This is a genomic window from Stenotrophomonas sp. Steno-Z10-HUANG (assembly GCF_056393075.1).
In genome coordinates this window covers 1-115343 of sequence record NZ_JBWJPA010000005.1, presented here as the reverse complement: position 1 = coordinate 115343, position 115343 = coordinate 1, and the positions used below count along the sequence as shown (strand labels likewise).

The 115343-nt window shown below is 69.8% G+C and carries 98 protein-coding genes and 5 tRNA genes; 62 read left to right on the top strand and 41 right to left on the bottom strand.

The window, feature by feature from the left end; translation table 11 throughout:
- Positions 1-340: 340 nt before the first annotated feature.
- From AC06E6_RS08830 to AC06E6_RS08810, 5 genes are all read right to left on the bottom strand, one after another.
- Positions 341-1027, bottom strand: coding sequence for a Dph6-related ATP pyrophosphatase (locus AC06E6_RS08830; protein ID WP_478061007.1), 687 nt, complete (start codon positions 1025-1027; stop codon positions 341-343).
- Entirely contained in the window at positions 1028-1366 is a 339-nt protein-coding gene (locus AC06E6_RS08825) for a hypothetical protein (protein WP_104938067.1), read from the bottom strand.
- Positions 1367-1435: 69 nt separating this feature from the next.
- Positions 1436-2380, bottom strand: a complete 945-nt coding sequence (locus AC06E6_RS08820; protein WP_293760798.1) for a DegV family protein — start codon at positions 2378-2380, stop codon at positions 1436-1438.
- A 100-nt stretch (positions 2381-2480) separates the two neighbouring features.
- Complete coding sequence (locus tag AC06E6_RS08815; protein WP_478061004.1) at positions 2481-3746, bottom strand: amidohydrolase family protein; 1266 nt, start codon at positions 3744-3746, stop codon at positions 2481-2483.
- On the bottom strand, positions 3743-5152 hold the full coding sequence (locus AC06E6_RS08810; RefSeq protein ID WP_104938070.1) for an amidohydrolase: 1410 nt from the start codon (positions 5150-5152) through the stop codon (positions 3743-3745). The genes AC06E6_RS08815 and AC06E6_RS08810 overlap by 4 nt, the downstream gene beginning before the upstream one ends.
- Positions 5153-5351: 199 nt before the next feature.
- Between AC06E6_RS08810 and AC06E6_RS08805 the strand changes: the two genes are divergently transcribed.
- Positions 5352-5891 (top strand): DUF924 family protein, encoded by a 540-nt coding sequence (locus AC06E6_RS08805; protein WP_056931999.1) that lies wholly within the window; start codon positions 5352-5354, stop codon positions 5889-5891.
- 198 nt (positions 5892-6089) lie between these two features.
- Here AC06E6_RS08805 and grxD read toward each other — a convergent pair whose 3' ends face one another.
- Positions 6090-7016, bottom strand: a complete 927-nt coding sequence (gene grxD / locus AC06E6_RS08800; protein ID WP_104938071.1) for a Grx4 family monothiol glutaredoxin — start codon at positions 7014-7016, stop codon at positions 6090-6092.
- 46 nt (positions 7017-7062) lie between these two features.
- Here grxD and AC06E6_RS08795 point away from each other — a divergent pair, with 46 nt between their 5' ends.
- Both AC06E6_RS08795 and AC06E6_RS08790 read left to right on the top strand, forming a co-directional pair.
- A complete protein-coding gene (locus AC06E6_RS08795; RefSeq protein ID WP_240213432.1) occupies positions 7063-7854 on the top strand; it encodes a polysaccharide deacetylase family protein in 792 nt (263 codons plus the stop codon).
- A gap of 40 nt (positions 7855-7894) precedes the next feature.
- On the top strand, positions 7895-9154 hold the full coding sequence (locus tag AC06E6_RS08790; RefSeq protein ID WP_478061003.1) for a DEAD/DEAH box helicase: 1260 nt from the start codon (positions 7895-7897) through the stop codon (positions 9152-9154).
- A 40-nt stretch (positions 9155-9194) separates the two neighbouring features.
- Here AC06E6_RS08790 and AC06E6_RS08785 read toward each other — a convergent pair whose 3' ends face one another.
- The 4 genes from AC06E6_RS08785 to AC06E6_RS08770 form a co-directional block, all read right to left on the bottom strand.
- Entirely contained in the window at positions 9195-9524 is a 330-nt protein-coding gene (locus AC06E6_RS08785; RefSeq protein ID WP_104938074.1) for a DUF6172 family protein, read from the bottom strand.
- Between the two features lie 77 nt (positions 9525-9601).
- Complete coding sequence (locus AC06E6_RS08780) at positions 9602-10273, bottom strand: class I SAM-dependent methyltransferase (protein ID WP_161613237.1); 672 nt, start codon at positions 10271-10273, stop codon at positions 9602-9604.
- 23 nt (positions 10274-10296) lie between these two features.
- Positions 10297-10947, bottom strand: coding sequence for an SGNH/GDSL hydrolase family protein (locus AC06E6_RS08775; protein ID WP_478061002.1), 651 nt, complete (start codon positions 10945-10947; stop codon positions 10297-10299).
- 9 nt (positions 10948-10956) lie between these two features.
- Complete coding sequence (locus AC06E6_RS08770; RefSeq protein WP_161613239.1) at positions 10957-12228, bottom strand: pyridoxal phosphate-dependent aminotransferase; 1272 nt, start codon at positions 12226-12228, stop codon at positions 10957-10959.
- A 129-nt stretch (positions 12229-12357) separates the two neighbouring features.
- Here AC06E6_RS08770 and rsgA point away from each other — a divergent pair, with 129 nt between their 5' ends.
- The 5 genes from rsgA to alr all read left to right on the top strand — a co-directional run bounded on the left by rsgA (position 12358) and on the right by alr (position 20744).
- Complete coding sequence (gene rsgA / locus AC06E6_RS08765; RefSeq protein ID WP_478061000.1) at positions 12358-13455, top strand: ribosome small subunit-dependent GTPase A; 1098 nt, start codon at positions 12358-12360, stop codon at positions 13453-13455.
- 243 nt (positions 13456-13698) lie between these two features.
- Positions 13699-14952: a flavohemoglobin expression-modulating QEGLA motif protein gene (locus tag AC06E6_RS08760; protein ID WP_104938077.1), complete on the top strand. Its 1254-nt coding sequence runs from the start codon at positions 13699-13701 to the stop codon at positions 14950-14952.
- 454 nt (positions 14953-15406) lie between these two features.
- Complete coding sequence (locus AC06E6_RS08755; RefSeq protein WP_478060998.1) at positions 15407-16519, top strand: serine hydrolase domain-containing protein; 1113 nt, start codon at positions 15407-15409, stop codon at positions 16517-16519.
- 66 nt (positions 16520-16585) lie between these two features.
- Entirely contained in the window at positions 16586-19456 is a 2871-nt protein-coding gene (locus AC06E6_RS08750) for a TonB-dependent receptor domain-containing protein (protein ID WP_478060997.1), read from the top strand.
- Between the two features lie 46 nt (positions 19457-19502).
- On the top strand, positions 19503-20744 hold the full coding sequence (alr, locus tag AC06E6_RS08745; RefSeq protein ID WP_478060995.1) for an alanine racemase: 1242 nt from the start codon (positions 19503-19505) through the stop codon (positions 20742-20744).
- A 9-nt stretch (positions 20745-20753) separates the two neighbouring features.
- Here alr and AC06E6_RS08740 read toward each other — a convergent pair whose 3' ends face one another.
- The 3 genes from AC06E6_RS08740 to AC06E6_RS08730 are packed head-to-tail and all read right to left on the bottom strand — an operon-like array spanning position 20754 to position 24743.
- The gene (locus AC06E6_RS08740; protein WP_161613244.1) at positions 20754-21659 is read right to left on the bottom strand and encodes a LysR family transcriptional regulator; all 906 of its coding nucleotides are present in this window, start codon (positions 21657-21659) and stop codon (positions 20754-20756) included.
- Between the two features lie 56 nt (positions 21660-21715).
- Positions 21716-22954 (bottom strand): FAD-dependent oxidoreductase, encoded by a 1239-nt coding sequence (locus AC06E6_RS08735; RefSeq protein ID WP_427852668.1) that lies wholly within the window; start codon positions 22952-22954, stop codon positions 21716-21718.
- Positions 22941-24743, bottom strand: coding sequence for a gamma-glutamyltransferase family protein (locus AC06E6_RS08730; RefSeq protein WP_478060993.1), 1803 nt, complete (start codon positions 24741-24743; stop codon positions 22941-22943). The genes AC06E6_RS08735 and AC06E6_RS08730 overlap by 14 nt, the downstream gene beginning before the upstream one ends.
- Before the next feature lie 275 nt (positions 24744-25018).
- Between AC06E6_RS08730 and ggt the strand changes: the two genes are divergently transcribed.
- Positions 25019-26755: a gamma-glutamyltransferase gene (gene ggt, locus AC06E6_RS08725; protein ID WP_478060991.1), complete on the top strand. Its 1737-nt coding sequence runs from the start codon at positions 25019-25021 to the stop codon at positions 26753-26755.
- A 160-nt stretch (positions 26756-26915) separates the two neighbouring features.
- On the opposite strand, the gene gltS is transcribed toward ggt, so the two are convergent.
- The 6 genes from gltS to AC06E6_RS08695 all read right to left on the bottom strand — a co-directional run bounded on the left by gltS (position 26916) and on the right by AC06E6_RS08695 (position 34036).
- Entirely contained in the window at positions 26916-28127 is a 1212-nt protein-coding gene (gene gltS, locus AC06E6_RS08720; RefSeq protein ID WP_104938084.1) for a sodium/glutamate symporter, read from the bottom strand.
- Positions 28128-28581: 454 nt separating this feature from the next.
- Positions 28582-28977, bottom strand: a complete 396-nt coding sequence (locus AC06E6_RS08715) for a RidA family protein (RefSeq protein ID WP_478060989.1) — start codon at positions 28975-28977, stop codon at positions 28582-28584.
- Positions 28978-29119: 142 nt separating this feature from the next.
- On the bottom strand, positions 29120-30541 hold the full coding sequence (locus tag AC06E6_RS08710) for an N-acyl-D-amino-acid deacylase family protein (RefSeq protein WP_478060987.1): 1422 nt from the start codon (positions 30539-30541) through the stop codon (positions 29120-29122).
- 3 nt (positions 30542-30544) lie between these two features.
- On the bottom strand, positions 30545-31408 hold the full coding sequence (locus AC06E6_RS08705) for a MurR/RpiR family transcriptional regulator (RefSeq protein ID WP_104938087.1): 864 nt from the start codon (positions 31406-31408) through the stop codon (positions 30545-30547).
- 15 nt (positions 31409-31423) lie between these two features.
- Positions 31424-32779: a GntT/GntP/DsdX family permease gene (locus AC06E6_RS08700; RefSeq protein ID WP_104938088.1), complete on the bottom strand. Its 1356-nt coding sequence runs from the start codon at positions 32777-32779 to the stop codon at positions 31424-31426.
- Between the two features lie 21 nt (positions 32780-32800).
- Entirely contained in the window at positions 32801-34036 is a 1236-nt protein-coding gene (locus AC06E6_RS08695; protein WP_478060985.1) for an amino acid deaminase, read from the bottom strand.
- Between the two features lie 241 nt (positions 34037-34277).
- Here AC06E6_RS08695 and AC06E6_RS08690 point away from each other — a divergent pair, with 241 nt between their 5' ends.
- Complete coding sequence (locus AC06E6_RS08690; RefSeq protein WP_104938090.1) at positions 34278-36569, top strand: NADP-dependent malic enzyme; 2292 nt, start codon at positions 34278-34280, stop codon at positions 36567-36569.
- A gap of 95 nt (positions 36570-36664) precedes the next feature.
- Here AC06E6_RS08690 and AC06E6_RS08685 read toward each other — a convergent pair whose 3' ends face one another.
- Positions 36665-37384, bottom strand: coding sequence for an autoinducer binding domain-containing protein (locus tag AC06E6_RS08685; RefSeq protein WP_478060983.1), 720 nt, complete (start codon positions 37382-37384; stop codon positions 36665-36667).
- 145 nt (positions 37385-37529) lie between these two features.
- Between AC06E6_RS08685 and AC06E6_RS08680 the strand changes: the two genes are divergently transcribed.
- The 6 genes from AC06E6_RS08680 (at position 37530) to AC06E6_RS08655 (ending at position 41949) form a co-directional block, all read left to right on the top strand.
- On the top strand, positions 37530-37901 hold the full coding sequence (locus AC06E6_RS08680) for a DUF4902 domain-containing protein (protein WP_240213419.1): 372 nt from the start codon (positions 37530-37532) through the stop codon (positions 37899-37901).
- A 151-nt stretch (positions 37902-38052) separates the two neighbouring features.
- A complete protein-coding gene (locus AC06E6_RS08675; protein ID WP_240213418.1) occupies positions 38053-38694 on the top strand; it encodes an acyl-homoserine-lactone synthase in 642 nt (213 codons plus the stop codon).
- Positions 38695-38850: 156 nt separating this feature from the next.
- Entirely contained in the window at positions 38851-38985 is a 135-nt protein-coding gene (locus AC06E6_RS08670) for a hypothetical protein (RefSeq protein WP_272953907.1), read from the top strand.
- Positions 38986-39303: 318 nt separating this feature from the next.
- Entirely contained in the window at positions 39304-39501 is a 198-nt protein-coding gene (locus tag AC06E6_RS08665) for a zinc-finger domain-containing protein (RefSeq protein WP_054663138.1), read from the top strand.
- 8 nt (positions 39502-39509) lie between these two features.
- Positions 39510-40622: a glycosyltransferase gene (locus AC06E6_RS08660; RefSeq protein ID WP_240213417.1), complete on the top strand. Its 1113-nt coding sequence runs from the start codon at positions 39510-39512 to the stop codon at positions 40620-40622.
- A complete protein-coding gene (locus AC06E6_RS08655; protein ID WP_240213416.1) occupies positions 40603-41949 on the top strand; it encodes an O-antigen ligase family protein in 1347 nt (448 codons plus the stop codon). The genes AC06E6_RS08660 and AC06E6_RS08655 overlap by 20 nt, the downstream gene beginning before the upstream one ends.
- Here the strand turns inward: AC06E6_RS08655 and AC06E6_RS08650 are convergent.
- Positions 41934-42860 (bottom strand): LpxL/LpxP family Kdo(2)-lipid IV(A) lauroyl/palmitoleoyl acyltransferase, encoded by a 927-nt coding sequence (locus AC06E6_RS08650; RefSeq protein ID WP_240213415.1) that lies wholly within the window; start codon positions 42858-42860, stop codon positions 41934-41936. The genes AC06E6_RS08655 and AC06E6_RS08650 overlap by 16 nt on opposite strands.
- Positions 42861-42981: 121 nt before the next feature.
- Between AC06E6_RS08650 and waaA the strand changes: the two genes are divergently transcribed.
- Positions 42982-44277 (top strand): lipid IV(A) 3-deoxy-D-manno-octulosonic acid transferase, encoded by a 1296-nt coding sequence (gene waaA, locus AC06E6_RS08645; protein ID WP_161613258.1) that lies wholly within the window; start codon positions 42982-42984, stop codon positions 44275-44277.
- Between the two features lie 108 nt (positions 44278-44385).
- Here the strand turns inward: waaA and AC06E6_RS08640 are convergent, their stop codons facing one another.
- From AC06E6_RS08640 to AC06E6_RS08630, 3 genes are all read right to left on the bottom strand, one after another.
- Complete coding sequence (locus AC06E6_RS08640) at positions 44386-45744, bottom strand: TolC family outer membrane protein (RefSeq protein WP_161613259.1); 1359 nt, start codon at positions 45742-45744, stop codon at positions 44386-44388.
- 24 nt (positions 45745-45768) lie between these two features.
- Positions 45769-46416, bottom strand: a complete 648-nt coding sequence (locus AC06E6_RS08635) for a protein-L-isoaspartate O-methyltransferase family protein (RefSeq protein ID WP_161613260.1) — start codon at positions 46414-46416, stop codon at positions 45769-45771.
- A 130-nt stretch (positions 46417-46546) separates the two neighbouring features.
- On the bottom strand, positions 46547-47212 hold the full coding sequence (locus AC06E6_RS08630) for a TetR/AcrR family transcriptional regulator (RefSeq protein WP_104938099.1): 666 nt from the start codon (positions 47210-47212) through the stop codon (positions 46547-46549).
- Positions 47213-47326: 114 nt separating this feature from the next.
- On the opposite strand from AC06E6_RS08630, the gene AC06E6_RS08625 reads away from it, so the two are divergent.
- The 4 genes from AC06E6_RS08625 to pip all read left to right on the top strand — a co-directional run bounded on the left by AC06E6_RS08625 (position 47327) and on the right by pip (position 55722).
- On the top strand, positions 47327-48448 hold the full coding sequence (locus AC06E6_RS08625) for an efflux RND transporter periplasmic adaptor subunit (RefSeq protein WP_240213414.1): 1122 nt from the start codon (positions 47327-47329) through the stop codon (positions 48446-48448).
- 3 nt (positions 48449-48451) lie between these two features.
- Positions 48452-51613, top strand: a complete 3162-nt coding sequence (locus AC06E6_RS08620) for an efflux RND transporter permease subunit (RefSeq protein WP_104938100.1) — start codon at positions 48452-48454, stop codon at positions 51611-51613.
- A 115-nt stretch (positions 51614-51728) separates the two neighbouring features.
- A complete protein-coding gene (locus tag AC06E6_RS08615; protein WP_240213413.1) occupies positions 51729-54701 on the top strand; it encodes a diguanylate cyclase in 2973 nt (990 codons plus the stop codon).
- Positions 54702-54780: 79 nt separating this feature from the next.
- A complete protein-coding gene (gene pip / locus AC06E6_RS08610; protein WP_161613262.1) occupies positions 54781-55722 on the top strand; it encodes a prolyl aminopeptidase in 942 nt (313 codons plus the stop codon).
- A gap of 41 nt (positions 55723-55763) precedes the next feature.
- Here pip and AC06E6_RS08605 read toward each other — a convergent pair whose 3' ends face one another.
- The 4 genes from AC06E6_RS08605 to AC06E6_RS08590 are packed head-to-tail and all read right to left on the bottom strand — an operon-like array spanning position 55764 to position 58631.
- Positions 55764-56579 carry an N-formylglutamate amidohydrolase gene (locus AC06E6_RS08605; RefSeq protein ID WP_240213412.1) on the bottom strand — a complete coding sequence of 272 codons (816 nt, stop codon included), beginning with the start codon at positions 56577-56579 and terminating at the stop codon, positions 55764-55766.
- Positions 56576-57124 (bottom strand): NUDIX hydrolase, encoded by a 549-nt coding sequence (locus tag AC06E6_RS08600; RefSeq protein WP_161613264.1) that lies wholly within the window; start codon positions 57122-57124, stop codon positions 56576-56578. Before AC06E6_RS08600 ends, AC06E6_RS08605 begins: the two co-directional genes overlap by 4 nt.
- Complete coding sequence (locus tag AC06E6_RS08595) at positions 57121-58068, bottom strand: 5'-3' exonuclease (RefSeq protein ID WP_478061108.1); 948 nt, start codon at positions 58066-58068, stop codon at positions 57121-57123. The genes AC06E6_RS08600 and AC06E6_RS08595 overlap by 4 nt, the downstream gene beginning before the upstream one ends.
- A complete protein-coding gene (locus tag AC06E6_RS08590; RefSeq protein ID WP_240213410.1) occupies positions 58056-58631 on the bottom strand; it encodes a nitroreductase family protein in 576 nt (191 codons plus the stop codon). The genes AC06E6_RS08595 and AC06E6_RS08590 overlap by 13 nt, the downstream gene beginning before the upstream one ends.
- A gap of 310 nt (positions 58632-58941) precedes the next feature.
- Between AC06E6_RS08590 and AC06E6_RS08585 the strand changes: the two genes are divergently transcribed.
- From AC06E6_RS08585 to AC06E6_RS08575, 3 genes are read left to right on the top strand one after another with little or no spacing between them, the layout of a single operon-like run.
- Positions 58942-61248 carry a DUF1631 domain-containing protein gene (locus AC06E6_RS08585; protein ID WP_161613266.1) on the top strand — a complete coding sequence of 769 codons (2307 nt, stop codon included), beginning with the start codon at positions 58942-58944 and terminating at the stop codon, positions 61246-61248.
- Between the two features lie 57 nt (positions 61249-61305).
- On the top strand, positions 61306-62409 hold the full coding sequence (locus AC06E6_RS08580; RefSeq protein ID WP_478060976.1) for an NAD(P) transhydrogenase subunit alpha: 1104 nt from the start codon (positions 61306-61308) through the stop codon (positions 62407-62409).
- Positions 62410-62413: 4 nt separating this feature from the next.
- Entirely contained in the window at positions 62414-62752 is a 339-nt protein-coding gene (locus AC06E6_RS08575) for a PH domain-containing protein (RefSeq protein ID WP_240213408.1), read from the top strand.
- Positions 62753-62920: 168 nt separating this feature from the next.
- Here AC06E6_RS08575 and AC06E6_RS08570 read toward each other — a convergent pair whose 3' ends face one another.
- From AC06E6_RS08570 to AC06E6_RS08560, 3 genes are read right to left on the bottom strand one after another with little or no spacing between them, the layout of a single operon-like run.
- Entirely contained in the window at positions 62921-63346 is a 426-nt protein-coding gene (locus AC06E6_RS08570; RefSeq protein WP_478060975.1) for a DUF3106 domain-containing protein, read from the bottom strand.
- On the bottom strand, positions 63346-63711 hold the full coding sequence (locus tag AC06E6_RS08565) for a hypothetical protein (RefSeq protein WP_275692616.1): 366 nt from the start codon (positions 63709-63711) through the stop codon (positions 63346-63348). The genes AC06E6_RS08570 and AC06E6_RS08565 overlap by 1 nt, the downstream gene beginning before the upstream one ends.
- Before the next feature lie 5 nt (positions 63712-63716).
- The gene (locus AC06E6_RS08560; protein WP_161613270.1) at positions 63717-64259 is read right to left on the bottom strand and encodes an RNA polymerase sigma factor; all 543 of its coding nucleotides are present in this window, start codon (positions 64257-64259) and stop codon (positions 63717-63719) included.
- A gap of 132 nt (positions 64260-64391) precedes the next feature.
- On the opposite strand from AC06E6_RS08560, the gene AC06E6_RS08555 reads away from it, so the two are divergent.
- From AC06E6_RS08555 to AC06E6_RS08545, 3 genes are read left to right on the top strand one after another with little or no spacing between them, the layout of a single operon-like run.
- On the top strand, positions 64392-64694 hold the full coding sequence (locus AC06E6_RS08555) for an NAD(P) transhydrogenase subunit alpha part 2 (protein ID WP_240213405.1): 303 nt from the start codon (positions 64392-64394) through the stop codon (positions 64692-64694).
- Positions 64691-65188 (top strand): hypothetical protein, encoded by a 498-nt coding sequence (locus tag AC06E6_RS08550; RefSeq protein WP_240213404.1) that lies wholly within the window; start codon positions 64691-64693, stop codon positions 65186-65188. Before AC06E6_RS08555 ends, AC06E6_RS08550 begins: the two co-directional genes overlap by 4 nt.
- Positions 65185-66624, top strand: a complete 1440-nt coding sequence (locus tag AC06E6_RS08545) for an NAD(P)(+) transhydrogenase (Re/Si-specific) subunit beta (protein WP_240213403.1) — start codon at positions 65185-65187, stop codon at positions 66622-66624. Before AC06E6_RS08550 ends, AC06E6_RS08545 begins: the two co-directional genes overlap by 4 nt.
- Positions 66625-66830: 206 nt before the next feature.
- On the opposite strand, the gene AC06E6_RS08540 is transcribed toward AC06E6_RS08545, so the two are convergent.
- Positions 66831-67253, bottom strand: a complete 423-nt coding sequence (locus AC06E6_RS08540) for a hypothetical protein (protein WP_478060973.1) — start codon at positions 67251-67253, stop codon at positions 66831-66833.
- Positions 67254-67360: 107 nt separating this feature from the next.
- Between AC06E6_RS08540 and sufT the strand changes: the two genes are divergently transcribed.
- Entirely contained in the window at positions 67361-67912 is a 552-nt protein-coding gene (gene sufT / locus AC06E6_RS08535; protein ID WP_161613274.1) for a putative Fe-S cluster assembly protein SufT, read from the top strand.
- Between the two features lie 66 nt (positions 67913-67978).
- Positions 67979-69076, top strand: coding sequence for a branched-chain amino acid aminotransferase (locus AC06E6_RS08530; RefSeq protein WP_240213401.1), 1098 nt, complete (start codon positions 67979-67981; stop codon positions 69074-69076).
- 209 nt (positions 69077-69285) lie between these two features.
- On the opposite strand, the gene ybaK is transcribed toward AC06E6_RS08530, so the two are convergent.
- From ybaK to wrbA, 4 genes are all read right to left on the bottom strand, one after another.
- Positions 69286-69762: a Cys-tRNA(Pro) deacylase gene (ybaK, locus tag AC06E6_RS08525; protein WP_240213400.1), complete on the bottom strand. Its 477-nt coding sequence runs from the start codon at positions 69760-69762 to the stop codon at positions 69286-69288.
- Complete coding sequence (locus AC06E6_RS08520; protein WP_104940122.1) at positions 69763-70248, bottom strand: asparaginase domain-containing protein; 486 nt, start codon at positions 70246-70248, stop codon at positions 69763-69765.
- A 110-nt stretch (positions 70249-70358) separates the two neighbouring features.
- Positions 70359-70703, bottom strand: a complete 345-nt coding sequence (locus tag AC06E6_RS08515) for a DUF2069 domain-containing protein (RefSeq protein ID WP_240213399.1) — start codon at positions 70701-70703, stop codon at positions 70359-70361.
- Positions 70700-71293 carry an NAD(P)H:quinone oxidoreductase gene (wrbA, locus tag AC06E6_RS08510; protein ID WP_104940123.1) on the bottom strand — a complete coding sequence of 198 codons (594 nt, stop codon included), beginning with the start codon at positions 71291-71293 and terminating at the stop codon, positions 70700-70702. The genes AC06E6_RS08515 and wrbA overlap by 4 nt, the downstream gene beginning before the upstream one ends.
- A gap of 77 nt (positions 71294-71370) precedes the next feature.
- On the opposite strand from wrbA, the gene AC06E6_RS08505 reads away from it, so the two are divergent.
- Together AC06E6_RS08505 and AC06E6_RS08500 are read left to right on the top strand one after the other, a co-directional pair.
- On the top strand, positions 71371-72645 hold the full coding sequence (locus AC06E6_RS08505) for a YihY family inner membrane protein (RefSeq protein ID WP_161613278.1): 1275 nt from the start codon (positions 71371-71373) through the stop codon (positions 72643-72645).
- On the top strand, positions 72642-73232 hold the full coding sequence (locus tag AC06E6_RS08500) for a TlpA family protein disulfide reductase (RefSeq protein ID WP_478060969.1): 591 nt from the start codon (positions 72642-72644) through the stop codon (positions 73230-73232). Before AC06E6_RS08505 ends, AC06E6_RS08500 begins: the two co-directional genes overlap by 4 nt.
- A 241-nt stretch (positions 73233-73473) precedes the next feature.
- Here AC06E6_RS08500 and ppk2 read toward each other — a convergent pair whose 3' ends face one another.
- A complete protein-coding gene (gene ppk2 / locus AC06E6_RS08495) occupies positions 73474-74253 on the bottom strand; it encodes a polyphosphate kinase 2 (protein WP_104938115.1) in 780 nt (259 codons plus the stop codon).
- Positions 74254-74465: 212 nt separating this feature from the next.
- Between ppk2 and AC06E6_RS08490 the strand changes: the two genes are divergently transcribed.
- Genes AC06E6_RS08490 through AC06E6_RS08480 form a run of 3 tightly spaced genes read left to right on the top strand, consistent with a single transcriptional unit; the run spans position 74466 to position 77221 of the window.
- On the top strand, positions 74466-75605 hold the full coding sequence (locus tag AC06E6_RS08490; RefSeq protein WP_240213398.1) for an SPFH domain-containing protein: 1140 nt from the start codon (positions 74466-74468) through the stop codon (positions 75603-75605).
- A 21-nt stretch (positions 75606-75626) separates the two neighbouring features.
- The gene (locus tag AC06E6_RS08485; protein ID WP_240213397.1) at positions 75627-76976 is read left to right on the top strand and encodes a TFIIB-type zinc ribbon-containing protein; all 1350 of its coding nucleotides are present in this window, start codon (positions 75627-75629) and stop codon (positions 76974-76976) included.
- Positions 76973-77221, top strand: a complete 249-nt coding sequence (locus tag AC06E6_RS08480; RefSeq protein ID WP_240213396.1) for a hypothetical protein — start codon at positions 76973-76975, stop codon at positions 77219-77221. Before AC06E6_RS08485 ends, AC06E6_RS08480 begins: the two co-directional genes overlap by 4 nt.
- 120 nt (positions 77222-77341) lie before the next feature.
- Here AC06E6_RS08480 and AC06E6_RS08475 read toward each other — a convergent pair whose 3' ends face one another.
- The 3 genes from AC06E6_RS08475 to hemA form a co-directional block, all read right to left on the bottom strand.
- Positions 77342-79045, bottom strand: a complete 1704-nt coding sequence (locus AC06E6_RS08475; protein WP_240213395.1) for an O-linked N-acetylglucosamine transferase, SPINDLY family protein — start codon at positions 79043-79045, stop codon at positions 77342-77344.
- 92 nt (positions 79046-79137) lie between these two features.
- Positions 79138-80223, bottom strand: coding sequence for a peptide chain release factor 1 (gene prfA, locus AC06E6_RS08470; protein ID WP_104938120.1), 1086 nt, complete (start codon positions 80221-80223; stop codon positions 79138-79140).
- Complete coding sequence (gene hemA / locus AC06E6_RS08465) at positions 80201-81484, bottom strand: glutamyl-tRNA reductase (protein WP_104938121.1); 1284 nt, start codon at positions 81482-81484, stop codon at positions 80201-80203. Before hemA ends, prfA begins: the two co-directional genes overlap by 23 nt.
- Positions 81485-81552: 68 nt before the next feature.
- Between hemA and AC06E6_RS08460 the strand changes: the two genes are divergently transcribed.
- From AC06E6_RS08460 to ychF, 8 genes are all read left to right on the top strand, one after another.
- Positions 81553-83238, top strand: coding sequence for a tetratricopeptide repeat protein (locus AC06E6_RS08460; RefSeq protein WP_240213394.1), 1686 nt, complete (start codon positions 81553-81555; stop codon positions 83236-83238).
- Entirely contained in the window at positions 83235-83885 is a 651-nt protein-coding gene (gene lolB / locus AC06E6_RS08455; protein WP_240213393.1) for a lipoprotein insertase outer membrane protein LolB, read from the top strand. Before AC06E6_RS08460 ends, lolB begins: the two co-directional genes overlap by 4 nt.
- Positions 83882-84763, top strand: coding sequence for a 4-(cytidine 5'-diphospho)-2-C-methyl-D-erythritol kinase (ispE, locus tag AC06E6_RS08450; protein WP_240213392.1), 882 nt, complete (start codon positions 83882-83884; stop codon positions 84761-84763). Before lolB ends, ispE begins: the two co-directional genes overlap by 4 nt.
- Before the next feature lie 3 nt (positions 84764-84766).
- Positions 84767-84843: transfer RNA gene (locus tag AC06E6_RS08445), tRNA-Gln, on the top strand.
- Between the two features lie 133 nt (positions 84844-84976).
- Entirely contained in the window at positions 84977-85936 is a 960-nt protein-coding gene (locus AC06E6_RS08440; RefSeq protein ID WP_056931954.1) for a ribose-phosphate diphosphokinase, read from the top strand.
- A 107-nt stretch (positions 85937-86043) separates the two neighbouring features.
- Positions 86044-86646 carry a 50S ribosomal protein L25/general stress protein Ctc gene (locus AC06E6_RS08435; RefSeq protein WP_104938125.1) on the top strand — a complete coding sequence of 201 codons (603 nt, stop codon included), beginning with the start codon at positions 86044-86046 and terminating at the stop codon, positions 86644-86646.
- A gap of 51 nt (positions 86647-86697) precedes the next feature.
- The gene (gene pth / locus AC06E6_RS08430; protein WP_104938126.1) at positions 86698-87279 is read left to right on the top strand and encodes an aminoacyl-tRNA hydrolase; all 582 of its coding nucleotides are present in this window, start codon (positions 86698-86700) and stop codon (positions 87277-87279) included.
- A gap of 76 nt (positions 87280-87355) precedes the next feature.
- The gene (gene ychF / locus AC06E6_RS08425) at positions 87356-88447 is read left to right on the top strand and encodes a redox-regulated ATPase YchF (protein ID WP_104938127.1); all 1092 of its coding nucleotides are present in this window, start codon (positions 87356-87358) and stop codon (positions 88445-88447) included.
- 297 nt (positions 88448-88744) lie between these two features.
- Here the strand turns inward: ychF and AC06E6_RS08420 are convergent, their stop codons facing one another.
- A complete protein-coding gene (locus tag AC06E6_RS08420; protein ID WP_478060962.1) occupies positions 88745-91540 on the bottom strand; it encodes a TonB-dependent receptor in 2796 nt (931 codons plus the stop codon).
- Between the two features lie 236 nt (positions 91541-91776).
- Between AC06E6_RS08420 and AC06E6_RS08415 the strand changes: the two genes are divergently transcribed.
- The 20 genes from AC06E6_RS08415 to AC06E6_RS08320 all read left to right on the top strand — a co-directional run.
- A complete protein-coding gene (locus tag AC06E6_RS08415) occupies positions 91777-92742 on the top strand; it encodes a cyanophycinase (protein WP_237723396.1) in 966 nt (321 codons plus the stop codon).
- Between the two features lie 155 nt (positions 92743-92897).
- Positions 92898-93917: an isoaspartyl peptidase/L-asparaginase family protein gene (locus tag AC06E6_RS08410; protein WP_240213390.1), complete on the top strand. Its 1020-nt coding sequence runs from the start codon at positions 92898-92900 to the stop codon at positions 93915-93917.
- Positions 93918-94054: 137 nt separating this feature from the next.
- A tRNA-Tyr gene (locus tag AC06E6_RS08405) sits at positions 94055-94140 on the top strand.
- Positions 94141-94167: 27 nt separating this feature from the next.
- Positions 94168-94241 (top strand) — tRNA-Gly (locus AC06E6_RS08400).
- Between the two features lie 37 nt (positions 94242-94278).
- A tRNA-Thr gene (locus AC06E6_RS08395) sits at positions 94279-94354 on the top strand.
- A gap of 47 nt (positions 94355-94401) precedes the next feature.
- Positions 94402-95592 (top strand): elongation factor Tu, encoded by a 1191-nt coding sequence (tuf, locus tag AC06E6_RS08390; RefSeq protein ID WP_056931948.1) that lies wholly within the window; start codon positions 94402-94404, stop codon positions 95590-95592.
- Positions 95593-95699: 107 nt separating this feature from the next.
- Positions 95700-95775, top strand: a tRNA-Trp gene (locus tag AC06E6_RS08385).
- 47 nt (positions 95776-95822) lie between these two features.
- On the top strand, positions 95823-96230 hold the full coding sequence (secE, locus tag AC06E6_RS08380) for a preprotein translocase subunit SecE (protein WP_104938130.1): 408 nt from the start codon (positions 95823-95825) through the stop codon (positions 96228-96230).
- 10 nt (positions 96231-96240) lie between these two features.
- Positions 96241-96801: a transcription termination/antitermination protein NusG gene (gene nusG, locus AC06E6_RS08375; RefSeq protein ID WP_056931950.1), complete on the top strand. Its 561-nt coding sequence runs from the start codon at positions 96241-96243 to the stop codon at positions 96799-96801.
- Between the two features lie 202 nt (positions 96802-97003).
- The gene (gene rplK, locus AC06E6_RS08370; protein WP_054663281.1) at positions 97004-97432 is read left to right on the top strand and encodes a 50S ribosomal protein L11; all 429 of its coding nucleotides are present in this window, start codon (positions 97004-97006) and stop codon (positions 97430-97432) included.
- 4 nt (positions 97433-97436) lie between these two features.
- A complete protein-coding gene (gene rplA / locus AC06E6_RS08365; RefSeq protein ID WP_054663283.1) occupies positions 97437-98135 on the top strand; it encodes a 50S ribosomal protein L1 in 699 nt (232 codons plus the stop codon).
- Between the two features lie 383 nt (positions 98136-98518).
- Positions 98519-99052, top strand: a complete 534-nt coding sequence (gene rplJ / locus AC06E6_RS08360; RefSeq protein ID WP_240211780.1) for a 50S ribosomal protein L10 — start codon at positions 98519-98521, stop codon at positions 99050-99052.
- 63 nt (positions 99053-99115) lie between these two features.
- Entirely contained in the window at positions 99116-99484 is a 369-nt protein-coding gene (gene rplL, locus AC06E6_RS08355; protein WP_054663288.1) for a 50S ribosomal protein L7/L12, read from the top strand.
- 308 nt (positions 99485-99792) lie between these two features.
- Positions 99793-103986, top strand: coding sequence for a DNA-directed RNA polymerase subunit beta (gene rpoB / locus AC06E6_RS08350; protein WP_240211779.1), 4194 nt, complete (start codon positions 99793-99795; stop codon positions 103984-103986).
- Positions 103987-104076: 90 nt separating this feature from the next.
- Positions 104077-108303 carry a DNA-directed RNA polymerase subunit beta' gene (gene rpoC / locus AC06E6_RS08345; RefSeq protein ID WP_161613295.1) on the top strand — a complete coding sequence of 1409 codons (4227 nt, stop codon included), beginning with the start codon at positions 104077-104079 and terminating at the stop codon, positions 108301-108303.
- A 250-nt stretch (positions 108304-108553) separates the two neighbouring features.
- Positions 108554-108928, top strand: a complete 375-nt coding sequence (rpsL, locus tag AC06E6_RS08340) for a 30S ribosomal protein S12 (RefSeq protein ID WP_004145320.1) — start codon at positions 108554-108556, stop codon at positions 108926-108928.
- Positions 108929-108940: 12 nt separating this feature from the next.
- Positions 108941-109408 carry a 30S ribosomal protein S7 gene (gene rpsG / locus AC06E6_RS08335; protein WP_104938134.1) on the top strand — a complete coding sequence of 156 codons (468 nt, stop codon included), beginning with the start codon at positions 108941-108943 and terminating at the stop codon, positions 109406-109408.
- A 139-nt stretch (positions 109409-109547) separates the two neighbouring features.
- Positions 109548-111677 carry an elongation factor G gene (gene fusA, locus AC06E6_RS08330; protein WP_161613296.1) on the top strand — a complete coding sequence of 710 codons (2130 nt, stop codon included), beginning with the start codon at positions 109548-109550 and terminating at the stop codon, positions 111675-111677.
- Between the two features lie 54 nt (positions 111678-111731).
- Positions 111732-112922, top strand: a complete 1191-nt coding sequence (gene tuf / locus AC06E6_RS08325) for an elongation factor Tu (protein WP_056931948.1) — start codon at positions 111732-111734, stop codon at positions 112920-112922.
- Between the two features lie 408 nt (positions 112923-113330).
- Positions 113331-115343 (top strand): M14 family metallopeptidase (locus AC06E6_RS08320; protein ID WP_478060957.1); only part of this gene is annotated, 2013 nt, incomplete at its 3' end.

The window sequence follows — 115343 nt, the reverse complement described above, 5'->3', positions numbered from 1 at the left end:
CGCATGGGATGGCCGCCAGCGCGACCCAGCGGCCACGTATTCCTGCGCGGTGCCTGCGGACGACGTAGCCGCAGCGGCCGGGCCTGCGGGAGCGGTTGGCCGGTGATGCGCGACCGTTGCGCCGCCCGTGCCCTGTGGGCGCGTGCGTGGGCCCCGGGTACCGGCGCGGCCGGTTCGTCCGGCAGCGCTGCCAGCTGCGGGGCGAGGACCGCGCGCCTGTGCGTCCGCCGCCGGCCGCTCCGTGCGTGTCTGCGCCGACGTTCCCGTCGGCCTGGCGGGATGCGGCCGGGTCAGCCGCCGCGGAAGTGCCGCGGCGCCGCGGTGGCCATGATGGCCGCGATCACGGTGCTGTCTCGTCCACCGCGAAGTCGGTGTAGGCGTAGCGCGCATCGCGCAGCACGGTATCGCCCTGCCGCAACCGCAGCGGCGCGGCGAACATCGGGCCGGCGCTGACGCAGGTGTGGAACTCGCCGTTCTCGCCACAGGCATCGATGGCGGCCGGCAGCGCGTCGAGCAGGGCGTGGTCGAAGTCACGGCCGGCGAAGGCGGCGTCCAGTACCCGGGTATCCACGCAGCACAACTGCGCGCGCAGGCCGCCGTCGATCATCTGCCGCGCCAGGGTGGCGGTATCGTGCCCGAACAGCGGGAACAGGCAGTCCCAGTCCAGCGCGGCGTACTGTTGCTGGCGCCAGTGGCGGACGTCCTCCAGCAGCAGGTCGCCGAAGGCCAGGGTACGCAGTGCCGGCCAGCGCAGGCGGGCGGCTTCAAGCGCCTGGCCCATGCGCTGCAGGTAGCCGGCATTGTCACAGTCCTGCGCGATCCAGGCGCGCAGCAGCGGCAGGCCGGCGGCGTGCGCCTGCTGCCGCAGCACTTCCTCGCGTATGCCCTGCATCGACGCGCGCTCGTAGCCCTCGGTGAGGGTGCTCAGCAGGGCGACGACTTCGATGTCCGGGCGCTGGCGCAGGGCGTGCAGCGCCCAGGCGGCATCCTTGCCGCCGCTCCAGGAAAGCAGGACCGGGGTGGCCACTCAGCGTACGTCGCGCAGTTCCCAGTGGCTGCCAGCCAGCCAGCGCAGGCGCTGCTTGAGCACGTCGCCGGGAATGCGGGTGATGGCGACCAGGTCGATGCGCAGGTCCGATTGCCTGCCGCTGACCGTCGCCTCGGGATCGGTCACGCCCCAGCTCGGGTCGACGTCGTCGGGATCCTCCTGGGTGGCGCGCCAGCGCTCGAACAGCGCCGGCGTGCGCAGGGCATCCTGCAACTGCTCGGCGAACGTGTCGGCACCGTTGGCGGTGAACGACAGGCGCGGGTCGCTGCCGCGCGCGGCGGCGGGATCGGGCAACGAAATCGAATAGTGCACGGGCATGCGGAGTCTCCTTGGGTGGGGGCCAGTGTGGCGCAACGGGCGTGGTGCCGGCGTACACGCCGGCGCCGATCAGCTCTCGAACGCGTGCGGCTGGTCGGCAAAGCCAACCGTCACCGCGCCCTTGCCGACGTTGACCATGCCGGTCAGGCTCATCACCGTTTCGAGCAGGGTCACGCCGTGCGCCAGGCAGGTTTCGCGCAGGGTGGCATAGCCGGGCAGGGCGCGCAGTTCGTCGAGCGGGCCGCCGTAGCTCACGCACACCACCGGGGTCAGCAGGCCCGCGGCCACGCGCTGGCCGACGAAGCCGAACAGCCGCTGCACCGCGTTGTCGAAGCCCTTGATCTTGGCCACCGGCGCGGTCTCGCCGCGGTAGCCGTGCAGCACCGGCTTGATGTCCAGCGCGCTGCCCAGCGCGGCGGTGAGCAGGCCGACGCTGCGGTCGCCCTTGTGGCGGGCGCGGGCGCGCATGTAGTACAGGTCGCGGGTGACCATGTAGCCGTGCACGTTGCCGGCCAGTTCTTCCAGCCGCTCGCGCATCTGCGCCACGCCGGCGCCGGCATCGCGCAGCCGTACCGCCTCCACCGCGGTCACCGCCTGGGCGGCGAACAGGTTCTGGGTGTCGAGCACGCGCAGGGCGAACGGCGAGTTGTGCCCGGCGGCCTGGCGGATCGGCCGGTACTCGTTGAGGATGGCGAAACTGGCCTGCAGCGCGTTGTCGTGGATCGGGCTGCGGGTCTTGGTGATGGTCAGGCAGAACACGTGGTCGTAGTCGATCACCAGGTGCTGCAGGAACAGGTCGCGGATCTGGTTGACGCTGAACGGGATGGTCTCGGCCTCGGCGCCGCGTTCGGCGACGTGGGTATCGAGGAAGTTGAGGGTGGCGTCTTCCTCGCGGTGGTCGGCCAGCACCGCCTCGCCGATGCGCACGGTGATCGGCAGCAGGACCAGCTTGTGTTCGCGGATGAAGTCGGCCGGCAGGTCGCAGGCCGAATCCACGACGATTCCGATGCGCATGCTCGAGTCCCCCCGGGGCGTTGTGTGGCTGCGGTCACACTAACCCAAAACCGGCGCCGCGGCAGGTGCCACCCTGCCAGCGGCGCCGGATGCAGGGACCTCAGCGGCGGTAGGCCGGCGGGGTGGTGCTGCCGCGCAGGTAGCGGTCGCGCAGTTCGGTCTGGCGCGAGCGCATCGGCACCGCGCGCCCACCCAGCCACATGCGCTCTGCATAGTGGCCCACGTCCAGCGGGTCGCCTTCCCACAGCACCAGGTCGGCCTGCTGGCCCACCGCGATGCTGCCGATGCGGTCGGCCACCCCGAACGCCTGCGCCGGGACCCGGGTCAGCCCGGCCAGCGCCGCCTCCCAGGGCAGGCCGTGGGCCACCGCGTTGCCGGCCAGCTGGCGGATCTTGCGCGCGTTGTGCGAGGCGTCGCCGTCCTGGCTGAAGGCCACCGGCACGCCGGCCGCGTGCAGCCGCGCGGCGTTCTCCAGGGTGGCGCCGATCTGGTCGAAGCTGGCCGGCAGGTTGGCCAGCGCGTCGACAAACACCGGCACCCCGGCCGCGGCCAGCTGCGGCGCCAGCCGCCAGGCCTCGGCGCCGCCGGCGATGGCCACGCGCACCTGCTCGCGCCCGGCCCAGCGCAGCAGCTGGCGGATGTCCGCGGCGCGGTCCACGCGCACCACGATGCGCCCGTTGCCGCCGAGATAGCGCGCCAGCACCGCGCGCCCGGCGGGGGTCAGCAGCGCATGCGGCGAATCGGCGGCGACGCGGCCGCGCGCTTCGGCCACCATCTGGTCGAGCAGCATCCACTGCGCGGCACGCGAGCTGCCGGACAGTTCCGCGCCGGCCGCGCCCAGGCGCACGAACAGCATGCGCGGGCCGATGGGGTCGGCGCTGCCGTCCAGCCGCATCACCCCGCCCTGGCCGGCGATGAAGCCGCCGCCGCTGTTGGCGCCCAGCGCGGTGAAGCCGATGCCTTCCACCCGCGCCACCGGCACCAGCACCGAGTCCGGGTTGTAGGCCAGGGTGACGTCGAACTCGGGGCGCTGCGGCTGGTCCTCCAGCTTGACCGCGCTGTCCACGGTCGCGGCCTCGCCGGAGATCTCCTCCACGCCGATGTCGGTGATGCCGCCGAACAGCGCCGGGGTCAGCGGGCGGCCGCCGGCATCGACCACCTCCACCCCGGCCGGCGCGGCCAGCCCCGGGCCGATGGCACGGATCACCCCGCCCTGCACCAGCACGTCGCTGGCATTGAGCGTGCCGCGCGCGGTGGCGGTGTGCACGGTGGCATTGCGGACCAGCACGTCCTGGGCGCAGGCGATGCCCGGCACGGCCGCGGCCAACAGCGCCAGGCGGCGCAGGAACACGAGGGGCGCGCTCATGGCTGCACCTCCTGGCCGAGCATGAAATCACTCAGCGGCTGCTGCGCGCGGTTGCCGCGGTCGTAGGCCTGGAAGCCGTCGACATAGACCTTTTCGGCCAGCGCGTAGGAACTGAAGGGGTTGCCGTTCCAGACCACCACGTCGGCCATCTTGCCCGGCTCCAGGGTGCCGGTGCGCTGTTCGATGCCGAGTGCGCGTGCGGCGTTGGCGGTGAGCCAGCGGATGGCGTGTTCCGGCGCGATCTCGCCCATGCCGGCGCGGCGTGCGCTGGCGATGACCTTGGCCGCTTCCTGGTTCAGGCGCTGGATCCCCTCCGGCGAATCCGAGTGCACGATGGCGCAGCTGTTGGCCGGGCGGTCGACCAGCGCGATGTTCTCCTGGATGCCGTCGAAGGCTTCCATCTTGAAACCCCACCAGTCGGCCCACAGCGCGCCGCACACGCCTTCGGCGGCGAGCCGGTCGGCGAGCTTGTAGGCTTCCACGCCGTGGTGGAACGCGGCCACCTTGAAGCCGAATTCCCTGGCCAGGTCGAGCATGGTCGCCATTTCATCGGCGCGGTAGCAGTGGATGTGCACGCGGATGTCGCCCTGGATGGCGCCGGCCAGGGTGTCCAGCTTGAGGTCGCGCTTGCCGCCGCTGTCGCCGGCACTGTCGCCGTTGTCGTCGCGGCCGAAGCGGCGCTTGCGCTTGACCGGCGCGGCGGTGTTCTTGGCGATGTACTCGCTGGCGTCGATGAAGGCGGCGCGGTAGCCGGCGACGTTGCCCATGCGCGTGGCCGGCGCGGTGCCCTTGCCGCCATACACGCGCTTGGGGTTCTCGCCACAGGCCATCTTCAGGCCCCACGGCGCGTCGGGGAACTTCATCGCCTGGTAGGTGGTGGCCGGCAGGTTCTTCAACGTCACCCCGCGGCCGCCGACCAGGTTGGCCGAGCCGGGCAGTACCTGCATCGCGGTCACGCCGCCGGCCAGCGCTGCGGCGAAGCCCGGGTCCTGCGGCCACACCGAATGTTCGGCCCAGACGTTGGCGGTCACCGGCGCGGTCATCTCGTTGCCGTCGCCATGCGCCTGCACGCCGGGGCTGGGATACACGCCCAGGTGCGAATGCACGTCGATGATGCCCGGCGTGACCCACTTGCCGCGGCCGTCCACGCGCACCGCGTCGGCCGGTGCCTGCAGCGCGTTGCCGACCGCGACCACGCGGCCATCGGCCAGCAGCACGTCGGCGTCGTCCAGGCGCCGCCCGGTGCCGTCGAGCACGGTGGCGTGGCTGATCAGTACCGGCGCGGCGGGCAGTGGCCGATAGGTGCTGGGGTAGGGGTCCTGCACGAAGCGCGAGGTGGCGTCGGCAGGCGCGGGTTGCGCGCAGGCCAGCGCCAGGCCGAGCCCGGCCAGCAGTCGGTGTCGCATGGGTTCTCCATAGGCGGCGTGGAAGGTGCCCGCACGCTAGCCGTGGCCCCGGGATTTGCCAAGTGCATGGACTGGCGGGGTTGCAGGCGCGATCCGGCGCGCGGCCGTGGTGGTATCCAGAGCGGTGCCGGCCGCTTAAGCTGCACCGTCGCGGGCCAGCGTCGCCCCGCGGGCGGCCGAACGATCAGGGACTGGAGTGATGGAAGCAGTACAGACAGTGGTGGATTTCTGGCGTTCGGCGGGGCCGCGGCGGTGGTTCGCGCGCGACGACGCCTTCGACGAGGAGTTCCGCCGGCGCTTCCTGGACCTGCATTACCTGGCCGCGCGCCGCGGCTGCGAGGAGTGGCTGCACAGCGCCGACGGCGCGCTGGCGCTGCAGATCCTGCTCGACCAGTTCCCGCGCAACTGTTTCCGCGGCACTGCCCATTCCTTCGCCACCGATGGACTGGCGCGGCACTACGCCATGCGCACCATCGAGGAAGGACTGGACCGCGAACTGACGCCGCAGCTGCGCGCCTTCATCTATCTGCCGTTCGAACACTCGGAAGACCCGCAGGACCAGGAGCGCTCGGTGGCGATGTTCGAGGTGCTCGGCGACCTGGAGTACCTGCGCTTCGCCGAGCTGCACCGCGACATCATCCGCCGCTTCGGCCGGTTCCCGCACCGCAATGCGGTACTGGGCCGGATTCCGACGCCGGAGGAACTGCACTTCCTGGCCGAGGGCGGTTTCGCCGGCTGACGGCGGCGCGGCGGGTGCTGTCGTCGCGGGCGCCCTTCCAGTCGCGAACGCGGCGTTGCCGCGAATGCTCCCTGCGCATGGCCCCTCGCGACTGACCCCGCTCCCGCAGGCGTTGCCACCGGCTCGGTTGCGGCCACCGGAAACGCAGACACCGGCTTGCGCCGGTGTCTGCCTGCCTGCATGGTCGCTTCCGCGCGGTCAGTAGCGCGGCACGCTGTTGTCCACGTCCTGCGCCCAGGCGTCGATGCCGCCGGTGACGTTGTAGACGCGGGTGAAGCCCAGCGCGCGGAACTGCTCGGCCGCCTGCGCGCTGCGTCCGCCGCGGTGGCACAGGAACGCCAGCGCGGTGTCCTTGGGCAGCGCCTCCAGGCGGGCACGGTTGTCGCCGTCGAAGGTCTCGAACGGGGCGTTGATGGCGGCGATGGCGCGCTCGTCGGCCGGGCGCACGTCCACCAGGGTCAGGCTGCCGGCGCGCAGCTGGTCGTCGGCGCTGCGCACGTCCAGTTCCTGCACCGGCCTGGGCGCGTTGGGGTTGTCGATGGCCAGGCCTTGGCCGCGGATGTCGTCCACCCAGTCGATGGTGATGCCGTTGGCGCGGCGCGCGCTGGCCGCGTCGAACTGCACGCGCAGGCCGTTGGATTCGGCGGCGATGGCGTTGGCGTCGAGCGGGGCCAGTTGGAAATTCGGCTGGAAGCGCGCGTCGATGCTCAGCTGCAGCGCGGCGCCCGGGGCGTCGGCCAGCGCGCCCTTGAGCATTTCCACCGCGGCCGGGGTGATGGTGATCGACGGCGGGGTGCGGTCCGGCGGCGCCACCCCGAGCAGGGCGCTGAGTTCGCCGCTGTTGGCCATCTGCAGCATGATGTCGCTGCCGCCGACCAGTTCGCCGTCCACGTACAGCTGCGGGATGGTCGGCCAGTCGCCGTAGGCCTTGATGCCCTCGCGGATCTCCGCGTCGGCCAGCACGTTGACGTGGGCGAAATCGACACCCAGGTCCTGCAGCACGCCGACGGCCTTGGCCGAGAAGCCGCACTGCGGCATGGCCGGCTGGCCCTTCATGAACAGGACGACGCGGTTGGCGCCGAGGAGGGATTCGATGCGTTCGCGCAGGGCGGGATCCAGGGACATCGTGAACTCGTGAAGTTGGTCTGTGACAAGGGCGATTCTACGCCGCATGGCATCATGGGACATGACCGCCACGGGAACCCTGCATCGCACGCCCAGCCATCCCTGGCGCTGGGCCGGCTGGCTGCTGCTGTCGCAGGCGCTGGTGGCGCTGGCCTGGGCCGCGCTGGGCTGGACCACCGGCCTGCCGCTGCTGCTGGCCAGCCACGCGCTGTTCGTGGTGCCGGTGTTCCTGCCCAACAGCCGCTTCTACGCGCCGGTGCTGTCGCGGCTGCCCGGCCCGGCGGTGTGGTTGACCATCGACGACGGTCCGTCCGACGACACCCTGGCGATCCTCGATCTGCTCGACCGCTACGACGCCCGCGCCACCTTTTTCATGGTCGGCGAGCGCGCGGCGGCACGCCCGGAACTGGTGCGCGAGGTGCTGCGCCGCGGCCACGGGCTGGGCAACCACAGCCATTCGCATCCGCAGGCCTGGTTCTGGCGCCTGGGGCCGCGGCGCATGGCCAGCGAGATCGGGCATTGCCAGCAGGTGTTGACGGCGATCGCCGGGACGCCGCCGCGCTGGTACCGCTCGGTGGTGGGCATGACCAACCCGTTCGTCGCCGCGGCGCTGCGCCGGCACGGGCTGGCGCGGGTGGGCTGGAGCGCGCGCGGCTTCGACGGCGTCCACTGCCAGCCGCAGACGGTGGTGGCGCGCATCGTCCGCGACCTGGCGCCGGGCGCGATCGTGCTGCTGCACGAAGGTGCCGCGCATGGCCACAATGCCGCCATCGTCGAATCGGTGCTGCAGCAGCTGCAGATGCGCGGGTTGCCCGCGCGGTTGCCGGAAACCCCGTAGACTCGCCGCCCGCCCTGCCGGCGGCGCCTGGACCCCCCGCATGCCCTTTTCCCGACTCGGCCTGTCTCCCTACGTGTTGCCCGCACTGGCGCGCGCGCTGAAGCAGGCGGGCTACGCCGCGCCAACGCCGATCCAGCAGCAGGCGCTGCCGGTGCTGCTGAAGGGGCAGGACGTGCTGGCGCTGGCCCCGACCGGCTCGGGCAAGACCGCCGCTTATGTGCTGCCGGCCCTGCAACGGTTGTTCCTGGCACCGCCGCGCAGGCCGCGGGTGCTGCGGCAACTGGTGCTGGTGCCCACGCGCGAACTGGCGCTGCAGGTGGCCGACGTGTTCGCGACGCTGGGCCGCGAACTGCCGCGGCAGCCGCGGGTGGTGTGCGCGGTGGGCGGGGTGTCGATCAACCCGCAGATGATGGCGCTGCGCGGGGGCGCCGACGTGGTGGTGGCCACCCCCGGGCGCCTGCTCGATCTGCTGGCGCACAACGCGCTGTCGCTGCGCCAGGTGCAGCTGCTGGTGCTGGACGAGGCCGACCGGCTGCTGGAACTGGGCTTCGGCGACGAGCTGCGCCGGATCCTTGCCGAACTGCCCGTGCAGCGGCAGACGGCGTTGTTCTCGGCCACCTTCGCCGAGCCGATCGCGGCACTGGCGGCCGCCGGCCTGCGTGCGCCCGCGCGCCTGCAGGTCGATGCGCAGGCCCCCGCGCGGATCGAGCAGCGCGCGTTGCGGGTCGATGGCGCGCGCCGCGTCGAGTTGCTGCTGGCGCTGCTGGCCGATCCGCGCTGGCGGCAGGTGCTGGTGTTCGTCGCCAGCATCCGCGAGGGCGACCGTCTGGCCGGCGCGCTGCGCGGGCACGGCATCGCCGCGCAGGCACTGCATGGCGACCTGTCGCAGGGCCGCCGGGTGCGCACCCTGCAGGCGTTCAAGGAGGGGCAGCTGCAGGTGCTGGTGGCGACCGACGTGGCCGCGCGCGGCATCGACATCGCCGGCCTGCCGGTGGTGGTGAATTACGCATTGCCGCGCTCGCCGGCCGATTACCTGCACCGCATCGGCCGCACCGGCCGTGCCGGCGCCACCGGGCTGGCGGTGAGCCTGGTCGAGGCTGCGGCGCTGGCGCACTGGCGGGTGATCTGCCGGCGCCATGGCCTGCGCCTGGAGCCGGAAGTGGTGCCGGGTTTCGAGCCGGCCGAGGCGGCGCCGGCCGCCGTGCCGGCCGGCGATGGCAATGGCGGCATCAAGGGCCGCCGGCCCAGCCGGAAGGACCGGCTGCGCGCCGCGGTGGCTGCGGACAAGACCGCCGGCTGAACTGCGCGGGGCCGGGCGGGGCCCGGCAGCGCAGGCGCGGTCAATCCTCGAAGTCGCTTTCCGGCGGCAGGTCCGCGGCGGCCGCCGGGCGCGGCGTGCGCTTGCCGGGCTTGCGCAGCACTTCCACGTAGAACTGGCGGTTGCCGGCGGCCACCAGCGCGTCCACCGCACGGATCAGCTCGGGAAACGGCACCGGCTGCGCGCTGGCCTCATCGACGCCGGCCTTGCTGTCGAAATCCCAGAAATCGGCGCCGGCCGGCAGCGGCTTGCCGCGCTCGCGCCTGACGTACTTGCGGATGTCGTGCTTGCTGGCTTCCAGCAGGCGCTCGGGATGCTTGCCTTCGATATCGAGGCGGTAGGTTCTTCTCACGGGACTCTCGTCAGGGTGCCGGCCCGGGACGGGCGGGGCAATGCCACGATTATCCGCGCAAACGGTGCCGCCGTGGTTCAGGCGCGGCGCGCGACCAGCAGCCAGTTGTTGAAGGGCGTGTTGCCGTACAGCGGCGACAGGCTGACCTGCAGGCCGGCCTGCTCGAGCAGCGCGCGCAGGCTGGCGGCGTCGGGGTAGTGGCGCGGGCGGAACTGCATCCAGCCGATCCAGTTGGCGGCGCGGTCGCCGATGCGCGAGATGCGGCCGCGGCGGCTGTCGTCGGCCAGGGCCATGCGCAGGACCAGCCGGCCATCGCCATCGAGCATCGCCGCGGCGCGCCGCAGCAGCGCCGATTGCGCCTCGGCCGGCAGGTACTGGAGGACATCGAGGATGGCCACGCTGCCGCGGTGCTCGGGCAGGGTGGTGGCCAGGTCCATCACCTCGAAACCGCTGGCAGCCAGGCCGGCACGGCGGGCGACGGCATCGGCGCGGCGGATCTTGGCGGCATCGTTGTCCACCCCGCGGTAGCGCTGCGGCTGGCCGTCGTGGCGCAGCGCATGCGCCAGCAGGCCCAGCCCGCAGCCCATGTCCAGCAGCGGCGCGTGGCTGCCGCGCAGCGCCTCCAGCACGCCGGGGTAGAGCGGATCGCTGCGCAGCTTGGACAGCACGTAGCAGTAGTCCCAGCGGTTGCCCAGCGGGTGGCGCGGGGCGAACGCGCGGGCGATGGCCCGGGCATCCTGGGCGGCCATGGCCGCGGTCCCGGACGGCCTGCTCACGCGGCGGTCGTGCCGGTCAGCAGGTCGGCCGCCACCGGCAGCGCCTGTTCCACCCACAGCCGGTACATCGCCGCCGAAGGGTGCAGGCCGTCGTCGACCAGCATCGCCGCCTCGGCACCCTGCACGCGGCTGGCCGGGGTGATGTCGACGAACGCCACGCCGTAATCGCCGCAGCAGGCGCGCGCGGCGGCGTTGAAGTCGTCGATCTCGCAGGCGATGACGGCGGCGTCGCGGCCATGCGCGGCCGCATACGGGGTCACCCCCCAATCGGGAATGGACAGCACCAGAACCCGCCGCGGGTCTTCGGCGGCAAGCGCCACCGCGCGTTGCAGCAGTTGCTCGAACTGCTGGCGGTATTCGGCGAGCGGGCGACCGCGGTACTGGTTGTTGACCCCGATCAGCAGGCTCGCCAGCGCGTACGGGCCACGTGGCGCGGCCGCGTCGATGGCGGCGGCCAGTTCGTCGGTGGTCCAGCCGGTGGTGGCGATGACCTCCGGGTCGGCCAGTGCCAGGCCACGCGCGCGCAGCGCCGCGGCCAGCTGGAACGGCCAGGTGCCCGCGGCGGGCACGCCTTCGCCGATGGTGTAGGAATCGCCCAGCGCCAGGTAGCGCGCGCTGCTGGCCGTGGCCGGTCCGCTGTTGCCCATCGCCGCGCCTCAGGCCACCGCGCTGCGGGTCTTCAGCGGCACCACCTTGGTGATCCGCTCGGCACGGCGCGCCAGCACCCGGTCGATGCGGCCGAATACCTCGCGCATGGTCGCGGCCTCGGGCAGCAGGGTCACCCGGAAGTGGTGGCGGTAGGGCACGTTGAAGCTGGAGCCGGGCACCACCAGCACGCCCTCGTCGTTCATCAGCTCCAGCGCGAATTCGTGGTCGTCGAACCCCTGCGCGGCGGGGCCGACCACCGCCGGGAACGCGTACAGCGCGCCGGCCGGCGCCACCAGCTGCAGGTGCTCGCTGGCGGCGCAGGCCTCGATCACCGCGCGCCGGGTTTCGTACAGGCGGCCGCCGGGCGCGCACAGCGCGGAGATGGTGTCCGGGCCGTTGACCGCCGCCTCGATGGCGTACTGGCCCGGCACGTTGGCGCACAACCGCAGCGCGCTGAGCAGGTCCAGCGCGGCACGGAACTCGCCCAGCCGCGCGGCGTCGCCGGACAGCAGCATCCAGCCCACGCGCCAGCCGCAGGCGCGGTGCACCTTGCTCAGGCCGCTGAAGGTCAGGCACGGGTGGTCCCCGGCCAGCGGCGCGACCGGCTGGAACTGCGCGCCGTCGTAGAGGATCTGGTCGTAGATCTCGTCCACCAGCAGCAGCAGGTTGTGCCTGCGGGCCACGGCGACGATCTTTTCCAGCAGCTCGCGCGGGTAGCTGGCGCCGCTGGGGTTGTTGGGGTTGATCAGCACGATGGCGCGGGTCCGCGAGGACACCAGCGTCTCGATCTCCACCGGGTCGGGCTGGAAGCCGTTCTCCGGCCGGCAGCGGTAATACACCGGGCGGCCGTCGTTGAGGATGGTGGCCGCCGACCACAGCGGGTAATCGGGCGAGGGCACCAGTACTTCGTCGCCGGGGTTGAGCAGCGCGCGCAGCGACAGGTCGATCAGTTCGGATACGCCATTGCCGAGGAACACGCGGTCGGCGTGGGCATCGGGCGCGCCGCGCCGCGCATAGGCCGCGGCGATGGCCTCGCGCGCCACCGGCAGGCCCTGCTGGTGGGTGTAGGGGTCGGTGCGGCCCATGTCGTCGGCGATGGCGTGCTGCAGGTGCTCGGGCGCGCGGAAGCCGAAGTTGCCCGGGTTACCGATGTTGAGCTTGATCAACCTGCGGCCCTGGGCCTCCAGCTCGCGGGCTCGCCGGGCCAGTTCGCCACGGATCTCGTAGCGCACTTCGGACAGGCGTTCGCGGGTGGGCAGCGGCTTGGCAGGGCTTGACATGCGTGGGGCCATCATGGGCGGGAAACCGCATGGTAGCGGAATTGCTGCGATGCGGGGCGATGGTTCCGGGCGGAACGGAAATCGGTCCCGGCAGGCGGCCGCGAACGCCGCGCCGCTTAGAATTGGCCGATGACCGACACCATCGATTTCAGCGCGCTGCGCGCCATCGGCTGGCCCTGGCCGGGCCCACCCGAAGCCCCGGCCTGGCAGGCCGCCTTCGCCGCACATCCGCGGGCGCGGCCGGCGCGGGTGATCGAGCAGCACCGTTCCGGTTACGTGGTGGCCGACGCGCCCGACGCCGCGCTCAAGGCCGAGTCGCTGCCGGAGTGGCAGCGCCCGCGCTTCCCCAGCCACGAGCGCGCGGCGGTCGGCGACTGGGTGTTGCTGGAGGACGCGCGCATCGTCGCGCTGCTGCCGCGGCGCACCTCGATCAAGCGCGGCGCGGCCGGCGAGCACTACCACCAGCAGGTGATCGCCGCCAACATCGATACGGTGTTCATCGTCTGCGGGCTGGACGCGGACTTCAATCCGCGCCGGATCGAGCGCTACCTGATGCTGGCCGGCAGTGGTGGCGCGGCGCCGGTGGTGGTGCTGACCAAGGCCGACCAGACCGAGTACGGCGCCGACGCGCTGGCGGTGCTGGAGGACCTGGCCGCGCAGCAGATCCCGCTGCTGGCGATCAACGGCAAAGACCCGGCCAGCGTCGCCGCGCTGGCGCCGTGGCTGGGGCCGGGCCGCACCGTGGTGCTGGTCGGCTCCTCCGGCGCCGGCAAGTCCACGCTCACCAACACCCTGCTGGGTGAGGACCGGATGAAGACCGGCGCGGTGCGCGACAGCGATTCGCGCGGCCGCCACACCACCACCTACCGCGCGCTGCTGCCGCTGCCCGGCGGCGCCTGCCTGATCGATACCCCGGGCATGCGCGAACTCAAACCCACCGGCGAGGAAACCCTGGCCGAAGGCGGCTTCGCCGACATCGAGGCGCTGACCACGCAGTGCCGCTTCCGCGACTGTTCGCACCAGCACGAGCCCGGCTGCGCGGTGCGCGCGGCGATCGAACGCGGGCAGATCGACGAAAGCCGCCTGCTCAACTACCTCAAGCTGCGCGAGGAAGTGGCCGCGGCCGCGGCCAAGCTGGCGCAGCGCCAGGCCGAGCAGGCCACCGAACGCAGGAGCAGCGGCCGCGGCGCGCAGTGGCGGCCGGCGGGGAAACCGAAGCGGCGCTGAGGCGACGGCGGCCGCGGGCAGCGGGGTATTGCTGGAAAGCCGTCCGCGGTGCCATGCACCATCATCGCTTCGCGCCGAGCCGGCCGGCATGGCCGGGGAGCAGGCGCCCCGGCGCGGGTGACGGCCACCGGCCCGGGTGCCACGCGGCCGGCGTCGTCCGCTGCCGGTACCGGGCCGGCGGTGCGGCGCCTGTTGCCACTTCCCACCGAGTACCCGGTGCGGGCGGATTGCTATGGTGTACGCATGAGCCTGTCCCGCGCCCCTTCCGATCCGGCCATCGCCCACCATGCCGCGCTCGACGCGCGGCTGGTCGCGGCGGTACGTGGCATCCGGTTGCTGACCCTGGCCAGCTGGCCGGCATCGACGCGGGCGCCGTTCCTGGACAGCGTGGCCCGCGGCGCGCCACAGCTGCCGCAGGTGGTCTACCCGCGGCACGATTTCAGCGCGGCGCGGCGCGAACTGGCGGCGATCGCCACCGCCGCCGACCCGGCGCATCCGCTGGGCCGCTACCTGCGCGATTCGGTCGCCAGCTGGGACCTGGCCGCGCGCCTGCTGGAAGCGCTGGGCACGCCCGAGGTGGATGCGCTGTCGGCGCAGCTGTTCGGTACCCCGGAACAGCCGATGCCCGGCCACGGGCCGACCGTGCGCGAGGCGGCGCGGCACTTCATCCAGATCGCCAACGAGCTGGACCACGAACTGCTGGCGCCCGAGGAGCAGGTGCCGGTGTCGGCCACCGCGCTGCAGCTGCAGTTGCAGAACGACCTGGACGGCTTCTTCGAGTCGCGCGTGATCAACGTGGTGCTGGACCCGGACCTGATCGCCAAGGCCGCGGCCGGCGCCACCCAGATCCGGCTGCGCAGCGGTGCCTGCTTCAGCGTGTATGATCGCGCGCAGCTGTTCCACCACGAGGCGTTGGTGCATTCGCTGACCGCGCTCAACGGGCGCCGGCAGGCGCTGCTGCCGAGCCTGGCGCTGGCGTCGCCGCGGGTCACCGCCACCCAGGAGGGGCTGGCGACGTTCGCCGAGCAGATCACCGGCAGCATCGACATCCAGCGGCTCAAGCGCATCAGCCTGCGCATCGAGGCGGTCGCGATGGCGCGCGACGGTGCCGATTTCATCGAGGTGTTCCGTTATTTCCGTGATGCCGGGCAGGCCGCGGAGGAAAGCTTCGCCTCGGCCCAGCGGGTGTTCCGCGGGGTGCCGGTGAGCGGCGGCGGCGCCTTCACCAAGGACACCGTGTACCTGCGCGGGCTGGTGTCGGTGCATACCTTCTTCCGGCAGATGCTGCGCGACGAGAAGCTGCGTTACTGCCACTGGCTGTTCGCCGGCAAGATGACGCTGGGCGACGCGCAGGCGCTGGCGCCGTTGTTCGAGAGCGGCGTGCTGGCGCCGCCGCGCTGGCTGCCGCCGTGGCTGCAGCGCGCCAACCGGCTGGCCGGCACGCTCGCGTTCTCGCTGTTCGCCAACCGCATCCGCATGGACCGCATCGGCGAATAACGCGCTCAAATATTGGTTGCCACTGCAACGGCCTCGCCCTCGCATTGATTGCGTGAACCACAGCCACAGGCTATGGGGCGGGGTGGCGTACGCGCATGCCGCGCTGCTGGCCGGCGCCGTCGTGCGGGTAGCGCTGGCCATCGCCAAGTCGCGGATTCAGCGGGTGTTTTTGCCGGCACCGGGGCGCTCGCGGGCGGCCACGGCACCGGCCCGTGGCGTTGCCTGCGGGTATGGGCGCAGGCGGTCCGCGGGGGATGTGTCCGGCGTTGACGCTGCGGGTTGCCACGCGCCAAGGTGAAGACGCGACGGGCGGTACGGCGGGGAGGCCGCACCGGGGGAACCGGCGCAGACGCAGGGAGGCGGAAGGCAGGCATGCCGGGGTTCCGGTCCGCCGGCCCGCGGGCCCGCCATCGGTGGCATCCCATCATTCCTGCCTTCTTCGTCCGGGGGACGCATGCGCAACCGTTTTTGCCCGCGGTGGATTCCTGTGGTGTGGCATGTGGCGCTGTTGCTGGCATGCCTGGCGCTGCCATTGCTGGCAAGCGCGGCCGATGCCGCCAGCCGCCAGGCCGCGATCGACCAGCTGATGCAGCCGTATGACGGCGACGTTCCCGGCGCCTCGCTGCTGGTGCTCAAGGACGGCAAGGCGCTGGTCCGGCGCGGCTACGGGCGTGCCGACCTGGAGCGCGGCATCGCCGCCGGCACCGACACCAATTACCGGCTGGCCTCGGTGAGCAAGCAGTTCACCGCCGCGGCCATCCTGCTGCTGGCGCAGGACGGCACGCTGTCCATCGACGACCCGGTCAAGCGCTGGCTGCCTTCGCTGCCGGCCGTGGCCAACGCCATCAGCCTGCGCCAGCTGCTCGCGCATACTTCCGGCGTACTCGATTACGAGGACCTGATGGGGGCCTCCTGGCAGGGGCAGATCCGCGATGCCGGCGTGCTGGCGCTGCTGGAACGCGAGAACCGGCTGTACTTCCCGCCGGGCACCGCCTACCGCTACAGCAACAGCGGCTATGCGCTGCTGGCGCTGGTGGTCGAGCGCGCCTCGGGGATGGACTTCCCCACGTTCCTGCACGCCCGCATCTTCGCCCCGCTGGGCATGCGCGACAGCCTGGCCTACGTCGCCGGTGGCCGCGACGTGCCGCATCGCGCCTGGGGCTACAGCCAGGCCGCGCAGGGCTGGGAACGCACCGACCAGAACAGCTACAGCGCCGTGCTCGGCGATGGCGGCATCTATTCGAGCATCGACGACCTGGCGCGCTGGGACGCGGCCTGGTACGACGGCCGCCTGTTCGATGACGCCACCCGCGCGCTGGCGCTCGGCCGCCAGGTGCAGGTGGATACCACCCCGGAAGCGACCTGGTACGGCTTCGGCTGGCGTATCGCCGAGGGCCGGCAATGGCACAACGGCGAGAGCATCGGCTTCCGCAACACCCTGGTGCGCTGGCCGCAGCAGCACCTGACGGTGGTGCTGCTGAGCAACCGCAACGACCCGACGCCGTATGCGACCGCGCAGGCGATCGGCGCACTGTTCCTCGACGAGATTCCACCAGCGCGGCCCTGACCGCGCTGCCCGCTCCGCCGCCGTACCTGCTGGGTTGTCCGTCCCCGTCGTTCCCCTGGAGAGATCATGCGTAGCCAGCCAGACCCTCGATTGAAACTCCTGTGCAGTGCGCTGCTGGCGGCCATGGCCGTGCCGGCCATGGCGCAGGAGCCCGCCCCGGCCGCCACCACCCTGGACAAGGTCAACGTCACCGGCTCGCGCATCAAGCGCGTGGACGTGGAAGCCGCGCTGCCGGTCACCATCGTGCAGAAGGCCGAGATCGAGGCGCAGGGCATCACCTCGGCCGAGCAGCTGTTGTCCTTCCTCAACATCGCCGGCAACGGTGCCGACGGCATGGTCTCGGCGTCGGTGGACATGGACCTGGGCGAGCTGCGCGGCACCGCCGGCGTGTCCGGTGCCAACCTGCGCGGGCAGGGCAGCGACGCCACGCTGGTGCTGCTCAATGGGCGCCGCGTCGCCACCCATGGCCTGCGCGGGCAGGCGGTGGACCTGAACTCGATCCCGTTCGCGGCGATCGACCGGGTGGAAGTGCTGCGCGACGGCGCCTCGGCCATGTACGGCACCGACGCCATCGGCGGCGTGATCAACTTCATCACCCGCACCGACTACCAGGGCATCGCCGTCAACGCCGGCTTCGACGTGACCCAGCACGGCGGCGGCGACATCTACAACTATAGCCTGCTGGGCGGCACCGGCGACCTGGACAGCGACCGCTGGAACGTGTGGGGCACGATCAACTGGCGGCGCAGCGAGTTCCTGCGCAGCCACCAGCGCGATTTCGCCAACAGCTTCCAGCCCGACCGCGGGGTGTCGCCGGACACGCGCGGCACCCCGTTCGCCACCGTGACCAACGCCAGCGGCGGCATCATCAACGGCTCGCTCATCGACCCCGATGGCGGCAGCAGGCAGAACTACGTCAACATCCTCAACCTGCCCGGCGGCGCCGGCTGCGAGAACGGCGGCCCGGCGATGGGGCCCTACGACTACCGGCTGTGGGACAGCGGCAGCTCCAAGTACGCCTGCGCCTGGGACTATCCGGCCGCGCAGGCGCTGCAGCAGCCGCAGGACAGCCTGCAGTTCCTCGGCCGGGCCACCCTCCGCATCGGCGACAACCACCGTTTCTACGCCGAGGCGATGGGCTCGCGGGTGAAGTCCGAGCGCGAGTACGAGCCGCTGCAGCTGACCTCCAGCGCATCGCTCAACTCGGTGATGGGCCCCGGCACCTGGTATCCGCTCAACCCCAACACCAAGGACACCTACGACAAGGTGTACAACGCGCTGGCCGCGTACTTCGGCACCGCCAACCTCACCTACGGCAACCCCATTCCCTACCGCTGGCGCTGCATGGCCTGCGGGCCGCGCCAGATCGAGACCACCACCAAGTCCTACCGCCTGCTGGCCGGCCTGGAAGGCAGCCTCGGCAGCTGGGACTACGACATCGGCCTGTCGCGCGCCTCGAACAAAGCCGAATCGGTCCTGCGCGGCGGCTACTACTTCTCCAGCGGCCTGCGCGCCGCGCTCGGCAGCGGCCTGCTCAACCCGTTCCTGATGCCGGGGCAGCAGCAGAGCGAGGCGGCCATGGCCGCGCTGCAGAGCGCCTCGGCCAGTGGCGTGCACCTGTACGGCGGCGAGTCCACCGTCACCACGGCCGACGCCAGCTTCAGCGGCGGGCTTGGCTTCAGCCTGTGGGGCAGCGAGGCGCAGCTGGCCACCGGCGTCGAGGCGCGGCGCGAGGAGTTCGAGTTCGGCGGCGTGCAGGTGCTCGACGGCGTGCCGTTGAACTACACCACCATCTACCAGGCGCCGTTCGACGAGACCAGCGACCTGCCCAAGGTGCGTCGCGACGTCAACGCGGTGTACGCCGAGATGTACCTGCCGATCATCGACAGCCTCGACGTGACCGTGGCGGTGCGCCACGACCGCTACGACACCTTCGGCGGCACCACCAACCCGAAGTACTCGTTCAAGTGGCAGCCGATCGATTCGCTGGCGTTCCGCGGCGCCTACAGCACCGGCTTCAAGGTGCCCGAGTTCACCAAGCTGTTCGCCGGCGTCAACCGCCTGGATTATTTCGGCCGCGACCTGGTCGACCCGGCCAGCTGCCCCAGCGGCTCGGTCAACTCGTCGATACCGGGCTGCGACCTGATCCAGCCGGTGATCATCACCGGCGGCAAGACCGACCTGCAGCCGGAGGAGTCCTCGCAGCGGAGCGTCGGCTTCGTGTTCTCGCCGACCGACAACTTCAACCTGAGCCTGGACTGGTGGGAGATCGAACGCACCAACACCATCCGCGTGCCCAACCTGGCGACGCTGACCGCCAACTACGCGCTGTTCGCCGAGAACTGGATCCGCGACAGCAGCGGCAAGGTCACCGCGATCGACCAGCGCTACATCAACTCCGGCGGCACCCTGACCCGCGGCGTGGAGCTGGATGCCAACCTCAGCGGCGAGCTGGCCGGCGGGCGCTGGCACGTCAACCTCAACGGCAGCTACATCGACGCCTTCAAGGAGAAGTCGCTGGCCAACGAGCCGTATGGCGACAACAAGGTGGGCGAGTACGTGCGCTTCTACAACCTGCCGCTCAAGTGGAAGCACACGCTGGGCGTCGGCTGGGCCCGCGGCGACTGGGCGCACCTGCTCACCCAGGTCTACCGCTCCGGCTACAAGGACGAGGAACCGGTCAGCGTCGAGGGTGGCTTCTACACCCCGGCCAACTGGAACCCGGACGTCGATGACTACATCACCTACAACTACAGCCTGACCTGGACCGGGATGGAGAACACGCGGCTGACCCTGGCGGTGCGCAACCTGCTCGACACCGATCCGCCGTTCACCGCGCACCAGGTCGATTTCGCCTCCGGCGCGGCCTGGGAGCCGCGCGTGGCCGATCCGCGCGGGCGTTCGTTCAACCTGCAGGTCGAGTACCGCTTCGACTGATCCTGCCAACCACGCCGCCGGGCCACCGGCGGCATCGGGACTCACCATGACCGATACGGACATCGCCTGCAGCGGCCGCCGCGGCTTCATCGCCGCGGCCCTGGGCACGGCACTGGCCGCGGCGCTCGATGCGCGCGCCGCGCCGCTGCTGGGCGTGCCGGGCACGGCGCGCCTGGCCGCGGCCAACGCCTGGCTGGAGATCGACCTGGACGTGTTCGATGCCAACCTGCAGCGCGTGCGCGCACTGGCCGGCGATGCGCAGCTGTGCGCGGTGCTCAAGGCCGATGCGTACGGCACCGGCATCGACCTGGTGATGCCGCGCATCATCGCCGCGGGCGTGCCCTGCATCGGCATCGCCAGCACCGAGGAGGCACGCATGGCGCGCGCCTGCGGCTACAAAGGCCGCGTGCTTCGCGTGCGCGCGGCGACGCCGGATGAGATCGAGGCGGCGCTGCCGTACCGGGTCGAGGAACTGGCGGGCAATCTCGCGGTGGCGCAGGCGATGGCGGCGCTGGCCGTGCGTCGGCGCCGGCCGCTGCCGGTGCACCTGGCCCTGAACTCGGCCGGCATGAGCCGCAACGGGCTGGAACTGGCCACGGCGCAGGGCCGGAGCGACGCGCTGGCGCTGGTCGGCAGCAACGGCCTGCGCGTGGTCGGCCTGATGACCCACTTCCCGGGCGAAGACCCGGACGACGTGCTGGCGGGCGTGCGTGCCTTCCAGCAGCAGGCCGACTGGCTGTTCGCCAACACCGCGCTGCGGCGCGGCGACGTGCAGCTGCATGCGGCCAATTCGTTCGCGCTGCAGCATGTGCCCGAATCGCGGCTGGACATGGTGCGCCCGGGCGGTGCGCTGTACGGATACGGCGGCACGCCGAAGCCGCCGTTCGCGCACGTGGCCGCGTTCAAGACCCGGGTCGCGTCGGTGCAGGCGTTTCCCGCCGGCGACACGGTGAGCTACGACCGCACCTTCACCCTGCAACGCGATTCGCTGCTGGCCAACCTGCCGGTCGGCTATTCCGACGGCTACCGCCGCGCCTATTCCAACAAGGGCAGCGTGCTGGTCCGTGGCCGCCGCGCACCGGTGCTCGGCAGGGTCACCATGAACACCACCATGGTGGACGTGACCGACATCCCCGGGGTGCAGGCCGGCGACGAGGTGGTGCTGTTCGGGCGCCAGGGCGGGGAGCAGATCACCCAGGCCGAAATCGAGGCCTGGACCGGGGTCATCCTGGCCGACCAGTACAGCGTCTGGGGCGCGTTGAACCCGAAGTTCCCGCGCGCCCGCTAGGGGGCGCGGCTACGCTGCGGGCGGCACGCCGCGGGTTTCCGCCAGGCTGCGCTGGAAATGCCGCACGAACTCGGTGGCGGCCTTGGACGGTGGCCGGTCTTCCAGGTACACGCACTCGACGCGGAAGCCGATTGCCGGCTCCAGCGGCCGCGCCAGCAGATTGCCGCCGGCATTGGCGCAGGCGGTGAATTCGTCCAGCACGCTCATGCCGGCGCCGCAGCGGGTCAGCGCGGCGGCCAGTGAATAGGTCTGGTTGGACACGACCTCGCGCATGCTCACGCCCTGGCGCTTGAGCTCGTTGGTGAACAGGTCGCCGATCGGGCCGCTGCTGGCCAGGCCGACCATGTCGCGGTCCTGCAGCCAGCGCAGCGGGATCGCCGCCGGCGGGTCGGGCCACTGCGCGGCGTCGAACAGCAGCATCAGCTGCCCGTGCCCCAGCACGCGGCGCTGCATGCGCGGGTGCTGCGGCGGGTTGTAGGCGATGGCGATGTCGCATTCGCGCTCGTACAGCGCCTGGAACAGGTCGCCGTGGTGCAGGGTCTGCACGTCGAACGTGACTTCCGGGTGCTGGCGCCGGTAGTGGGTGATCGCCGCCGGCACCACGTGCTGGCCGAGCGAGGGCACCACCGCCAGGCGGATATGCCCGCCGCCGATGTCGCGGATGTGGCTGACCGCCTTCTGCAGCGACAGCAGGCGGTCGTAGATGTCCTTGACCTCGACGAACAGCGCGTGCGCCTCGTCGGTGGCAACCAGCCGGCCGCGCACCAGCTTGAACAGCTCGAAACCCAGCTGGTACTGGGTGTGGTGCAGGACCTTGCTGACCGACGGCTGGGAAACGTGCAGCGACCGGGCCGCGGCACTGATCGAGCCGGTGGTGTAGACCGCGTGGAAGACTTCAATCTGGCGCAGACGCATGGCCCGATCCTAGTCGATGCGGAGGTTGCCGGCGACCGCGCGCGGCGCCGCCGCCGTCATGCCTGCGTCGCCAGGGCCACGGCGCGTTCGCCGCTGCCCATCGCCAGGGTCCAGCCAAGCATGCCGTGGCCGAGGTTGCACACCAGCCCGTCGCCGATGGCGCGGATCTCCGGCGAGGACCACGGGGTGACCGGGCGCAGGCCGGCCCAGCGGCTGTCGATGTTGTCGTAGTCCACCGCCTCGGGCATCGAGGCGCGCGCCATCGCCACCAGCTGCGCCATGCGCGCCGGGTCGGGGCGTGGGTCCCAGTGGTTGAGGTCGGCCAGCCCGGCCACGCGCATGCGCCCGCCCAGGCGGCAGAACACCAGCTTGCGCGAGGTGTCGGTGATGCTTGCGGTGGGGGCGCGCGGGCCGCACGGCGCGGTGAACGAATAGCCCTTGATCGCCATCAGCGGCACGCGCACGCCCAGCGGCCGCAGCAGCGCCGCGCCATCAATGCCGTTGCACACCACCAGCCGCCGCGCCTGCAGCGCCGCCCCGGCATGCGGCTGCAGGCACCAGCCGTCACCCTGCCGCACCACCCGGCGGATATCGATGCCGAAGCGCGCCTGCAGGCCGTACTGCTGTTGCAGCACCTGCAGCAGGCCGACCCCGAAGCGGAACGGATCGCCGGCTTCCTCCTGCGGTGAATGCACCGCGCCGGCCAGGCCCGGCATCGCCGCCAGCGCCGGTTCGGCGGCAATGGCCTGGCGCGCGTCGAGCAGCTGTTGCGCGACCCCGAACGGCTGCTTGAGCGCGATCATCGGCGCCGCGCCCTGCAGCGCCGCGGCGTCGTGGTAGACGTGCAGCTTGCCGGAGACGGCGTGGTCGAAGGCGATCGGGTGGCGCTGCAGCAGCGCATGCAGCGCGGCGCGCGACTCCAGCGCCAGCTCCAGCGTCGCCAGGGTGTTGGCGCGCAGCCGCGCGCTGCCGGCCTGGCGCAGGAAGCCCAGGCCCCAGCGCCAGAAATCGGGGTCGGCCGACCAGCGCGTGCGGAACGGGCCGTTGCGCCCCAGCAGCATGGCCGGCAGCTGGCGCCAGGTGGACGGGCCGGCCATGGCGTCGGTGTAGGCGTAGCTCAGCTGCGCGCCGTTGGCGAACGAGGTGCCCTGCACCGGGCCGTCGGCGCGGTCCAGCAGCAGCACCGACAGGCCGCGGCGCGCGGCGGCGTAGGCGGTGGCGAGGCCGACGACGCCGGCGCCGAGGACGACGAGATCGGCGCGTGCGGGTTCGCCGCGGAGTTCAACGGGATGCATCGGGGGTCCGGTGGGCAGGAAAGGCGGCGGTGCCGTCGCGGCGTGGGTCGGCGGCCCATTGCCAACGCCCGTCGCGCAGGAACACGCCATGCAGGCCGGAATCCTCGCCGGCACCGCTGCGGATGTCCACGCCGTGCTCGCGCAGCGCGCTACGCAGCGGCGCCGGGAAGCGGCCGGCCTCGCCATCGAAACGTCCGCCGCGCGCGACCAGGTTGGGCAGTGCCACGGCCTGGTCCAGCGGCAGGCGCCAGTAGAGCAGCCCGACCAGGGTCTTGCCGATGTAGGCGGGAATGGCCGGGCCACCGGGCGAGCCGAGCGCGCCGGCCAGGCGGCCGTCGCCGTCGAGCATCAGCAGCGGTGCCATCGACGAGCGCGGGCGCTTGCCGGCGGCGATGGCATTGGCCATGCCGGGGCGTCCGTCGACGCGGTCCCAGGCGAAATCGGTGAGCTGGTTGTTGAGGAAGAAGCCGCCGACCATGCGCCCGGAGCCGAAGAACGATTCCACGGTGGTGGTCACCGAGACCGCGTTGCCGTCGTGATCCACGACAACGAAATGGCTGGTGCCGCCGGGCTCGTCGGTGGCGTCCCCGGCCATCGCCGGCGCGCCGGCCGGCACCCCCGGCCGCGGTGGCCGCGGCGCGGCCCGGGGGCCGATCAGGGCGCGGCGTGCGTCCACGTAGCCGGCCGCCAGCAGGCCGTCGACCGGCACGTCGACGAAGCGCGGATCGCCGACGTAATGGTCGCGGTCGGCGTACATCAGCCGGCTGGCCTCGGCGAACAGCAGCCACGCCTGCGGGTCGCCGGCATCGCGGCGGTCGATATCGGTGCCGTCCAGCAGCGCCATCAACTGCAGCAGGCCGACGCCACTGGCCGGCGGCGGCAGCGAGCACAGCCGGTAGCCACGCAGCGGCCGGCACAGCGCGGCCACTTTCTCGGCGCGGTAGCCGGCCAGGTCATCCAGGGTCATGGCCCCCGGACGCGGCGCGTCGGCCGTGCGGGCGACGATCGCCCGCGCCAGCGCGCCGTGGTAGAACGCCTGCGCGCCGCCCGCGGCCAGCGTGCGCAGCGTCGCCGCGTAGGCGGGGTTGCGCAGGGTGTCGCCGGCGCGCAGGCGTCCGCCGTGGCCGTCGTCGAACAGCCGCCGCACGTCCTCCGCCGCCGCCTGCGGGAAGCGGCCGTCGATGTGCCGTTGCAGGCGCGCGGTGATGGTGAAGCCCTGCTCGGCGGTGGCGATGGTGTCGTCGAACAGGCGCGCCCAGGGCAGCCGGCCGTGTTCGCGCAGCGCCAGCGCGAACGTGGCCAGCGTGCCGGGCACGCCGGTGGCGCGGCCGGAGAGCATGGCGTCGCTGCGCGCCAGCGGTTGCCCGTCGGCGTCGTCGAACCAGCCGGCACCGGCCGCGGCCGGCGCCTGTTCGCGACCGATGTAGCCGCTGACCTCGCCGCTGCCGGCGTCATAGGCCAGCAGCACCGTGCCGCCGCCGATGCCCGAACTCTGCGGTTCCACCAGTCCCAGCATCAGCTGCACGGCCAGGGCGGCGTCCATCGCGCTGCCGCCGCGTTCGAGCACCGCGGCGCCGGCCCGCGCGGCCAGCGGGTGCGCGGCCACGACGATGGCGGGCGAGGGCGGTGCGGCAGGGGAAGGGGTTGCCGGCGCGCGTGGGTCCGGCGCGGTGCCGCACCCGACCACCGCCAGGCACAGCAGCAGGAGCGCGCCGAGGCGACGCCGGCGCGGTGCGACGGCGGACGCACCGGCCATGGGGGAGGGCGTGTGGCGGGCGGGCGTCTGCATGGCCGGCAGATTACCGTCGGGCCCGGCGCGGCGGGGATCACAATCGCGGTGCAGGCGTTAACCGGCAGCTATGGCATGCCGCGGCCGGCGATCAGCCACGCGGTGGTTGCCGCGGGCTTCCATGCGCGTGGGCTATACCGTCGGCCATCAAAGGTGGGCGACAGCCGCGCCGCTGCCGGCCATGCTCCGGAATGGGCCAGTGCGACCGCCGCCATCGGCACTGCCGCGGGCGGACGGCCGGCAATGCGCCCGCGAACCGCAAACCGGAGATTGGCATGACCCTGCGACCCCGCGTATCCCTCCCTGGCCGTTGCCTGGCGCTGCTGCTGGGCGCGCTGCTGGCGCTGGCGCCGCCGGCCGGCGCGCGCGAACTGCTCAACTACCAGGCGATCCAGAAGCCCGAACACGGCGACCGCGGCATGGTGGTCAGCCAGAACCAGCGCGCCAGCGACATCGGCGCACAGGTGCTGCGCGACGGCGGCAACGCGGTGGACGCGGCGGTGGCCACCGCATTCGCGCTGGCGGTGCTGTTGCCGCGTGCCGGCAACATCGGCGGCGACGGCTACATGTTGCTGCACCTGGCCGGCGAGAACCGCAGCGTCGCCATCGATTACCGCTCGATGGCCCCGGCGGCAGCGACGCTGGAGCGCTTCATCGGCGCCGACGGCGGGATCGAGGGCGAAACCGCCGGCTGGAAGGCGGCCGGGGTGCCGGGCACCGTGGCCGGGCTGGCGCTGGCGCATCGCCGGCATGGGCGCCTGCCGTGGGCGCGGCTGCTGCAGCCGGCGATCGAGCTGGCCGACAACGGCGTGGTGCTCAGCCGCGACGAAGCGTTCGCGCTGGATTGGGGACGCGAGCGGCTGGCGCGCAGTCCCGCCGGCGCCGGCGTGTTCCTGCACCCCGACGGCAGCGCGCTGCGCGCCGGCGAGCGCCTGCGCCAGGCCGACCTGGCGTGGTCGCTGCGACTGATCGCGCGCGACGGCGAGGACGCGTTCTACCGCGGGCCGATCGCGCAGCGGCTGGTGGCGGCTATGCAGCGCCATGGCGGGCTGATCGCGGCGGATGACCTGGCCCGCTACCGCGCGCTCGAACGCACGCCGCTGCGCACCACTTACCGCGGCCTCGAGGTCGTCAGCATGCCGCCTTCCAGCGGCGGCGGTGCCAGCGTGCTGGAGATGCTCAATCTGCTCGAACACGAGGACCTGGCCGCGCACGGCGCCGGCTCGGCCGCGGCGCTGCATGCCATGGCCGAGGCGATCAAGCTGGCCTGGGCCGACCGCGCGCGCCATGCCGGCGACCCGGCGTTCGTCAACGCGCCGGTAGCCGGGCTGGTGTCCAAGGCCTATGCCGACGTGCGCTGGCGGCAGTTCTCGCCGGACCGCGTGCTTGATGCCACCGCGCTGGCGGCGGGTGATCCGCTGCCCCATGAAAGCCCGCAGACCACGCATTTCTCGGTGGTCGACGCCGACGGCAACGCGGTCAGCAACACCTTCACCCTGGGCTCGGACTTCGGCGCCGGGGTGATGGCCGAAGGCACCGGCTTCCTGCTCGGCAACCTGATCGGCAACTTCTCGCTGCGCGCGCAGCTGGCCGCGCGCAAGGAGCCGGGGCGTGCGGTCGCCAACGCGCTGCAGCCCGGGCGCCGCCCGGTCTCGAGCATGTCGCCGACCCTGGTGCTGCGCGACGGCAAGGCGTGGCTGGTCACCGGCAGCCCGGGCGGCAACACCATCCCCGGCACGGTGATGCAGACGATCGTGGACGTGGTCGATTTCGGCATGAACATCGCCGAGGCCGCCCACCGCCCGCGCATCCACCAGGACATGGGCAGCGGCATGCTGCAGATCGAACCGGGTTTCAGTCCCGATACGCTGCGCCTGCTGCGCGGGCTGGGCCACCGCATCGAAAGCGACGAGACCATCGGCAGCACGCAGACCCTGCTGGTCGACGAGGACAGCGGCGTGCAGGGTGCCGCCGACCCGCGCCGGCCCGGCGCTGGTGCGGCGGCGCAATGACCGGCACCCGGTAGGTGCGGGGCTTGCCCCGCACGAGGCGCGCCAATGCCCATGCGGGTGTTCATGCGGGTGTGCATGCGGGGCAAGCCCCGCATCTACGGCATCCCCGGCCCTGACGGCGCGGGACGGGGGCGCGGAACGCCGGGAACTCGGCGCCGGGCTAGTGCGGCCAGAAGTTGAGGAAGCCGGTGATGATCAGTGCGTTGACGAAGTCGATGAAGAACGCGCCCACCAGCGGCGCCACCAGGAACGCGCGCGGCGCCACCCCGTAGCGCTGCACCAGGCGGCGCATCACCGCCATGGCGTTGGCGGTGGTGCCGAGCATGAAGCCGATGAAGCCGCCGCCCATCACCGCCGCGTCGTAGTCGCGGCCCATCACGTAGAAGATCGGAATCGCGAACAGCGCCACCAGCGCCACCTGGATGGCCAGGTTGACCACCAGCGGCAGGCCCATGCCGGCCAGTTCCCACAGCTTCAGGTCCATCAGCGCCACCGCCAGGAACAGCGCCAGGCAGATGTTGCCGATCAGGTCGGTGGTCGGCACCGACAGCCGGATCAGCCCGGTGTAGTCGTCGATGTTGCGGATCACCGCGCCCACCAGCATCGCGCCGATGTAGGACGGCAGGGTCAGGCCCAGGCCGGCGAAGCCCTGGCTGACCCACGCCCCCAGCCACATCGCCATCAGCAGCACCACGATGCTCTTGAGCGCGTCGAACTCGCGCGCCGATTCGTTGGGGAAATGCACGTGCACGCTTTCATCGTCCACGGCGCCGCCATCGGCCCTGGCGCCGTTGCCGGCCGGGCCGCTGATGCCGAACCGGCGCATCAGCACGGTGATGGTCGGCCCACCGATCACGCCACCGCAGATGATGCCGGCCATCGCCGCGGTGATGGCCAGGGTCTCGGCGCCCTGCAGCCCGGCTTCCTCGAACAGCGGCGCGAACGCCATGCCGGTGGCCGGGCCGCCGGTGAGCGTGGCCGAGCCGGCGAGCACGCCGAACATCGGGTGCAGGTCGAACATCCAGGCCACGCCGATGCCGACCAGGTTCTGCAGTACCGCGAACAGGCTGGCCAGCACCAGGAAGATCATCACCTGGCGCCCGCTGACCCGCAGCAGGCGCAGGCTGGCGTTGATGCCCAGGGTGGTGAAGAACGCCACCATCAGCGGCACCTTCAGGCTGGTGTCCAGTTCGAACAGGGTGGTGTCACGCGCATGCGCGGCCCACACCAGCAACGCCACCAGCAGGCCGCCGACGACCGGTTCGGGCAGGTTGTAGCGGCGCAGCACTGGGATCGCGCGGCACAGCGCGTAGCCGGCGAACAGGGTCAGGCCGCCGAAGGCGATCGTCTGTACGGCATCAAGTTGGATCATCGAATCAGTACCTCGTGCCCTGCCAGTGCAGGGAGCTGGGGCGGTGTCCGGCGCAGGGCCGGCGCCGCCGTGGAAGGACTGCCGCGTGGGGGCGGGCTCCGTGGCACGGGGGAGGGGACGGAGCCACGGGCAGTCCGGCGGGGCCGGCCCGTGCGCATGACGGATGGCAGACGGTTCGATGCCCGGAGGCGGCTTTTCCGCCAGTCGCGGCGGATGGGAAGGGCTGCGGCCGGCAGGGACGCAAGCAGGCAGGCATGGGGATCTCCATGACGAGCGGGCCGGTCTGCTGCGCCGCAGCACGAAACGTGGCGCGGGGCGGCTGCCTGCACAATAGCCGCGGAGCCGCTCCCGGCGCCAGTCGCAAACGCGCGCGGCGGCATAGCCGCGCGTTATGCGCGGCTGCCGCGGTGGCGATGGCCCGGCGCTGCCGCGGCCGCGCCGGGCGGGCCCGGGCTCAGCGCGGCGGGCGCTTCCAGGCGATGCAGTCCACTTCCACCTTGCAGTCCACGACCATGCGGTTCTCCACGCAGGCCCGCGCCGGCGGGTGCTCGCCGAAGTAGTGCTTGAACACGCTGTTGAAGGCGTAGAAATCGCGGGCGTCGTCCAGCCAGACGCCACAGCGCACCACGTGCTCCGGCCCGTAACCGGCCTCGGCCAGGATCGCCATCACGTTGCCGATGGCCACATGCGCCTGCTCGGTCACGGTGCCGCCGACCAGTTCGCCATCGCGCATCGGGACCTGGCCGGACACGTACAGCCAGCCGTCGGCCTCGACCGCGCGCGAAAACGGCATGTGCTGCCGGCCCTGGCCGATGCCGCCTTCGGCGCCGTAACGCTTGATGTCGCTCATGGGATTCCTTTGTGTTGAAGGGAAATGTTGTCCCCGTCCCGCCCTGGGAGACGGTGCCACGCAGGCGCGGCGGCGGGTTCCGGCGCAGCCCGGTGCAGCCCGGCGCCGTCACCCCGACCCCGCTCCCATCGGGGGAAGGGCCTCAATTCGGCGCGATGAACTGGCCCGGACGCGCGATTACTTCGTTGCCGTCATAAGCGAGCTTGCCGTTGACCCATACCGCGTCGATACCTTCGGCCGCGCGCACCGGATCGTGGAAGCTGGCGGTGTCGCGCACGCGCGCCGGGTCGAACAGCACCAGGTCGGCGCAGCCGCCGGCGTGGATGCGGCCACGCGCGCCCAGCGCGAAGCGCGCGGCGGGCAGGCCGGTCATCTTGTGCACGGCGGTATGCAGCGGGAACAGCGCCTGGTCGCGCGCGTAGTGGCCGAGCACGCGCGGAAAGGTGCCCCACAGGCGCGGATGCGGGCGTGGATCGCGCGGCAGGCCGTCCGAGCCGATCATGGTCAGCGGATGCGCCAGGATGCGGCGCACATCTGCCTCGTCCATGCAGTGGTAGACCGCGCCGGCCGGTTGCAGGCGCACCGCGGCCTCGGCCAGCGTCACCCCCCAGTCGGCGGCGATGGCGGCCAGCAGGCGCCCGCCCTGCGCCGGTTCCGGCGCGGACCAGGTGATCAGGATGTCGTAGGCGTCGGTGACCTGTTTCAGGTCGAGGGTGGATGCGCTGGCGGCGTACGGGTAGCAGTCGCAGGCCACGTCCTGGTCGGCGGACGCGGCGTCCAGGCGGTGCAGTACTTCGCGGCTGCGGCCCCAGTTGTCCACGCCGGCGCATTTCAGGTGCGACACGCGCACCGCCGCCCGTGGCGCACGCGCCGCATCGAACGCCTCGTCGAGCGCGCCGAGGATGCCGCCGAACTCGTCGCGCAGGTGGGTGGCGTACACCCCGCCGGACGGCAGTTCGCGCGCCAGTTCGGTCACCTCGCTGGACGGCGCGTGGAACGCCGAGCCATATGCCAGCCCGCTGCTCAGGCCCAGCGCGCCCTGCGCCAGGCTGGCGCGCAGCTGCGCGCGCATCGCCGCGATCTCCACGGCGGTGGCGGCGCGGTCCAGCCGCTCCATGTGGTTCTGGCGCAACGCGGTATGGCCGACCAGCGCGGCCACGTTCACCGCCGGGCACGCCGCTTCCACCGCCTGGCGGTAGCTGGCGAAATCGGCGAAGCGGAAATCGGCGGCCTCGCCGAGCAGGTTCATCGGGTCCGGCACCTCGCCGCGGATGCGCACCGGGCTGGCGCTGATGCCGCAGTTGCCGACCACCACCGTGGTCACGCCCTGCGACAGCTTGCTGGCCATGCCCGGGTTGCGCAGCACTTCCAGGTCGTCGTGGGTGTGCACGTCGATGAAGCCCGGCGCCAGCGCGCGGCCGCCGGCGTCGATCACCTGGCGGGCACCGCCGTCCACGGTGCCGACCGCGACGATGTGGCCATCGCGTACCGCGACGTCGGCATGGCCGCCGGGGCAGTCGCTGCCATCAAGCACCAGCGCGTTGCGGATCAGTACGTCGTGCATCGATCAGTCGCCCAGTGGCAGGCGCGAGTCGCCGCCCCGGTAGCGGTCCAGCGCCAGCTTGATGCGGCGAAGGTGCTCGTGGTTCTCGCTGGCGCCGTTGAGCGCGGTGGTGGTGGCGAGCACGTCGATGGCCAGCATCATCGCGTAGCGCGAAGCGGAGGGTTTGAACACGAAATCGGTTTCCTCGATGCTGATCGGCAGCAGCCAGTCGCTGCGTTCCGCCAACGCAGTGCCGGCGCGGGTAATGGCGCCGACCCGCGCGCCGTAGGTGCGGGCGATCTCCACCGCCGAGATCACTTCCGGGGTGATGCCGCTGACCGACAACGCCAGCACCAGGTCCTGCGGGCCGAGGATGGCGGCGGTCATCTTCATCACCACCGCGTCGCTGCAGGCGGTGATCGGCAGGCCGAAGCGCATCAGCCGGTTCTGCAGTTCCTGGGAGAACACGGTGGAACAGCCGCCGATGCCGAACACGTGGATGCGCCGTGCCTGGCAGATGGCATCGGCCAGTTGCTGCACCACCTCTTCCTGCAGGTTGGCCAGGTTGTGGCGCAGGCTGGCCTGGATGTCGTCGCAGATCTGCGCGAACAGCGCCGATACCGGCGGCGCGTTCTGCTGTTCGAGGAAGCGCTTGCCGACCGCGCTGGCCGACGCCAGCCGCGCGCGCAGCTCGCGCACGTGTTCGCAGCCCAGGGTCTTGGCGAAGCGCGAGATCGCCGCGGCGCTGACCTCGGCGCGTTCGGCCAGCTCGGTCACGCCGTACTGGGCGGCGGCATCGACGTCGGCGAGGATGGTGTTGGCGATGCGGACCTCGACCGGGCTGAATTCGTGCAGCCGTTGGCGCAGTTCGTAGACGATGTCGAACATGGTGGGTTCTTCGGTTCAGAGCACGGCGGCAAGGGCCGCCACCAGCGCCAGCGCGGTGACGGAGATGAGGGTTTCCAGCACGGTCCAGGTCTTGAAGGTCTGGGCCACGGACATGTTGAAGTATTCCTTGACCAGCCAGAAGCCGCCGTCGTTGACGTGCGACAGCACCACCGAGCCGGCGCCGGTGGCCAGCACCAGCAGTTCCGGGTGCGGGTAGCCCAGCGCGGCGGCGATCGGGGCGACGATGCCCGAGGCGGTGGTCATCGCCACCGTCGCCGAACCGGTGGCGATGCGCATCAGCGCGGCCATGGTCCAGCCCATCAGCAGCGGCGACAGCTGGAACTGGCGCGACAGGTCGATGATCTGGCTGGCCACGCCGGTATGCACCAGGATGCCGTTGAGGCCGCCGCCGGCGCCGACCAGCAGGGTGATGGCGGCAGTCGGCGCCAGGCACTCCTGCGAGAACCTGAGGATCTGCTCGCGGTTGAAGCCGCGCATCCGTCCCAGGGTGACGAAGCTCAGCAGCGTGGCCAGCAGCAGCGCCACCACCGAGTGGCCGATGAAGCGCAGGCCGTGGTTGAGCGCCGAGCCCGGCGTGGCGATCTGGTCGGCCCAGCCGCCCAGCAGCATCAGCACCACCGGCAGCAGCACGGTGGCGAGGGTGATGCCGAAGCCGGGCAGCTGGTCGTCGGGAATGCGGCCGTGGCCCTCGTCCAGCAGCGCGGCCTCCATCGGGTTGTGCGCCGGCAGCGCCACCCGCGGCGCCACCACCCTGGCGAACACCGGCCCGGCCAGCGCCGCGGTCGGCAGCCCGACCAGCAGCGCATAGAACACGGTGCGGCCCACGTCCGCGCCATAGGCGTGCACGGCCAGCATCGCTGCCGGATGCGGCGGCACCAGCCCATGCACCACCGACAGCCCGGCCACCATCGGCAGGCCGACCAGCAGCAGCGGCACGCCAGTGCGGCGGGCCACGTTGAGCGCGATCGGGATCAGCAGCACGAAGCCGACCTCGAAGAAGATCGGCAGGCCGATGCAGAAGGCGATCAGCATCATCGCCCAGTGCACGTTGCCGGGCCCGAAGCGCGCGATCAGCGTGCGCGCGATGCGCTCGGCGCCGCCGGATTCGGCCATCATCTTGCCGAGCATGGTGCCCAGCGCCACGATCAGCGCGATGTGGCCCAGGGTCTTGCCAACGCCCTGTTCGTAGGCGGGCAGGATTTCCGGCGCCGGCATGCCGGCCAGCAGTGCCAGCCCGATCGAGACCAGGGTGACGCTGATGAAGGGATTGAGCCGGTAACGGGCGATCAGCACGATCAGCGCGACGATCGCCAGCACGGCGTAGATCAGCAGCAGGTGTCCATGGCTCATGCGTGTCGGTCCGGCGCCGGCTCAGAACTGCGTGGTGACGGCATCGACCACCACGTGGTCGTCGTCGACCACCAACAGGTGGCGCCACTTGTCGAAGGTCAGGCAGGGGTGGGAGATGTCGAAGCACAGCATGTCGCCCACGCGCAGGTCGTCGTCGGGCCGTACCTGCAGGAACGCGTGCTGGTCCATCATCGCCGTCACCTGCCAGTGCGCGGCCGCGTCGCCGGGCATGGCATCGCCGGGCCGGTAATGCAGCGCCGGCACCGGGAAGCCTGCATCGAACGCGGCATCGCGCTTGCCCAGCCCGACGATGGCCTTGTCCGGCTCCGGCCGCGACTGCACGTAGGCCCACAGCCGCAGCGCCGGGCGCAGGCTCGTGCCCATCCGTCGCGCGACCGGGTTGCTGGCCTGGATGCGGGCGGCGGCCTGGCGGTAGGCGCCGACGTCATGGGTGAGGTAACAGCCCGGGCGCAGCACGATCTCGGCCGCGGCGTCGGCGGACAGCGTTGCGAACTCCTCGGCGACCACGTCGAACCACGCCGAACCGGCGCCGGTCAGCAGCGCCGGCACGCGGCCGAAGGCACGGCCGTCGCGCAGGCGCTGGAAGGTCTCCACGCTGCGGCGCAGGACCGCGCGCACGCCGGCCTCGTCGCCGGCCACGCCTTCGTAGACCTCCACGCCGGCCAGCCGCAGCGCCCGCGGCCAGCGTGCGACGGCCGCGGCCACCGCCTGCGCCTGCACCTCGTCGCGCACACCGGTGCGGCCGCCGGCAATGCCGATTTCCAGCAGCACGTCCAGGCGCAGCCCGCGGGCGTCGAACCAGCGCCCCAATGCGTCGGCGTTGGCGGCCGAATCGACCAGGCAGAACACCTCGGTGTCGCCGGTTTCCAGCAGGCCGGCGATGAGCGCCATGTTGGCCGGGCCGACCAGCTGGTTGGCGATCAGGATGCGGCGTGCGCCGGCGTGCCAGGCCTCGCGTGCCTGCGGTGCGGTGGCCACGGTGATGCCCCAGGCGCCGGCGTCGAGCTGCAGCCGGAACAGTTCCGGGCTCATCGTGGTCTTGCCGTGCGGCGCCAGCTGCACGCCGTAGGCGGCAACGAAGCGACGCATCCATTCCAGGTTGTGCCGCAGCGCCGAACGCAGCAGGACCGCGGCGGGCAGGCTCACCTGCTCGTGCAGGATGGACCACCCCTGTTGCCCGGCCGTGGTGGCCGGCAGCATGCCTCCGTTGCCACCCAGGCCCTTGCCCCGGAGCATGGCCGGCATGTCCTGAAATTGTTTTTTATCCATTCCGGATCACTTTGATGATGTCCCCATGTTCCCCGCTGGAGAGCGTTCTATGTAGCAGATAACCGGCGCAATGAAAAATATTTTCGTGAAATGTTGCGAAGCAGCATCCCAAATCGGGCGCCGGGTCCTGAATGCAGTCCCCGATGAAACGGTTCATGTCGTCGCCGAGTCGCTAGAATCGGGCATTCAGCCACAGCAAGTCCCGTCGATGTCCAAAGAAGATTTCAAGCAGGCCGCCCTCGACTACCACCGCATGTCGCCGCCGGGGAAGATCCGGGTCGCCGCCACCAAGCCGATGCTCACCCAGCGCGACCTGTCGCTGGCGTACTCGCCGGGCGTGGCCTATGCCTGCGAAGCGATCGTCGCCGACCCGGCCGCCGCCAGCGAGCTGACCGCGCGCGGCAACCTGGTCGCGGTGATCTCCAACGGCACCGCCGTGCTGGGCCTCGGCAACATCGGCCCGCTGGCCGGCAAGCCGGTGATGGAAGGCAAGGGCGTGCTGTTCCAGAAGTTCGCCGGCATCGACGTGTTCGACATCGAGGTCGACGAGAACGACCCGGACAAGCTGGTCGACATCATCGCCTCGCTGGAACCGACCTTCGGTGGCATCAACCTGGAGGACATCAAGGCGCCGGAGTGCTTCGTGGTCGAGCGCAAGCTGCGCGAGCGCATGAACATCCCGGTGTTCCATGACGACCAGCACGGCACCGCGATCATCGTCGGCGCGGCCATCCTCAACGCGCTGGACATCACCGGCAAGAAGATCGGCGAGGTCAAGGTCGCCACCACCGGCATGGGCGCGGCCGGCATTTCCTGCGTGAACATGCTGGTGGAGCTGGGCGTCAAGCCGGAAAACGTGCTGGCCTTCGACCGCGACGGCGTGATCTACGCCGGGCGCGAAGGGCTGGACCCGGAGAAGGCGCGCTATGCGCGCGACACCGACAAGCGCACCCTGGCCGAGATCGTCGAGGGCGCGGACATCTTCTTGGGCCTGTCGGCCCCGGGCATCCTCACCGCCGAGATGGTCAAGACCATGGCGCCGGACCCGGTGATCTTCGCGCTGGCCAACCCGACCCCGGAGATCATGCCGGAGGTGGCGCGTGCGGCGCGCCCGGACGCCATCATCGGCACCGGCCGTTCGGACTACCCGAACCAGGTCAACAACGCGCTGTGCTTCCCGTACCTGTTCCGCGGCGCGCTCGACGTCGGCGCCACCGGTATCAACGAGGAAATGAAGGTCGCCTGCGTGCGTGCCATCGCCGCGCTGGCGCGCAAGGAGGCGTCCGACCTCGGCGCAGCCTACGGCGGCGACACCCCCAGCTTCGGCCGCGACTACCTGATCCCGCGCCCGTTCGACCGCCGCCTGCTGGTGGAACTGTCCTCGGCGGTGGCGCAGGCGGCGATGGATTCGGGCGTGGCCACGCGGCCGATCGCCGACATGGCCGCCTACCGGCAGAAGCTGGCGCAGTTCGTCTATCGCACCAGCCTGTTCATGAAGCCGGTCTACGACCAGGCGCGCGCCGACAAGCAGCGCGTGGTCTATGCCGAGGGCGAGGAGGAAGTGGTGCTGCGCGCGGTGCAGAACGTGATCGACGAGGGCGTGGCCTTCCCGATCCTGATCGGCCGCCCGGACGTGATCGAATCGCGCATCGAGCGGCTGGGCCTGCGCATGAAGCCGGGCGTGGATTTCGAGATCACCAACATCAACGATGATCCGCGCTTCAACGAGTACTGGCAGTACTACCACGGCCTCACCGGCCGCCGCGGCGTCACCGTGGCCGCGGCCAAGAACCTGCTGCGCTCGCGCCCGACCCTGATCGCCGCGGTGATGGTGGCGCGCGGCGAGGCCGACGCCATGCTCAGCGGCGTGGTCGGCCGCTTCCACAAGAAGCTCGGCTACGTGCGCAGCGTGATCCCGCTGGAGCCGCGGGTCAGTTCGACCTCGGCGATGACCGGGGTGATCAACTCGCAGGGCGTGTTCTTCTTCGTCGATACCCACGTGCAGGAAGACCCCAGCGTGGAGCAGATCGTCGAATCCACGCTGCAGGCGGCCTACCGCATGAAGCTGTTCGGCATCGAGCCGAAGGTGGCGCTGCTGTCGCACTCCAACTTCGGCAGCCATGATTCCAAGGACGCGCTGAAGATGCGCCAGGTGCGCGAGCAGCTGCTCAAGCGCAACCCGCGGTTGAACGTGGACGGCGAGATGCAGGGCGACACCGCGTGGGACGAGGCGCTGCGCGAGAAGCTGCTGCCCAACAGCACGCTCAAGGGCCGCGCCAACCTGTTCGTGTTGCCCAACCTGGAGGCGGCCAACATCGCCTACAACCTGGTGCGGGTGTTCACCGACGGCGTGGCGATCGGCCCGATCCTGATGGGCATCTCCAAGCCGGTCCACATCCTCACCAGCAGCGCCAGTTCGCGCCGCGTGCTGAACATGACCGCCATCGCCGCGGTCGATGCGCAGATCCGCAAGCAGATGGAAGCCGAACGCGGCACCTGAGCGGCGTCGCCCCGGTATCCACGACAAGGCCGGCGCATGCCGGCCTTGTCGCATCCGTGGCACCGGGTGCGGCTGCCGGCAGCGCCGGCGCCGGGTCAGGCGATGATGCCCAGTACCACCGCGCGTACCGCCGCGGCGGTGCGGTTGCCGACGTCGAGCTTGGTCATGGCGTTGTTGAGATGGAAGTTGACCGTGCGCTCGGTGATGTTGAAGCGGGCGGCGATCTGGCGGTTGGTGTGGCCCTCGGCGACCCAGCGCAGGATCTCGATCTCGCGCTCGCTCATCGCCTCGCGCGAGGTCGCGCGCCAGCGCGCCAGCATTTCCCGCGCCAGGCCGTGGTGGGCCACCTGGCCCAGCCACAGCAGCTGCGGCCACCGCGCCTGCAGTTCCTGCGCATCCAGGCCATCGCCGCCGCGGGTCACGGTCAACATGCCGCGCACGCTGTTGGCGGCCAGGGCCGGCAGCGACACCCCGCAGGTGATGTCGTGCAGGCGTGCGTCCTCCCAGAAGCCGGCGGCCGGATCGAACGGATCCTCGCCATTGGCCCAGGCGAACGGATCCAGCGAGGTGGCGCCCCGGCGGACCGTGGGGTCGACCGACAGGTAGTCGTTGTCCTGGTAGCGCTTCTGCCAGGCTTCCGGGTAATCGTTGAGCATCACGATTTCCGGCTGCGCCAGCGGTAGTGGCGCGCGCATCCCATAGGCACAGTGCTCGAAGCCCAGCGCGCGCACCATTCCGGCGATGGTGCCGAACAGGTCGTCCTGCCCCCCGGGTGCCAGCAGCGCATTGAGTTGGTCTTCCCGCCACGCCTCCATTTCCGCCCTCGATGAAATCGTGATCCCGGCCGGTGGCCACTGTCAGCACTGACAGTTTCCCGTGCCCGCGACCTGCCTCTAGATTGGCGGATCCCACTGCCCGGCGCGGCGTACCGCCGCCTGCACTGCCATAGGCCGCATCATAGTGACGGACGACGACGGTTACATCCGCCTATCGCGGCGGGCCCTGGGCCAGATCCGGCTCGTTCACCTGGTATCGGGGCTGGACCCGGAAGCGGACAGTACCGGCGCGGGCGCGGTCCATACCGACATCAGCGGCTACACCGAATGGGCCACCACCTCGGTGCCGGCCGTCTCGATCGGCTGGGACTGGCACATCGACACACTGGCCCGGCCGCTGTCCGCCGCCTGCCGGGACGCGCCGCGCAGCAACGTGATGCTGGTCGATGAGCAGGGGCGGGACATCGGCGCGCAGCATACCGCGCGCTGCCTGAAGCAACTGGTCGATGCGCTGGAATGGAAGCCGGTGGTGCTCGACGCCATCGGATTCCGCTGACGCACCGCGCGGCAGACGCTCCCGATGCGCTGTATCGCACGCCCGCGCGGCCGCGCCTGGCCCCCTTGGCGACCTGTCAATCCTGACAGTTATCACGCCATTGCTGCATTGCAAGACTCGTCCCCGTCCTTCAGCAACCGGGGTGCGGGTCATGGAATTCATCCTCGCCAGCGCGGGCGATCTGCCGCCACTGCTCACGCAGGCACTGGGCCGCTACCGCCACCGGGTCTTCGTTGAAACCCTGGGCTGGCAGCTGGATACGCCGCCGGGTATCGAGCGCGACCGCTTCGACCGGCCCGAGACCGTGCACGTGATCGTCCGCGACGACCAGCTCGACATCGTCGGTTACGCGCGCCTGCTGCCGACCACCGGTCCGTATCTGCTGGGGGAGATGTTCCCGCAGCTGATGAACGGCCAGCCGCCGCCCTGCTCGGACGACGTGTGGGAGCTGTCGCGCTTCGCGGTGATGGACCTGCGTGGCGCGCGTACCGGCGTCTGCCCCCAGCGCCCGTCGGCATTGGCGGTGGACATCCTGCAGCTGGCGGCCGACTACGTGGAACGCCGCGGCGGCAAGCGGCTGATCACCGTTTCGCCGCTGGCGATGGAGCGGTTGCTGCGGCGGACCGGCTTTCATGTCCACCGTGCCGCGCCGCCGCAGATGATCGAAGGCCACCCGACCTTCGCCTGCTGGATCGAACTGGCGGGGCGGCCGCCGTGGACGCCGGGGGAACGCGCCGGACCTGTCAATTCTGACAGTTACGGGAAACGGACATCTCGGGTGAAATCCACGTGAGGCCGGAGTGCCTTCGGGAGCCGTGACAATGGGCGCGTCCTCCCGGCCGGCGTGGAACGCCATGCGGAGGGAACAGGGAGGTTGCAGGCGGGCGCGGCCCCGCTTCGTGCGCGTCCGGCGCGCCCCTCCGCGTTCTTTCATATCGGGAGAAGGGGCATGTTCAAGAAGATTCCGGAGCACGATGCCAGGCGCGGCGTCTCCGATTCGTTGCGGATGCAGTTCCTGGCCGGTCTGTTCGTCGGTGCCGTCGTCGGCATCGGTGTCGGGGGATTGCTCGGCATCCTGGCCTGAACCGGGCGTCCGTCGACGGCACCAGGCGGACCACACCCGCACCGCGGTCAGGGTCCACTCCCGGGCGGTGGCCAATGCCGCGGCACGCGGCCGGGGCCCGTGCGCCGCGGCGCGGCGACAGCGCGGTGAGAGCGACGGTGCGGGCCACGGCGACTCCCCGCCGTCGCGACGGCTGCCGGATCACCCCGGACGGGCGCGCGGGGCCGGCAGTCGAAAACAGTGGCGCCGGGCAGGGCACCTGGTCATGTCCGGCGAGGTCCATGCCTTGCCTGCGCTGCTAGAATTGGCCGGTCCCGGTTTTCCTGTGTGAATGACGCCATGAGCCATACCGCCGCCGCGCCCGCCAACGCCGAGAAGCGCTACAACGTGCACCGTGCCGACCTGCCGTTGAGCTGCCCGACGCCGGAAATGGCGCTGTGGAACTCGCATCCGCGGGTTTACCTGCCGATCGAGAACGAGCCCAACGGCGAAGCCGCCTGCCCGTACTGCGGCGCGGTATTCGTGCTGGTCGACTGAACGCCCGCATGCGCCGCCTGACCGTGGTGCAGCTGCTGCCGGCGCTGCACTCCGGCGGCGTCGAGCGCTCGACCCTAGAGGTCGCCCAGGCGCTGGTGGCGGCAGGGCACCGCGCCATCGTGGTCTCGGCCGGTGGCCGCCTGGTGCCGCCGCTGCTGGACAGCGGCGCCGAACACCTGGCGCTGGACATCGGCCGCAAGTCGTTGCTGACCCTGCGCCACGTGGTGGCGCTGCGGCGGCTGTTCGCCGAAACCGGTGCCGATATCGTGCACGCGCGCTCGCGTCTGCCGGCATGGCTGGGCTGGCATGCGCTGCGCGGTCTGCCGCGGGAACGGCGCCCGCACTGGGTCACGACCATGCACGGGCTCAACTCGCCGGGCCGCTACAGCGCCATCATGGCCACTGGCGAGCGAGTGATCTGCGTGTCCAACACCGTGGGCGACTACCTGCTGGCGCATTACCCGGCGACCGACCCGCAGCGCCTGCGGGTGATCCCGCGCGGCGTGGACCCGGCGCAGTTCCCGCAGGTGGCGGCGTCCGACCGGCGCCCGCGGCAGGCGGTGGATGCGCTGTACCCGTCGCTGGCCGGTGACGGGCCGCTGTTGCTGTTGCCGGGCCGTGGCACCCGCCTCAAGGGGCATGCGCACGCACTGCACCTGCTGGCCGCACTGCGGCGGCAGGGGCTGGCGGCACGGTTGTGGATGCCCGGCGCGCGCGAGCCGGGGCGCGAGGCGTACGTGCGCGAACTCGAGCAGCAGGCCGCGGCGCTGGGCATCGCCGACGCGGTCGCCATCACCGAGCCGACCCCCCGGATCGCGCAGGCCTATGCGGCCAGCGACCTGGTGTTGCAGCTGTCGGACAAGCCCGAGGCATTCGGCCGCACCGTGCTCGAAGCGCTGGCGGTGGGCCGCCCGGTGCTGGGCTGGGACCACGGCGGGGTCGGCGAACTGCTCGCCGAACTACAGCCCAGCGGGGCGGTGCCGCCGGGTGACGCCACGGCACTGGCGGCGCGCGCGCTGGAGCTGCTGCGGCATCCGCCGTCGCTGCCGCGGCGCCTCCCCTACACCCTGCGGGCCATGCAGCGCGCGACGCTGGACGTCTATGGCGAACTCATCGGCTGAATCCTCCGTGCCGTCCGCGACGTTGCCGATGCGGTGGGCCCCGGCCTGGGTGATCGCCTGCGTTGCGGCGTGGCCGGCGCCGGGCATCGCCGAAGCGCTGCTGTCGCTGGGCGCGCTGGTCACCGTGGGAACCCTGCTGTGGCGTCGCTTCACCGGTGACGGCCGCACCCTGCTCAGCGTTCCGGCCTGGGCGCTGACATGCACGCTGTTCCTGGCCTACTGGCTGCCGCAGCTGGTCTCGGCGGTGGATGCCGACGATCCCGGCCGTGCCTGGGGCCGGGTGGCGGCCGGGCTGCGGTACCTGCCTTTCATGTGGCTGGTGGCCATCGCCGTGGCGACCGACGCCCGGCGCCGGGTCACGTTCACCGGATTGGGCGTGGTCGTCGCGCTATGGGTGGGCGATGCGCTGGTGCAGGCGCTGGTCGGCAGCAGTCCGCTGTTCTGGTCGATGGACCAGGTGAAATGGCTGGCCAGCGGGCATGGCCTGTGCAGCGCGGCGGAAGCGGCGCAGGCGGACCGGCTCAGCGGCGTGTTCGGGCCGTGCAACCTCAAGTTCGGGCAGGTGCTCGCCAGCCTGACGCCGTTCGCGCTGTTCGCCGCGGCCGCGCGCTGGGGGCGCTGGGGCTGGCTGCTGGTGGCGGTGCCGACCGGGGTGGTGATCGTGCTCGCCGGTTCGCGCGCGTCCTGGATCACCTATGCGCTGGTGCTGCTGTTCTCCGGCTGGCGGCTGCTGGGCAGGAAGGGCATGGCCCTGGTGCTGCTGTCCGGGGTGCTTGGCGCGGCACTGCTGGCGGGGCTGTCCACCCAGGTGCGCGAGCGCGTGGCCCGCACCACCCTGGCCTTGACCGGCGATGCCGCCGGAATGGATGCGGCGTTGTCCGGGCGCGGCCAGATCTGGTCCGCGGCGCTGTGCATGGTGCGCGCCCATCCGCTCAACGGGGTGGGCGCGCGCGAGTTCCGCAACGCGTTCCCGCAGTGCGATCCGGCGCACGGGCAATACGCTGCCTGGGGGGCGGGCCCGGCGCTGCATGCGCACCAGCTGGTGCTCGAGATACTGGCCGAAACCGGCGTGCTGGGCCTGTTGCTGTGGCTGGCCGGTGCGGCAATGGCGTGGCGCGCGTGGCGCTACGCCGGCGAGGAGGCGCGGGCCCGTGCGCGTCCGGCGACGCTGGCGCTGGCGGTGACCGTGTTCCCGTTCAACACCCACCTGGCGTTCTACTCGGCGTTCTGGGGGGGCGCGACCCTGCTGCTGGCCGCGTTGTTCGTAGGCGCGCTGCTCGCGTACCCGCCGCCGGCGGCCGTAGGCGGCGATCAGTCGCGCTGGTAGAAGCGGCTGCGTCCTTCCGGCTGGCGCTTGAAGCGGCGGTGGATCCACAGGTACTGGGCCGGCGCTTCGCGCACCATCTGCTCGATGGCGGCGTTGACGCGCGCCGTGTCGGCGACCGCGTCGCCGGTCGGGAAGTCCGCCAGCGGCGGCGCGATCTTCAGCACGTAGTGCCCGCCTTCGCGGCGGTGGAAGAAGGGCACCACGGCACAGCCGGTCATGCGCGCGAACTGGTGGGTCGCGGTGATGGTGGAGGCCGGCACCCCGAAGAACGGCACGAACACCGACTCCTTGCCGCGCATGTCCTGGTCGGGCGCGTACCACAGCAGGCCGCCTTTCTTGAGGTGGCGCACGGTGGCACGGATGTCCTCGTTGGCGAACATCGCGCTGGCGTAGCGAAGGCGCCCATGCTTGACCGCCCATTCCATCACCGGGTCGCGGTAGCGCCGGTACATGCCGGCCAGCGGCACGTGGTCGCACAGCAGGCGCCCGCACATTTCCAGGGTCATGAAATGCCCCGACACCAGCAACACACCGCGGCCCTGCGCCCGCAGCGCCTGCAGGTGCTCCAGGCCCTCGATCCGCACCCGCGGGCGGATCGCGTCGATGCTGCCCCACCAGGCGCGGGCGAATTCGAAGATGCCCACGCCCAGCGCGTCGAAGCTGTCGCGCAGCAGTTGCCGGCGCCAGGCGTCGTCCTGCTCGGGAAAGCACAACCGGATGTTCACTTCGGCGGCATGCCGGCGGGTACCGGCCAGGTGCAGCGCCAGCCAGCCGATGCCGCGGCCGATCGCCCGCTGCAGCAGCCAGGGCAGGCGTGCGCCCAGCATGGCCAGCGCCAGCCAGGCGAACGTCGGCCAATGGCGCGGCTGCCACAGTGACGGGCGGGTGGCGGAGGTGGGGGTGTCGGACATGGGGGGATTCTAATGAGGAACCCGTGGATGGGAACCCGGAACCGGTGAAAGCAACAGCGGCGCAGGCTGGTTTCCACGCGTTTCCATCCACTAATTCCCCGCTCCTAGGTATCCTCGCCGCATGCGCAAGGATCCCGTCGAACTGTTGCTGCGGGGCCTGTACTCGGCCTTGCTGTACCTGCTGCTGCCCATCACCGTCTACCACCTGGTATGGCGTGGCTTCCGCGTGCGCGAGTACTTCAAGCGCTGGGACGAACGCTATGCGTCGTATCCGCAGAGCGGCCGCCGGCCCTGTGTCTGGCTGCACGCGGTCTCGGTGGGCGAGGTCAACGCCGCCGCGCCGGTGGTGGACGCGCTGCGCCGGCAGCGCCCGGACATCCGCTGGGTCATCACCACCATCACCCCGACCGGCTCGCAGCGGGTACGCGCGTTGTGGGGCGACGCGGTGGACCACGTCTACCTGCCCTATGACGTGCCCGGCAGCGCCGGCCGGTTCCTCGATCATTTCCGCCCGAGCCTGGCGCTGATCCTGGAAACCGAGCTGTGGCCGAACCTGCTGTTCGGCTGCCGCGATCGCCGGATCCCGGTCTACATCCTCAACGCGCGGCTGTCGGCACGCTCGTTGAAGGGCTACCGGCTGCTGCGGCCGCTGGTCGGGCGCGCGCTGCGCACGGTGACCTGCGTGGCCGCGCAGTCGCGCGAGGACGCGCGCCGTTTCGTCGTGCTCGGTGCCCGCCAGGAGCAGGTCTGCGCGCTGGGCAACCTGAAGTTCGACATCCATCCGCCGGATCCGGCGCCGCTGCTGGCCGCGTTCCACGCGCATGTGCCGGCAGGACGCGTGACCTGGATCGCCGCCAGTACCCACGAGGGCGAGGAGCAGCCGGTCATGGACCTGCACGCGCGGGTGCTGGAGCGCTATCCCGATGCGCTGCTGTTGTGGGCGCCACGGCATCCGGAGCGGTTCGCCAGGGTCGAGGCGTTGGCGCGCGGCCAGGGCTGGCGCGTGGCCACGCGCAGCGTCGAGCAGTGGCCCGCGGCCGATACCCAGGTGTTCGTGCTCAACACGCTGGGCGAACTGATGCCGTTCTTCGCCTGCGCGCAGGTGGCTTTCGTCGGGGGCAGCCTGCAGGCGATCGGCGGGCACAATCTGCTGGAGCCGGCGGCGATGGGCACGGCGGTGATCACCGGCCCGCACCTGCACAACTTCGCGGAGATCTCGCGGCGCATGAGCGAAGCCGGGGCGCTGAGCATCCGCGACGATGCCGCCCAGCTCGGCGACGAACTGCTGCGCCTGCTGGGCGACGCGGCGGCGCGCCAGCAGATGGTGCAGGCCGGCGCGGCGCTGGTGGCCAATGGCCGCGGCGCGCTGGAGCGGACCCTGGAACTGATCGGGCCGCGGCTGCCGGCACCGGAGTAGGGCGCCGGCAGAACCCCGGGCACCGCTACGGGCGGTGGCCCCTGCAGGAACGCGAAAGGCGGGCCGGAGCCCGCCTTTCGCGCATCCATGCCAGTGCAGCGGCGGGGCTTACTGCATGCTGCCCGGCGCCAGCTGCGCCTCGGCATCCTGGGTCAGCAGGCGGTTGATGTCCTGCACCTCGGCCACGTCCAGCGCGCCGATGGCCTGGCTGAGCTGCAGCCGGCTGAGCAGGAAGGTGTAGCGGGCCTGCGCATAGTCCAGCTTGGCCTGGAACAGGGTGCGCTGGTTCTGCACCACGTCCAGCACGGTGCGGGTACCGACTTCCAGCCCCACCTGCGAGGCGTCGTACGCGCTCTGCGCCGACACCACGGCCAGGCGCCGTGCCTCGACCTCGCTGATGCCGGCCACCACGGCCTGGTAGGCATTGCGGGTGTTGCGGTCCAGCGCGCGCTTCTGCTGCTCGTAGCCATCCTGGGCGATGTCGCGCTGGGCCAGGGCCTGGCGCACGTAGGACTGGGTGGCGCCACCGGAGAAGATCGGCACGTTCAGGGTCAGGCCGATCGAGTTGGTGGTCGCGTCCGGGCCGAACGAGGAACCGCCGACGCTGTCGCCCCAACTGGCGCTCTTGCCCCAGGTGCCGCCCAGCGACAGGGTCGGGTAGTGCCCGCCGCGGGCGGCCGAGACGCTGGCCACGGCGGCGTTGACCTTCAGCTCCTGCGCCTTCAGCGCCGGGTTCTGCGCGATCGCATCGGCCACCAGCTTGTCGACGTCGCCACGGTTGGCCGGCAGCGCCGGGCGGAAGTCCTCCGGCAGGCTGCGCAGGCCCTGCACCGGCTGCCCGGTCAGTTCGCTCAGCGCCTGGTAGGCATCGGCCAGGGTGTTGCGGGCGAGAATGGTATTGGCGCGCGCCTGGTCGTACTGGGCGCGCGCTTCGTGCACGTCGGTGATCGGGGCCAGGCCGACTTCCAGGCGCTTGTCGGCATAGTCGAACTGCTTCTTGGCGGCCGCCTCGTTGGTCTGCGCGGCGCTGAGCGATTCGATCGCCACCAGCACGTTGAAGTAGGTGGTGGCGGTGCGCACGATCAGGTCGTCGTTCGCCGATTCCAGGTCGAAGTCGGCGGCCTTGCTGATTTCGCGCTGCGCGCGCAGGTTGGCGAACTGGGTCCAGTTGAACAGGGTCTGCTCACCGCTGATGCCGTACTTGCGCGAGGTGGCGGTGGTCGAGCCGCTGACCCCGTCCAGCGAGGTGCGGGTGCGGTTCAGCGATGCCGAGCCGCCCAGCGAGGGCAGCAGGGCCGCGCGGGCCTGCACCTGGCCTTCCTTGGTGTACAGCCGGCTGGACTCTGCGGAGGCCAGCTGCGGATCGCCGTTGCGGGCCATTTCGTAGACCTGCAGCAGGTCGGCGGCGTTGGCCGCCAGCGGCGAGAGGGCGACAGCCAGCGCAAGGGCGAGGGATCGGCGGATCATTGCGGCTTCCTTGGATGTAGCGGATCAGAGTTGGAACTGCGGGGCCGGGGCGGCGCCCTGCAGATAATCGATGTCGGTTTCGAACAGGGACTGCACGCTGCCGTCGGCCTTCACCAGCACCGCTTCCATCACCGGCGAGCGGCCCTGGATCACGAACAGGCGGCCGCCGGGGCGCAGCCACTTGAGGATGTGCGCCGGCACGGTGTCCACCGCGCCGGTGATGCAGATGGCGTCGAAGTGGCGCTGGGTCTGCCAGTGCAGCGCATCGGCGACTTCGATGCGCACGTTGGAGCCGAGCTTGGCCGCGTCCAGGCTGGCGCGCGCGCGCTCGGCCAGTTCCGGCTGGATCTCCAGGCTCAGCACTTCGCGGGCCAGTTCGCCCAGGCAGGCGCTGATGAAGCCGCTGCCGGTGCCGATCTCCAGCACCTCGTCGCCCGGCTGCAGGTCCAGCGCCTGCAGCATGCGGCCTTCGACCACCGGCTTCATCATCTTCTGGCCATGGCCCAGCGGCAGCTCGATGTCGGCATAGGCCAGCGCCTTGTGCGATTCGGCCACGAAGGCCTCGCGCGGCAGCCGCGCCAGGACGTCCAGCACGCGCAGGTCCAGCACGTCCCAGGGACGTACCTGCTGTTCGACCATCAGTTCGCGGGCGTGGGAGTAATCGATCGTCATGGTGTCTCGTCAATCCGGCGCAGTGGGCCGGCCATTTTACCGGTTGGCGCGGGCAGTGCGGGGCAAGCATCGCCGTGCCCGCGGCAGGTCCGCAGTGCCGGAAGTCACCACGACCTCCGGTTCGTTCAGGTTAAGGGCGGGGCGCATAGGCGCGGATGAAGAAGTCGACCGTGGTGGCGATGTGGGCCTCGGCGTCGGGCTGCTCCGGGGCCGCGCACAGCCCGCACATCATGTGCGCGTGCAGCTCGCCCTTGATCAGGCAGAAGAACTGGCGCGCGGCCAGGCGCGGGTCGTCGATCGCCAGCTCGCCACGGGCCGCGCGGGCCTCCAGGAACTCGGCCAGCGCGCTTTCGGTGCGCTTGGGGCCGGCCTGCCAGAACATCTCGCGGATCCGGTCGTCGGTTTCCGGGGTCATCATCATGCGCTGGGTGGCGATGGCCTCGTCACTGCTGATCAGGGCGAAGAAGGCGTGGCCGATGCCGCGCAGCTGTTCGCGCAGCGGGCCTTCGCTGTCGGTCACGAACAGGTCGTCGGGCATCATTTCCACGCACTTGGCCTGGATCGCCTCGAAAAACAGCGTCTCCTTGTCGCCGAAATGGCTGTAGACGGTGAGTTTGGAAACGCCGGCGCCGGCGGCGATGCCGTCCATGCTCACGCCGTTGAAACCCAGTTCGATGAACATTTCCTTGGCCGTTTCCAGGATCGCGGCACGCTTGCCCAGGTCCTTGGGGCGGCCGGGACCGGCGCCGCGCGGAGTCGGCTTGCCGGTGGGTGGGGAAGGATGATGCGCGGACATTCGACAATACTATACCAGCTGGTTCGATATTTATACTATACCGGCTCGTTCAGTAATGACGCTGAACCGCCAACCTTCCCCCCTCATCCCCTTCCTCACCTGCGATCCTCACCCATGAACATTGCCCGATGGATTGGCGGTTCCCTGCTGGTGGCCGTGCTGGCTGCCTGCGGTAAATCCGAACCTGCTCCCGCACCTGCCGTACCGGTTCTGGTCGTCCACCCCCAGGACGGCGGCCAGGCCATCAGCGCGTACCCCGGCGAAGTGCGGGCGCGCGAGGAAACCGTGCTGTCGTTCCGGGTGGGCGGCAACCTGCTGCGGCGCGAGGTCGATGCTGGCCAGCGGGTGCGCGAGGGCCAGCTGCTGGCCGAACTGGACGTGGCCGACTACGCGCTGCAGGCGCGGGCGGCGCAGGCGCAGTACGCCGCCGCCGAGGCCGATCTGGTGCGCGCGCGCGACGAGCACAAGCGCTATGCCGCGCTGGCCGCGCAGCAGCTGGTCAGCCGCTCGGCGCTGGATGCGCAGACCGCCGCGCTGAAGGCGGCGCAGGGCCAGGCCGATGCGGCCCGTTCCAACCTGGACGTGGCCCGCAACCAGGCGGCCTACGCGCAGCTGCGCGCCCCCGCCGATGGCGTGATCGCCAGCCGCCAGGCCGAGGCCGGGCAGGTGGTCGCCGCCGGCCAGGCCATTTATACGCTGGCCGCCGACGGCGCCCGCGAGATCGCCATCGCCCTGCCGGAGAGCGGGATCCGCGATTTCGCGGTGGGCCAGGCGGTGGAAGTGGAACTGTGGAACCGTCCCGGCAAGCGCTGGCCCGGCACCATCCGCGAGATCGCCCCGGCCGCCGATGCCCAGGCGCGCACCTATGCCACGCGCGTGAGCCTGGCGGCCGAAGCGCTGGATGCGGTGGAACTGGGGCAGAGCGCGCGCGTCTACGTGGCCCACGCCAAGGGCGGCGCGTTGAGCGTGCCGCTGGCCGCGGTGCAGCCGGGCAAGACGCAGCAGCAGGCCGGTGTGTGGGTGGTGGACCCGGCCAAGGGCACGCTGCAGCTGCGGCCGGTGACGCTGGGCGCCTACGGCGCGGAGCGCGTGCCGGTGCTGGCGGGCCTGAAGCGCGAAGACTGGGTGGTCGCCGCGGGCGGCCACCTGCTGCGCGAGGGCCAGCCGGTGACCGCGGTGGACCGGGCCAACAAGCCGGTACTCGCCGCGCCCGCGTCCGCCAAGCGGGAGGACTGAGGCGTGCGCCGCTTCAATCTTTCCGAGTGGGCCCTGGGCAACCGCGCGCTGGTGCTGTTCATGATGATCGCGCTGGCGGTCATCGGCGCCTGGTCCTACAAGCACCTCGGCCAGTCCGAGGATCCGCCGTTCACGTTCAAGGCCATGGTGGTGCAGACCGCGTGGCCGGGCGCCACCGCCGAGCAGGTCTCGCGGCAGGTGACCGAGCCGATCGAGAAGGCGCTGATGAACACCGGGCAGTTCGAGTTCATCCAGTCGTACTCGCGGCCGGGCGAATCGCAGGTGATCTTCATGGCGCGCGATTCGATGCGCTCCAAGGATGTGCCGGAACTGTTCTACCAGGTGCGCAAGAAGGTCGGCGACATCCGTTCGCAGCTGCCGGCCGAGGTGGTCGGGCCGTTCTTCAACGATGAGTTCGGCGACACCTTCGGCAATATCTACGCACTGACCGGCAAGGGCTTCGACTACGCGCTGATGCGCGACTACGCCGACCGCATCCAGCTGGAGCTGCAGCGCGTGGCCGACGTCGGCAAGGTCGACCTGCTCGGCCTGCAGGACGAAAAGGTGTGGATCGAACTGTCCAACACCAAGCTGGCCACGCTGGGCGTGTCGCTGCAGCAGGTACAGCAGGCGCTGGCCGACCAGAACGCGGTGACCCCGGCCAGCTGGTTCGAGACCGGCAGCGACCGCGTGCAGCTGCGCGTCACCGGCCAGTTCCAGTCGGTCGAGGACATCGCCGCGTTCCCGATCCGCGCCGGCGACCGCACCGTGCGCCTGGGCGACATCGCCCAGGTCAAGCGCGGCTTCGCCGACCCGGCCTCGCCGAAGATGCGCTTCATGGGCGAGGACGCCATCGGCATCGCGGTGGCGATGAAGGACGGCGGCGACATCCTCAAGCTCGGCAAGACCCTGGACGACGCGTTCGCGCGGCTGCAGAAGACGCTGCCGGCGGGCATGGAGCTGCGCAAGGTCTCCGACCAGCCGCACGCGGTCGAGGATTCGGTGGGCGAGTTCGTCAAGGTGCTGACCGAGGCGGTGGTGATCGTGCTGCTGGTGAGCTTCTTCTCGCTGGGCTGGCGCACCGGGCTGGTGGTGGCGGTGTCGATCCCGCTGGTGCTGGCGATGACCTTCTTCGTCATGCACCAGTTCGACATCGGCCTGCACAAGATCTCGCTGGGCGCGCTGGTGCTGGCGCTGGGCCTGCTGGTGGACGATGCGATCATCGCGGTGGAGATGATGGCCACCAAGATGGAACAGGGCTACGACCGCCTGCGCGCGGCCAGCTTCGCCTGGGAGTCGACCGCGTTCCCGATGCTGACCGGCACGCTGATCACCGCCGCCGGCTTCCTGCCCATCGCCACCGCCGCCTCCAGCACCGGCGAGTACACCCGCTCGCTGTTCCAGGTGGTGACCATCGCCCTGGTGGTGTCGTGGATCGCCGCGGTGCTGTTCATCCCGTACCTGGGCGACAAGATGCTGCCGGACCTGCACAACCCGCAGCCGCCACGGCCGGGCAGCCTGGCCGGCCGCTGGCATGCGCTGCGGCTGCGCTGGGCCGACCGCAACCCGGCACTGGCCAACCTGATCCGGCCGCGGCAGCTGGAACACGACCACGACCCCTACAAGAGCGCGTTCTACCAGCGCTTCCGGCGTTTCCTCGATGCCTGCCTGCGCCGCCGCTGGCTGGTGATCTTCGCCACCATCGGCCTGTTCGTGTTCTCGCTGGCCATGTTCCGCTTCGTGCCGCAGCAGTTCTTCCCGGACTCGACCCGGCCGGAGCTGATGGTGGACATCGAGCTGGCCGAAGGCGCGTCGCTGGCCGCCACCCAGGCGCAGGCGCACAAGCTGGAGGCGCTGCTCAAGCAGCGCCAGGACATCGCCAACTACGTCGGTTACGTGGGCAGCGGTTCGCCGCGTTTCTACCTGCCGCTGGACCAGCAGCTGCCGGCGACCAATTTCGCCCAGTTCGTGGTGCTGGCGCAGGACATCCACGCCCGCGAAGCGGTGCGCGACTGGCTGCTGAAGGAGGTGGTGCCGCGCTTCACCGACGTGCAGCTGCGCGTGACCCGGCTGGAGAACGGGCCGCCGGTGGGCTACCCGGTGCAGTTCCGCGTGTCCGGCGAGCACATCGACCGGGTGCAGGCCATCGCCCGCGAGGTCGCCGCCAAGGTGCGGCAGAACCCGCACGTGGCCAACGTCAACCTCAACTGGTCCGAGCCGAGCAAGGTGGTGCGGCTGGTGGTGGACCAGGAGCGCGCGCGCGCGCTGGGGGTGAGCAGCGCGCAGATCGCGCACTTCCTGAGCAGCTCGCTGTCGGGCATGCAGGTGAGCACGTACCGCGAGGGCAACCGCCAGATCGGCATGCTGCTGCGCGGCCCGGACGACGAGCGCGCGCGGCTGGACATGCTCGCCAGCCTGGCCATTCCCACGCCCAGCGGCACCGCGGTACCTCTGGCGCAGGTGGCCCGGCTCGAGTACGTGTTCGAGGACGGCATCATCTGGCACCGCAACCGCCTGCCCACGGTCACCGTGCGTGCCGACATCGCCGACGGCCTGCTGCCGCCGGAGGTCACCGGGCAGATCCTGCCGACCCTGGACGGCATCCGCGCCGCCCTGCCTGACGGCTACCTGCTGGAAGTCGGCGGCACGGTGGAGGATTCGGCGCGCGGGCAGAACTCGATCAAGGCCGGCATGCCGCTGTTCCTGATCGTGGTGGTGACCCTGCTGATGCTGCAGCTGCGCAGCTTCTCGCGTGCGGCGATGGTGCTGGTCACCGCACCGCTGGGCATCATCGGCGCGACCCTGTTCCTGCTGATCTTCCGGGTGCCGTTCGGCTTCGTCGCGCTGCTGGGCACCATCGCCCTGGCGGGCATGATCATGCGCAACTCGGTGATCCTGGTGGACCAGATCCAGCAGGACATCGACGCCGGGCATGACCGCTGGCACGCCATCATCGATGCCACCGTGCGCCGCTTCCGGCCGATCGTGCTGACCGCGCTGGCCGCGGTGCTGGCGATGATCCCGCTGTCGCGCAGCGCCTTCTACGGCTCCATGGCGATCTCGATCATGGGCGGGCTGATCGTCGGCACGGTACTGACCCTGGTGTTCCTGCCGGCGCTGTACGCGGCCTGGTTCCGGGTGCGGCCGGACGAAGCGGCAAGCTGAACCGGTCAGCCGCCGGCGCTGCCGGCGGATGGCCGCGCCCCGGCGGTGGTAGATTGGTCTGGCGCGGCGGGCCTGGGTGGCCGGCCGCGCCAGACCGCGAAGGGGGGCGGTTCCGTTGGCCCGTAGTATCGACATCGCCCGGGGCACCGGTTCCCGCGAGCGCAGCGCATGGCCGCCGTCCTGGTGCTGGTACGCGGTCCTGGTACTTGCCTGCCTGGCATGGCTGCCGGCGGCGCGGGCGGCGGACGGCCGCCATTACATGGTCAGCGACTGGACCATGGCCGACGGACTGCCGCACAACCTGGTGCATGCGCTGGCGCAGGACCGCGACGGTTTCATCTGGGCCGGAACCTGGGAGGGCGTGGTCCGCTTCAACGGGCGCCACTTCACCGTGTTCGACCGCCAGAACACCCCGGGCGCGGAGCTGTCGGGCGTGTTCTGCATCCTTGCCGAGGCCGATGGCGGGGTGCTGTTCGGGACCGCCGCCGATGGCGTGTTCCGCTACCACCGCGGGCGCTGGCAGCACCTGGGCGAGCCCGGCGCGCGCCGCCTGCCGGTGACCGCGCTGCTGCGCGACGCCGGCGGCGACCTGTGGATCGCCTCGGCCAACCGCCTGCTGCGGATGGACACCCATGGCCGGATCCATGCCGCCGGCGCCGCAGCCGGCCTGCCCGGCGTGCGGGTCAATGCACTGGTCGATGGCGGTGACGGCGCGGTGCTGGTCGCCACCGATGCCGGCGCCTATCGGCTGCAGGACGGGCGCGCCATGCCCTGGGCGGACTGGGCGGGTACCCATGCCGTGCGTGGCATTGCCGGCGACGGCGCCGGCGGTTGGCTGCTGGCCACCGACAATGGCGTGTACTGGCGCGATGGCGCCGGCAAGGTCACCCACCTGCAGCCCGGCCGGCGGGTGGACGCGGTTCTGCGCGACCGGCTCGGGGCGATCTGGATGAGCCTGTCCAGCAGCAGCGGCGAGCTGCTGCGGCATGCCGGCGACGGCGACGAGCGGCTGCCCACCCCCGGCCCGGTCAGCGCGGCGCTGCTCGCCGACCGCGAGGGCCTGGTATGGAGTGGCAGCACCCATGGCCTGCATCGCGTGGCGGAAGTGGCGGCGGTCGGCTTCACCCGCGCCGATGGCCTGCGCAGCGATTACGTGCGCGTGGTGCTGCAGAGCGGGGACCGCGCGCTGTGGATCGGCCACGCCGAGGGTCTGGACCGCTGGTACCAGCGGCGCATGCACCCGGTGCGGTTGGCCGCCGGAAACGGCCGCGACCCGTCGGTGCTGGCGCTGGCCTGGCGTGACGACACGCTGTGGGCGGGGACCTACGACCAGGGGGTGTTCGGGCTGGATGCGCAGGGCAGGGTGAAGCAGCGGATCCGCGTCGGCGGGCAGCGCGAGCCGATCGTGCGCGCGCTGCTGGCCGACCCTGACGGCGGCCTGTGGATCGGCGGTACCCACGGCCTGAGCCATTACCGCGATGGACGCCTGCAACTGCGCCTGGACAGCAGGGACCAGCCCGGGGCCACGGTGCAGGCGCTGTACCGCGACCCGGACGGCACGCTGTGGATCGGCACCACCGGCGGCATGGCCGCGCTGGGGCCCGACGACGTGCTGCGCACCTGGAGCGCCGAGGGCGACATCCCCGCGCAGTATGTGTTCGATTTCCTGCGTGACCCGGATGGCGACCTGTGGATCGCCAGCGACCGCGGCCTGCTGCGCATGCGCAACGGCAGCTTCCGGGTCTACGATCATCGCCACGGACTGCCGCGCGACAAGCTGTTCCGGATCATCGACGACCAGGCCGGCAACCTGTGGTTGCCCAGCAATATCGGCGTGTTCCGCGTCGCCCGCGCCGAACTGGACCAGATCGACGCCGGCACCCGCAGGCAGCTGGCCGTGCACGTGCTGGACCACAGCGACGGCATGCCCGGCAGCCAGGGCAACGGCGCCTCCATGCCCGCCGGCTGGCGTGTCCACAACGGCGCGCTGGCGTTCCCGACCTCGGCCGGGCTGGGCCTGATCGACCCGCGGATCGCGGGCCGCTACGACGGCAGGGCGTCGCCGGTGGTATTCGAGTCGGTATCGGTGGACGGCGTCGCCCGGGCCCCGGCGGCGCAGCTGCGGCTGGAGCCGGGCGCGCGCCGGGTGGCGGTGGCCTATACCGCGCTCAATTTCCGCGCGCCGGACAAGATGCGCTACCGCTACCGCCTGCGGGGCTTCGATGCCGGGTGGGTGGAGGCGGGCAGCGATACCGAGGCCGTGTACACCAACCTGCCGCCCGGCCGCTACCGGCTGGAGGTGCAGGCCATGGCGTTGCCGCGGGACTGGGCACGGCAGTCCGAGGTGGGCACCGCGCAGATGGCGCTGGAGGTGGTGCCGCCGCTGTGGAAGCGCACGTCCTCGCGGGTGCTGCTCGGCCTGGCGCTGCTCGCTGCCGTGGTGCTGGGGTTCTGGCTGCGCACCGCCAGCTACCGGCGCAGCCAGCGCCGGCTCAGCCGGGTGATCGCCGCGCGCACCGAGGAACTGAGCGACAAGAACCGCGCGCTGGAGCTGGCCGGGATCGAACGCGACCGCCTGCTGCAGCGGCTGGAGCACCAGGCCACCCACGACGTGCTGACCGGCCTGCCCAACCGGCGTGCGGCCGAGTTCCACCTGCGCCAGGCGCTCGAGCGCGCCGGCGACCGCGGCGAGCCGCTGTGCGTGGCACTGATCGACATCGACCATTTCAAGCAGATCAACGACCGCCATGGCCACCACGGCGGCGACCGGGTGCTGCGCGAAGTGGCTGAGCTGCTGCGCCAGCACCTGGACGGCGAACAGTTCGTGTCGCGGCATGGTGGCGAGGAATTCCTGGCGGTGCTGCGCGGCCTCACCCTGGAGCAGGCGCTGCAGCGGCTGCAGGCACTGCGTCTGGCCCTGGCCCGCGCGCGCATGGACGAGGTGGACCCGGGCCTGGTGGTCACCGCCAGCATCGGCGTGGCCGAGTGCCGTCCCGGGCAGGAATCGCCGCGCACGCTGCTGGCGGCGGCCGACCGCCAGCTCTATCGGGCCAAGCGCGAGGGCCGCAACCGGGTCTGCGCCGCGTAGCGGGCCGCGCCCCGGGCGCGACCCGGCCCCGGTCGCCGCGCTCTACAATCGGGCGTTCTCCCAGCCAGTGAGTCCGCGCATGCGCACGCTTTACCCCGCCATCACGCCCTACGACACCGGTACGCTCAAGGTCGACGAGCGCCACACGCTGTACTACGAACAGTGCGGCAACCCCGACGGCAAGCCGGTGGTGATGCTGCATGGCGGCCCGGGCGGCGGCTGCACCGCCAAGATGCGCCAGTTCCACGACCCGGCGAAGTACCGGATCATCCTGTTCGACCAGCGTGGCGCCGGCCGCTCCACCCCGCACGCCGACCTGGTGGACAACACCACCTGGGACCTGGTGGCCGACATCGAGAAGCTGCGCGTGCACCTGGGTGTCGACCGCTGGCAGGTATTCGGCGGCAGCTGGGGCTCGACCCTGGCGCTGGCCTATGCGCAGGCCCATCCGCAGCGCGTGACCGAGCTGGTCCTGCGCGGCATCTTCATGCTGCGCCGCTGGGAACTGGAGTGGTTCTACCAGGAAGGTGCCAGCCGCCTGTTCCCCGACGCCTGGGACCACTACGTCAACGCGATCCCGGCGGTGGAGCGGCACGACCTGATCTCGGCGTTCCACCGGCGCCTGACCAGTGACGACGAGGCGACCCGGTTGGCCGCGGCCAAGGCCTGGAGCGTGTGGGAGGGGGCCACCAGCTTCCTGCACGTGGACGACGATTTCATCAACAGCCACGAAGACCCGCGGTTCGCGCTGGCCTTTGCCCGCATCGAGAACCACTACTTCGTCAACGGCGGCTTCTTCGAGGTCGAGGACCAGCTGCTGCGCGATGCGCACCGCATCGCCGACATCCCGGGCGTGATCGTGCACGGCCGCTATGACGTGGTGTGCCCGCTGGCCAACGCCTGGGACCTGCACAAGGCCTGGCCGAAAGCGCAGCTGCACATCACCCCGGCCTCGGGGCATTCGGCGTTCGAGGCCGAGAACGTCGACGCGCTGGTACGCGCCACCGACAGCTTCGCCTGAACCTGGCGGCGGTGCCGGCCGCGTGCCGGCACCGCGCCGCGTCAGCCGGTGGCGGCGTGCGCCAGCAGCGTCGGCTGCAGGGCGTGAAAGATGCGCTGCAGCCGCGCCGCCCAGGCCTGCTGGCCGGCGGCATCGGCGATCAGGTCCTGGCGGATTTCCAGCTCCACGTGCACCAGTCCGCGGCCCTCGCCGTGCACCGGCACCGCGTAGTCGCTGGTACTGCTGACCGCGTACGGCTGGTTGTCGCCGACCACCAGGTCGCCTTCCTCGCGCAGCGCCTGCAGCAGCGCCTGCGCGAACCGCGCGTCGCGGTGGTAGAGCACGCCGGCATGCCATGGGCGGGCGGCGCCGTTCATCACCGGGGTGAAGCTGTGCATCATCACCAGCAGCGTCGGCATGCCGGCATCGCGGCGGTGGTCCAGTTCGGTGGTGATGCGGGCGTGATACGGCGCGTGGATGGCGCCGATGCGTTGCTGCCGTTGCGACCGGCTCAATCCAGCGTTGCCCGGGATGGCGGTGCCATCGCTGGTTTCGGGGATCAGCGTCGGCGAGGCCAGCGGCCGGTTGCAGTCGATCACCAGCCGCGAATAGGTCTGCTCGATGGCGAAGGCGTCCAGCTGCCGCGCCAGTGCCCGGGTGGTGCCGGCGATGCCGATGTCCCAGCCGATGTGCCGGTCCCGTTCGGCCGGCGCCACGCCCAGGTCGCCGAGCGCGGCGGGAACCCGTTGCCCGGCGTGGTCGGCCAGCAGCAGGAACGGCGAACGGCCGTACGGGTTGTGCACGGTGAACGGCGGCGGGTCCTGCGGGCCCAGCAGCGGCGGGGCGAGGATGTCGGCGGGGGCGTCGAGCCGGCTCATCGCGGGCGGCCATCCAGGTGGTGTTCGATCATCCACAGCCCGGCCCAGAGCTTGGCGTCCAGCTCGTAGCCCTGGCCCATTTTCTCCACCAGCCATGCCGCGGCGCGCGCGCGCGGGACGCTGTGCACGGTGATGTCCTCGCTGTCGTCGCCACCGCCGTCGCCCACCCGGCGCAGGCCGGTGGCGCGCACGAAGGCGATCTTCTCGCTGCTGGCGCCGGAGGAGGTCGGGCCGATCATCAGCACTTCGGCATGGTCGGCGGTCCAGCCGGTTTCCTCTTCCAGTTCGCGCACCGCCGAGGCCTCGATCGATTCGCCGGCGGTGATGTCGCCGACCAGCCCGGCCGGCATTTCGATCGTGCGCGCCTGCAGCGGTACCCGGAACTGCTCGACGAACAGCACCTCGTCGTCGGGGGTGACGGCGATGATGATCGCGGCCAGGCCGCCGGCGTGGGTGCGTTCGCTGTATTCCCAGGTGCCGCGCACCACCATGCGCTGGTAGCGGCCTTCGTAGACGACGCGGGGGGCTGCGGTGTTCTGGCTCATGCGGGTTCGGGGGCGGTGGGGAAGGCGGTTTCCAGGCCGGCGGCGGCCCGCAGCCGGCGCCGGGTCAACGGGCCGAAGCGCAGCGATCCGCACAGGCCGTCGAGCATGTCGGCGTCGGCCGGCATGCGGGTGAACCCGGGCGTGGCCGGGGCCAGCGGCGCATCCACGGCGATGGTGGTCAGTTGCCGGAACAGCAGCGCCAGTTCGCGCTGCTGGCGCAGCCGCACGGCCATCTGCGCGGCGCCGCGCAGGCGCAGGAACGGGATCTCGTCGATCCGCTCCAGCAGCGCGTCGAGGCTGCCGAAGTGGGCCAGCAGCACCGCCGCCGACTTGGCGCCGACGCCGCTGATGCCGGGGATGTTGTCCACCGCGTCGCCGCACAGCGCCAGGTAGTCGGCGATCTGGTGCGCATGCACGCCGTGGCGCGCCTTGACCCCGCCCGCGCCCCAGCGCTGGTTGCGCGCGTAGTCCCACTGCTCGTCGTGATCCAGCAGCAGCTGCGACAGGTCCTTGTCGGCCGAGACGATCACCCCGCGCAGCGCTTGGCCACGGCCCGCGTGCAGCGCGCTGCCGATCAGGTCGTCGGCCTCGTAGTCGCGGTCGGCCAGCACTTCCAGCCCCAGCGCCGCGCACAGCGCCTTGCAGTGCGCGAACTGGCGGCGCAGCGCCTCCGGCGCCGGCTCGCGGTTGGCCTTGTAGGCCGGATACAGGCGGTGCCGGAAGCAGCTGTCCAGCGCCTCGTCGAAGGCAATGGCGATGTGCGCCGGGCGCTCGCGTTCGAGCAGCTCCAGCAGGAAGCGGGCGAAGCCATGCACGGCGTTGCTGGGCCAGCCCTGCGCGTCCTGGAAGCTGTCGGGCATGGAGTGCCAGGCGCGGAACACGTACAGGCTGGCGTCGACCAGGTACAGCGGCCGCGGGGCCCCGGCATCGCTCACGGCTGCCAGTCCCGCAGCAGGCTGGCCGGATCCGGTCGCGCGCGCTCGGGCACCTGCAGCTTCGGCGTGCCGATATGGATGAAGCCGACGATGCGTTCGTTCGCGGCCAGCCCCAGGTGGCGTGCCACGCCTTCGTCATAGGCCATCCAGGCGGTCAGCCACTGCGCGCCGAAGCCGAAGCCCTGCGCGGCCTGCAGCAGGGCGAAGCAGACGCAGCCGGCGGTCAGCAGCTGCTCCTGCGCGGGCACCTTGGGGTTGTCCTGCAGGCGCGCGACCACCGTCAGCACCAGCGGCGCATGCGAAAAGCGCTGGCGGTCCTTCTCGATCACCGCCGGCGCGGCATCCGGGGTGCGCTCGCGGCTGCGCCGGGCCAGGTACTCGCCCAGCGCGTGGCGGGCCTCGCCCCGCACGCGGAGCACGCGGAACGGCACCAGTTTGCCGTGGTCGGGCACGCGCGTCGCGGCCGCCAGCATGGCCAGCACGGTGGCGTCGTCCGGACCCGGTTCGGCCAGTTGCAGGGACGGGACCGAGCGGCGCTGGTCCAGCGCTTGCAGGAAGCAGGAATCGGACATGGGGCATTCGTGGGAAAGACGGCCATGGATTATAGACACCGGGGTGCGCGGGGCCGTCCGGCGGGGGCGGGCGAATCTGAGCACTCCGTCGAAGCCCCCGCCTGGCGGATTTCTCGCCAATTCACCGCGGTACGCTTAGCATGGCGCGACATGCCGGGTTGCCGGTGGCGAGGTACAAAGTGCGGACTGCATCACTGGCCCTGTTCAGCTTCTCCCCCTACCATGCGTGGGCGGAGACCGGGGGGCTGTCCGCTTTCTTCCATACGATCCTTACAGGAGCAGCGCCTGCGAAGGTGCGGAGCCACTGCGCATGATGTCCCAGCCGCATCCTCCAGAGCGCCCCGGCCATAACCCGGACCTGCTGGCGCTGGCGCGCGAAGCCGCGCTGCCCCCGCTTTCGGCCACGTTTGCCCGGGTATTGGCCGGGTTCGACGATGCCCTGTTCGACCGCGCCGAGACCGCGGGCGCGTCGCAACTGGTGTTCCTCGACGGCATGCGCGAGCTGCGCCGGCGCCGCGACGACATCACCGCGCGTTTCAGCGCGCACCTGCGCCAGGCGTGGAGCGCGCTGGAGGCCGCCGCGCCGCTGTCGGCCGAGGCCGCGCTGGCGCAGGCCGGGCAGGGCGATGGCGGGCTGAGCCTGGTCTCCGAACACGACCTGGAATCACGGCTGGCGGTGCGCAATTTCGCCGCGGTGGTGCTGCGCGAATGGAAGCCGGTGCTGGCGCGGCTGGACCGCCGCCTGGCCTGGATCAGCGGCGTGGACGGGCTGGACATCGATCTCAATCCGATCGGCCCCGAACATATCGGCGTGGCGGTGCACGAGGCGTTCGGCGTGTGCGACCTGGCCGCCGAAGTGCGGCTGGTGCTGATCAAACTGTGCGAGCGGGAATTCGCCGTGCAGGTGGGGCGCATCTACCGCGATGTCGACGAACGCCTGGCGCAGGCCGGGGTGATGCCGGGCATTTCGCAGCCGCCGCCGCGCCCGGCACCCGCCGCGCGGCCGCCGCGCCCGGCCGATGCCGATCCCGGCATGGCGCAGGGCGACGACGAAGACCTCTCCGATCCCCAGCACGCGCCGGCCTGGGCGCGCCGCTTCACCGAGCGCTGGGCGCGGCACCGCAGCGAACTGCAGGCCGGCCACCCGGGGGGCTATGACGGCACCCCGTCGGCGAGCGGGCAGAACATGATCCTGGAAGCGCTGCACGAGCTGCTGGCGCAGACCCGGCATGTGCGCGAGGACGCCACCGCCGCCGCGCAGGTGGCGGTCGGCCAGCAGCGCCCGCTCAGCCAGCACGAAATGATGTCGGTGCTGTCGCTGCTGCAGGCCACGCCCACGGCGACGCTGCGCGCGGCGGTGGGCGACCAGAGCGAATCGCTGGCGCAGCGGCTCAAGAACGAAGTGATTTCAGGCGCCACCCGGCTCGGCGTCGATCCCGGGCAGGCGCGGCTGGACCCGCAGGACGAGGACGCCATCGACCTGGTCGGCATGCTGTTCGACGTGATGCTTGACGAGCGCGAGCTGGAAGGCCGCTCGCGCGAACTGATCGGCCGCCTGGTGGTGCCGTTCGTCAAGGTCGCGCTGCTGGACCGGCGCATGTTCGTGCAGAAGACCCACCCGGCGCGGCGCCTGCTCAACTCGCTGGCCGAGGCCTGCGAGGGCAACGCCGGCGAAAGCCAGGCCGAGCGCGCGCTGATGGGCAAGGTCGAGGAGATCATCGACCGGCTGATCGCCGAGTTCAACGAGAACCTGGCGATCTTCCTGACCCTGGAAGAGGAGTTCCGCGAGTTCCTCGCCCAGCACCGGCGCCGCATCGAGATCGCCGAGCGCCGCGCGACCGAAACCCAGCGCGGCCAGGAGAAGCTGGAGCTGGCCCGCAGCCGTGCCCTGGCCGAACTGGAGCGGCGGCTGCAGGGCGCGCCGCTGCCGGCGGCGATCGAAGGCTTCCTGCGCCAGCCCTGGAACCACCACCTGACCATGAGCCTGCTGCGCGAAGGCGACGACGGCGAGTCGGTGGCCGAGGCGCTGGGGCTGGCCGACGTGCTGCTGGAGGAAGTGGCCGAGGCGCGCCGGCATGTGGTCGGCAAGCCATGGCTGCAGTCCCTCCAGCCGGGGCTGCGCAAGGTGTTCGCCAGCGTCGGCCTGCATGGCGAAGGCAGCGTCGGCGCGATCGACGCGCTGCACGACACGCTGCAGGCCATCGCCGAGGCCCGCCCGGAGCTGGAACGGGCACTGCCCGAGCTGCCGCAGGTCAGCCTGCCGACGCCGCCGGCGCAGGAATCGGCGGCGCTGGACCTGGGCGCCGAGGCGCGCCCGGAGAGCGTGGACCACGCCGATGCCGCCCGCTACCGCGCCATGGATATCGGCACCTGGCTGGATTTCATCGACAAGGACGGCAAGGTGCAGGCCGGCAAGCTGTCCTGGGTCAGCCCGATCTCCTCGCGCCTGCTGTTCGTCAACCGCCGCGGCATCCGCTTCTGCGTGGCCTCGCCGGAAGAGCTGGTGGTGATGGAGCGGCTCGGCCGCCTGCGTCCGCACGTGGACGACGGCGCGTTCGACAGCGCCATGCAGGGCGTGATCGACCGGCTCGACCCGCAGACCCCCACGGTGCACTGAGGCCCGACCCGCTTTGCTACGATCCCCGGCGTATTCCACTGCGCATCGGGGACGGGCATGGCCGTTGAGGTACGGGTGTTGAAGGAAGCCGCGGCGGGCGAGCGGCGCGTGGCGGCCACGCCGGAAACGGTGAAGAAGCTGCTGGCGGCCGGGGCCAAGGTGCAGGTGCAGGCCGGTGCCGGGCTGGCCGCCGGGTTCACCGACCAGGCCTACCGCGACGCCGGCGCGCAGATCGACGAGGCCGTGGACGCCGCCGACCTGGTGCTGTGCGTGCAGGCGCCGTCGCCGCAGCTGATCGGGCAGTTCAAGCCCGGTGCCGTGCTGGTCGGCACCCTGCAGCCGCAGGCCGATGCCGCGCGTGCCGCCGCGCTGCAGGCGCGGCAGCTGCTGGCGTTCCCGCTGGAACGGCTGCCGCGCACCACCCGCGCGCAGGCCATGGACGTGCTCAGCTCGCAGGCCGGCATGGCCGGCTACAAGGCCACCCTGATCGCCGCGCAGCTGGCGCCGCGCTTCTTCCCGATGCTGACCACCGCTGCCGGCACCATCCGCCCGTCGAAGGTACTGGTGGTCGGCGCCGGCGTGGCCGGCCTGCAGGCGATCGCCACCGCCCGGCGCCTGGGCGCGCAGGTGGAGGGCTTCGACGTGCGCCCGGAAACCCGCGAGCAGATCGAGTCGCTGGGTGGCAGGTTCCTGGACCTGGGGGTCAGCGCCGCCGGCGAGGGCGGCTATGCGCGCCCGCTCACCGATGCCGAGCGCGCCGAGCAGCAGCGGCGCCTGGCCGAGCACCTCAAGGGCGTGGACGTGGTGATCTGCACCGCCGCCGTGCCCGGCCGCCCGGCACCGAAGATCGTCACCGCGGCGATGGTCGCGGGCATGCGCCCGGGCAGCGTGATCGTCGACCTGGCCGCCGAAACCGGCGGCAACTGCGAGGCGACGCGACCGGGCGAGACGGTCGAGGTGGGCGGGGTGACCGTGGCCGGCCCGCTCGACCTGGCCAGCATGGGCGCCATCCACGCCAGCGAGATGTATGCGCGCAACGTGCTCAATTTCGTCTCGCTGTTCCTCAAGGATGGCGCGCTGGCCTTCGACTGGAATGACGAACTGCTGGCGAAGACGGTGTGGCCGGAGCGCCCGGCCGCCGGCGAAATTCCCCCGGTCTGAACCGATGCCCGGGATCGGACTGGCCGCCGGCGAGACGCTGCTGCGCGAGGGCGCGGCCAATCTCCAGCGCGGCATGGAGGCGGTCGGCGGCCGCCTGTTCCTGACCGACCGGCGGCTGCTGTTCCGCTCGCATGGATTCAACGTACAGGACGGGGATACGGAAATCCCGTTGGCCCGGATCCGGGGCGCGCGGCCCTGCTGGACCCGTCTTCTCGGCGTGCTGCCGCTGGCCCCCAACTCGCTGGCGGTGGCGACCGATGAGCGCGACTACCGTTTCGTCCTGTTCGGCCGCCGGCAATGGTTGGCGGCCATCCAAGCGCAGATGCCGCCCGTCGGACGCTGACGCTCCGCACCGGCCGCGGCGTCCGCAACGATCGCTGCCGTAAAGGGTGCGGGGCCCGCTTTCGGTGTTGATGGGCGCGTGAGCCCGGCATGGCCAACGGCCGCATCCTATCTTCCACGCCGCGGGCCGCGCGGCAGCCGCCCGTCACCAGGCGAGGGGACGGGGCGGCTACCTGTCGCGCGGCGGTGGCGGATTTGCCTCCAGCCACTGCTGGCGCTGCTCCGGCGTCATCCGGTGCCACTGCTCGCGCAGTTCCTGGCGCTGGGCCTTGTCCATGGTGCGCATCTTCGCGAACAGGGCGCGGGCCTCGAGCTGCTGCTGCGGCGACATGTTCTGGAAGCGGTGCATGCCGCGGCGCGCCTGCGAGCGCTGCTCGGGGCTCATCTGCTGCCAGCCGCGGGCATGCTCGTACATGCGCTGGCGGTGCTCGGGCGAGGCGTTCCAGCGGTCGCGCATCGGCGCGATCAGGGTTTCGCGCTGGGCCGGGGTGAGCTGGTCCCACTCGGGCAGCGACGGCTGCGACGGCTGGGAGAATGCCGGCGCGGCGACGGCCAGCAACAGTGGCAGCAGGCAAAGGCGGATGTTCATGATCATCACTCCATCGCCACCGCGTCCGAACCGAGCCACAGGTAGAGCTCCGGGCTTTCGTCGAACAGCAGGGCATCATCGGACAGGTCGGTGGCGGGGTCGGCCGCCACGCTGGGCGGCAGTACCGGCGCGGTGCGGTTGAACTGCACCGCCACGGTTACCGCCAGTACCGCCGAGCAGGCGGTGGCCAGCCACCAGCCGCGGCGACGCCACGGCGAGGCACCGGTGTCGGCGCCGGTGTCGGCGCCGGAGGTGGCGTGCCGGCGCGCCTGGCGCAGGCGTGCCAGCGTAGCGGCGGAGACCGCGCCTTCGGCATGCTGTTGCAGCTGCCGCAGCGAGCGGTCGAAGTCGTCGTTGCGGGATGTGGGCAGGCGGTTCACCGCGTGGCCTCCAGTTGTTTCTGCAATGCGTCGCGCGCGCGCGACAGATGGGTTTTCACCGAACCTTCCGAGCAGCCCATGATCCGGGCGGTGGTCGCCACGTCCAGCTCCTGCAGCACGCGCAGGCCGAACGCCTCGCGCTGGCGTGCCGGCAATTGCCGCAATGCCTGCACCAGCCGCGCGTAATCCTCGCGCTGCTCATGTTCCTGCGCCGGCCCCGGGCGGTCGTCGGCCCAGTCGATCGGGCCGTCCTCGTCCTGCGCCGGTGCCCAGAACTTCAGCCGGAAGCCGCGCCGGCGCTGCAGGTCGATGATGCGCCGGCGCAGGATGCTCCAGAACAGCGGCGTCCATTCCTCGGCCGGGTGGTCGCGGTAGCCGAGCATCCGTTCCATCGCGTCCTGCACCGCGTCCAGCGCATCGTCGCGCTGGCGCAGGCCGGCCTCGGCGAAGCGGAACGCACGCGGCCCGACGCCGGCAAGGAAGGCGTCCAGCGAGGCGGGGGCGGCAACGGGCGTCAGCGGCGGCGGGGTCACCAGCACAGGGTAGCGTTCCGGATGGTCCTAGCATCGATAACGCGCGGCGGGCGGATCGGTTGACGGCAACGGTCGCGCCGGCGTTCATCGCATGGTTATGATGCGGGACGGGCAGTTCCGGCCTCGGAGAGGGCAGCAATGAACGACGGGTTCGTGGCGTTGTACATCTTCATGCTGGCGGCCATCGCCGGCCACGTGATCATCTCGCGGGTGCCGGTGATCCTGCACACCCCGCTGATGTCCGGTTCCAACTTCATCCACGGCATCGTGCTGATCGGGGCGATGGTGGTGCTGGGCCATGCCGATACCACGCTGGAGAAGGCCATCGGCTTCATCGCCGTCGCCCTGGGCGCGGGCAACGCCGCCGGCGGCTACGTCGTCACCGAGCGCATGCTGGAGATGTTCAAGAGCTCCAGGGCGCCGCAAGGGCCGGGCAAGTGAGCGCACGGGTAGCCCCGGCGCCGGCGCGGCGGATCGAGGCGCGGCAGCTGTTCCAGTGGCTCAGCTACCTGCAGTATCCGGCGCTGCTGGTCGCGCTCGGCCATGCCGCGCTGCCCCTGTTCAGGGGCCTGGATGGCCTGCTTGATGCCTTCAACAACGCCCTGCTGTATGCCGGCGTCGGCATCGGCCTGTCTTCGCTGCAGGACCCGACCCGGACCCAGAACCGGCTCTCGCGCCGGGTCTGGGAGGACCCGCGCAAGGGCGGCTGGATGCTCTGGCTGCTGACCGCCGAGGCGCTGCTGCCGATCGTGCTGGGGCTGGTGGGCGCGGCGCTGGCGGACACTGCGGCGTTGTCGCAGCTGTCGCTGGGGCTGGTGGCGTTCGGGCTGGGCATGATCGGGCTGCTGAAGACCGCGATCGAGATGCGCGAGCATCACCGCCGCGATCGTCACGCCGGCATTGTGGAAACCCGGGTTCAGGAGGAAGCGGCATGAGCATGGCGTTGCTGGTCAAGGCGAGTTACCTGGTGGCCGCCACCTTGTTCCTGCTGGGGCTGCAGCGCATGGCCTCGCCCAGGACCGCGCGCAGCGGCATCCACTGGGCGGGCGTTGGCATGCTGCTGGCCACCGTCGCCACGTTCTTCCTGCCGGGGCTGCACAACATCGCGCTGATCCTGGTGGCGCTGGTGCTGGGCACCGCGCTGGCCTGGGTGTCGGCCAGGAAGGTCGCCATCACCGACATGCCGCAGATGGTGGCGCTGTACAACGGCATGGGCGGCGGCTCGGCCGCGGCCATCGGCGCGGTGGAACTGCTGCGTTTCGCCGACGTCGCCGGCCGCGACACCAGCCACTGGAGCGCGGAAGCCATCGCCGCGCTCGCGGCACGGCAGCCGTCGGCCACGGTGCTGGCCCTGGCGGTGGTCGGCGCGGCCATCGGCGCGGTGTCGCTGTCCGGTTCGGTCATCGCCTGGGCCAAGCTCGACGGCCGCCTGGACAAGCGCGTCACCTTCCCCGGGCAGCAGGCGTTCAACCTGCTGGTGGCCGTGGCGATGGTGGCGCTGGGGGTGTGGGCGGCGCTGAGCCTGCAGCCGCTGGCGATCATCGCCTTCTTCGTGGCGGCGCTGGCGCTGGGCGTGCTGATGACCCTGCCCATCGGCGGCGCCGACATGCCGGTGGTGATCTCGCTGTACAACGCCTTCACCGGGCTGGCGGTGTCCTTCGAAGGCTACGTGCTGGGCAACGAGGCGCTGATCATCGCCGGCATGATGGTCGGCGCGGCCGGCATCCTGCTGACGCGGCTGATGGCCAAGGCGATGAACCGGTCGATCAGCGGCGTGCTGTTCTCCAACTTCGGCGGTGGCGGGCAGGGCGCGGCGGAAATCAGCGGCAGCCAGAAGCCGATCGAGGCCGCCGACGTGGCGGCGATGATGGCCTTCGCCGAGCGGGTGGTGATCGTGCCCGGCTACGGCATGGCGGTGGCCCAGGCCCAGCACAAGATATGGGAGCTGGCGCAGCGGCTGATCGAACGCGGGGTCAAGGTGAAGTTCGCCATCCACCCGGTCGCCGGGCGCATGCCCGGGCACATGAACGTGCTGCTGGCCGAGGCCGGCGTGCCCTACGACCTGATCGCGGACATGGACGACATCAATCCCGAGTTCGCCAGCACCGATGTATCGCTGGTGATCGGCGCCAACGACGTGGTCAACCCGGTGGCGAAGACCGACCCGTCCAGCCCGATCTACGGCATGCCGATCCTGGACGTGGTCAGCAGCCGCAACACCATCGTCATCAAGCGCGGCAAGGGCACCGGCTTCGCCGGCATCGAGAACGCGCTGTTCTATGCCGACAACACGCGCATGCTGTACGGCGATGGCGCCGAGGTGGCGGGCGCGCTGGTCACTGAGCTCAAGGCGCTGGACGGCGGGCATTGAGGTAATGCCCGCCGCTGGCCGCCGATCCGGCGTGGTGGGGTCCCGTAGAGGCGGGGCTTCCCCCGCATGAAGCCTTGCCGGTGAAGCCCCGTGCCGGGCAAGCCCGGCACCTACGGCGCGATCCGGCAAACCCCGCGTTTCTGTAGATGCGGGGCTTGCCCCGCATGAATCCTGCCCGGCACCTGCGCGGCACCGGGCAGTTCAATTCAGCGCGCCAGCCACCATGCCACCGCCAGCCCGGCCAGCAGCCACAGGATCTCGGTGGTGCCGTTGGCCAGTCCGATCAGGGTCCAGGCCAGGTGCGGGCCCAGGCGCAGCGCCGATTCCCAGGGCGCCAAGCCCATCGGGCCGCCGATATAGGCCGCGGCGATGCCCCAGTTGGCGGCCAGCGCGATCAACAGCGTGGCCAGCATCGCCAGCGCGATCCGGGTCCTGCCGGCGGCCAGCATGCCCAGACGCAGCATCCAGGCGGCTTCTGCGGCCGCGGCGACCGCCATCCAGCCGGCCTGCGAGCCGGTGGCCAGTGCGACCATCAGCCAGGCGATGGCCAGGGTGGCGCTGCCCAGCAGCAACAGCAGGGGCCAGAGCCAATGCTGGGGGCGGCCGGGCGGGCGTGGGGCAGGTGGCATGGGCATTCCCGAAAAGGTCACGCAGCATAGCCCTTCAGCGGCCGGCGCGCCCAGTCGGCTAAAATGGCCGTCTTGCGGGTAGCGTCCGCGTCCCCATATCGATCCACATGTACTCCCGCAGCAGCGAACCCGTCCATTTCGAACGCGATTGCCCGGCCGTCATGGTGCCCCAGGGCGACAGCGTGACCCTGCCGGCCGGCAGCTACGGCTACATCACCCAGGCGCTGGGGGGCAGCTACACCGTGTTCGTCGAAGGCAACCTGTTCCGCATCGCCGGCAAGGACGGTGATGCCATCGGCAAGGAGCCGCCGCCGGGGCTGGAACTGCCCGAGGGCGCCGGCGACGAGGACGTGGAAAAGCTGGTATGGGAGCAGCTGCGGACCTGTTTCGACCCGGAAATCCCGTTCAACATCGTCGATCTCGGGCTCATCTACGAGGTCGACATCAAACACCTGGACGCTGGCCGGCGCGAAGTGGACGTGCGCATGACCCTGACCGCGCCCGGCTGCGGCATGGGCGAGATCCTGGTCGACGACGTGCGCAGCAAGCTGGAGATGATCCCGACCGTGGCCGCCGCCGACGTCGAGCTGGTGTTCGACCCGCCGTGGGGCAAGCACATGATGTCCGAGGCGGCACGGCTCGAAACGGGCATGCTGTAAGGTGTCCTACGCGCTGGCCCGGGTGCGGGCCGGCTTCAAAACCCGCAATCTGGAAGGAAACATCCGGTGTCCCAGTCTCTGAGCTTCCACGTCACCCGTTCGGACCACCCGCGCAGCGCCGCCGAGCGCGCCAAGATCCTGGAGAAGCCGGGTTTCGGCCTGCACTTCACCGACCACATGGTGGCCGTGCGCTGGGACAAGGACACCGGCTGGCATGACGCGGCGGTGATGCCGTACGGTCCGATCGCGCTGGATCCGGCCGCGGCGGTGCTGCACTACGGGCAGGAGATCTTCGAGGGCATCAAGGCCTACCGCCATGCCGACGGGTCGGTGTGGACGTTCCGTCCCGAGGCCAACGGCCGCCGCCTGCAGCGGTCGGCCGCGCGCCTGGCGCTGCCCGAGCTGCCGGTGGAAATTTTCGTCGAGTCGCTGAAGCAGATGATCGCGGTGGACAAGGACTGGGTGTCCGGCGCCGACGAGGCCAGCCTGTACTTCCGCCCGTTCATGATCGGCGACGAGGCGTTCCTCGGCGTGCGCGGCGCGCACAAGGCCAGCTACTACGTGATCGCCAGCCCGGCCGGCCCGTACTTCGCCAAGGGCGTGGCGCCGGTGGCGATCTGGCTGTCCAGCGACTATGCGCGTGCGGCCAAGGGCGGCACCGGCGCGGCCAAGTGCGGCGGCAACTACGCCGCGTCGCTGCTGCCGCAGCAGCAGGCGCAGGCGCAGGGCTGCTCGCAGGTGCTGTTCCTCGACCCGGTCGAGGGCAAGTTCCTGGAAGAGCTGGGTGGCATGAACGTGTTCCTGGTCTACGGCAAGGAAAACAGGCTTGTCACCCCGGCGCTGTCGGGCTCGATCCTGGAAGGCATCACCCGCGAATCCATCCTGCAGCTGGCGCGCGACCGCGGCATGACCGTGGAAGAGCGCAAGGTGTCCATCGACGAGTGGAAGCAGGGCGTGGCGTCGGGTGACATCACCGAGGTGTTCGCCTGCGGCACCGCCGCGGTCATCACCCCGATCGGCCAGCTCAAGGGCGAGGGCTTCATCGTCGGCAACCTGGACGCGCCGGCCGGCGAGGTGACCATGTCGCTGCGCAAGGAGCTGACCGACATCCAGTACGGCCGCCTGCCCGACCGCCACGGCTGGCTGGTGCGCCTGGACGGCTGAGTCCCCGGGCCAGGCCGCAGACGGAAAGCCCCGCGCAAGCGGGGCTTTTCATATTAAGTGGCCACCGTTCCTGCCGCGCCGGCTGCCTGGCGTGGCGGTGCCGTTGCCCGCGCGCGTCCGGCAGGTGTCGCGGGGGTGGGCGCCGTCGTGTGTGCGGTTGCGGGTTCAGGCGGGCCGCCGCGGGTGCCGCGCCCGCGGCAGCCGCGCGGTCATTCTTCGCACAGGTCGGCGTAGCGTGCCTGCAGCACGCGCTGCGCGTCGTCCGGGGTGATGTCCAGCAGCAGTCCGCGCTGGCCGGCGTTGATCCAGATGCGGGCGTGCTGCAGCGCGGCGCCGGCGAACAGCACGACGGCCGGGCGCTGCTGCGCGAACGGGCTGATGCCGCCGACCTTGTAGCCGCTGCGGCGCTCGGCCTCGGCCACTTCCATCATCTGCGCGTGCTTGCCGCCACAGGCGGCGGCAAGCTTCTTCAGCGACAACCGCCGGTCGCACGGGATCACCGCGACCACCGGCTGCCTGTCCACCCACGCCATCAGCGTCTTGAACACCAGTTCCGGCGCGATGCCCAGCGCCTGCGCGGCGGCCATGCCCTTGCTGTCCACCTCGGCGGCGTAATCGTAGGCATGCAGTCCGTGGGCGACCCCGGCCTTGTCCAGCGCGGCGGTGGCGCGGGTACCGCGGGCCACTCAGAGCGACTCGAAACGGTTGGCCTCGACGTTCTTGCGCACCTTGTCCGGGTTCCACACGCGGCCGTTCATGGCGATGTAGACGCCTTCGGGCAGCGACTGCACCGCGCCGATCGCACAGCCGATGTTGAACTCGGCGTCCGAGCCGCGGAAGCGCGCCGGGCTGAGCGCGCCGGTCATCACGATGGTCTTGCCGGGGATGGTCTTGAGCACCTTGCCGGTGGCCACCATCGAATCGGTGCCGTGGGTGACCAGCACGTGGCGGGTGGGCTGGGCGGCGATGGTGGCGCGGATCAGTTCGCGGTCGGCGTCGGTGATGTGCAGCGAATCCTTGCGCAGGATCGGGATGACGTTGAAGCGGAAGGTCACGCCCAGTTCGCGCAGGATCATGCCGATCTGCGGATCGCCGATCTGGTAGTCGGACTTGTCGTCGAAATAGATCTTGTCGATCGTGCCACCGGTGGTGACGATCAGGAGGTCTTCCATCATGGCGGTGAATCCAAACGGTGATGGTGCGAATGATAAGCCGCGCCGCGGACGGGGTTCGCCCGCATGGGGTTTTTGCCGGCAGTCCCCGTGCGGGGCGGGCCCCGCCTTTACGGGCGCTTCCTGGCGAAGCGCGCGCGCAGGCCCGGCAGGCTGGCCAGTGTGATCACCAGCAGCGACAGCGCGATTTCCAGCCACGCCAGCGGCGCGGTCTCCGGGTGGCTCCAGGCGCTCATCACGCCATGGCTGAACCAGCCCAGCGCGAACACGCCGGACCAGAACGGCGCCAGCCGCCAGCCAAGGCGCAGGGCGATGGCCAGCAGCAGCGGCGGCCCGGTGAACACCAGTTGCGTCGCCAGCCAGTGCTTGTCGTCCAGGAACCACCAGGTGTAGAGCGCGGCCAGCGCGATCAGCGCCAGCAGCAGGGTCGGGTGCCGTCGTGTCACCGTGCTCATCGCGCCAGCCTCCGCGCGATGTCGGCCACGCGCCGGCCGAGCACGCGCGCCAGGTGGGCTTCGTCGTCGCTCGGCTGCGGGTCGTCCTGGGCGCCGGCCACATGGCTGGCGCCGTAAGGCGTGCCGCCGCTGGTGGTGTGGCTCAGCGCCGGTTCGGTGAACGGAATGCCGACGATCAGGCAGCCGTGGTGCAGCAGCGGCAGCTGCATCGACAGCAGGGTCGATTCCTGCCCGCCGTGCATCGACGCGGTGGAGGTGAACACCGCCGCCGGCTTGCCGGACAGGGTGCCGTTGACCCACTCCGCGCCGAGGCCGTCGAGGAAGTGCTTGACCGGCGCGGCCATGTTGCCGAAGCGGGTCGGGCTGCCGAGCACGATGCCCGCGCATTCGGCCAGGTCGGCGATCTCGACATACGGGGCGCCGTCTTCCGGCACCGGCGGCGCGCTGGTCTGGGTGACGGCGGCGACCGGCGGCACCGTGCGCAGGCGCGCGCCCATGCCCGGCACCTCGCCGATGCCGCGGGCGATCTGCCGCGCCAGCCGCGCCACCGAGCCGCCGCGGCTGTAGTACAGCACCAGGATTTCCGCCATCGCACCATCCACTCATCACACGGGAGGCGGCAGTATCGGCGATGCGGGCCGCGCTTTGCATCGGGTACCCTTGCCGAATGGAACCCCTGGATTCGCTCAATCTATGGATGGAACGGGTCCGTGACAGCGGGCGCCGGGCCAGTTTCGCCCGTTTCCTGTGGCACCGTTTCCTCGACGACCGCCTGTTCGAGGCGGCCGGCGCGCTGGCCTACACCACCGTGTTCGCGTTGGTGCCGCTGGCGATCGTGGTGTTCGGGGTGCTGTCGGCGTTCCCCATGTTCGACCGCTGGAGCGAGGCGCTCAGCGATTACGTGTTCTCCAATTTCGTGCCCTCGGCCGCGCGCGCGGCGGAAGGCTACCTGCGGCAGTTCTCGGCCAGTGTCGGCCAGCTCACCGCGGCCGGCTTCATCGCGCTAGTGGCGTCGCTGCTGATCACCCTCAACAGCATCGAGCAGATCTTCAACCGCATCTGGCGGGTGGCCTCGGCGCGGCCGCGGTTGACCCGCTTCCTGGTGTACTGGACCGTGCTGACACTGGGCGCGATGCTCGCGGCGGCCTCGCTGGCGGTGTCGGCCAAGGTGTTCGCGCTGCCGCTGTTCGGCACCGTCGAGGGCCGCTGGCTGGCCGACCTGGCGCTGCGCCTGGCGCCGGTGCTGATCGAGTTCGCCTGCGTGATGCTGGTCTACCGGGTGGTCCCGCACCACACCGTGAAGTGGCGCCATGCCATCCCCGGCGCCCTGCTGGCGGTGGTGATGCTGGAACTGGTGAAGTGGGGCATGGGCCTGTACCTGGGCAGCTTCCAGTCCTACCAGAAGCTGTACGGCACGGTGGCGTTCGTGCCGATCCTGCTGCTGTGGATCTACCTGGGCTGGGTGTCGGTGCTGCTGGGCGCCTCGCTGGCGTCGTCGATCGCGGCGTTCCGCTACCAGCCGGTCGCCCTGCGCCTGCCGCAGGGCTGCGAGCTGTACGGCCTGCTGCGCCTGCTCGGGCGCTTCCGCGAGGCGCGCATACAGGGGCGTGGGCTGGACGAAGAGGAACTGCTGGCGCTGGAGCCGATGCTCACCGATTCGCTGCTGCAGGAACTGCTGTGCCAGATGGAGGCGATCAACCTGCTGCGGCGCGACGAACGCGGGCAGTGGCTGCTGGCGCGCGACCTGGACGGCATCACCCTGCGCGAGCTGTACGAGAGCTCGCAGCTGCGCATTCCGATCGCCGAGGAATACCTGCCGTTCCGCGAGGACGCGCTGGGCCAGGCGGCCTGCCGCGCGCTGGACGAACTGCGCGTGCCGCTGCGCGAGCTGCTCAAGCGCCGCGTCGGCGACATCTATGCCATTACCGGAGACGAACGATGACCCGATTGCTTCCCTTCGCGCTGCTGGCGCTGGCATTGGCCGGCTGCAGCGCGCCCGACGCCGGCGCGCCCGCCGGGGCCGGGGCCCAGAGCCAGCCCGCGGCCGCACCTGCGTCGAAGCCGGCCGAAGCGCCTGCCGCCAGCGCCAACCCAGGCGTGGTGGCCCAGACCGCGGCACTGCCGCGGCTGCAGGCCAGGACCGTGGCCGGCGAGGACTACGACCTGGCCGGCCATCGCGGGAAATGGGTGGTGGTCAATTTCTGGGCGACCTGGTGCGCGCCGTGCCTGCAGGAAATGCCGGAACTGTCGGCGCTGCACGCCATGCGCGGCAACGTCGAGGTGGTCGGCCTGGCCTACGAGGACATCGAACCGGGCGACATGCGCGCCTTCCTGGAAAAGCACCCGGTGGCCTACCCGATCGTCATCCTCGACCCGTACGACCCGCCGCAGGACTTCGCCACGCCGCGCGGTCTGCCGATGACCTACCTGATCGCGCCCGATGGCAAGGTCGCCCACCAGTTCCTGGGCCCGGTCGATGCCGGCAAGATCGAGCAGGCCATCGTCGAGGCCGGCGGCAAGGTGGGCTGAAACCCCGCCGCCTGCCGCGCGGCGCATGCCCGGCGTGACCCCCATGCGGGGCAAGCCCCGCATCTACGGAAAGCGGCTGCGGACCATGTAGGTGCCGGGCTCGCCCGGCACAGGCTTTCCCGCCACGCCCCAATACGGAGCAAGCCCCGCATCCACCCAAGGCGGCTACGGGCCATGTAGGTGCCGGGCTCGCCCGGCACACGCTTTCCCGCCACGCCCCAATACGGGGCAAGCCCCGCATCTACGTCGCGGGGTAGGGCGGCAGCGGCTTCACCATGCCGTACTTTTCCTTCTTCGGCTCGTCCGGCAGCGGCGGCAGGTCTATCAGCGCCTCGTCCAGGCGTGTTTCCGGCAGGCGGTCGAGCAGGTCGCGGATCAGGGTCAGGCGGCCGCGCTTCTGGTCGTTGAAATCCACCAGCGTCCACGGCGCATGGTGGGTGTGGGTCGCCTCGAGCATGGCTTCGCGGGCATGGGTGTAGGCGTCGTACTCCACCCGCGAGCGGAGGTCCACCGGCGACAGCTTCCAGCCCTTGAGCGGGTTCTCGCGACGCTCGGCGAAGCGCTTTTCCTGCTGCGCCTGGTCCACGCACAGCCAGTACTTGAACAGCAGGATGCCGTCATCCACCAGCAGCCGCTCGAACACCGGTGCCTGGGTGAGGAACGCCTGGTACTGGGCGTCGGTGCAATAGCCCATGACCTTTTCCACGCCGGCGCGGTTGTACCAGCTGCGGTCCATCAGCACGATCTCGCCAGCCGCCGGCAGATGCGCCACATGGCGCTGGAAGTACCACTGCGTGCGCTCGCGGTCGGTCGGCTTGGGCAGGGCGACGACGCGGCACTGGCGCGGGTTCAGGTGGCGCGCGATGTCCTGGATGGCGCCGCCCTTGCCGGCGGTGTCGCGGCCCTCGAACAGCACCAGCAGGCGCTGGCCCGAGTGCTGCACCCAGCGCGCCATCGCGGTCAGTTCCAGTTGCATGGGCTCCAGCAACTGCTCGTACTGCTTGCGCTTGAGCTTGTCCACGGCGGTCTCCCTGTCCCGAAGCGCGAGCCTAGCGCAGCCGGGGCACGTTGAACCAGTCGTGCGGTCCTCGCGGCAGCGACGGGTTGCCGGGCCCGCGGCGGAGCGCCCGGTGCCTTCCCGGCCGGCGACCGGCTTTTCCCCGCGCATCGGTTTTCATGTAGTTTTGCCGCAGCGCCGGGCGTGGTGCCCGGCAATGGATTAGGAGCGGTGCGATGGGGCTTGTCCAGGCAGCAAAGGGTGCGATCGGCGGCGTGCTGGCCGACCAGTGGAAGGACTTTTTCACGGTGCCGGACGGCCTGCCGGCGACGGCGGCGCTGTTCGCCGCGGTGCCGCGCGGGACCAATGCCGGCCGTGGTTCCAACACCGGCGCCTCGTCCAACATCATCAGCAACGGCTCGAAGATCGTCGTGCCCGAGGGCTACGGCCTGCTGCTGTTCCAGGACGGCGCCATCACCGGCTTCGTCGCCGAGCCGGGCGGTTACGAGTGGCGTTCGGACGACCCGAACTCGCAGTCGATCTTCGCCGGCGACGGCCTGGTCAGCACCTTCATCAAGCAGAGCTGGGAGCGCTTCAAGTTCGGCGGCCAGCCGGGTGCGCAGCAGGCGGCGTTCTTCGTCTCGCTCAAGGAACTGCCGGACAACCGCTTCGGCACCCAGTCCGAGATCTACTGGGATGACGGCTTCCTCAACACCCAGGTCGGCGCGGTCACGCGCGGCTCGTACACGCTGAAGATCGTCGACCCGATCCTGTTCGTGAAGAACTTCGTGCCGGCCAGTTACCTGCGCCCCGGCCAGGTGTTCGATTTCACCGACCTGGACAACGCCGCCGCCAGCCAGCTGTTCAACGAAGTGGTCGGCTCGCTCGCGCCGGCGTTCAGCCTGTACACGAACGATCCGGCCAAGGGCAACCGCATCACCAAACTGCAGCAGGACTCGATCGGCTTCGCGCAGAGCCTGTCAGCGGCGGTCGAGCAGGCTTACCACTGGCAGTCCGACCGCGGCCTGGCCATCGTCAAGACCGCCATCGTCTCGATCGAGTACGACGCCAACACCCGCGAGCTGCTCAAGACCGTGCAGCGCGCCGACGCGCTGTCCGGCGCGCGCGGCAATTCCAACCTGCAGGCCAGTGTCGCCCAGGGCATCCAGGCGGCCGGCGAGAACGGCGGTGCGGCGGGCCTGGTCGGCGTCGGCATGGCCTCGGGCATGTTCGGCGTCGGCGGCATGCAGCAGCCGGTTGCGCCGGCGGCCGACGATCCGGTGGCCAGGCTGAAGAAGGCCAAGGAAATGCTGGACCTGGGGCTGATCACCCAGGCCGACTACGACGCGCTGAAAGCCAAGGCGCTGGGCCTGTAACCGGCAGGACCCACGACGCCCATGTCCGATCCCCGTAACGGCCCACCGCCGCTGCCCGGGTCCGCCGCCGCGCCGCCGCCCTTGCCGGCGGCGACGCTGGACGGGCCCGGCTCGCCGCGTGACGTGCCGCCGCCGCCCGGCGGTTTCCCGCTGGAGACCGCCGATCTGCCCCAGGCCATCCGCGACGAGGTCGAGGCGCCCGATCCGCTGGCCATCGATACCTCCGCCACCGAGCTGAAGGACGGCCTCAACCGCTGCCCCAAATGCGGTGCCACCGACATCCGCCCGCGGGCCGGCAGCGACGTGCTGGTGTGCCTGTACTGCCGCCACGAGTGGCATGGCGCGCGGGTGGAAGAGGCGTTCGGGCTGGGCGAGGCCATCGACCAGCTGCGCGGTACCGTCATCGCCTCCGGTGCGCGCGACATCGACGCCGATGCCGCGGTATTGATGACCTTCAAATGCAGCGGCTGCGGCGCCGAGGTCACCGTCAACACCCAGAGCAGCATGACCGCGCGCTGCCACTGGTGCCGGCACGTGTTCGGCGTCAACGAACAGATCGCCAACGGCGCGGTACCCGACGCGGTGCTGCCGTTCCACATAAAGAAGGACGACGCGGTCGCGCGCATCCGCCAGTTCGTGGACAAGCGCCGCCTGTTCGCGCTCAAGGCGTTCAAGGACCAGTTCACCCCGGAGAACGTGGTCGGCGTCTACCTGCCGTACATGATCGTTGACGGCAATGTCAGCGCGGCGGTGGCCGGCAGGGGCGAGATCAAGACCCGCGAGTACACCCGCGGCACCGAGAAGAACCGGCAGACCTATTACGACGCCGACGTCTACCAGGTGGAGCGGCAGGTGGACTTCACCGTCGACGACCTGCCGCTGGAATCGTCGGCCGGGCGCGGCAACCTGGACACGCGCATCAATACCAACAACATCATCAACGCCATCCTGCCGTTCGACACCAAGAACGCGCTGAAGTGGAATGCCTCCTACCTGGCCGGCTACACCTCGGAAAAGCGCGACCTGGACGTGGAGAAGCTGCGCCCGCGGCTGGAGGACCAGCTGCTGTCGATCGCGCGTGCGCAGGTACACCGCTCGGTAGCGCGCTACGACCGCGGCGTGCGCTGGGAGCAGGAGCAGCTGGAGGTCCACGGCACCCGCTGGGTATCGATGTACCTGCCGGTGTGGCTGTACTCCTACCACCAGCCCGGCAGCAACGGCGGCATGCTGCACTACATCGCGGTCAACGGCCGCACCGGCGAGACCATGGGCAGCGTGCCCGTGCAGCAGTGGAAACTGCTGCTGGCCGCGCTCACCGCCGGCACGATCATCGAAGCCCTCGCAATCGCATTCCTGGTGGCTGCCTCATGAGCGACGACAGTGGACTCTGGTTGCTGGCCGCAGGCCCGGCCGGCGCGACCGCGTTGTACTGGGCCCTGTACCGGTACTACCGCAATACCGACAAATCGCATGGCTTCGAGCACGAGACCGAGATCGTGGCCAAGCCGGTGAGCGGCTCGGAGCGCAAGGTCGGCGAGGTGAAGGGCACCCAGCAGCGCCGCATCGACGGCGACAACGTCGGTGATTACCGGCGCCGGGTGAAACGCCTGCGCTGAACCTCCGCGCGTGGGTGAGGGGCCCGCACGGCGCATTGCCTGCGCTGGATCCCCCGTAGGTGCAGGGCTTGCCCTGCACGGGCTCTCGCGGCCATGCCCCGTGCGGGGCAAGCCCCGCACCTACGGGCGTTGTCGCAGATCCTTCAACAGCGCGGCGAAATCACGCGCGAAGCCGGCCATGTCGAACAGGCCGGCCTCGCCGCGGGCCGCGGCCAGGCGTTGGCGCAGGCCGGCCAGCGCGGCCGGGTCGTTGCCCAGCCGGACCGCAGTGGCGACGAAGGCCGCATCGTCGGCGGCGTTCATCTCGTCCAGCCCGAGGTGGTGGTTGAGGCTGCCGGCCACGCGCGCGGCGAAGGTGTGGCCGGGCGTGGTCAACACCGGGCAACCGGCCCACAGCGCGTCGGAGGCGGTGGTGTGGGCGTTGTAGGGATGGGTGTCGAGGAACAGGTCGGCATGCCGGTAGCGTGCCAGGTAGTGCGGGTGCGGCAGCTTGGGCATGAACACCAGGCGCGACGGATCGATGCCCTGCCGCTGCGCGACCACGCGCAGGCGCTGGTCGGCCAGTCCCGGCCCCGACAGCAGCCACAGCACGCTGCCGGGCACCCCGCGCAGCACCTCCAGCAGGCGCGCGACGCTGCGCGGGTTGAGCTTGTAACTGTTGTTGAAGCAGCAGAACACGACGCCGCCGCCGTTGCCGTCGCGTCCGGGCAGGCCGCAGTCGCCGCGCGGCGGTGGCGCCTCGACCACGCGGGTGTTGTCCGAGGGCTGGAACGCGCGCGGCAGCCGCAGCACCTTTTCGCTGAACGCCGGTTCCAGTGCCGGCGGCAACACGAACGCGTCGGCCAGCACGTAATCGATCCACGGCGCGCCCGAGGTGCCGGGGTAGGCCAGCCAGTTGACCTGCAGCGGCGCCGGCCGCATCGCCAGCACTTCCGGGGTGCCGCCGCCACCCCAGCCGCGCAGGTCGAACAGCACGTCGATGCCGGCCTCGCGGATACGCGCGGCGATGGCCGCGTGCGGCATGCCATCGACCGCGTGCAGCGTGTGGGCCGCCGCCAGCAGGCGCTGGCGGATGCGGCTGCCGTCGTCGCCGTTGAGCGCGAACAGGTGCACCTGCAGCCCGGCGTCGGCGCGCAGCTGCTCGAACAGCGCCACGGTCAGCAGCCCGGTGGGGTGCGCGCCGAAGCCATTGGAAAGGAAGCCCACCCGCAGCGGGCCGTCGGTGCGCAACTGCGCCGGTGGCAGCCGCGGGGTGGACGCGGCGATCACCTGTGCGCGCTGGCGGGCACAGGCCAGCTGCTCGGCGGCGCTGGCGTCCTCGCTGAGGAAGGCGAACGGCTCCACCGCCGGGTTGCCCTGCGCCACCGCGCCGCGCACCTGCTGCGACAGCGCCTCCAGTCCGCGCCAGTCGCACAGCCGCCGTTGCCAGTTCAGGCGCTGCGCGGCCACATAGGGCTCGTCCGGGAGCAGTGCATGGGCGCGGCGATAGGCATCGGCGGCGGCCTCGGGCTGGCCGGCGTCCTCCAGCGCATGGCCCAGCCACAGCGCGATGCCGGGGTGCCCGGGAACCTGTCGCGAGGCGTGGCGCAGCAGGTTGGCCGCCTCCTCGTGGCGGCCCTGCATCCAGCGCGCGCGTCCCAGCCGGGCCAATGCTTCGGGGTGGTCATGGCGCAACTGCAGCGCGCGCTGCGCGGCGCGTTCGCCGGCGGCCACGTCGCCGGCGCCCAGCTCGGCGTCGGCCAGCATCACCCAGGCGATGAAGTCGGCCGGCTGGCGCTGTACCGCGCTGCGCAGGTGCTGGCGTTCGTCGTGCGGGACATTCATGCGGTGGCGGAACCCTCTGCTGCGATGTGCCGATTGTGCGGGCGTGGTCGTGCATCTGCCGCGGGACCGCCGACAGTGACGACGCGCGGGCCTCAGGTGCCTTCGGACAGGCGCGCCAGTTCGTCCACCTGGTGCTCGTGCAGCAGGCGGCCGACCAGCGCGTCCAGGTCGCCTTCGATCACGTTGGGCAGGTCGTACAGGGTCAGGCCCTCGACCCGGTGGTCGGTGATCCGGCCCTGCGGGAAGTTGTAGGTGCGGATGCGCTGGCTGCGGTCGCCGCTGCCGACCTGCAGGCGCCGCGATTCGGCCTGCGCGGCCGCCTGCCGGCTGCGCTCGGCGTCCAGCAGCTGCGCCTTGAGCCGCTTCATCGCCTTGTCGCGGTTGGCGTGCTGGCTGCGCTCGGTCTGGCATTCGACCACCACCCCGGTCGGCACATGGGTGATGCGGATCGCCGATTCGGTCTTGTTGACGTGCTGGCCGCCGGCGCCGGACGAGCGGAAGGTGTCCACTTTCAGGTCGGCCGGATTGATGGCGATGTCCTCGACGTCGTCGGCCTCGGGAATGATCGCCACGGTGGCCGCGGAGGTGTGGATGCGCCCCTGCGACTCGGTGGCCGGCACGCGCTGCACGCGGTGGGTGCCGGATTCGAACTTCAGCTTCGAGTACGCGCCGCGGCCGACCACGCGGGCCACGATCTCCTTGTAGCCGCCATGTTCGCCGGGGTTGTCCGATTCGATCTCGACCTTCCAGCCCTGGCGTTCGGCATAGCGGGCGTACATGCGGAACAGGTCGCCGGCGAAGATCGCCGCCTCGTCGCCGCCGGTGCCGGCGCGCACTTCCAGGAACAGGTTGCCTTCGTCGCGCGGGTCGCGCGGCACCAGCAGCAGCGCCAGTTCCTCGTCCAGCGCCTGCAGGCGCGCCTGCGCCGCGGCGATCTCCTCTTCGGCCAGCTCGCGCAGTTCGGGGTCGGCGCGCATCGCCTCGGCCGAGGCCAGGTCGGCGCGGGCGCGGCTTTCGGCGGCCAGCGCACTGGCCACCGGCTCGAGCTGGGCGAATTCGCGCGAGAGATCGCGGAAGCGCGTGTTGTCGGCGACCACGTCCGGGTCGGCAAGCAGGCGTTCCAGTTCTTCACGGCGCTCGGCCAGGGCCAGCAGCTTACGGCGCAGGGTCGGCGTCATCGGTCCTCGCAATGGGGTGTCGATACCCGGGCACGGCCGGGAACAGGCGCTCGGCGGCACGGGTCAGGTCGGCGTCGCCTTCCAGCGCGGCCTGCCGCAGCGCGGCGGTAGGGGGGTGCAGCAGGCGGTTGGTCAGCCCGTGCGCGAGCTGCTCGAGCACCTCGTCGGCGGACTTGCCGTGGGCCAGCTGCTGCCGCGCCTTGTCCAGCAGTTCGGCGCGGGTGGCCTCGCCGAACGCGCGCAGCTGCTTGAGCGGCGCCTGCAGGTGGGTGGCGCGCAGGTTCTCCATGTAGCGGGAGACCTGCAGGTCGATGATCGCCTCCGCCTCGGCCGCGGCCTCGCGGCGGCTGCGGCGGTTCTCCTCCACGGCGCGCTCCATGTCGTCGACCGTGTACAGGTAGGCGTCGGCCAGCTCGCCCACGCCGGGTTCGATGTCGCGCGGCACCGCCAGGTCGAACAACAGCATCGGCTTGTGCCTGCGCGCGCGCAGCGCGGCGGCGACCTGCCGCTGCAGGATCACCGGTTCGCGCGCGGCGGTGGCCGAAAACACCACATCGGCCTCGGCCAGGTGGCGTTCCAGTTCGGTCAGCGGCAGCGCCACGCCGCCATGGCGGCTGGCCAGCTCCTGCGCGTGGGCGAGGGTACGGTTGGCGATCAGCAGCCGCTTCACCCGCGCTTCGCCCAGGTGCTTGGCGGCCAGCTCGATGGTCTCGCCGGCACCGACCAGCAGCACCACCGAGTCCTCCAGCCGGGCGAACGAATCCTGCGCCAGCCGCACCGCGGTCGACGCCACTGAAATGGGGTTGGCGCCGACCCGGGTGTCGGTGCGGGCGCGCTTGGCCACCGAGAACGTCTGCTGGAACAGCCGGTCCAGGTGCTGGCCGATGGCGCCGTTGTCGCGTGCCAGCGCCCAGGCGTCCTTCACCTGGCCCAGGATCTGCGGCTCGCCCAGCACCATCGAATCCAGCCCGGTGGCGACGCGGAACAGGTGGCGCACGGCGGCGTCGTCGCGGTGCTCGTACAGATACCCCTGCAGGTCGCCGGCATGGCTTTCCAGCCAGTGCGACAGGTGCCGGCCGTCATCGGCCACGGCATACAGTTCGGTGCGGTTGCAGGTGGACAGCAGCACCGCCTCGGCCAGTTGCGGCGATTGCCGCAGCGACGCCATCGCGCGCGCCAGCGCATCGCCGCCGAAGGCCGCGCGTTCGCGCAGCTCCACCGGCGCGGTCTGATGGTTCAGTCCGAGCACCCACAGGGTCATTCTGTTCAGTTGCTTGCGATAAGCTGCTGGCTGTTGATGGCCGCCATTTTACGGCCCGATTGCCGCAGATGCCCATTTCCAGACCAACCCGGCTCACCCGTATAGGCAGCGTTGCGCTGCTGCTCCTGTCGTCGGCGCCCCTGCTGGCGGCCCCGCCACCGGCGGACCGCGCCCAGGCCGCGTCGCTGACCCCGGTGCTGGCGGGGGAGTTCTCCCTGCAGGCGGGCAAGCTTGCCGACGCCGCGCGCTGGTACCTGCAGGCCGCGCGTGAGCACGCCGGCGACGTCGGCCTGGCCGAACGCGCCACCCGCATCGCCATGCTCGCCGACGACGAGGCTGGCGCCGCCGAAGCGCTGGCGCTGTGGGCGCAGCGCGCCCCCGGCGCGTTGGCGGTACGCGGTACCCGGGCGTCGCTGGCGCTGCGCCAGGGCGACACCCGGCTGGCGCGCAAGGAACTGCTGGCGGTGCTGCGTTCGCGCGAACCGCGGGCATGGCGGTATGCGGTATTGGCGCTGGCCACGGGCGGTCGCGACCCGGCGGCGCCGGCGACGGTGCTGGACCAGCTGGTCGACGCCAACGCCATTCCCGACGATCTCGAGGCCTGGCAGGAGTTCGGCCGCCTGGCGCTGCGGATGGACCGCCCGGAGCTGGCGCGGCGCATGGTCGGCGAGGTGGTCAGGCGCTTCCCCGACGAACCGCGGGTGGCCCTGCTGCATGCGTCCCAGCTCAACCAGGCCGGCAGGAAGGACGAGGCGCTGGCGCTGTTGAAGGGCGTCGAGCCCAAGGCCGCCGGCGACGACGAGCTGCGCAACGCGCTGGCCTTCGCCTACGACGCCTTCGGCGAGCCTGGCGCGGCCGAACGGGTGCTCTCCGCCGGCACCCAGGACGTGCAGACCTGGGGCATGCGCGCCTCGCTGCTGGCCAAGCAGAAGGACGATGCCGGGCTGCTGGCGCTGTACCAGGACATCGCCGCCAGGGCCGCCAAGCCGGATCCGGACCAGCGCCTGCTGCTGGGCCGGATCGCCGAGTACCTCAAGCGCTATCGCGAAGCCGTGGACTGGTACCACGGCGTGCCTGGCGGCCCGCAGCGCAGCGAGGCGCGGCTGCGTGCGGTCAATGCGCTGCACGAGCTGGGCGAGAAGGCGCAGGCGGCCGACGAGGTCCATGCCATCCAGGCCGATGCCTCGGTGGACGACGACGTGCGCCGCGATGCCTACCTGCTCGAAGCCGAGCTGCAGCAGCGCGACGAACGCAACGACGCCGAGGTCGGCATCCTCACCCGCGGCCTTGCCGCCTACCCGGACGACAGCGCGCTGCTGTATGCCCGGGCACTGGCCTGGGAGCGGCGCGACGACATCCCGCGCGCCGAGGCCGACCTGCGCAAGATCCTGGTCGCCGAGCCGGAGAACGTGGCCGCGCTCAATGCGCTGGGCTACACCCTGGCCGACCGCACCGGGCGCTACCAGGAGGCGCTGGAGCTGATCGACCGCGCGCGCGTGGCCGAGCCGGACAACGCGGCCATCGTCGACAGCTATGGCTGGGTCCTGTACCGGCTGGGGCGCAGGGAGGAGGCGCTGGTGCAGCTGCGCCGGGCATGGAGCCTGAACAAGGACCCGGAGATCGCCGCGCACGTCGGCGAGGTGCTGTGGGTGCTCGGGCAGAAGGACGAGGCGCGGCGCTTCTTCGACGAGGCGCGCAGGCTGGATCCGGACAACCGCGCGCTGCAGCGCGCGGTCGAGGCGCTTGGCGTATGACGGCAATGATGTGGCGCTGGATGGCGGTGCCGTTGCTGGCCGGCGCGCTGGCCGGCTGCGGGTCGCTGGCGACGCGGCAGCCGGCGCCGTCCACGCCGGTGCATTCGACCATCGAGCCGGCCGTGGAAACGGCGCGGCTGGCCGTGCTCGATACCGTCCCGGCGTGGTCGTTCCAGGGCCGGGTCGCGATCAGCAAGGGCCGCAACGGCGGCAACGGCCGCATCGACTGGCAGCAGCGCGGCGACGCCTACCAGGTGAGCCTGGCCGCGCCGGTGACGCGCCAGAGCTGGCAGCTGAGCGGCGGTGCCGGGCAGGTGGTGCGGCTGGACGGGCTGGAGGGCGGTCCGCGCAGTGGTGCCGATGCCGGCGAGCTGCTGCGGCAGGCCACCGGCTGGGACATCCCGGTGGCGCAGCTGGCGGCCTGGGTGCGCGGCATGCGCGCCGCCGACGCCGCGACACCCACCTACCTGGGCTACGACGCCGCGGGATTGCCGCGGGTCCTGGAGCAGGGCGGCTGGCGGATCGATTATCTCGACTGGTACCCGCAGGACGCCGGGCGGCCGGCGCTGCCCCGCCGCATCGAGGCGGTCAATGGCGACGCCAAGGTGCGGCTGATCGTGGATGAATGGAGCATGGGCGGGCAATGAACACGGTTGTCGACGCGGCCGGCTGGTCGTACTGGCCGGCGCCGGCCAAGCTGAACCTGTTCCTGCGGATCACCGGCCGCCGGCCGGACGGCTATCACGAACTGCAGACCGTGTTCCGCCTGCTGGACTGGGGCGATCGCATCGGCCTGCGCCTGCGCGGCGACGGCCAGGTCCGCCGCGAGGGAGACTCCGCTCCCGGCGTGGCCGAGGCCGACGACCTGGTGGTGCGTGCCGCGATTGCGCTGAAAGAGGTCGCCAACTGCGCCCAAGGTGTCGATATCCGCGTCGAAAAGCGCATTCCGGCCGGTGGTGGCTTCGGCGGTGGCTCGTCCGACGCGGCGACCGTGCTGGTCGTACTCAACGCGTTGTGGGGCACCGGCCTGGACGAGGAGGCGCTGGCGGCGCTGGGGCTGCGCCTGGGTGCGGACGTGCCGGTGTTCGTGCGTGGGCGCAACGCCTGGGCCGAAGGCGTCGGCGAGCGGCTGCGGCCGCTGGACCTGCCCCCGGCCTGGTACCTGCTGGTCGACCCGGGCGTGCATGTGCCCACCGCCGACCTGTTCCGTTCACCGGATTTGACGCGGGATGCCGCGCCCGCGAAAATAGCGGACTTCGCTTCCGGGACCGACCTCGGGAATGCGTTCGAGCCGGTGCTGCGATGCCGGGAGCCCGCCGTCGATGCGGTGTTCCAGGCGCTTTCGCGCGTCGGCCGGGCACGGCTCACGGGGTCGGGAAGCGGTTGTTTCGTCGAGTTCGCCACGCGCGCTGCCGCCGAGCACGCCCGGGCGGAGTTGCCGGAGCGGCTGCGGGCATGGGTGGTTGCGGGCGCAGCGCGCTCGCCACTGCTCGATGCACTGGAAGCGATAGCAGTGAAGGATTGATGCAGGGGCGTCGCCAAGAGGCCCAAGGCACCAGGTTTTGATCCTGGCATTCGTAGGTTCGAATCCTACCGCCCCTGCCACTGCCCGGGTTTTCCCGTGGCAGCCCGCACGTTGCCGTGCGGGGAAGCAAAGCGCTGGCCGCGGATGCCGGACGCTGCCGCCACAGGATGTTCCCCCGCTCCCGCTCTTTCGCCGCCGCCCGAGAAAGCCCACATGCAAGACGCCCAGAACCTGCTGGTTTTTTCCGGCAATGCCAACAAACCCCTTGCGCAGAGCATCTGCAAGGAGCTGGGCGTGCAGCCGGGCAAGGCGCTGGTCTCCAAGTTCTCCGACGGCGAAGTGCAGGTCGAGATCCAGGAGAACGTGCGCAAGCAGGACGTGTTCGTGGTGCAGCCGACCTGCGCGCCGAGCGCCGAGAACCTGATGGAGCTGCTGGTGATCATCGACGCGCTCAAGCGCGCGAGCGCCGCCTCCGTCACCGCGGTGGTGCCGTACTTCGGCTACGCCCGCCAGGATCGCCGCATGCGCTCCTCGCGCGTGCCGATCACCGCCAAGGTCGCCGCCAAGATGTTCTCGGCCGTGCATACCGACCAGATTCTCACGGTCGACCTGCACGCCGACCAGATCCAGGGCTTCTTCGACATGCCCGTGGACAACGTGTACGCCTCGCCGCTGCTGCTGGCCGACATCTGGCGCGCCTACGGCACCGACAACCTGATCGTGGTCAGCCCGGACGTCGGCGGCGTGGTGCGCGCCCGCGCGGTGGCCAAGCGCCTGGACGACGCCGACCTGGCGATCATCGACAAGCGCCGGCCGCGCGCCAACGTCGCCACGGTGATGAACATCATCGGCGACGTCGAAGGCAAGACCTGCGTGATGGTCGACGACATCGTCGACACCGCCGGCACGCTGTGCGCCGCCGCCGCCGCGCTGAAGGCGCGCGGCGCGGTCAAGGTCGCCGCGTACTGCACCCACGCCGTGCTCTCGGGCCCGGCGGTGGACAACCTGAACAACTCCCAGCTCGACGAGCTGGTGGTGACCGACACCATCCCGTTGTCCGACGTGGCCCGTGTCTGCACCAAGATCCGCCAGATCAGCGTGGCCGAGATGCTGGCCGAGACGATGCGCCGCATCGCCTTCGGCGAATCGGTCAGCTCGATGTACGTGGATTGAAGCATCCCGGTTCCCGGCGCCGTGCCGGGACCGGCAGCGGCATCCCTGGTCGCGGGGATGCCTTCATCACGCACCGCATGCGGTGCAACAACCAAGAGTAGTCAACAATGGCAAAGTCCCACGAAATCAAAGTCGCCCGTCGCGACGTGCAGGGCAAGGGTGCGAGCCGCCGCCTGCGTCACGCCGGCCTGGTGCCGGGCATCGTCTATGGCGGTGACCGCGAGCCGGCGATGGTCGAGTTCAACCACAACGAAATCTGGCTGGCCCAGCAGAACGAGTGGTTCTACTCCTCGATCATCGACCTGAACCTCGATGGCAGCATCTACAAGGTGCTGCTGCGCGACATGCAGCGCCACCCGTACAAGCAGCTGGTCATGCACCTGGACTTCCAGCGCGTGAACGAGAATGAAGTGCTCAACGCCACCGTGCCGCTGCACTTCATCAACGAGGAGATCTCCCCGGCCGGCAAGACCGCCGACGTGCTGGTCACCCACGAGCTGAAGGAAGTGCACATCGCCTGCCTGCCGAAGGACCTGCCGCAGTCGATCGAAGTCGACCTGGCGAACCTGACCGCCGGCGACATCATCTACCTGTCGCAGCTGAAGCTGCCGGCGGGCGTGGAAATCCCGGCGCTGAAGCTGGGCAAGGACCACGACGACGCCGTGGTCATCGCCAAGGCGCCGAGCGCTGCCGAGGAAGCCGCCGAGTAATCGGCCGGCTGCGTCCGCCCGCAACGGGCGGACGCAGCCAACGGTGGACGCATGACTGGCTTGCGCTTGATCGTCGGTCTGGGCAATCCCGGAACCGAACACGCCCGGACCCGGCACAACGCCGGGTTTCATTTCGTTGAGGCCCTGGCCGAACGGGCGGGCGCGCGCTGGGCGCTCGACGCCAAGCTGTTCGGCGAAGTGGCCAGGGTCGACATCGGCGGCCAGCCGGTATGGCTGCTCAAGCCCGCCACCTTCATGAACCTGTCCGGCAAGTCGGTGACGGCCGCGCAGCGGTTCTGGAAGATCGAACCGGAACAGACCCTGCTCGCGCACGACGAGCTGGACCTGCCGCCGGGCACGGCGCGCCTGAAGTTCGATGGCGGCCACGGTGGCCAGAACGGCCTGCGCGACACCATCCGCCTGCTCGGGCATGGCCGGTTCCACCGCCTGCGCGTCGGCATCGGCCACCCGGGCCACAAGGACCGCGTGGTGCCGTGGGTGCTGGGCCGTCCGTCGAAGGACGACGAAGTGCTGATCGCGCGCGCCATCGACGACGCCATCGACGTGCTGCCGCTGGCGGTCGCCGGCGACTTCAACGAGGCCATGAAGCGCCTGCACACGGGCAAGCCGTGATTGCGGCCTGCGCTTTCGCGGACCCAGGCGTCCGTGGAGAGCGCAGGCCGGAATCCCGAATCCTGGAGTTTGTTGCATGGGTATCAAATGCGGCATCGTCGGCCTGCCCAACGTCGGCAAGTCGACCCTGTTCAATGCGCTGACCAAGGCGGGCATCGCCGCGGCCAATTTCCCGTTCTGCACGATCGAGCCAAACACCGGCATCGTGCCGGTGCCGGATCCGCGGCTCGAGGCGCTGGCGGCCATCGTCAAGCCGGAGCGGGTGATCCCCACCACCATGGAGTTCGTGGACATCGCCGGGCTGGTCGCCGGCGCATCCAAGGGTGAGGGCCTGGGCAACAAGTTCCTGGCCCACATCCGCGAGACCGACGCCATCGCCCACGTGGTGCGCTGCTTCGAGGACGGCAACGTCATCCACGTCGCCAACAAGGTCGACCCGATCGCCGATATCGAAACCATCGATACCGAGCTGGCGCTGGCCGACCTGGAATCGGTGCTGAAGGCGCTGGACCGCGCCAACCGCGCGGCCAAGGCCAACGACAAGGAGGCGCTGGCGCGCAAGCCGGTGCTGGAGAAGCTGGCCGCGGCGCTCGACCAGGGCCGCTCGGCGCGCTCGGCCGGGCTCGATGCCGAGGAGAAGGCGTTGGTCCGCGACATGTTCCTGATCACGCTCAAGCCGCTGATGTACATCGCCAACGTCGCCGAGGACGGGTTCGAGAACAACCCGCACCTGGACGCGGTGCGCGCCCGTGCCGAGGCCGAGGGCGCCGAGGTGGTGCCGGTATGCGCGGCGATCGAGGAAGAACTGGCGCAGCTGGACGACGCCGACCGCGACGAGTTCCTCAAGGACCTCGGCCTGGAAGAGCCGGGCCTGAACCGGGTGATCCGCGCCGGTTACAAACTGCTGGGCCTGCAGACCTATTTCACCGCCGGCGTGAAGGAAGTCCGCGCCTGGCAGCTGCGCGCCGGCTCCACCGCGCCGCAGGCCGCCGGCGTGATCCATACCGATTTCGAGCGTGGCTTCATCCGCGCCGAGACCATCGGCTACGACGACTTCATCACCCTCAAGGGCGAGCAGGGCGCCAAGGAAGCCGGCCGGCTGCGCCTGGAAGGCAAGGACTACATCGTCAAGGAAGGCGACGTGCTGCACTTCCGCTTCAACGTCTGATCCGCGGCGCACCGCCCGGAACACGAAGGCCCCGCAATGCGGGGCCTTCGCATATGTGGCCCGCGCCGGATGTCGCCACGGCGCCCGCCGCCCTGGACAAAAATGCGCCAGAGTGCGCGCCGCCCTTGCAGCATCGGCGCGCGTCAGGGTTGTCCACAGGCTTTTCCCTGCCTTCTGCACATGCGCTGTGGAGAACCCGGCAGGGCCCGGGTGGCATCGACGGGGCGGGGTGCCCAGGCGCGGAAAACGACAAGGCCCGCGATGCGGGCCTTGTCGTTGTTGCGAGGAGCGGGCGTATTACAGCGGCTTGCCGCCCAGCTTCCAGGTGACCTGCACGAAGTAGCTGCGGCCCGTGCTGTCGAACCAGGCGGTGTCGTAGTACGGGTAGTTGGCCCAGGTCGGGTCCTTCGGCGGCATCTTGTCGAACAGGTTGTTGACCGACAGCGACACCCGCAGATGATCGCTGATGTCGTAGCGCGCGCCGGCGTTGAAGCGCCAGGTGGCCTGGGTCCAGGCGTCGTCGTCGTAGTTCGGGACGCGGCCCAGATAGTTGCCGAACAGGCTGGCGCCCCACGCGCCCTTGTCCCAGTTCACGCCCACGTTCGCCTTGGCCCGCGGCAGCGCGGGGCTGAAGGTCTCGTAGTGCAGCATGTCCTCGGACGCGTCGCCCGGGTAGCGCTGGAATGTGTGGTCCTTGACCCAGGTGTAGTTGCCGTTGACGCGGAAATCGCCGGTCCGGGTCTGCAGCCGGTAGCTGGCGGCGACGTCGATGCCGGAGGTTTCCTCCTTGGCGATGTTGATCGGCGCGAAGCGCACGCTGCTGATGTCGCCATCGGCATCGCGGATCACCCGGGCAAGCGCGTCCTGGCAGGTCGGCGAATTGATGTCCACGGCCACGCCGGCGTCGGTCTTGCCGAGGCGGCAGTTGGCCTCGGTGATGCGCAGCCGCTCGCGGTCCTGCACCTGGACCTGGTTCATGACCTTGATCTGGTAGTAGTCCACCGCCAGGTCGAGGCCGTCCAGCGGTGACCAGACGAAGCCGGCCGAGAACGACTTGCTGGTCTCCACGCCCAGCTCGATGTTGCCCTTGTAGACGTCGAAGGTGCTCACGTCCCAGCTGCCATCGTCGTAGCAGTCACCGTCGCTGAAGCCCGGCTCCTCGCTGCGGCACTGGTAGTAGTCGGTGGCGTAGCGGGTGCGGTAGTAGTCGTCGCCGGCGAACAGGTAGTGCATGTCCGGCGCGCGGAAGCCGGTGCCATAGGAGCTGCGCACCAGCAGGGTGTCGAGCGGGCGCCATTCCAGGCCCGCGCTGTAGGTGAACTTGCCCGGGTGCTTGCCGCCGTAGCTGTAGCGGTCGTAGCGTCCGGCCAGGCTGGCCTGCAGGGTGGACAGCATCGGGATGCGCAGTTCGCCCGCGGCACTCCAGTGGTTGCGGCTGCCGCTGCCGTCGCCGTAGCGCGGACCGGTGTAGGCGTCCTCGGTCAGGGCCAGCGGATCGGGGTTGATGCGGTAGGACTGGCGGCCATACTCGATCGCACCGGCAAAGCCCACGTCGCCGGCCGGCAGCGAGAACAGCGCGGTGTTGTCGGCGGTGAAGCTGACGTTGTCGTTCTTGGCCACCGGGCGGAACGTGGACATGGCCGCGATGGAGGCGAACTCGGCCGGCGTCAGCGGGGTGAACAGGCGCGTCGGGTCCGGGTTGTAGATCGCGTAGCCGCTGTCGGTGTAGCCCAGTCGCTCGCCCAGGAAGAAACGGTTGGCGGCGTCGGCCTTGATCCGCGGCATCTCCACGTCGGCCTTGTACTGCGAATGGTTCCAGGCCGCTTCCCAGTTCCACGCCTCGGCGAAGATGCCCTTGAGGCCGGTGGTCACCGCCAGCGTCTTCTGGGTGGTGGTGTTCATGCGGTTGCGCAGCCCGCCGATCTCTTCCGGCGAGAACTGCCGCGACCAGATCTCGCGGCTGTCGGTGGCGGCGTTGTAGAACACCTTGTTGCGGTAGTTGTTGGTCGACGCCGGGTCGTGGAACTCCCAGCCCATGACGTCGCTGACGACGTCGTTGCCGTTGGTGCCGGTCAGCAGGCGCACCGTCTGGTGGCCGGCCTGCAGGTCGGCGAACCACGACAGCTCGTCGTTGAAGCGGTATTCGAACGAACCGTAGGCGTTGATGCCCTTGCGCTCGTTCTGGATCGTGCGGTACGCGATGGCGCGCTCACTGCCGCAGTAGGGCTCGCCGAAGCGGTCCTCGGCCAGGTGGGTGGTGCCGTCGTTCAGCCCCGACAGCGCCTTGCAGCCATCGGCGGGCGCGATGTTGACGTCGTCTTCCCAGTTGGTGATCTGGGCGATCAGGCGCGGCAGGCGGCGGCGCTCGGTCGGCGCGTCCAGGGTGGAATCCTGCACGTTGCGCTGGGTACCCCACAGCGGGCGCTTGTTGAGCAGCTCCATGCCGACGATGCCGCTGAAATTGCCCTGCTCGAAGCCGGTGGTGAGGGTCAGGTCATGCGATTCGCCACCGCCGCGGCTGGTGTCGCCATAGCGGTAATCGATGGTGGTGCCGTCGGTGGACTTCTTCAGGATGAAGTTGATCACGCCGGCCATCGCGTCCGAGCCGTAGACCGCCGATGCGCTGCCGGTCAGCACCTCGATGCGGTCGATCATGCCCAGCGGGATGTTGCCGATGTCGGTGAAGTTGCTCCTGCCGTTGAGCGGCAGCGGGAAATCGGCGATGCGGCGGCCGTTGATCAGCACCAGGGTGTGGTTGGGGCCGAGGCCGCGCAGGTCGACCGCCTGCGCGCCGGGCGTCGACTGTGCGCCGGTGGTGTTCTGCTGGCCCTGCACGGTGCCGCTGTTCTGGCTGAGCGAACGCAGGACGTCGGGGACGGAGGTGAACCCGGCCGACTGGATCTGCTCGGCGGTCACCACGGTGACCGGGGCGGGGCCTTCCACCTGCGCGCGCGGGATGCGCGAACCGGTGACCTGCACGGTATCCAGTTGCTTGGTTTGATCGTTGTCGGTGCTCTGGGCCAAGGCCGTTGCGGAGGCGGCCATGCCAAGCAGGGCCAACTGGATCGAACACACCATTGCGTGTTTGCGCATGAATCAGGTCTCTGCTGAAAGTGTTCCGGAAAGTGTCTGGCCGGCCCGCGCAAGCGCCGGGAGCCCCGGCAAACGTGAATGGGGCGTGATCATCTAACACCTTTTTTACACGCTTGACCACTGCCGGAAAGTCTGGCATTACGGTATGGAAGCGATTACATGATGGTCTGGAGGGCGGTATGAGGCGGATGGTGTCCCGATGCGGGCGGTTGGCCCTGGTGCTGGTGGCGCTCGGCATGGCCGGCGGCGCGGTTGCCGCGGGGAGCAGGGGGCTGTCGGATCCGGGCTACCGCTATTACGAAGTGGGCGACCTGGACGCCGAGCGGCCCGGCCAGACCCAGGCAGCGATGATGCTGATGGGCGGCGGCGACTGGGTTCCCGAAGCCTTCCACTGGTGGGTCGAGCGCGCCGGCAACGGCCGCGTGGTGATCCTGCGCGCCTCCGGCGACGACAACCTGCAGAACGAGCTGTACTACGACATCGGCGGGGTCACCTCGGTGCAGACCCTGGTATTCGACAGCCGCAAGGCCGCCGACGACCCGGCGGTGCTGCGGGTGGTGCGCGGCGCCGACGCCATCTTCATCGCCGGCGGCGACCAGTCCCGCTACATCCGCTTCTGGAAGGGGACCGAGCTGAACCAGGCCCTCAACGAGCACGTCGCCGCGGGCAAGCCGATCGGTGGCACCAGCGCCGGGCTGGCGATTCTCGGGGGGTACAGCTATGGCGCGCTGGACGGCGGCAGCGTCAACTCGCCCACCGCGCTGAGCGACCCGATGGGCAGCAAGGTCACCATGGACCAGGACTTCCTGACCATGCCCTATCTTTCCAACGTGGTCACCGACACCCATTTCGCCAAGCGCGAGCGCCTGGGCCGGCTGATCGTGTTCGTCGCCCGCGCCGCCCAGGAGAAGGGGCAGGACGATATCGTCGGCATCGGCGTGGATGAGGACACCGCGCTGTGCGTCGAGGCCGATGGCCGCGGCCGCGTCTACTCGCTCGACGACGGCTATGCCTGGCTGGTGATGCCGCACCGCACCGCCGACCGCCTGAGCAGCGGCGAATCGCTGGAATTCAGCTCCATCCCGGTGACCGGGGTGGGCGCCGGCAGCCGCCTGCACCTGGACGGGTTCACCGTCGACAACCCGGCCTTCACCGCCGTCGCCAACGTGGTCGATGGCGAACTGGAGCTGCAGCCGGACTGATGCCTGCGCGTGCAGCCCGGATGGACGTGGAAGGGGCTTCGGCCCCTTCCCGCGTTTCAGTGGGGGGGCGTGAATGGCAGGATCCGTGGCGACAGCGTCTGTTCAGACCCATGAAGGCGTGCCTAGAATCGGGCACCTTTCCTGAGTGAAGAAACATGAAGCTGACTTCCGCGGTGTTGCTGGGCCTGGCGTCGTTGTCTTCCGTGTCGGCGGTGGCCGCGCCGGCCTCCCCCCTGCTGGTGATCCACGGTGGCGCCGGCGTGGAGCGCCAGGACCTCAACCCGGAGGAAGTGCGCGCGGCGCGCGCCGCGCTGGAGGCGGCGCTGCGCAAGGGGCACGAGGCGCTGGCGGCCGGCAAGCCGGCGATGGACGCGGTCACCGCCGCGATCACCGTGCTGGAGAACGACCCGACCTTCAATGCCGGTCGTGGCGCGGTCTTCACCCATGACGGCAAGAACGAGCTCGATGCCTCGCTGATGGACGGCGCCACCCTGCGCGCGGGCGCGGTGGCGGGCGTGCACACCGTCAAGAACCCGATCCTGCTGGCGCGCGCGGTGATGGAGCATTCGCCGCACGTCATGATGATCGGGCAGGGCGCGGAGATGTTCGCCGCCGAGCAGAAGATCGAGCAGGTGGATCCGTCCTACTTCCGCACCGAGAAGCGCTGGCAGCAGCTGCAGCGCGCGTTGAAGGAAGAGGCCGCCGGGCAGGCGCACGCCGACCTGGAGACGGCCAAGCATTTCGGTACCGTCGGCGCGGTCGCGCTCGACGCGCAGGGCAAGCTGGCCGCGGGCACCTCCACCGGCGGCATGACCAACAAGCGCTACGGGCGCGTGGGCGACTCCCCGATCATCGGCGCCGGCACCTATGCCAGCGACAGCTGCGCGGTGTCGGGTACCGGCTGGGGCGAGTTCTACATCCGCCTGGCCGCGGCCCACGAGATCTGCTCGCGCATGAAGTACCTCGGCGAAACCCCGGCCCAGGCCGGCGACGAGGTCATCGTCAGGCGCCTGCCGGCGATGGGCGGCGATGGTGGCGCGATCGTGCTGTCGGCCGACGGCAAGGCGGCCACGCCGTTCAACACCGAGGGCATGTACCGCGGCTGGATCGGTGCCGACGGCGTGCCGCACGTGGCGATTTTCGCCGACGAGAAGCTGAAGATGCCGGGCGAGTGAGCGGGTCGCGCTGCCGGTGATGGAAATTTTCGCGGAATGTGAAAATTTCTGTTGACAGCATCGCGGGCCATCACCAGAATAGCGGGCTCTCCCACCCCTGACCGGTTAGGCCAAGGTCATCAGAAAAGGGGTGGAGCGGAGGGATACCCAAGCGGCCAACGGGGGCAGACTGTAAATCTGCTGGCTTACGCCTTCGGTGGTTCGAATCCACCTCCCTCCACCAGTTTCATGTTGTGGCTGTTTTCCCGGTGCGGGAGTAGTTCAATGGTAGAACCTCAGCCTTCCAAGCTGATGGTGCGGGTTCGATTCCCGTCTCCCGCTCCATTGAACGAAATTGAAAACATGTCATAATACAAAACTCGCTCACGTAGCTCAGTCGGTAGAGCACCTCCTTGGTAAGGAGGAGGTCGAAGGTTCGATTCCTTTCGTGAGCACCATCTTGCTCAAAGCGCCATAACCAACCAGTTACCGAGAAGAAGCAGCCATGTCCAAGGGTAAGTTCGAGCGTACCAAGCCGCACGTCAACGTCGGCACCATCGGCCACGTCGACCATGGCAAGACCACGCTGACCGCCGCGCTGACCAAGATCGGTGCCGAGCGTTTCGGTGGCGAGTTCAAGGACTACTCCTCGATCGACGCCGCGCCGGAAGAGAAGGCGCGTGGCATCACGATCTCGACCGCGCACGTCGAGTATGAATCCGCGACCCGCCACTACGCCCACGTGGACTGCCCGGGCCACGCCGACTACGTGAAGAACATGATCACCGGTGCGGCGCAGATGGACGGCGCGATCCTGGTGTGCTCGGCCGCCGACGGCCCGATGCCGCAGACCCGCGAGCACATCCTGCTGTCGCGCCAGGTCGGCGTGCCGTACATCGTCGTGTTCCTGAACAAGGCCGACATGGTGGACGACGCCGAGCTGCTCGAGCTGGTCGAGATGGAAGTGCGCGAGCTGCTGAGCAAGTACGACTTCCCGGGCGATGACACCCCGATCGTGCACGGTTCGGCCCGTCTGGCGCTGGAAGGCGACCAGAGCGACATCGGCGTGCCGGCGATCCTGAAGCTGGTCGATGCCCTGGACAGCTGGATCCCGACCCCGGAGCGCGACATCGACAAGCCGTTCCTGATGCCGGTGGAAGACGTGTTCTCGATCTCGGGCCGTGGCACCGTGGTGACCGGCCGTATCGAGCGCGGCATCATCAAGGTGGGTGACGAAATCGAAATCGTCGGCATCCGTCCGACCCAGAAGACCACCGTCACCGGCGTGGAAATGTTCCGCAAGCTGCTGGACCAGGGCCAGGCGGGCGACAACGCGGGCCTGCTGCTGCGCGGCACCAAGCGTGACGACGTGGAGCGCGGCCAGGTGCTGGCCAAGCCGGGTTCGATCACCCCGCACACCGAGTTCGAAGCCGAGGTGTACGTGCTGTCCAAGGACGAAGGTGGCCGTCACACCCCGTTCTTCAAGGGCTACCGTCCGCAGTTCTACTTCCGTACCACCGACATCACCGGCGCCGTGCAGCTGCCGGAGGGCGTCGAGATGGTGATGCCGGGCGACAACGTGAAGATGTCGGTCACGCTGATCAACCCGGTGGCGATGGACGAAGGCCTGCGCTTCGCCATCCGCGAAGGCGGCCGCACCGTCGGTGCCGGCGTCGTCGCCAAGATCACCAAGTAAGCCTGCAGTACCCGGCGGTAGTTGAGTCTGCCGCTGGTACGCGAATGGCGGGCCGGGAACCTCGGTCCGCCTTCGCCGTCTAAGGGACGTGAAACAAGCCAAGTCATACGCCAGTAGCTCAATTGGCAGAGCAGCGGTCTCCAAAACCGCAGGTTGGGGGTTCGAGTCCCTCCTGGCGTGCCACTTGCCACCTATCCAGTGACCTTGGTCGCGCCCGCAGCAAGAGTCGGATGAACAGCAAGATCGAGCATTCCAAGAGCGCCGCCTCCGGTGGCGATATGGTCAAGTACGTTGGCGCCGCCCTGCTGGTGCTGGCGGGCTTGTTCGTCTGGTTCTGGTTCTCCACTCCGGCGCGCGCGGTGCAGCTCGGTGCCTGGTCGGGTCAGTTGCGTGCGCTGGCCGTGGTCGTCGGCCTGGTCGCCGGCGGCGCGTTGTTCATGCTCACCGCCAAGGGCCACCAGGTCCGCGAGTTCCTTTCCGAGTCCCGGTTCGAGCTGCGCAAGGTCGTATGGCCGACCCGCCAGGAAGCCATCCGCATGACCTGGGTGGTGATCGTGGTCGTGATCGTGCTGAGCCTGCTGCTGGGTGGCTTCGACTTCGTGATCCAGAAGCTGACCCAGTGGTTCCTGGGGCGTTGAGGAGATAACAGTGAAACGTTGGTACGTCGTCCACGCCTATTCGGGCTTCGAGAAGTCGGTTGCCCAGGCCCTGCGTGACCGCATCGCCCGCGAGGGCATGGAGGAGCGTTTCGGCGACGTCCTGGTTCCGACCGAGGAAGTGGTGGAAATGCGCTCCGGCCAGAAGCGCCGTTCCGAGCGCAAGTTCTTCCCGGGTTACGTGCTGGTCCAGATCGAGACCCACGAGGAAGCCGGCATTCCGCGCATCGACAACGAAAGCTGGCACCTGGTCAAGGAAACCCCGAAGGTGCTGGGCTTCATTGGCGGCACCGCCGACCGCCCGCTGCCGATCCGTGACGACGAAGCCGCTGCCATCCTGGATCGCGTCCAGGAAGGCGTCGAGAAGCCGCGCCCGAAGGTGCTGTTCGAACCGGGCCAGATGGTCCGTGTCATCGACGGCCCGTTCAACGACTTCAATGGCGTGGTCGAGGAAGTCAACTACGAGAAGAGCCGCCTGCGCGTGTCGGTGCTGATCTTTGGTCGCGCCACCCCGGTCGAGCTCGAGTTCGGCCAGGTCGAAAAGGCGGTCTGAACCTTGCCGCCAGCCTGTTCAGGTTGGCGGCGTAAAAACTGCTAGAATTGCCGGCTCCCTGAAAGGGAGCTGAGACCAAAGGCCGCCGCGAGGTGGCCTTTGCCGCGATTCCAAGATTTCAAAGCGCGATGCCGGGACGCGTGATTCCCGGTCCGATGGGGAGCCTGTTGTCGCAAGGCGCTAGCACCCGGAGAGCACTCAAATGGCAAAGAAAGTTGTCGGTTACATCAAGCTGCAGGTGAAGGCCGGTCAGGCCAACCCCTCGCCGCCGGTCGGTCCTGCGCTGGGTCAGCGCGGCCTGAACATCATGGAGTTCTGCAAGGCGTTCAATGCCGCCACGCAGAAGCTGGAGCCGGGTATCCCGGTGCCGGTGATCATCACGGCCTACTCGGACCGTACCTTCACCTTCATCACCAAGAGCACCCCGGCCACCGTGCTGCTCAAGAAGGCGGCGGGCATCACCTCCGGCTCCAAGCGCCCGAACACCGACAAGGTGGGCAAGGTCACCCGCAAGCAGCTTGAAGAAATCTGCAAGGCGAAGGAGCCGGACCTGACGGCTGCCGACCTGGACGCCGCCGTGCGTACGATCGCGGGCTCGGCCCGTTCCATGGGCCTGGTGGTGGAGGGTTAATCAGATGGCACAGACCAAGCGTGAGAAGGCCATCAAGGCCGCCGTCGTCCCGGGCAAGAGCTACGCCTTCGAGGACGCGATCAACATCCTGAAGACCGCCACCAAGGCCAAGTTCGTCGAGTCGATCGACGTCGCCGTGCGCCTGGGCGTGGACGCGAAGAAGTCCGACCAGCAGGTGCGCGGTTCGACCGTGCTGCCGGCCGGTACCGGCAAGTCGGTGCGCGTGGCGGTGTTCGCCCCGGCCGGCGCCAAGGCTGACGAAGCCCTGGCCGCGGGCGCCGAAGCCGTCGGCATGGACGACCTGGCCGAGAAGATGCAGGCCGGCGACCTGAACTACGACGTGGTCATCGCGACCCCGGACGCCATGCGCGTCGTCGGCAAGCTGGGCACCGTGCTGGGCCCGCGCGGCCTGATGCCGAACCCGAAGGTCGGCACCGTTTCCCCGAACCCGGGCGAAGCCGTGAAGAACGCCAAGTCGGGCCAGGTCCGTTACCGCACCGACAAGGCCGGCATCATCCACTGCACCATCGGCAAGGCCAGCTTCGACAACGCCGCGCTGCAGTCGAACCTGCAGGCGCTGCTGCTGGACCTGATCAAGGCCAAGCCGGCCACCTCGAAGGGCACCTACCTGCAGAAGGTTTCGGTCAGCTCGACGATGGGCCCGGGCGTCACCGTCGACCAGTCGTCGCTGACCCTGAAGTAATTGTTTCAAGCGGATGCGGCACCCTGTGCCGTGTCCGTCATTTTGAAGGCGCCGAGCCGGTTTTTCCGGCCCGGTAGCCGTCAAAGACCGCAGGCGCGGTCAGCGCATACCGGCGACGGGCACGGACGCTCGATCTGGCAAGGAGTCGCCGCCGGCATAGCGGGATCGCTTAATCGATTCCCCGGAATCACCCTGCGTAGATGGTGCCGCCCTTCTGGAGTTTTTCTGGTTCACGCAGGTCTGGGATTCCCCGGGCCGGCACACTCCAGGTCTGGAATGGCCACCACCGGAGCGTCACCCCGATGCTCCCGGCGTCTAGGATGGATGCCGCACAGGACCGCACACGGCAGGAGCCGTAAGCGGAGTTCAATTGGAGGAGTGCAATGGCTCTCAATCTGTCCCAGAAGCAAGAAGTAGTCGCCGAACTGGCAGACGTCGCCGCCAAGGCCCACTCCTTGATCGCAGCCGAATACGCTGGCACCACGGTCGCCCAGATGACCGCGATGCGCAAGCAGGCCCGCGAAACCGGCGTTTTCTTGAAGGTTGTCAAGAACACGCTGGCCGCGCGCGCCGTCGAAGGCACCGATTTCGCAGTCGCTAAGGACCAGATGGTCGGTCCGCTGCTGTATGCGTTTTCGCTCGAGGAGCCCGGCGCCGCCGGTCGCCTGATCAAGGATGCCGCCAAGGGCAACGACAAGCTGCAGGCGAAGATCGTGGCCGTGGGTGGCGAAGTCTACCCGCCGAGCCACGTCGATGTGCTGGCATCGCTGCCGACCCGTGATCAGGCCCTGGCCATGCTGGCCCGCGTCCTGACCGAGCCGGTCACCATGTTCGCGCGCGCCGTCAAGGCTGTTGGTGAGAAGCAGAACGGTGGTGCGGCTGTCGAAGCTGCCGAGCCGGCCGCTGAAACCGCCTGAGTTCGACGTTTCCGTGGTTCTGAATAGAACCTCAACCCAGAATATTTTCCAAAGGTAATCAAAATGTCCCTTACCAACGAACAGATCGTCGACGCCATCGCCGAGAAGTCCCTGATGGAAGTGATGGAGCTGGTCAAGGCCATCGAAGACAAGTTCGGCGTTTCCGCCGCTGCCCCGGTCATGGCCGTCGCCGCTGCCGGCCCGGCCGCTGCCGTGGAAGAGCAGACCGAGTTCAACGTCATCCTGAAGGATGCCGGCGCCAAGAAGGTCGAAGTGATCAAGGCCGTGCGCGCCATCACCGGCCTGGGCCTGAAGGAAGCGAAGGATCTGGCCGAGGCCGGTGGCGTCGTGAAGGAAGGCGCTTCGAAGGAAGACGCCGAGAAGTTCAAGAAGGAACTGGAAGCCGCCGGCGCCACCGTCGAGCTGAAGTAAGCAGTTCCCTTGCGTCGCCATCGAATCACGGCGATGCAGCCAGGGCTGGGGGCCTAAAGCCCCCGGCCTTTGGTCGTTGTAGAGCCGGGCATGCCCGGTGCGGTGAAAAGCCCAACACGGGCTGCGTTCCAACCCCGGCCGGCCCGCGCATCGCGCGGCGGGCAGGGCGGCAGGCAGACGAGTTGGCAGTTGGAAGTAGCGGGAGAAGGCGTGCTGGTGCCGGCAATACCAGCGACTTCCAACTGACAATTTAAAAGTTCCCTTCCGGGTCGTGGACGCACGGCCCGCACAACAAGGTGGAAGATCCCATGACGTCCTATTCGTACACCGAAAAAAAGCGCATCCGCAAGGATTTCGGCAAGCAGCGCTCGATCCTCGAGGTGCCGTTCCTGCTCGCCATCCAGGTCGACTCGTACCGCGAGTTCCTGCAGGAGAACGTTGACCCGGCCAAGCGCTCCGACCACGGCCTGCACGCCGCGCTGAAGTCGGTGTTCCCGATCTCCAGCTACAGCGGCAATGCCGCCCTGGAGTACGTGGGCTACAAGCTGGGCGAGCCGGTGTTCGACGAGCGCGAGTGCCGCCAGCGCGGCATGAGCTACGGCGCGCCGCTGCGCGTGACCGTGCGCCTGGTCATCTACGACAAGGAATCGTCCACCAAGGCGATCAAGTACGTGAAGGAGCAGGAGGTCTACCTCGGCGAAATCCCGCTGATGACCGACAACGGCACCTTCATCGTCAACGGTACCGAGCGCGTCATCGTGTCGCAGCTGCACCGTTCGCCGGGCGTGTTCTTCGACCACGACCGCGGCAAGACCCACAGCTCGGGCAAGCTGCTGTACAGCGCCCGCATCATTCCCTACCGCGGTTCCTGGCTGGACTTCGAGTTCGACCCGAAGGACGCGCTGTTCACCCGCATCGACCGCCGCCGCAAGCTGCCGGTGTCGATCCTGCTGCGCGCGCTCGGCTACAACAACGAAGAAATGCTCAACGAGTTCTTCGACATCAACACCTTCCACATCCTGCCGGAAGGCGAGGGTGTGCAGCTGGAGCTGGTGGCCGAGCGCCTGCGCGGTGAAACCCTGGGCTTCGACCTGGCCGATGGCGACAAGGTCATCGTGGAAGCCGGCAAGCGCATCACCGCGCGCCACGTCAAGCAGCTGCAGGCCTCGGGCATCGCCGCGCTGGCCGTGCCGGACGACTACCTGGTCGGCCGCATCCTGTCGCACGACGTGGTCGACGCCAACACCGGCGAGCTGCTGGCCCAGGCCAACGACGAGATCACCGAAGAGCAGCTGCAGAACTTCCGCAAGGCCGGCGTGGACGCGGTCGGCACCCTGTGGGTGAACGACCTGGACCGCGGTCCGTACCTGTCCAACACCCTGCGCATCGACCCGACCAAGACCCAGCTCGAGGCCCTGGTCGAGATCTACCGCATGATGCGCCCGGGCGAGCCGCCGACCAAGGACGCCGCGCAGAACCTGTTCCACAACCTGTTCTTCACCTTCGAGCGCTACGACCTGTCCACGGTCGGCCGCATGAAGTTCAACCGCCGCGTCGGCCGCAAGGAAGTCACCGGCGAAGCCGTGCTGTACGACAGCAAGTACTTCGGCGAGCGCAACGACGAAGAGTCCAAGCGCCTGGTTTCCGCGCACGGCGACGGCTCGGACATCCTCGACGTGATCAAGGTCCTGACCGAGATCCGCAACGGCCGTGGCGTGGTGGACGACATCGACCACCTGGGCAACCGCCGCGTGCGTTCGGTCGGCGAAATGGCCGAGAACGTGTTCCGCGTGGGCCTGGTCCGCGTCGAACGCGCGGTCAAGGAGCGCCTGTCGATGGCCGAGTCCGAAGGCCTGACCCCGCAGGAGCTGATCAACGCCAAGCCGGTCGCCGCGGCCATCAAGGAATTCTTCGGTTCCTCGCAGCTGTCGCAGTTCATGGACCAGAACAACCCGCTGTCGGAAGTGACCCACAAGCGCCGCGTCTCGGCACTGGGCCCGGGCGGCCTGACCCGCGAGCGCGCCGGCTTCGAAGTGCGCGACGTGCACCCGACCCATTACGGCCGCGTCTGCACCATCGAAACCCCGGAAGGCCCGAACATCGGCCTGATCAACTCGCTGGCGGTGTTCGCCCGCACCAACCAGTACGGCTTCCTCGAGACCCCGTACCGCAAGGTCGTGGACGGCAAGGTCACCGACGACGTCGAGTACCTGTCGGCGATCGAGGAGAACGAGTACGTCATCGCCCAGGCCAACGCCCTGACCGATGCCAAGAACATGCTCACCGAGCAGTTCGTGCCGTGCCGTTACCAGGGCGAGTCGCTGCTGAAGCCGCCGGCGGAAGTGCATTTCATGGACGTCTCGCCGATGCAGACCGTGTCGGTCGCCGCGGCGCTGGTGCCGTTCCTGGAGCACGATGACGCCAACCGCGCACTGATGGGCGCGAACATGCAGCGCCAGGCCGTTCCGACCCTGCGTGCGCAGAAGCCGCTGGTCGGCACCGGCATCGAGCGCGCCGTGGCGCGTGACTCGGGCGTGACCGTGAATGCCCGTCGCGGTGGCGAGATCGTGCAGATCGACGCCGGCCGCATCGTGGTCAAGGTCAACGAGAACGAGATCACCGACGCCACCGACGCCGGCGTCGATATCTACAACCTGATCAAGTACACCCGCTCCAACCAGAACACCTGCATCAACCAGCGTCCGCTGGTGAAGGTGGGTGACGTCATCGCCCGCGGCGACGTGCTGGCCGACGGTCCGTCGACCGACATCGGCGAACTGGCCCTGGGCCAGAACATGCTGATCGCGTTCATGCCGTGGAACGGCTACAACTTCGAAGACTCCATCCTGCTCTCCGAGCGCGTGGTGGAAGAGGATCGCTACACCACGATCCACATCGAGGAGCTGACCTGCGTCGCGCGCGACACCAAGCTGGGGCCGGAGGAAATCTCGGCCGACATCCCGAACGTCTCCGAGCAGGCGCTGAACCGCCTGGACGAGAGCGGCGTGGTGTACATCGGTGCGGAAGTCCGCGCCGGCGACATCCTGGTGGGCAAGGTCACGCCGAAGGGCGAGAGCCAGCTGACCCCGGAAGAGAAGCTGCTGCGCGCGATCTTCGGCGAGAAGGCGTCCGACGTTAAGGACAGCTCGCTGCGCGTGCCGCCGGGCATGGACGGCACCGTCATCGACGTGCAGGTCTTCACCCGCGACGGCATCGAGAAGGACAAGCGCGCGCGCCAGATCGAAGAGAACGAGATCAAGCGCGTCAAGAAGGACTTCGACGACCAGTTCCGCATCCTGGAAGCGGCGATCTACGCGCGCCTGCGTTCGCAGATCGTGGGCAAGGTGGCCAATGGCGGTGCCGGCCTGAAGAAGGGCGACACCATCACCGACGCCTTCCTGGACGGCCTGAAGAAGGCCGACTGGTTCACCCTGCGCATGAAGGACGAGGACGCTTCGGAAGCCATCGAGCGCGCCCAGAAGCAGATCCAGGCGCACGAGAAGGAGTTCGAGCGCCGCTTCGCCGACAAGCGCGGCAAGATCACCCAGGGCGACGATCTGGCCCCGGGCGTGCTGAAGATGGTCAAGGTGTTCCTGGCGGTGAAGCGCCGCATCCAGCCGGGCGACAAGATGGCAGGCCGCCACGGCAACAAGGGTGTGGTCTCCAACGTGGTGCCGGTCGAGGACATGCCGTACATGGCCGACGGTACCTCGGTGGACATCTGCCTGAACCCGCTGGGCGTGCCGTCGCGCATGAACATCGGCCAGATCCTCGAAGTGCACCTGGGCTGGGCCGCCAAGGGCCTGGGCAAGCGCATCCAGAAGATGCTGGAGCAGCAGCGCGCGGTGAGCGAGCTGCGCGAGTTCCTCGGCAAGATCTACAACCACGACAGCAAGCTGTCCGGTGATCGCGTCGACCTGTCGCAGTTCAGCGACGAGGAGCTGGTGGCGCTGGCCAGGAACCTGACCGACGGCGTGCCGATGGCGACCCCGGTGTTCGACGGCGCGCACGAGGACGAGATCCGCGAGATGCTGAACCTGGCATACCCGGATGGCGACAAGGACACCGAGCAGCTGGGCTTCAACGCCAGCAAGACGCAGATGCAGCTGTACGACGGCCGCACCGGCGAGGCGTTCGACCGCAAGACCACCGTCGGCTACATGCACTACCTGAAGCTGAACCACCTGGTCGACGACAAGATGCACGCCCGTTCGACCGGTCCGTACTCGCTCGTCACCCAGCAGCCGCTGGGCGGCAAGGCGCAGTTCGGCGGCCAGCGCTTCGGTGAGATGGAAGTCTGGGCGCTGGAAGCCTACGGCGCGGCCTACACCCTGCAGGAAATGCTGACGGTGAAGTCCGACGACGTGCAGGGCCGCAACCAGATGTACAAGAACATCGTCGACGGCGAGCACGAGATGGTCGCGGGCATGCCGGAGTCCTTCAACGTGCTGGTGAAGGAAATCCGCTCCCTGGCCATCAACATGGAACTGGAAGACAACTGATCGAGCAGGCGCCGCCGCAGTGATGCGGCGGCGCCGCCGGCAGCGCCCTGACAGCCCATCGACACAGCATTCCTCCTTTCGGAGAACACCATGAAAGACCTGCTCAATCTCTTCAACCAGCAGCGCCAGACGCTGGACTTCGACGCGATCAAGATCGGCCTGGCTTCGCCGGACCTGATCCGCTCCTGGTCCTTCGGCGAGGTGAAGAAGCCGGAAACCATCAATTACCGCACCTTCAAGCCGGAACGCGACGGCCTGTTCTGCGCCGCCATCTTCGGCCCGGTGAAGGACTACGAGTGCCTGTGCGGCAAGTACAAGCGCATGAAGCACCGCGGCGTCGTGTGCGAGAAGTGCGGCACCGAAGTGACCCTGGCCAAGGTGCGCCGCGAGCGCATGGGCCACATCGACCTGGCTTCGCCGGTCGCGCACATCTGGTTCCTCAAGTCGCTGCCGTCGCGCATCGGCCTGATGCTGGACATGACCCTGCGCGACATCGAGCGCGTGCTGTACTTCGAAGCGTACGTGGTGACCGAGCCGGGCCTGACCGCCCTGGAGCGCCGCCAGCTGCTGACTGAAGAGCAGTACCTGCAGGCGCGCCAGGAGCACGGTGACGACTTCGACGCCGCCATGGGCGCCGAGGCCGTGTACGAGCTGCTGCGCACCATCGACCTGCAGGCCGAGATGGTGAAGCTGAAGGAGGAGATCGCCTCCACCGGTTCGGAAACCAAGCTCAAGCGCCTGACCAAGCGCATCAAGCTGGTCGAGGCCTTCCTGGAATCGGGCAACCGTCCGGAATGGATGGTCATGACCGTGCTGCCGGTGCTGCCGCCGGACCTGCGCCCGCTGGTGCCGCTGGACGGTGGCCGCTTCGCGACCTCCGACCTGAACGACCTGTACCGCCGCGTCATCAACCGCAACAACCGCCTGCGCCGCCTGCTGGAGCTCAACGCGCCGGACATCATCGTGCGCAACGAAAAGCGCATGCTGCAGGAATCGGTTGACGCGCTGCTGGACAACGGCCGCCGCGGCCGTGCCATCACCGGCACCAACAAGCGCCCGCTCAAGTCGCTGGCCGACATGATCAAGGGCAAGCAGGGTCGCTTCCGCCAGAACCTGCTCGGCAAGCGCGTGGACTACTCCGGCCGTTCGGTGATCACCGTCGGTCCGTACCTGAAGCTGCACCAGTGCGGCCTGCCGAAGAAGATGGCGCTGGAGCTGTTCAAGCCGTTCGTGTTCGCCAAGCTGCAGCGTCGCGGCCTGGCCACCACCATCAAGGCCGCCAAGAAGCTGGTCGAGCGCGAGGAAGGCGAGGTCTGGGACATCCTGGAAGAAGTCATCCGCGAGCATCCGGTGCTGCTGAACCGCGCGCCGACCCTGCACCGCCTCGGCATCCAGGCGTTCGAGCCGCTGCTGATCGAAGGCAAGGCGATCCAGCTGCACCCGCTGGTCTGCACCGCGTTCAACGCCGACTTCGACGGTGACCAGATGGCCGTGCACGTGCCGCTTTCGCTGGAAGCCCAGCTGGAAGCGCGTGCGCTGATGATGTCCACCAACAACATCCTGTCGCCGGCCAACGGCGAGCCGATCATCGTGCCGTCGCAGGACGTGGTGTTGGGCCTGTACTACCTCAGCCGCGCCCTGATCAACAAGAAGGGCGAGGGCATGGTGTTCGCCAACACCAACGAAGTGAAGCGCGCCTACGACAACCGCGTGGTCGAGCTGCACGCCAAGGTCAAGGTGCGCATCACCCAGGTCGAGCGCGACGAACAGGGCAACAAGGTCAGCAGGACCTCGATCCAGGACACGACCGTCGGCCGTGCGCTGCTGAGCGAGATCATGCCCGAGGGCCTGCCGTTCGAGCTGTGCAACACCGAGATGACCAAGAAGAACATCTCGCGCCTGATCAACCAGAGCTACCGTCTGCTCGGCCTGAAGGACACCGTGGTGTTCGCCGACAAGCTGATGTACACCGGCTACGCCTACGCGACCCGCGCCGGCGTGTCGATCGGCATCGACGACATGCTGATCCCGGACGAGAAGAAGGGCATCCTGGGCGAAGCCGAGCAGGAAGTGCTGGAAATCCAGGAGCAGTACCAGTCGGGCCTGGTCACCGCCGGCGAGCGCTACAACAAGGTGGTCGACATCTGGTCGCGTACCAACGAGCGCATCGCCAAGGCGATGATGGAAACCATCGGTACCGAAAAGGTCGAGGACGCCGAGGGCAAGCTGGTCGACCAGAAGTCGATGAACTCGCTGTACATCATGGCCGACTCCGGCGCCCGTGGTAGCCAGGCGCAGATCCGCCAGCTGGCCGGCATGCGTGGCCTGATGGCCCGTCCGGATGGCTCGATCATCGAGACGCCCATCAAGGCGAACTTCCGCGAAGGCCTGAACGTGCAGGAGTACTTCAACTCCACCCACGGTGCCCGTAAGGGTCTGGCCGATACCGCGCTGAAGACCGCGAACTCCGGTTACCTGACCCGCCGCCTGGTCGACGTGGCGCAGGACGTGGTGATCACCGAAGTCGACTGCGGCACCGTCGATGGCCTGACCATGACCCCGATCGTGGAAGGCGGCGACGTGGTCGAGCCGCTGAAGGACCGCGTGCTGGGCCGCGTCGTGGCCGAGGACGTGTTCCTGCCGGGCAACGACGAGGATCCGATCGTCACCCGCAACACGCTGCTCGACGAAGCCTGGGTGCAGAAGCTCGAGGACGCCGGCGTGCAGTCGATCAAGGTGCGCTCGACCATCACCTGCGAAAGCTCGTTCGGCGTGTGCTCGCGCTGCTACGGCCGCGACCTGGCCCGTGGCCACCTGGTCAACATCGGCGAAGCGGTCGGCGTCATCGCCGCGCAGTCGATCGGTGAGCCGGGTACCCAGCTGACCATGCGTACGTTCCACATCGGTGGCGCGGCATCGCGTGCGGCGGCGGTGGACAACATCACCGTCAAGACCACCGGTTCGGTGAAGTTCAACAACCTCAAGCACGTCGACCACGCCAACGGTTCGCTGGTGGCGGTGTCGCGTTCGGGCGAAGTGTCGGTGCTCGACGCCCACGGCCGCGAGCGCGAGCGCTACAAGCTGCCGTACGGTGCCACCATCACGGTCAAGGACGGTGCCGAGATCAAGGCCGGCCAGACCGTGGCCAACTGGGATCCGCACAACCACCCGATCGTGTCGGAAGTGGCCGGCTTCATCCGCTTCATCGACTTCATCGACGGCGTCACCGTCATCGAGAAGACCGACGAGCTGACCGGCCTGGCCTCGCGCGAGATCACCGATCCCAAGCGCCGTGGCTCGCAGGCCAAGGACCTGCGTCCGCTGGTGCGCATCGTCGATGCCAAGGGCAACGACCTGACCATCCCGGGCACCGACCTGCCGGCGCAGTACCTGCTGCCGCCGCGCTCGATCGTCAACCTGCAGGACGGCGCCCCGGTGGGCGTGGGCGACGTGGTCGCCAAGATCCCGCAGGAAGCGTCCAAGACCCGCGACATCACCGGTGGCCTGCCGCGCGTGGCCGACCTGTTCGAGGCGCGCAAGCCGAAGGATCCGGCGATCCTGGCCGAGCGTTCGGGCATCATCAGCTTCGGCAAGGACACCAAGGGCAAGCAGCGCCTGATCATCAAGGACACCGATGGTTCCGAGCACGAGGAGCTGATTCCGAAGTACCGCCAGATCATCGTGTTCGAAGGCGAGCACGTCAGCCGCGGTGAAACCATCGTGGACGGCGAGCCGAGCCCGCAGGACATCCTGCGCCTGAAGGGCGTGGAGGAGCTGGCGCGCTACCTGGTCAAGGAAATCCAGGACGTTTACCGCCTGCAGGGCGTGAAGATCAACGACAAGCACATCGAAGTGATCTCGCGCCAGATGCTGCGCAAGGTCGAGATCGTCGACCAGGGCGGCAGCAAGTTCCTCAATGGCGAGCAGGCCGAGCGCCAGCGCGTGATCGAGGAAAATGCCAAGCTGGTGACCCGCAACGAGCTGCCGGCCCGCTTCGAGCCAGTGCTGCTGGGCATCACCAAGGCCTCGCTGGCGACCGAGTCGTTCATCTCGGCGGCGTCGTTCCAGGAGACCACCCGCGTGCTGACCGAGGCGGCCGTGCGCGGCACCGCGGACAACCTGCGCGGCCTGAAGGAAAACGTGATCGTCGGCCGCCTGATTCCGGCGGGTACCGGTCTTGCGTACCACACCAAGCGCCGTCGCGGCGCCTCCGGCCTGACCGAGTCGGAGATCGAGACCCTGGCCGGTACGGCAGTGGCGGTCGAGTCGGAGGTTGCGTCGGCTGAAGCTGAACAGGCTGCAGGCGGCGAGGAGTGAGGTAGGTCCGGCCATTGGCCGGGCGCTTTGAAGAACCGCCGGTCCGCCCGGGCCGGTGGTTCAACCTGAACGGGGTACATGGAGGCCCCCCTGTAACGGCCCGGGATCAGGGCTGGCCTGGAAGGGACGCGTTTGACTGCGTTCTGGACGGGTTGCTACAATCGTCTGTCTCGGCAGGCCTGAATTTCGGGCCTGCTTTCCATTTTCCGCATCTGGCCGTTTTTGCGGCCCCAATCAGAAGAACCTACTGATGGCGACGATCAACCAGCTGGTCCGCAAGCCGCGGCAAGCGACCACCTACAAGAGTGCCTCGCCGGCGCTCGACAAGTGCCCGCAGCGCCGTGGCGTCTGCACCCGTGTCTACACCACCACCCCGAAGAAGCCGAACTCGGCTCTGCGCAAGGTTGCCAAGGTCCGCCTGACCAACCAGGAAGAGGTCATTTCCTACATCGGTGGTGAAGGCCACAACCTGCAGGAGCACTCCGTGGTCCTGATCCGCGGCGGTCGCGTCAAGGACCTGCCGGGTGTGCGTTACCACACCGTTCGCGGCTCGCTCGACGCCGCCGGCGTCGCCAAGCGTCGCCAGGCCCGTTCCAAGTACGGCGCCAAGCGTCCGAAGGCCTAAGGAGAGAGCACTATGTCGCGTAAGGGTAATACTCCGCAGCGTTCCGTCCTGCCCGATCCGAAGCACGGAAGCGAAACCATCGCCCGCTTCATCAACATGGTCATGCAGAGCGGCAAGAAGTCGGTCGCCGAGAAGATCGTGTACGGCGCCATGGACGTGATCGGCGAAAAGAATCCGAATGCCATCGAGCTGGTGCAGAAGGCGCTGGACAACGTGGCTCCGGCCGTCGAAGTGAAGTCGCGCCGCGTCGGCGGCGCCACCTACCAGGTGCCGGTCGAAGTGCGCGCCTCGCGCAAGATGGCGCTGGCCATGCGCTGGCTGATCGAGTCGGCCCGCAAGCGCGGCGAGAACTCGATGCCGCGCAAGCTGGCCGCCGAGCTGCTGGACGCCTCGGAAAACCGTGGCGGCGCCATCAAGAAGCGTGAAGAAACCCACCGCATGGCGGAAGCGAACAAGGCGTTCGCGCACTACCGCTGGTGAGTTTGAAGGCCTTGTGAACACAGGCCGGTGACACCATCTGGGTGTCACCTCGCGGTGACAGAATCGCCGCGTCAACCCGAAGGCCGCCGAAAGGCGGCGTTCGGCCATTCCGAAATCCGAAAAATCTGAGAGGCTCCCCGTGGCCCGCACCACTCCCATCGAGCGTTACCGCAACTTCGGCATCATGGCCCACATCGATGCCGGCAAGACCACCACGTCCGAGCGCATCCTGTTCTACACCGGCAAGAGCCACAAGCTGGGTGAGGTGCACGATGGCGCCGCCACCATGGACTGGATGGAGCAGGAGCAGGAGCGTGGCATCACGATCCAGTCCGCTGCCACCACCGCGTTCTGGAAGGGCATGGACAAGTCCATGCCGGAGCACCGCTTCAACATCATCGATACCCCCGGGCACGTCGACTTCACCATCGAAGTCGAGCGTTCGCTGCGCGTGCTCGACGGCGCGGTGTTCGTGCTGTGCGCCGTCGGTGGCGTGCAGCCGCAGTCCGAGACGGTGTGGCGCCAGGCCAACAAGTACCACGTGCCGCGCATCGCGTTCGTCAACAAGATGGACCGCACCGGCGCCAACTTCTTCAAGGTCCGTGACCAGCTGAAGGCCCGCCTGGGCGCCGTGCCGGTGCCGATGCAGATCCCGGTGGGTGCCGAGGACAACTTCCAGGGCGTGGTCGACCTGGTGAAGATGAAGGCCATCGCGTGGGACGAGAAGTCCCAGGGCATGAGCTTCGAGTACCGCGACATCCCGGCCGAGCTGCAGGCCCAGGCCGAGGAAGCGCGCGCGTTCATGGTCGAGTCGGCCGCCGAAGCCAGCGAAGAGCTGATGGAGAAGTACCTGGGCGGCGAGGAGCTGACCGAGGACGAGATCTACAACGCCCTGCGTATCCGTACGCTGGCGACCGAGATCGTGCCGATGTTCTGCGGCTCGGCGTTCAAGAACAAGGGCGTGCAGGCCATGCTCGACGGCGTCATCAAGCTGCTGCCGTCGCCGGTCGACGTGCCGGCGGTCAAGGGCACCGACATCGACGACGAGAGCAAGGAAATGTCGCGCGAATCCAGCGACAAGGCCCCGTTCTCGGCGCTGGCGTTCAAGATCATGACCGACCCGTTCGTGGGTTCGCTGACCTTCTTCCGCGTCTACTCGGGCGTGCTGAACGCCGGCGACCAGGTGCTGAACTCGGTGCGCAACAAGAAGGAGCGCATCGGCCGCGTGCTGCAGATGCACTCCAACAACCGCGAAGAGATCAAGGAAGTGCTGGCCGGCGACATCGCCGCGGCGGTGGGCCTGAAGGACGTCACCACCGGTGACACCCTGTGCGCCATCGACGCCCCGATCGTCCTGGAGCGCATGGCGTTCCCGGAGCCGGTGATCTCCATGGCGGTCGAGCCGAAGACCAAGTCCGACCAGGAAAAGATGGGCATGGCCCTGGGCCGTCTGGCGCAGGAAGACCCGTCGTTCCGCGTCAAGACCGACGAAGAGTCGGGCCAGACGATCATCTCGGGCATGGGCGAGCTGCACCTGGACATCATCGTCGACCGCCTGAAGCGCGAGTTCAACGTCGAGGCCAACGTCGGCAAGCCGCAGGTCGCGTACCGCGAAACCATCCAGGCCGCGGACGTGAAGTCGGATTACAAGCACGCCAAGCAGTCCGGTGGTAAGGGCCAGTACGGTCACGTCGTGATCGAGATGTCCCCGATCACCGCCGCCGACCGCGAGAAGCACGGCGCCGACATCAAGGACGACTTCCTGTTCCTGAACGAGATCACCGGTGGCGTGATTCCGAAGGAATTCATCCCGTCGGTTGAAAAGGGCCTGCGCGAGACCATCACCAGCGGCCCGCTGGCCGGCTTCCCGGTGGTGGACGTGAAGGTCAAGCTGGTGTTCGGTTCGTACCACGACGTCGACTCCTCGGAAATGGCGTTCAAGCTGGCCGCCTCGATGGCGTTCAAGCAGGGCTTCGCCAAGGCCAAGCCGGTGCTGCTGGAGCCGATCATGAAGGTCGAGATCGTGACCCCGGAGGACTACCAGGGCGACGTGATGGGCGACGTGAGCCGTCGCCGCGGCGTGCTGCAGGGTTCGGACACCAGCGTTTCGGGCGTTGTCATCAATGCGATGATCCCGCTGGGCGAAATGTTCGGTTACGCCACCCAGCTGCGTTCGATGACCCAGGGTCGCGCCACGTTCTCGATGGAGTTCGACCACTACGAGCCGGCGCCGAACAACATCGCCGAAACCGTCATCAAGAAGGCCTGAGCCCGCGGGGCTCAGGTTCTCCACACAACTTTCAGCTAATCAAGGAATATCAAAATGTCCAAGGGTAAGTTCGAGCGTACCAAGCCGCACGTCAACGTCGGCACCATCGGCCACGTCGACCATGGCAAGACCACGCTGACCGCCGCGCTGACCAAGATCGGTGCCGAGCGTTTCGGTGGCGAGTTCAAGGACTACTCCTCGATCGACGCCGCGCCGGAAGAGAAGGCGCGTGGCATCACGATCTCGACCGCGCACGTCGAGTATGAATCCGCGACCCGCCACTACGCCCACGTGGACTGCCCGGGCCACGCCGACTACGTGAAGAACATGATCACCGGTGCGGCGCAGATGGACGGCGCGATCCTGGTGTGCTCGGCCGCCGACGGCCCGATGCCGCAGACCCGCGAGCACATCCTGCTGTCGCGCCAGGTCGGCGTGCCGTACATCGTCGTGTTCCTGAACAAGGCCGACATGGTGGACGACGCCGAGCTGCTCGAGCTGGTCGAGATGGAAGTGCGCGAGCTGCTGAGCAAGTACGACTTCCCGGGCGATGACACCCCGATCGTGCACGGTTCGGCCCGTCTGGCGCTGGAAGGCGACCAGAGCGACATCGGCGTGCCGGCGATCCTGAAGCTGGTCGATGCCCTGGACAGCTGGATCCCGACCCCGGAGCGCGACATCGACAAGCCGTTCCTGATGCCGGTGGAAGACGTGTTCTCGATCTCGGGCCGTGGCACCGTGGTGACCGGCCGTATCGAGCGCGGCATCATCAAGGTGGGTGACGAAATCGAAATCGTCGGCATCCGTCCGACCCAGAAGACCACCGTCACCGGCGTGGAAATGTTCCGCAAGCTGCTGGACCAGGGCCAGGCGGGCGACAACGCGGGCCTGCTGCTGCGCGGCACCAAGCGTGACGACGTGGAGCGCGGCCAGGTGCTGGCCAAGCCGGGTTCGATCACCCCGCACACCGAGTTCGAAGCCGAGGTGTACGTGCTGTCCAAGGACGAAGGTGGCCGTCACACCCCGTTCTTCAAGGGCTACCGTCCGCAGTTCTACTTCCGTACCACCGACATCACCGGCGCCGTGCAGCTGCCGGAGGGCGTCGAGATGGTGATGCCGGGCGACAACGTGAAGATGTCGGTCACGCTGATCAACCCGGTGGCGATGGACGAAGGCCTGCGCTTCGCCATCCGCGAAGGCGGCCGCACCGTCGGTGCCGGCGTCGTCGCCAAGATCACCAAGTAATCGCGCTTTTCCCGTTCGCGGGGAGCGTCGGACAAGGGCGGCCTCCGGGCCGCCCTTTTTCGTTGCCGCGGCCGGATGCCGGCGATCTTGCCGGGGCGTGCGCACGGCGTTGCCGGCAGGCGCAGGCGGCTGCGCCCGGCTGGACGGCTGCCCGGCCCATGTCCGAAGCGGCGGATGCGGGCGTGGCGCCTGGGCGCGGGCGGCGCTCACGCCGGGTGCCGCGCCCTGCGGTCGCCGATGGCGGAAAACGCCCGCTTCCCCGCTCTTGTATCCATGGGGTGCGCACGGCGCGCCGCAATCCGGTACGGCCGGCATGACCTTCGCTACGTGAATCCGGCGATGGATGCCCCTAAGGTGCCGCATGTGGCGGTGTCGGCCGCCGGCAGGACAAACGCGAGGAGAAGACGGATGTTGCGAGCAGTGGGACAGGGGCGGCGCCGGGCGCTTGCAGTGGCGCTGGCGGCGTTCGCGGCGGTGGCGCAGGCGGCGGTGCCGGCACCGAAGGAGCACTTCGGCTTCACCATCGGCGATGACTACATGCTCGCCAACTACACCCAGACCGAAGCCTATTTCCGCAAGGTCGCGGCCACGTCGGACCGCTTCCGGCTGGTGGAGCTGGGCAGGACGTCGGAAGGGCGCCCGCAGCTGATGCTGATCGCTTCGGCGCCGGCCAACCTGGCGCGCCTCGACGAGTACCGCGCCATCTCCGAGCGACTGGCGCGGGCACGCGACGACGCCGCGGTCGCGCGCGGGCTGGCGGAGCAGGGCAAGGCGGTGGTGTGGATCGACGGCGGCCTGCATGCCAACGAAACGGTCGGTGCGCACCAGCTGATCGAGACCGTGTGGCAGCTGGCCAGCCGCGACGATGCCGAGACCCGCCGGATCCTCGACGACACCATCATCCTGCTGGTCCACGCCAACCCGGACGGACAGGAGCTGTACTCGGACTGGTACATGCGCGAGCCGGTGCCGGCCAAGCGCGTGCTCGACAAGCCGCCGCGCCTGTACCAGAAGTACGCCGGGCACGACAACAACCGCGACTTCTACATGGCCGCGCTGCAGGAAACGCGCAACCTCAACCTGGCCATGTACACGCGCTGGTACCCGCAGATCGTCTACAACCACCACCAGACCTCGCCCAAGGGCACGGTCATCGTGATCCCGCCGTACCGCGACCCGTACAACTACAACATCGACGCGATGATCCCGGTCGGGCTGGAAGCGCTGGGCTCGGCGATGAACCTGCGTTACCTGCAGGAGGGCAAGCCCGGCGCGGTGTCCAAGGGTGGCAGCGTGTATTCCACCTGGTGGAATGGCGGCCTGCGCACCATGCCGTACTTCCACAACATGCTCGGCGTGCTGACCGAGATCACCGGCAACCCGACGCCGATGCAGATCCCGTTCCTGCCCGAGCGGCAGCTGCCGGACAGCAACCTGCCGGCACCGGTGCCGGCGCAGACCTGGCATTTCCGCCAGTCCATCGACTACAGCCTGACCGCCAACTGGGCGTTGCTGGACTATGCCTCGCGCAATCGCGAACAGCTGCTGTGGAACATCTACCGCATGGGCCGCAACGCCATCGAGCGCGGCAGCCGCGACACCTGGACCCCGCGCCCGAGTGCGCTGGCCGCCGCCCGCGTCGCGGCCGGCAAGGACGGAAAGCCTGCCACGGAGCTTGATGCCGCCCAGGTCGACGCGCTGCTGCGCAGTCCGGACCAGCGGGATCCGCGCGGCTACATCATTCCGGCCGACCAGGCGGACTTCCCGACCGCGACGGCCTTCGTCAATGCGCTGCAGCTGGCGGGTGTGGAGGTGTCGCGCGCCAGCCGGCCGTTCGCGGTGGCCGGCCGCCGGTACCCGGCCGGCTCGTTCGTGGTCCGGGCCGACCAGGCCTTCCGGCCACACGTGCTGGACATGTTCGAGCCGCAGGACCATCCACATGACTTCGAGTACGAGGGCGGCCCGCCGATCGCGCCCTACGACTCGGCCGGCTGGACGCTGGCCTTCCAGATGGGCGTGGCCTTCGACCGCGTGCTGGAGGGCTTCGACGGCCCCTTCGAGGCGCTGCCGGCCGGGCAGCTGCAGGTGCCGGCCGATGTGCCGGTGCCGGGCTCGGCCAATGGCTACCTGCTCGATGCGCGTGCCAACAACAGCGTGATCGCGGTCAATCGCCTGCTGAAGGCGGGCGTGCCGGTGCGGCGCCTGCAGGACCGCGATGGCGCCTTCTTCGTGCCGGCGGCCGCGCCCGACGCGCTGGCCGCCGCCCTGTGCGGGACCGGCGTGCGGGCGCTTGCCGCCGACCGGCGCGTCACTGGCGGCGTGCCGGTGAAGGCGCCGCGGATCGCGCTGTGGGACCACTACGGCGGCTCCATGGTGTCCGGTTGGACCCGGCTGGTCCTGGACAGCTTCGGCTTCGACTAT

Coding starts and splice junctions, on each gene's coding strand:
- AC06E6_RS08520 (WP_104940122.1), bottom strand. CDS start 70,248: ATGGAAGACCTCCTGATCGTCACCACCGGTGGCACGATCGACAAGATC.
- pth (WP_104938126.1), top strand. CDS start 86,698: ATGACTGGCTTGCGCTTGATCGTCGGTCTGGGCAATCCCGGAACCGAA.
- alr (WP_478060995.1), top strand. CDS start 19,503: ATGACCGATACGGACATCGCCTGCAGCGGCCGCCGCGGCTTCATCGCC.
- AC06E6_RS08735 (WP_427852668.1), bottom strand. CDS start 22,954: ATGCATCCCGTTGAACTCCGCGGCGAACCCGCACGCGCCGATCTCGTC.
- AC06E6_RS08795 (WP_240213432.1), top strand. CDS start 7,063: ATGGCATCATGGGACATGACCGCCACGGGAACCCTGCATCGCACGCCC.
- AC06E6_RS08630 (WP_104938099.1), bottom strand. CDS start 47,212: ATGTCCGCGCATCATCCTTCCCCACCCACCGGCAAGCCGACTCCGCGC.
- AC06E6_RS08480 (WP_240213396.1), top strand. CDS start 76,973: ATGAGCGACGACAGTGGACTCTGGTTGCTGGCCGCAGGCCCGGCCGGC.
- AC06E6_RS08590 (WP_240213410.1), bottom strand. CDS start 58,631: ATGTCCGATTCCTGCTTCCTGCAAGCGCTGGACCAGCGCCGCTCGGTC.
- AC06E6_RS08555 (WP_240213405.1), top strand. CDS start 64,392: ATGAACGACGGGTTCGTGGCGTTGTACATCTTCATGCTGGCGGCCATC.
- AC06E6_RS08605 (WP_240213412.1), bottom strand. CDS start 56,579: ATGAGCCGGCTCGACGCCCCCGCCGACATCCTCGCCCCGCCGCTGCTG.
- AC06E6_RS08685 (WP_478060983.1), bottom strand. CDS start 37,384: ATGGAGGCGTGGCGGGAAGACCAACTCAATGCGCTGCTGGCACCCGGG.
- rplA (WP_054663283.1), top strand. CDS start 97,437: ATGGCACAGACCAAGCGTGAGAAGGCCATCAAGGCCGCCGTCGTCCCG.
- AC06E6_RS08515 (WP_240213399.1), bottom strand. CDS start 70,703: ATGAGCACGGTGACACGACGGCACCCGACCCTGCTGCTGGCGCTGATC.
- rpoB (WP_240211779.1), top strand. CDS start 99,793: ATGACGTCCTATTCGTACACCGAAAAAAAGCGCATCCGCAAGGATTTC.
- AC06E6_RS08760 (WP_104938077.1), top strand. CDS start 13,699: ATGAGCCTGTCCCGCGCCCCTTCCGATCCGGCCATCGCCCACCATGCC.
- AC06E6_RS08755 (WP_478060998.1), top strand. CDS start 15,407: ATGCGCAACCGTTTTTGCCCGCGGTGGATTCCTGTGGTGTGGCATGTG.
- AC06E6_RS08420 (WP_478060962.1), bottom strand. CDS start 91,540: ATGCGCAAACACGCAATGGTGTGTTCGATCCAGTTGGCCCTGCTTGGC.
- AC06E6_RS08570 (WP_478060975.1), bottom strand. CDS start 63,346: ATGATCATGAACATCCGCCTTTGCCTGCTGCCACTGTTGCTGGCCGTC.
- AC06E6_RS08690 (WP_104938090.1), top strand. CDS start 34,278: ATGTCCAAAGAAGATTTCAAGCAGGCCGCCCTCGACTACCACCGCATG.
- AC06E6_RS08635 (WP_161613260.1), bottom strand. CDS start 46,416: ATGACGATCGATTACTCCCACGCCCGCGAACTGATGGTCGAACAGCAG.
- wrbA (WP_104940123.1), bottom strand. CDS start 71,293: ATGGCGGAAATCCTGGTGCTGTACTACAGCCGCGGCGGCTCGGTGGCG.
- AC06E6_RS08650 (WP_240213415.1), bottom strand. CDS start 42,860: ATGTCCGACACCCCCACCTCCGCCACCCGCCCGTCACTGTGGCAGCCG.
- rplL (WP_054663288.1), top strand. CDS start 99,116: ATGTCCCTTACCAACGAACAGATCGTCGACGCCATCGCCGAGAAGTCC.
- AC06E6_RS08820 (WP_293760798.1), bottom strand. CDS start 2,380: ATGCGCATCGGAATCGTCGTGGATTCGGCCTGCGACCTGCCGGCCGAC.
- waaA (WP_161613258.1), top strand. CDS start 42,982: ATGCGCAAGGATCCCGTCGAACTGTTGCTGCGGGGCCTGTACTCGGCC.
- AC06E6_RS08625 (WP_240213414.1), top strand. CDS start 47,327: ATGAACATTGCCCGATGGATTGGCGGTTCCCTGCTGGTGGCCGTGCTG.
- AC06E6_RS08825 (WP_104938067.1), bottom strand. CDS start 1,366: ATGCCCGTGCACTATTCGATTTCGTTGCCCGATCCCGCCGCCGCGCGC.
- AC06E6_RS08675 (WP_240213418.1), top strand. CDS start 38,053: ATGGAATTCATCCTCGCCAGCGCGGGCGATCTGCCGCCACTGCTCACG.
- AC06E6_RS08750 (WP_478060997.1), top strand. CDS start 16,586: ATGCGTAGCCAGCCAGACCCTCGATTGAAACTCCTGTGCAGTGCGCTG.
- AC06E6_RS08460 (WP_240213394.1), top strand. CDS start 81,553: ATGCCCATTTCCAGACCAACCCGGCTCACCCGTATAGGCAGCGTTGCG.
- AC06E6_RS08475 (WP_240213395.1), bottom strand. CDS start 79,045: ATGAATGTCCCGCACGACGAACGCCAGCACCTGCGCAGCGCGGTACAG.
- AC06E6_RS08805 (WP_056931999.1), top strand. CDS start 5,352: ATGGAAGCAGTACAGACAGTGGTGGATTTCTGGCGTTCGGCGGGGCCG.
- AC06E6_RS08730 (WP_478060993.1), bottom strand. CDS start 24,743: ATGCAGACGCCCGCCCGCCACACGCCCTCCCCCATGGCCGGTGCGTCC.
- rplK (WP_054663281.1), top strand. CDS start 97,004: ATGGCAAAGAAAGTTGTCGGTTACATCAAGCTGCAGGTGAAGGCCGGT.
- grxD (WP_104938071.1), bottom strand. CDS start 7,016: ATGTCCCTGGATCCCGCCCTGCGCGAACGCATCGAATCCCTCCTCGGC.
- AC06E6_RS08485 (WP_240213397.1), top strand. CDS start 75,627: ATGTCCGATCCCCGTAACGGCCCACCGCCGCTGCCCGGGTCCGCCGCC.
- AC06E6_RS08665 (WP_054663138.1), top strand. CDS start 39,304: ATGAGCCATACCGCCGCCGCGCCCGCCAACGCCGAGAAGCGCTACAAC.
- AC06E6_RS08775 (WP_478061002.1), bottom strand. CDS start 10,947: ATGGGCAACAGCGGACCGGCCACGGCCAGCAGCGCGCGCTACCTGGCG.
- AC06E6_RS08440 (WP_056931954.1), top strand. CDS start 84,977: ATGCAAGACGCCCAGAACCTGCTGGTTTTTTCCGGCAATGCCAACAAA.
- rpoC (WP_161613295.1), top strand. CDS start 104,077: ATGAAAGACCTGCTCAATCTCTTCAACCAGCAGCGCCAGACGCTGGAC.
- sufT (WP_161613274.1), top strand. CDS start 67,361: ATGTACTCCCGCAGCAGCGAACCCGTCCATTTCGAACGCGATTGCCCG.
- AC06E6_RS08585 (WP_161613266.1), top strand. CDS start 58,942: ATGATGTCCCAGCCGCATCCTCCAGAGCGCCCCGGCCATAACCCGGAC.
- gltS (WP_104938084.1), bottom strand. CDS start 28,127: ATGATCCAACTTGATGCCGTACAGACGATCGCCTTCGGCGGCCTGACC.
- AC06E6_RS08815 (WP_478061004.1), bottom strand. CDS start 3,746: ATGAGCGCGCCCCTCGTGTTCCTGCGCCGCCTGGCGCTGTTGGCCGCG.
- rsgA (WP_478061000.1), top strand. CDS start 12,358: ATGACCGACACCATCGATTTCAGCGCGCTGCGCGCCATCGGCTGGCCC.
- AC06E6_RS08810 (WP_104938070.1), bottom strand. CDS start 5,152: ATGCGACACCGACTGCTGGCCGGGCTCGGCCTGGCGCTGGCCTGCGCG.
- AC06E6_RS08710 (WP_478060987.1), bottom strand. CDS start 30,541: ATGCACGACGTACTGATCCGCAACGCGCTGGTGCTTGATGGCAGCGAC.
- AC06E6_RS08600 (WP_161613264.1), bottom strand. CDS start 57,124: ATGAGCCAGAACACCGCAGCCCCCCGCGTCGTCTACGAAGGCCGCTAC.
- AC06E6_RS08670 (WP_272953907.1), top strand. CDS start 38,851: ATGTTCAAGAAGATTCCGGAGCACGATGCCAGGCGCGGCGTCTCCGAT.
- secE (WP_104938130.1), top strand. CDS start 95,823: ATGAACAGCAAGATCGAGCATTCCAAGAGCGCCGCCTCCGGTGGCGAT.
- AC06E6_RS08505 (WP_161613278.1), top strand. CDS start 71,371: ATGGAACCCCTGGATTCGCTCAATCTATGGATGGAACGGGTCCGTGAC.
- AC06E6_RS08770 (WP_161613239.1), bottom strand. CDS start 12,228: ATGTCAAGCCCTGCCAAGCCGCTGCCCACCCGCGAACGCCTGTCCGAA.
- AC06E6_RS08715 (WP_478060989.1), bottom strand. CDS start 28,977: ATGAGCGACATCAAGCGTTACGGCGCCGAAGGCGGCATCGGCCAGGGC.
- AC06E6_RS08545 (WP_240213403.1), top strand. CDS start 65,185: ATGAGCATGGCGTTGCTGGTCAAGGCGAGTTACCTGGTGGCCGCCACC.
- ggt (WP_478060991.1), top strand. CDS start 25,019: ATGACCCTGCGACCCCGCGTATCCCTCCCTGGCCGTTGCCTGGCGCTG.
- hemA (WP_104938121.1), bottom strand. CDS start 81,484: ATGACCCTGTGGGTGCTCGGACTGAACCATCAGACCGCGCCGGTGGAG.
- AC06E6_RS08435 (WP_104938125.1), top strand. CDS start 86,044: ATGGCAAAGTCCCACGAAATCAAAGTCGCCCGTCGCGACGTGCAGGGC.
- AC06E6_RS08740 (WP_161613244.1), bottom strand. CDS start 21,659: ATGCGTCTGCGCCAGATTGAAGTCTTCCACGCGGTCTACACCACCGGC.
- AC06E6_RS08660 (WP_240213417.1), top strand. CDS start 39,510: ATGCGCCGCCTGACCGTGGTGCAGCTGCTGCCGGCGCTGCACTCCGGC.
- AC06E6_RS08695 (WP_478060985.1), bottom strand. CDS start 34,036: ATGCTCCGGGGCAAGGGCCTGGGTGGCAACGGAGGCATGCTGCCGGCC.
- AC06E6_RS08655 (WP_240213416.1), top strand. CDS start 40,603: ATGGCGAACTCATCGGCTGAATCCTCCGTGCCGTCCGCGACGTTGCCG.
- prfA (WP_104938120.1), bottom strand. CDS start 80,223: ATGACGCCGACCCTGCGCCGTAAGCTGCTGGCCCTGGCCGAGCGCCGT.
- AC06E6_RS08790 (WP_478061003.1), top strand. CDS start 7,895: ATGCCCTTTTCCCGACTCGGCCTGTCTCCCTACGTGTTGCCCGCACTG.
- AC06E6_RS08580 (WP_478060976.1), top strand. CDS start 61,306: ATGGCCGTTGAGGTACGGGTGTTGAAGGAAGCCGCGGCGGGCGAGCGG.
- AC06E6_RS08490 (WP_240213398.1), top strand. CDS start 74,466: ATGGGGCTTGTCCAGGCAGCAAAGGGTGCGATCGGCGGCGTGCTGGCC.
- lolB (WP_240213393.1), top strand. CDS start 83,235: ATGACGGCAATGATGTGGCGCTGGATGGCGGTGCCGTTGCTGGCCGGC.
- AC06E6_RS08415 (WP_237723396.1), top strand. CDS start 91,777: ATGGCCGGCGGCGCGGTTGCCGCGGGGAGCAGGGGGCTGTCGGATCCG.
- AC06E6_RS08575 (WP_240213408.1), top strand. CDS start 62,414: ATGCCCGGGATCGGACTGGCCGCCGGCGAGACGCTGCTGCGCGAGGGC.
- ispE (WP_240213392.1), top strand. CDS start 83,882: ATGAACACGGTTGTCGACGCGGCCGGCTGGTCGTACTGGCCGGCGCCG.
- AC06E6_RS08705 (WP_104938087.1), bottom strand. CDS start 31,408: ATGTTCGACATCGTCTACGAACTGCGCCAACGGCTGCACGAATTCAGC.
- pip (WP_161613262.1), top strand. CDS start 54,781: ATGCGCACGCTTTACCCCGCCATCACGCCCTACGACACCGGTACGCTC.
- AC06E6_RS08640 (WP_161613259.1), bottom strand. CDS start 45,744: ATGATCCGCCGATCCCTCGCCCTTGCGCTGGCTGTCGCCCTCTCGCCG.
- rpsG (WP_104938134.1), top strand. CDS start 108,941: ATGTCGCGTAAGGGTAATACTCCGCAGCGTTCCGTCCTGCCCGATCCG.
- rpsL (WP_004145320.1), top strand. CDS start 108,554: ATGGCGACGATCAACCAGCTGGTCCGCAAGCCGCGGCAAGCGACCACC.
- tuf (WP_056931948.1), top strand. CDS start 111,732: ATGTCCAAGGGTAAGTTCGAGCGTACCAAGCCGCACGTCAACGTCGGC.
- AC06E6_RS08700 (WP_104938088.1), bottom strand. CDS start 32,779: ATGAGCCATGGACACCTGCTGCTGATCTACGCCGTGCTGGCGATCGTC.
- AC06E6_RS08410 (WP_240213390.1), top strand. CDS start 92,898: ATGAAGCTGACTTCCGCGGTGTTGCTGGGCCTGGCGTCGTTGTCTTCC.
- AC06E6_RS08500 (WP_478060969.1), top strand. CDS start 72,642: ATGACCCGATTGCTTCCCTTCGCGCTGCTGGCGCTGGCATTGGCCGGC.
- AC06E6_RS08780 (WP_161613237.1), bottom strand. CDS start 10,273: ATGGCCGCCCAGGATGCCCGGGCCATCGCCCGCGCGTTCGCCCCGCGC.
- tuf (WP_056931948.1), top strand. CDS start 94,402: ATGTCCAAGGGTAAGTTCGAGCGTACCAAGCCGCACGTCAACGTCGGC.
- ychF (WP_104938127.1), top strand. CDS start 87,356: ATGGGTATCAAATGCGGCATCGTCGGCCTGCCCAACGTCGGCAAGTCG.
- rplJ (WP_240211780.1), top strand. CDS start 98,519: ATGGCTCTCAATCTGTCCCAGAAGCAAGAAGTAGTCGCCGAACTGGCA.
- AC06E6_RS08540 (WP_478060973.1), bottom strand. CDS start 67,253: ATGCCACCTGCCCCACGCCCGCCCGGCCGCCCCCAGCATTGGCTCTGG.